This window comes from Kribbella pittospori (assembly GCF_004331465.1).
Taxonomy (GTDB): Bacteria; Actinomycetota; Actinomycetes; order Propionibacteriales; family Kribbellaceae; genus Kribbella; species Kribbella pittospori.
Window position 1 is genome coordinate 1 of sequence record NZ_SJKB01000006.1, and the last position, 112,000, is coordinate 112,000.

Here is a 112,000-nt window from a genome sequence, read left to right on the forward strand (position 1 = left end):
CGCCCTCGGCGGTCAGCCACCGGCCAGCGGTTCAACAAGAAGCCTCACCACACACTCCCCGAACTGGCTACTACTGAGGGGATGGTGCACCAGTGAGCGCCCCGGTCCGGCTCACCGACGTCCGCAAGGTGTACGGCACCGGCCCCGGCGCGGTCACCGCGCTGGGCGGTGTCACCTACGGCTTCGGGGCCGGCACCTTCACCGCGGTGATGGGCCCGTCCGGCTCCGGCAAGAGCACGCTGCTGCACTGCGCCGCCGGCCTCGACGCGCCGACGTCCGGCGACGTACAGCTGACCGAACGCTCATTGCGCGGCCTGGACGAGACCGCTCTGACTGAGCTGCGGCGCGAGCACGTGGCCTTCGTCTTCCAGTCCTTCAACCTGATGCCGGCCCTCACCGTCCGGCAGAACGTCGTCCTGCCGCTCATGCTGGCCGGGAAGTCGCCGGATGACGCATGGGTGTCCGAGGTGATCGACCGGGTCGGGCTCGGCGATCGCACGCGGCACCGGCCGAGCGAGCTGTCCGGTGGCCAGCAGCAGCGGGTCGCGATCGCCCGGGCCCTGGCGGGACGCGCCGCGATCACCTTCGCGGACGAGCCGACCGGTGCGCTGGACACGGTCACCGCACTCGACGTCCTCGCCCTCCTCCGCGACCAGGCCCGCGCCCTCGGGCAGACCGTCGTGATGGTCACCCATGACCCGGTCGCAGCGTCGTACGCCGACCGCGTCGTCTTCCTCGTCGACGGCCAGATCGTCTCGGAGACCGCCCACCCCACTGCAGAGGCCGTCGCTGCGGAGCTCGCTCAGCTCAGCGCCGGTCGTTACTCACCATCGGAGACCTGAATCATGATCCGCCTGGCCGTCACCACCCTGCGGTACCGGACCGCTGCCTTCCTCGCCATCCTCGTCGCCGTCCTGCTCGGCGGTGCCCTACTCAGCGCGGCCGGCGGACTGCTCGAGACCGGCCTCCGGCTCAACGCACCGCCCGAGCGCCTCGCCGCCGCGCCCGTCGTCGTCACCGGCGACCCGGCGTACCACCCGCCCAACGGATCCGGCTCGGCCGCGTTCCCCGAACGCCACCGCGTCGAGGCCGACCTGGCCGACAAGCTCGCCGGTACGCCGGGAGTCGCGCAGGCGATCGCGGATCGCTCGTTCCCGGCCGTGATGACTCCCGGCACGGATGCGCTCACCGGACACGGCTGGGAGTCGGCGCCGCTGACGCCGTACCACTTGACCGCGGGTCAGGCGCCGCAGACGGGTCAGGTCGTGCTCGATCAGCGCCTGGCCGGCTCGTCCAAGCCTGGTGACCGCGTCAGCGTGACCGTCAAGGGCCAGCCACAGACCTTCACCCTCGCCGGAATCGCGACCGCTCAGCGCCAGGTCGACGTACCGTCGGTGTTCTTCGCCGATGCGGACGCGGCCCGGCTGGCTCCGGGAGTCGACGCGATCGGTGTGTTCCCGGCCGCCGGGACCTCGGCGCGTGACCTGGCCAGGCGACTCGAGCTTCCTGACGGCGTCAAGGCGTACGCCGGGGACGACCGGGGTGTCGCGGAGTACAGCGGGATCGCGACGAGTCTTCCGCTCATCATCCTGTCCGGCGTCTTCGGTGGGATGGTGGCCGTGGTGATGGCACTCGTGATCTCGGCGACGATCGGGCTGTCGGTCCGGCAACGCCGGCGCGAACTCGCGCTGCTGCGGGCCAGCGGCGCGACGCCGCGGCAGGTCGGCAAGATGGTGATCGCCGAGACGATGGTGGTCGGGGTGATCGGGTTGGTCCTCGGACTGCTGTGCGGCCGGTTCGCCGGTGACTGGATCTTCGGCATGCTGGCCGATGGCGGAATCGTGCCGTCGCAGCTGCGGTTGGACCAGGGCCCGCTGCCGTTCGCGGGTGCGGCTCTGCTGACCTTCGCCGTCCTGCGGATCACTGTTGGCTTCGCCGCCGGACGCGCAGCGCGGATCCAGCCGATCCAGGCGCTGGCGGAGGCCGCCGTACCAGAGGTCGCGCTGGGACGCGTCCGGTTGATCCTCGGCGCGGTGTTCGCAGGAGCGACGGTGTCGATCGCGATGTCCACGCTCTTCATGAGTCCGACCAACGCGGCAGCCATCGGCGGGCCGGCGGGGCTGACCGGATCCATCGCGGTCGCGATCCTCGCGCCGCTGGTGACCCAGCGGGCGCTCGTGCCACGGCTCACCGCGCTGATCGAGAAGCGCGGGACCAGCGGAATCCTCGCGGTGATCAACCTGCGGGTCCGGGCCGTCCAGTTCGCCGCGATCCTGATCCCGATCACGATCGCCACGACCATTGCTCTCGGCAACATCTACGCGCAGACCACCCAGCAGAAGGCGGCCGTCGAGGCGTACACGGACAACCTGGCCGCGGACGTCGTCGTGACCAGCACGTCCGGTGGGATCCCCGCCGCGCTGACCGACAACGCTCGGTCCCTGCCCGGTGTCACCGCGGTGTCCGAGCTGGTCCGCAGCAAGGGCTGGATCGAGGAGCCGTACGACACCTCGCACACCAGTGATGCCTGGCCCTTGCTCGGTCTGAGCGGACCGGTCTACAAGGGCGACGTCACCAAAGGTTCGCTGGACGACCTGACCGGCGACACCGTGGCACTTCCGCCCGGTACAGCGAAGAAGCTGAAGGTCGACGTGGGGTCGGAGATCGGGCTGCGCCTGGGCGACGACGCGCTGGTGAAGGTCAAGGTGGTCGCACTGGCCAAGGGGCCGTCCGGCTACGAATCGATCCTGCTGCCCGCGGCGCTGCTGGCCTCGCACACCACGACCGGACTCCCCAGCCAACTGCTGCTGAAGACCCACGACAAAGACGCCACGATGAAGTCGATGATCCTGTCGGAGTGGCCGGGAGCGAGCGTCGGCGGCCGGGACTTGCTCGCCGACGGGTACGACGCCGGCCTTGGAGTCGACGCCTGGATCGGGTACCTGCTCGCCGGGATCGCCGTCGCCTACACGGCGATCGCGTCGATCAACACGATCGCGGTTGCAGTCCTGGACCGGCGGCGGGAGTTCGGGCTGCAACGGCTGACCGGCTCGACCCGGCGGCAGGTGAGCCGGATGCTGACCCTCGAGGGTCTGGTGATCGCGGCGCTCGGTCTCGTCCTCGGACTCATCGCGGCGGCGTTCACCGTGCTACCGATCGCGGTCGCGACGCGCGGCTGGCCGATCCCGTCCGGCCCGGCCTGGATCCTGCTCGCCTGGGTGGCCGTGGTCCTGCTGCTGGTGCTGCCGACCACCGCGATCACCGGCCGGATCGCGCTCCGCTCGAAGCCGATGGACGCGCTCAGCTCACCCGTCGGCTGACTCGCTGCACGCTCAGCCGTCGGCTGACTCGCCCCACACTCAGCCGTCGGCTGATTGGATCCACGCGAAGCCGCCGTCTTCCAGGCGTACCACCTGGAGGCCGGCGGCCAAGCGCCGTACGTCGTCGGTCTCGATCACGCCGGTCGCCGGACCAGCGATGTCGAGGACGATCGCGGCGGCCCCTTCCTGGATCGCCGCGGTCGCGACCAGCTGAGCCTGCGCGGGCATCGGCCGAGCGTCCGGGCTCCAGCGCATCAGGCTCTCGGTGCCGGTAAAGGCCAGAAGTGCGTTCCGACCGTCCTGTCCCTGCAGCAGCGCGACCGCCATGTCCGAGGTCTTGTCGTGCGCCAGCCCGTTCTCGTCGTACTCGACCTCGCCGAGCATCGCCACCACGGGTACCAGCAGCCGTGCCTTGGTCAGCGCTGCCAAGGTCGCTCCGTGGTCACGCTCCGCGAGCGCGCGGGCCAGCGCGGGGTCGGCCGAGCCGTCGTCGTTGTCGAACCCGGTGAAGGCCAGTCGGCGTTGTGGAGGCTGCACCCGGTCATTGTCCCCGGAGCGGGGTTTCAGGGTGGTGTCAGGGCTCTTCCCCTCTTGGTTCCGCGCCGGACTGTGCGAGCCTGGGTATGTGCCTGACTTCAACGATCTGACGTTGCTGCCGTTCTGTGTGGGCCTGACCCTGCTCGGCCTGATCGGCTCGTGGGCCGCGTGGCGGCGCCGCGGGGTGGCGGCCGGCACGCGTGGAGTGGCCTGGTCCCTGTTGCCGGTGTCGCTCTACCTGACCGGCCTGCTGGAGCTCGTCTGGGACGTGGTCCGGTCGGCCGCCAACTGGGTCACGCACCTGATCTTCTCCCCCACGGTGTGGTCCGGGGTCGCGCTGTTCGGCGTCTCGGTCGTGCTGTACGTCGTCTCCGGCATGGCCAAGAGCCGGCGGGGCGACACAGTCAAGGCACCCAGAGCAGAGAAGAAGCCCGCCTCGCCCGCGGGTGAGCTGACCGCCACGGGTCCCGCACCCGCGTCGGCGGCTCCGGCCAAAGCTGCCAAGCCGGCCAAGGGGTCGAAGGCGAAGCAGCAGGAATCGTCGGAGTTCGACGAGATCGAGGACATCCTGAAGCGCCATGGAATCAACTGACCGCCCCGCTGACCACGGGACCCCCCTGACCATCGACGCTCTGCTGGACAACGTCCAGGCCGCACCACCCCGACTCGGCCGGACCCGGCTGATCGGCATCGACGGACCGGCCGGCTCCGGCAAGACCGGCCTCGCCGCGAACATCCAGGCCCGGGCCGAGGCCCGTGGACTGCGCACCGGCATCATCCACATGGACGACCTGTACGACGGCTGGAACGGAGCCGTCCGCGGATTCGGACTGCTCCGCGACCACGTACTGCAGCGGATCGCCGACGGCCGCGAGGGCCGGTACCGCCGCTACGACTGGCATCTCGGTGCGTACGCCGAACTCCACGTCGTACCGGTGACTGTCGAACTGCTCATCGTCGAGGGCGTCACCTCGTGCGACCGCGACGCCGACCGCTGGCAGTCACTACGCTTGTGGGTCGAGACCTCGAACGAGGTCCGGCTGGACCGCGGCATCGCCCGCGACGGCGAGGCCCTGCGCGACCACTGGCTGGAATGGATGCGCTGGGAGCGCGACCACTTCGCCGAGCAGGAGACCCGTTCTCGCGCGCACGTCATCGTCGACGGCGACCCGTCGATCCCGCACGACCCGGCGCTGGAGATCATCCCGAAGTCAGTGGCACTCCCGCCACACGACTCGGCGGCCTCCTGACCACGATCAGCCGCGCGCCGGGATAGTGACTCCACGCCCCAGTCGGTGCCTGATCGAGGTACTGCAGCCGTAGCTCCGCCATGTAGTCGTCGCCACGCGCCAGCGCGAGCGCCCGCATCGGCCCGGCGCGGTGAACCGCATCGAAGTACGTCGCCGCGTCCGGATGAGTCATCGGGTGCGAGACCACCTCGTCCCGCTCGATCTCCGCGCCGGCGAGGGCCGGGACGAGTTCGTCTTCCCAGGGACGCCCGGCGCTGTCTCCGACGACCGAGTCCAGGAGAGCGAACGGCCCGTCTTCCTCGGCGACATCAGGCCAGTAGACGACGCACAGGCGGCCGCCCGGGCGAAGGGCGTCGTACCAAGAGACGATGGCGGAGCGCGGATCCGGCAGTTGCTGCAGTCCAAAGACGGAAACGACGGCCGCACAGGAGGCCAACCAGCGTGGATCGAGAGCCGCGGCGTCACTCTGGACGAGCTCGACGTCGGCGTCCGGCAGCCGGCCCGCGCGCTCCTTGGCCAGCCGCACCATCCCCGCCGACAAGTCGATACCGACGATCCTCCGCCCGGGGAAGCGTGGGGCGAGCAGCTCGAGCTCGGGGAACGTGCCGCAGCACGGCACCAGGATCGGGCCGTCGGGTACGTCGCCCACGGCGTCGACCGCTGTCCTCACCCACGGTGCGAAGCGCGGGACGAAGTACACCTCGTAGCCGGCGGCCGCCTCGTCCCAGCCCCGGGCGATCCTCGCCAGGCGGTCGGTCACGGCTCCTCCAGCCCGTCCCAGGACCAGCGCGGAATGCTCATGCCGTCCGGGATCGCCTCGCCCGAGTGCTGGTACATCGTGTTCCAGGTCGCCCAGGCGAAGTAGTCGTGCAGCACCCCGCGCAGCCGGTCGTCCCCGGCGAGATCGGCATCGACCAGCGCCACGTCGAAGCAGTCGACCGCCCGGCGATTCATCTCGTCGTGCTCGCCGTTCCCGCTGTGGATCCGGACCACCGACGTTTCGTCCCCGTAGCTCCCGGAGTACGCCGCCGGTCCGCCCAGCGCCTCGCTCCAGTACGCCGCCAGCCGCACGGTGTGATCCGGGCGGAACCCATGGCTGAACGCGTGGCTCACCACCTCGTCCGCCAGCACCCGCTCATGCCACGCGTGCGCCAGCCGGAGGATCCCCTCTGTCCCACCCGCAGCCTCGAAGACCGTCGTCATGCCGATGAGTCTTGCACTGCCCGCCGACAGTCGTCGAGACGATCGCGGACGTGAGCCCGTTCGGGTTCCGACCCGGCCAGCTCGAACGCTTGCTTGTACGCCGTTGTTGCCTCCGGCAACCGGTTCAGCCGGTGCAGGAGGTCGGCGCGGGCCAGCGCGTACGGGTGGTAGTTCTGCAGGCGTGGCTCGTCGGACAGCTCGTCGAGGAGGGCCAGACCTGCCTCGGCGCCGTCGCGCATCGCGACCGCGGCGGCGCGATTGAGCGCGACCACCGGAGACGGGTCGATCGCGATCAGGACGTCGTACAGGGCGACGATCTGGGGCCAGTCGGTGCTTGCGAACGTCGGCGCCTCGTCGTGGAGGGCTGCGATCGCGGCCTGGACGGCGTACGGTCCGGCCGGGCCGCCGGTGAGCGAGGCGACCACCAACTCGCTGCCCTCGGCGATCATTTCGCGATCCCAGCGGCTGCGGTCCTGGTCTTCGAGCAGGACGAGTTCGCCGGCGGGGTCGCTGCGCGCGTCCCGGCGGGCGTGGACGAGCAGCATGAGGGCGAGCAGGCCGGTGACCTCACGCTCGGCCGGGAGCAGGCGGTGCAGGATCCGGGCCAGCCGGATGGCCTCCTCGGCCAGGTCGAGCCGTTGCAGGTACGGGCCGGAGCTGGCGGCGTACCCCTCGGTGAAGACCGAGTAGATCACCTGCAGCACTCCGGGCAGCCGCTCCGGCAGTTCGTCCGGGCCGGGCACGCGGAACGGGATGCGTGCCTCGCGGATCTTCGTCTTCGCCCGGACGATCCGCTTCGCCATCGTCGCGGTCGGCACGAGGAACGCCCGCGCGACCTCCGGCGTACTCAGACCGGCCAGGCAGCGCAGCGTCAGCGCACCGCGGTCCTCGGCGGCCAGGGCCGGATGCGCACAGGTGAAGAACAGCTCCAGCCGCTCGTCCGGCAGCGCGCCGTCCGGCGACGGGACCGGGTCCGCGCGGTCCGCCTCGACCTGCAGTACGGCGAGCTTGGCGGCGTACACCTGGTCGCGTCGTAACCGGTCGACCGCCTTCCGTCGCGCGGTGGTCATCAGCCAGCCGCCAGGGTTCGGCGGGACCCCGTCGACCGGCCACCGCACCAGCGCCGCCTCGATCGCCTCGGAGGTGACCTCCTCGGCCAGGTCGAGATCGCCGAAGCGCCGGGCGAGCGCTGCCAGCAACCGGCCGCGCTCCTCCCGGAACACCTCCTCGACCTGGTCCATCCTCAGAACTCCGCGACCGGCCGCACCACGACAGATCCGCCACCCCGCGAGCCCGGGCACTTGGCGGCCCAGTCCAGCGCCGCGTCCAGATCCGGCACGTCGACCACGTAGAACCCACCGAGCACCTCACGGGTCTCGGCGTACGGACCGTCGGTGACAGTGCGCTTGCCGTCGTTGGCGACCTGGACCCGGGTCGCCGTGACCAGATCGGCCAGCGACTCGGCGGCCACGACCACTCCGGCGTCCTGGATCTCCTTGTCGAACCGCATCCAGTCCTCGGGCTCGCAGCCGACCACTCCGCCGCTCACGTCGAGCTCACCGGCGTTGATCAAGAGCAGATACTTCACAGTGGAACCTCCTGTCAGCGTGTGTACAGCATCTCTACGAACGGGCTCGCCACCTATGGACAGGACGCCCGGACAATTTGTCAGGATGGGTCCATGAGCGCACAGGTACGACCGTCCGGTGAGCAGTGGACGCTTCGATCCGGCGGGTACGCCGCCACCGTGGTGAGCGTAGGCGGCGGTCTCCGCGGGCTCACGTACGACGGGCGCGAGGTGCTGCTCGGGTACGGCGACGACGAGCCGGCGCACGCCGGGATCGGGCAGCACCTGATCCCGTGGCCGAACCGGATCACCGATGGGAAGTACACCTTCCAGGGTGCCGACGAGCAGCTGTACCTGACCGAGCCGGCCCGGCAGAACGCGATCCACGGGCTCACCCGCTGGGCCAACTGGGAACGCATCGACGACGGCACCGACGAGGCGGTCGTCGAGGTCGGTCACCGGCTGCACGGCCAGCCCGGGTACCCCCACCAGCTCGACCTCCGGATCGGCTACCGGCTGGGCGATGGACTCACCGTGACCGCCACCGCGACCAACATCGGCGCGAGCGACGCGCCGTACGGGTATGGAGTGCATCCGTATCTGAGCGTCGGCCGGGCGATCGACGAGTGCGTGCTCGAGATCGCCGCGAACGACTGGCTCGAGGTGTCGCCGGAGCAGTTGACGCCGATCGGGCTGTCGCCGGTGAAGGGGTCGCCGTACGACTTCCACACGGCTAGGCAGATCGGCGCGCTCGACATCGACAATGCCTTCACCGGGCTCGGCGGCGGCTCGTGGTCGGTCACGCTGACCGATCCGGACACCGGCAACAAGTCCGTCCTGACCAGCGACACCCCGTGGCTGCAGCTCTACACCGGCAGCGCGATCGGGCGTACGGCGCTCGCCGTCGAACCGATGACCTGCCCACCGAACGCCTTCATCACCGGGCAGGACCTGGTCGTACTGAAGCCCGGTGAGTCGCACACGACTACGTTCCAGGTGTCCGTCTAGGTCCGGCGCCGTGCTCCCGGGCCACGGCCGCCAGCTCCTTGGCGGCCCGGCTCGCCCGTGACCCCTCGGCCGCCTGCACCGCGAGGATGCCGATCCGGTTGCTGTCGGCATCGAACAGCTGGAGCCACGCGTCGCCCGGCCGGAACCGGAGCGCCGTCACCTCGGACCAGCGCAGCGTGTAGGACTTGAACACGTTGCGCACGTGCAGCCGGTCCGGGTACGCCGTCACCCGCAGCGTCGTCATCCGGTAGAGGATCCACAGCACCGCGCCGAAGAACGCCAGCAACGTCAGCCGCTGGAACCAGCTGAACGACTCCCGGGCGTCGTCCGGCAGCCGGAACCAGATCACGCCGAACACCGCGATCAGCGACAAGCCCATCACGCCGGACATCAGCGCCACGATCCGCGGGTGGAACGTGAACAGCCGATCGGCGGTGGCCATGTCGGATCCGGCGTCAGATCCGGCAGGCGTGGATGTCCGTGGTGAGGATGGCACGCGCGCCCACCTCCCACAGCTGGTCCATCAGCCGCTGGGCGTCGGCCCGCTGGACCATCACGCGGACGGCGACCCAGCCCTGCCGGTGCAGCGGCGAGACCGTCGGCGACTCCAGACCCGGTGCGACCGCGGTGGCCGCGTCGACCGCATCGGCCGGGATGTCGTAGTCCATCATCACGTAGTTGCGGGCGATCAGGACGCCCTGCAGCCGGCGTACCAGCTGCTGAATGCCGTTCGGCGGGGTCTCCACACCGTGCCGCTTGATCAGCACCGCCTCGGACTTGAGGATCGGTTCGCCGAAGACCTCCAGTCCGGCCTGGCGGAGCGTCGTACCTGTCTCGACGACGTCGGCGATAACGTCCGCGACGCCCAGCTGGACGGCCGATTCGACGGCACCGTCGAGTCGGACCACGGACGCGTCGACGCCGTGCTCGGCCAGGTGATCCTGCAGGACCCCGGCGTACGAGGTGGCGATCCGCTTGCCGGCCAGGTCCTTGATCGAGTCGGCCACCCCGGGCCGCCCGGCGAACCGGAAGGTGGAGCTGGCGAAGCCGAGCTCCATGATCACGTCGGCGTCGGCGTGCGAGTCGAGGACGAGGTCACGGCCGGAGATGCCGACGTCGAGCGTGCCCTCGCCGACGTACACGGCGATGTCGCGGGGGCGCAGGTAGTAGAACTCGACCTCGTTGGCCGCGTCGGTGAGGGAGAGGTCCTTGGTGGTCCGGCGCTGTTTGTAGCCGGCCTCGGTCAGGATCTCGATGGCGGCTTCGCTCAGCGAGCCCTTGTTGGGTACTGCGACGCGCAGCATGGGACTGCCCTTTCTGAAGTGAACCGGTGACTGTCGGAGGGGTTCCTACAGATGTCGGTACACGTCGTCGAGGTCCAGGCCGAGCGCGTGCATCATCACCTGGGTGTGGTAGAGCAGCTGGGACAGCTCCTCCGCGGCCCGGTCCTTGCCCTCGTGCTCGGCAGCCATCCAGGACTCGGCGGCCTCCTCGACCAGCTTCTTGCCGATCGAGTGCACGCCGGCATCCAGCGCCGCCACGGTCCCGGATCCCTCCGGCCGCGTCCGCGCCTTCTCACCCAGCTCGGCAAACAGCTCCTCAAAACTCTTCATCGCCCGCCCAGCCTAGAGGGCCGCTCCCAGTCCGCGCCGCTCAGGTCCGCCTAGCGGACCCCGCTCCGTGAGTTACTGGGCCATGGACGAGCGAGTGCAGATCTCAGTGATGCTGGCGGTCGCGGACGCACCGGCCGCCGCGGAGTGGTACGCCCGGGCCCTCGGAGCCGAGCAGCTGTGGAACCTCGGCAGCGTCATCGGCCTCACGGTCGGCGGCGCGGCCTTCTTCCTCGGCGAGCCGGAGAACAACGGGTGGGACACACCTGAGGGGACCGGTGCCCCGACGGTACGGATCGAGGTCTTCGTGGATGATCCGGACACCTTCATCAACCGTGCCGTCGAGGCCGGAGCCGACGGAAGCCGGGATCCGATCCGCGTCCATCACATGCCCTGGGGGCCGCATCGGCAGGGGACGTTCGTCGATCCGTTCGGGCACTTGTGGTTCGTTGGCGACAGGTCGCCGCTACAACGCAAGTGACGCGGCCTCGAGGGTCCGCGGGGGTGAGTGCGCGTCCACGTAGTACGCGTGCCGCTCGGACAGGAGTTGTTCGATCATGGCGTAGTCGACGTCGTCGTCCGGGGTGCGCTGATGGTACGGCGGTGGGTAGAAGGCGTCGCCGATGAGTACGACGCCGGAGTCGATGGCCACCAGTGAGTCCGGGGCGTGGTTGCCGCCGACATGACGCAGTACGACGCCCGTCGGGAGGGTCAGGGTGTCGTCGAAGGTCAGGTCGGGGGCGACGATGCGGAAGCCGGTCCAGTCGCGTACGGCGAGGGCGCGAGCCCGGAAGCTGGGGCCGAGCTTGGGATTGGTCTTGACCTGGTCGTGGAGGTAGCGGTGGCTCCACGGGCGTTCGGCCTCCGCGGTCAGGATGCCGACGGCCGACGAGTGGGCGACCACCGTGACGTTCCGCCAGGCGCAGGCGCCCCAGGTGTGATCCCAGTGATGGTGCGTGTAGACCAGCCACCGCGGCGCAGGCAGACCGGCGGCCGTGATCGCGGCCTGGATCTCGCGGGCATGCTCCGGGCTGTTGCCGGCGTCGATCAGGACGCTGCCGCGGTCGTCGGCGATCACCGCGACCGACGGACGGATGGCGTCCGGGTCGGGATCGTGCGGGTAGAGCCAGACCCGGCCGTTCAGGTGTTCGAGCACCTGGCCGACGATAGCCGCATGCAAACTCCCCGGAGACTCCGCGACCTCGGCGTGGTCGTCGGCACCCTGCCGACCGGCCCGCTCAATGCGATCACCGACGTACCCGGCGTCCGCGTCGGCCAGACCACGATCGCCACCGATGACCTGAACACCGGCGTGACCGCGATCGTGCCGGACGGGTACGCCGACGGGCTGCCCGCAGCTGTGGCGGTGGGCAACGGATACGGCAAGCTCGTCGGCAGTACCCAGGTCGATGAGCTGGGCCGGATCGAGACGCCGATCCTGCTCACCGGGACGCTGAGCGTGTTCCGGGTCGCCGACGCGCTCGTCACCTGGCTGATCGAACGCGACCCGAAGGCGACCAGCCTCAACCCGGTCGTCGGCGAGACCAACGACGCCTTCCTCTCCGACATCCGCCGCCGCCCGATCACCCCCGAGCACGTCCACGCCGCCCTGGACTCCGCCTCCACCGACCTCCCCGCCGAAGGCTGCGCAGGAGCCGGAACCGGCACCACAGCCCTCGGCTTCAAAGCCGGCATCGGTACGTCGTCCCGCACCGTGGAGCAGGGTTCGGTCGGAGCGATCGTGCAGTCGAACTTCTCCGGGCTACTGACCGTGCTCGGCAGACCGATTCCCGCTGTGCCGGTGGATGCCGACGGCAACTCCTGCATGATCGTCGTCGCCACCGACCTCCCGCTGGACGCCCGCCAACTCGGCCGGCTGGCCCGCCGGGCGGTGTTCGCCCTCGCCCGCGTCGGCTCCGACTACGCCCAGGGCAGCGGCGACTACGCGATCGCCTTCACCACCAACCCCATCGCCGGCTACCAGGACAAGGATCTGCGCGCCCCGTTCCAAGCGGTCACCGAATCGGTCGAGGAAGCCCTCCTCAACTCCCTCACCATGGCCCGCACCACCAAAGGCCACCGAGGCAACACGGCCCACGCCGTCCCCCACGAGCTGATCCGCGAGTCCTCTCACGAGCGATAGAGGACGGGCTCGTCTTGCTTGCCAACTGGACGGACAGACCCGGTACGGCCGAGGGCGGCGGCGACCAGCGATCCGAACGCCAGGAGTGCGGCAAAGGTGCGGACCAGGTGGGCGAACTGCCAGTGATCGCGGATGCTCGCCCAGTCCGACGGCGGGCTCTGGACCGACCACCCCGCCTGGTCGGCGTTGATCGGCAGGTTGATCGCCAGCGTCGTTGCGAACACCACCAGCAGCAACGCGACCGCCGCCAGCACGACCCGCCGATCGTTGCCACGGGTCCGGATCGCCAGCGCCACGGTGGTCACGATCGCGGGGATCAGCGTCACCGACGCCAGCGTGTCCAGCGAGTCCAGCTCGACCAGCCTCACCTGTGTGTAGACCGCGGCGCTGTACGCACGCAGTGAGTTCTCCAGTACGAGTACGCCGACCAGGAAGCCGGCGAAGAGGCCGCTGAACAGCAGACTGGCGCCACGCACAAGTCTGTCCATCTCAGTACGCCACACCGACTGGTTGGTTGACCGTTGTCGGGTCGTCGAGGACGGCCAGCATCAGGTGGGCGACGTCGGCTCGGGAGATGAAGTAGCCGTGGGAGACGCTGCCGCCGACCGCGGTGCGGTAGGTGCCGGTCAGGGGTTTGTTGTTCAGCTTGGGCGGGCGGACGATCGTCCAGTCCGTGCCGCTGCTCATGATGTCGGCCTCCATCACGCGGAGGTCGGCGTACACGTCGGCCGCGAAGGCGTTGATCATCGGGTGGACGACGCGCCGGTTCAGGAAGCTCTCGTCCGGCGGCATCGGACCGAGTGGCGCTGCGCTCACCGCGACAAAACGACGTACCTGAGCGGCCGTCATCGCCGCGAGCATCGACCGCGTGCTGCTCGACGCGACCGCCCCGGACTTGCGACCACGCGGGCCCACACCGGAGATGACCGCCTCGCTCCCGTCCACCGCGTCCCGCAACGGATCAGCCTCATCCAGGCCCGGCACGCGGACCACCTCCAGCGACGAATGCTCCAACTCGAACGGCGACGACTGCCGAACCACCGCCGTCACCTTGTGCCCCGCGTCGAGCGCCTGCCGTACGACGTGGCCGCCGATCCCACCCGTCGCCCCGAACACTGTGATCCTCATCCGACTCCTCCTGCGCTACCGTGATGTTCTCTGCAACTCATATAGTACGGGAAGCATAATATATGGAACAGACATCATCGGGTGACGCGCACCACGATCCACGCCGCCGTCGCCGCGCCGGGAACGAGATCAAGGCCGCGCTGCGCGACCTCCGGATCCAGCTCGCCCTGCTGAACCACCAGGTCGGCGGCAAGCTGGCGTTGAAGGACGTCGACCTCGACTGCCTCGACGTACTCGCTCGCAGCGGGCCGCTGACGCCGAGCGCACTGGCGCGGCAGGCGGGTCTGCACCCGGCCACGCTGACCGGGATCCTCGATCGGCTCGAACGCGGCGGCTGGATCACCCGCGACCGCGCCCGCGGCGATCGACGCAGCATCAGCATCCGGGTCCTGCCCGATCGAGGCGTCGAGGTCTTCCGGCTCTACCAGCCGATGATCAGCGCGATGGATGATCTGCTCGACGGCTACTCCGAGGAGGAGCTCGAGGTGATTGCCGGCTTCCTGCGCCGCAGTACCGAGGCCGGCCGGACCTCCACCGAGAAGCTGGCCGGTCAGGACTCGTAGACGTCGAGCCCGGTCAGGACTCGTAGACGTCGAGCCCGGTCAGGACTCGTAGACGTCGAGCAGCGTGCGGGCGAGGCATGCCAGCTCGGCCCGCAGTTCCGGCGGCTCGAGCACCTCGACCGCGTTCCCGAACCGACAGAACGCGGCGGCGGCATTGCCAATCGACTCAATCGGCACAGTCACGGTCACGCTGCCGTCCTCGGCCGGTTCGGCTGCCGCAACCGCCTTCACCAGCAGGGGAAACGACACGTCATGCATCTTCGCGGCGAGCCGGGCAGACACCCGTACGACGGCCTGTCCGGTGAACCGGACCTGGTCGAACTGGTCCAGATGCTCCTGCCAGAATCCCGCCAGATCGAACCCCTCCGACCGCTCGAACTCCTCCTCGGTCGGCGTCAACTCGAGGATGCTCGACACCCGATACGTCCGCATCCCGTTGGCCGTCGCGGACACGACGTACCAGCTGCCGTTCTTCAGCACGAGGCCGTACGGCTCGAGCACGCGCTCGACCTCGCGCGGCGCCTCCCAACGGCGGTAGAGCACCTTGATCCGCCGGTCGTGCAGCACGGCATCGGCCACCTGCGCGAGGTACGGCGACGTCTCCGCGTCCTGGTACCACGCGGGCAGATCCAGGTGAAAACGGTTCTTCAGCCGCCCGGCCCGGTCCCGCTGATCAGGCGCCAGAGCGGCCAACAGCTTCAGCTCGGCGGCACTCGTCTGCTCCGTCAGCCCGAGGGCCGCGGCCGCGCCGGGCATGCCGACCAGGAAGAGCGCGGCCGCCTCCTGCTCGTTCAGCCCGGTCAGCCGCGTCCGGTACCCCTCGACCAGGCGATAACCACCCGCCCGCCCCTGATCGGCATACACGGGTACGCCGGCCGCCGCGAGCGCGTCGACGTCGCGGTAGATGGTCCGGAGCGAAACCTCCAGCTCGTCGGCGAGCTCACGCGCGGTCAGCTGCCTGCGGGTCTGCAGCAACAACAGGATCGACAGCAGCCGACTCGAACGCATGCTCCGAGGTTAGCCGTATAAGCTGCCATCGTTTGTCAGGTTTCACGGCCACGCTGGCTGCATGACGACATGGACCAAGGTGACCGGCGACTTCGACTTCCTGAACGGGTACTTCGACGTCCGGCACCGCACCCTGAAACAGGCCTTCGCCGACTGCGACGAATGGCAGGAGTACGACGGGACGACGACGGCGCACACGTACTTCGACGGCGCCATCAGCATCGACGAGATGCGCTTCCCGACCAAAGGGTCGTACGGGCTGTCGGTCCGGCTGTTCGACCCGGTCGCGAAGGAGTGGAGCATCTGGTGGATCGACAGCCGGACGATGCGGCTGTACCCGCCGGTGCGCGGGGGCTGGTCGGAGGACGGGACGAGCTGCCGGCTGGTCGGTGACGACGAGCTCGACGGGAAGCCCATCCTGTGCAGCTACGAGTGGTCGGACATCACCGATACGACGGCGCACTGGGAGCAGGCCTACTCCAACGACGGCGGCGAGACCTGGGAAACCAACTGGATCATGGACTTCACCCGGCGCGACACTCCCCCGCCGGCCCTCGACGTACCCAAACTGACTGGCGACTTCGACTTCCTGGTCGGTCGGTGGGACATGCACAACGAGCGCCGCAAGCCGGCGCTGGGGGAGCCGGCCTCGTGGTACGAGATGCGGTCGGAGATGGAGGTCACGACGTACTTCGATGGTGCGGTGAGCTTCGACGAGGGTTGGTTCCCGACCGAGGGCTTCCGCGGCGCGACGTTGCGGATCTACAACCCGGCGGCGAGGACGTGGGCGATCCACTGGATCAACAGCCTGCGCGGCCAACTCGAGACTCCGGTGATCGGGGCCTTCGGGCCTGACGGCACTGGCATCTTCGAGGGTCCGGACGTGTGGGAGGGGCAGTCGATCGACGTCCGCTTCATCTGGACTCCGGGGGTCGACAAGGCCGCCTGGGAGCAGTCCTTCTCAACCGACGGCGGCAAGACCTGGGCGCCGAACTGGAAGATGAAACACACGAGAATCCTGTAGGTGAAGGGATTTCTTCCCACGCGTGCTACGCAGCCGCTCCTCCGTCGCGTCAGCTCCGCGCGCTCCCGCCCACCAGGCCGTCCGTGCGGGCTGCCGCCCGCGGGGTCGCGCTGCCGCGCGACTGACTTCCCGGGCCAGCGCCCTCGAGTCCAACGACTGCCCGTGGCCCGAGCGGGTCCCTTATGACTACGGATGTTCGACCAACCACCGGTCGGCGCCGCTCCAGCTGCTCACCGGCGAGCGCCGACCCCGGTAGTCAACCCCGCACGGTAGCGCGGAGCACGCGGCGGCAGCCCGCCGATCAAGTCAGCTGGTGGGGAACGCGAGTACGTGAAGGAGACCTGCGAGGGACGCCGCGCCGATGATCCGACCTGCGTCGATGTGTTCGCGGATCGCGTTGAGCGGGATCCACTCGATGCGCTCGGCCTCGTTGATGTCCTCTGGTGCACCGATGTGGTCGGCGCCGTACGAGACGAACAGCAGATTCTCGGCATCCGTCGTGCCGACCGAGGGCTGCAAGGACAGCAACGGCTTCACGTTCCTCGGCCGCCAGCCGGTCTCCTCCTCGACCTCCCTGGCCGCGGTCACGGCCGGATCCTCGTCGGGATCGACATAGCCATCACCCGCCACGCCACGACGCTACCCGACCCGCGGTTGTGTGCAGCGCGACAGGTAGTGCACGCGTGAGACGCCGTACGCAGGACCGCGCGTGCGCTCAGGGTGCACTAGGACCAGCTGACACCTCCTGTCGAGCTGTACTACAACCCCCGCACCGCAAGCAACGTAGACAGCGCAGCCTGCGTCGCTTCGTAGCCTTTGTCTTCTCGGCTGTCGGGGAGACCGGCGCGGTCCAAGGCCTGTGGGTCGTTGTCACAGGTGAGTACGCCGAAGCCGACCGGGATTCCCGTGGCTACGCCGACCTGCATCAACCCCTCGGTCGCCGCCTGGCAGACGTACTCGAAGTGCGGCGTATCGCCCCGGATCACCACGCCCAGAGCGACCACAGCGTCGTACCCGTTCTTTGCTGCGTGCAACGATGCGACGGGCAGTTCGAAGGAGCCGGGGACGCGGACGACGGTGTAGTCGGTCACTCCGGCATCGTCGAGTGCGCGGATCGCGCCGGCGACCAAGGCGTCGGTGACCTTCGGGTGCCATTGGGCGGCGACGATCGCCACCCGGGCGCCTTCCACCCGGGGGATCTCGATCGAGGGTGCTCCACTGCCCGACATCAGCCGGCTCCGTTCTCTTCGGTCAGCAGTCCGCCGGGCAGGTGGTGACCCATCCGGTCGCGTTTGGTGCGCAGGTACCGCAGGTTGTGCTCGGTCGGGTCGATCGAGATGCCGCGACGCTCGACCACATCGATGCCGTAGCCCTGCACGCCCGCGAGCTTGTCCGGGTTGTTGGTCAGCAACCGGACCTCCTTGACGCCCAGATCCGCCAGGATCTGCGCGCCGGTGCCGTAGTCGCGAGCGTCCGCGGGCAGCCCGAGGTCCAGGTTCGCGTCGACCGTGTCGCGGCCCGCGTCCTGCAACTCGTACGCCTGCAGCTTGTGCAGCAGCCCGATCCCACGCCCCTCGTGACCGCGCTGGTACACCACGACGCCACCCTCAGCCGCGACCTGCCGCATCGCCTCGTCCAACTGCGGACCACAGTCGCAACGCAGCGAGCCGAACACATCGCCCGTCAGACACTCCGAATGCAGCCGCACCAAGGTCGGCCCGTCGCCGATCTCACCGCGTACCAATGCCAGCTGCTCCGACCCATCCACCGTGTTCCGGTAGCCGTGGGCAACAAAATCGCCGTACCTGGTCGGCAGCGTGGTGGTCGCCACCCGCTGGATCTGAGTCTCGTTCAGCCGCCGGTAGCGGATCAGATCGTCGATCGACACCAGCACCAGCCCGTGCTCGTCGGCGAACGTGCGCAGCTGCGGGCCGCGCTTCATCGTGCCGTCGTCGTTCACCAGCTCCGAGATCACCGCCGCCGGGGTCAGCCCGGCCAGCCGCGCCAGGTCGATCGAGGCCTCGGTGTGACCCGGCCGGACCAGTACGCCGCCATCGCGGCCACGCAGCGGGAACACGTGGCCCGGCTGGACCAGGTCGTACGGCTCGGAGGCGGAGTCGGTCAGCACCCGGATCGTCCGGGCCCGGTCCGCCGCCGAGATCCCGGTGCTGATGCCGTCGCGGGCATCGACCGAGATCGTGTACGCCGTACGCATCCGCTCCCGGTTGTGCGGCGTCATCAGCGGGATGCCGAGCCGGTCGAGCTCCTCGCCCTCCATCGGCACGCACACCACTCCGGAGCTGTACCGGATCAGGAACGCCAGCAACTCCGGCGTCGCCTTGGACGCCGCGAAGATCAGATCGCCTTCGTTCTCACGGTCCTCGTCGTCGACGACGATCACCGGTCGGCCGGCGCGGATCTCCTCGATCGCATGCTCGATCGTGTCGAGTTTCAGTACGGTGCCCATCTCAGCCCACCACCACAGGTTCCGGAGTCACAGCGCGCTCCTTGTTCTGGATCTTCCACCAGGACGCGAATCCGACGATGCAGAACAGCCCGTAGACGACGTACATGGTGGCCGACGGGTAGAACTTCGACTGCACCAGGAGCGGTACGCCGACCACGTCGACGGCGATCCAGATCAGCCAGAACTCGACGAATCCACGCGCCATGCCGTACGTCGCCAGGATCGAACCGGTCAGGATCCACGCGTCCCACTGCGGTCCCCACGAGCCGAGCTCGCTCAGGACGAAGTACGCGATCGTGTACAGGATGACGCCGATGCCGAGCAGCTCGATCCGCTCCCGGGCGGTGGCCCAGCGCGGCTGGACTCCCGTCGCGGCGCCTTGGTGTCGAGTCTGGTACCAGCGGTACCAGCCGTACAGGCTGACCAAGGCGAAGAACACCTGGCGGCCGGCCTGTCCCCACAGGTCCTTGTCCTGCGGCGTGTCGAACACCCCGCCGACGAAGACCGTGAACAGCAACACGTTGCCAACGATGCCGACCGGCCAGGCAGAGACCATCCGGCGCATGCCGAACAGAGCGCTGGCCAGGCCGAAGCCGTTGCCGACGATCTCCCGGATCAGTACTGGCGAGCCGGCGATCGTCACCTGCTCATGTAGCAGCCAGTCGAGCGGGTTCACTTGGTGCCTCCAGCAAGTAGTCGTTCCACGTACTTCGCGATCACGTCGACTTCGAGGTTGACCGTGTCGCCGACCTTGTTCCGGCCCAGCACGGTCAGCTCGAGCGTGGTCGGGATCAGGCTGATCCCGAACGTGCCGGTCGTGTCGTCCACACCGGTGACCGTCAGCGAGACGCCGTCGACGGCGATCGAGCCCTTCTCGGCGACGTACTTGAGGATCTCCGGCGCGGCCGCGACCCGGACTTCCTCCCAGTGTTCGGCCGGCGTACGGCTCGCGATCGTGCCGACCCCGTCGACGTGGCCCTGGACGATGTGACCGCCGAGCCGGTCGTGCGCGGACACAGCCCGCTCCAGGTTGACCTGCGAACCCTTGGCGGCCTGGCCGAGGCTGGTCCGCTGCAGGGTCTCGCGCATCACGTCGGCGGTGAAGGTGCCCTCGCCGGTCGCGACGACGGTCAGACAGCAGCCGTTGACCGCGATCGAGTCGCCGTGGCCGGCGTCCTCGGTCACCTTGGGGCCGCGGATGGTGAGCCGGGCGGCGTCACCTTCGAGCAGGTCGAGCCCCTCGACGGTGCCGAGTTCCTCGACGATTCCGGTGAACATTCAGTGCGTCCTTTGCGGTTCGAGCGGCGTCAGGATCAGCCGGACGTCGTCGCCGAGGCGAGTGACGTCCGCTAGCTTGAACCGCCGCAGGTGGTGGATCGATTCCGCGCCGAGGTCGCCGATCGCGGCGTACCCCGAGCCGAGCACGGCCGGGGCGACGTACGCGACGAGCTGGTCGACGAGTTGCGCGCGCAGGAAGGCGGCGGCCAGCGTCGGCCCGCCCTCGAGCCAGAGGTGCCGGATCTGCCGGTCGTCGAGCTGCCGGAGTACCTCGGCCGGGTCGTGGGTGGGCAGCAGCAGGGTCTCAGCGCGGTCGTTGCGAACTCGCGCGGTCGTGGGGATCTCGCGGTCGCCGACGACGACGCGCAGCGGCTGCCGCGCGGCCGGTACGTCGTTCTCGTCGCGAACGGTCAGCTCCGGGTCGTCGTCCAGCACGGTCTGGGTGCCGACGGCAATCGCGTCGCACTCCGCCCGCTTGCGGTGTACGTCGGCCCGGGCCAGCGGGCCGGTGATCCAGCGGCTGGTCCCGTCCGGTGCGGCCGACCGCCCGTCCAGGGTGGTGGCGAACTTCCAGGTGACGAACGGACGACCAGTCCGGACGCTGTGCAGCCAGACTTGGTTGACCGCCTCTGCCTCGTCCTGCAGTACGCCTTGCTGGACGGTGATGTTCTTGCTCCGGAGCTTCTCGGCGCCTCCGGAAGCCTGCCTGTTCGGGTCCGGGACGGCGTACACGACGCGGGTGATCCCGGCCGCGATCAGCGCGTCCGCACACGGCCCGGTCCGGCCGGTGTGGTTGCAGGGCTCCAGCGTCACGTACGCGGTACCGCCGCGTGCTGCCGCTCCGGCCATCCGGAGGGCCTCGACTTCGGCGTGCGGGCCACCGGCAACGGCATGGAAGCCCTCACCGACCGGATGACCGTCCGGGCCGGTGATGACACAGCCGACCACCGGGTTGGGATGGGTGGTGCCGATGCCGCGTGCGGCCAACTCGATCGCACGCCGCATCCAGGCGACATCGATCGGCGAAGCGTTGTTCACTCACGGTCCCTCGTCGTCACGGACGCACTCCGGGGCCATGACAACCGGCGCGGCAACCCCCGCCGTCCAGCCGGTCCTCAGAGGATCGAGGCCACGCGATCACGCAGGCTCATCACCCACATGCCACGCCGACCGAACGCCGGAGCTCTCCCGCCGATCGCGTGCACCTCCCATCCGGACTTTCACCGTCGGTCCCGGAATTCCACCAGGTCAACCGACCGCCAAACCGCAGCGGCCGGGTCGCGGACTGTCACCGCCGGCTCGGAATTACACCGACCCCGGAGCACGCGAGTGGGTTCACTCGTACTTCAAGTATGCCCTCCCCACCAACCCCCACCACGACCCAGGTCACATCCCGGTCATTCCCACCCACCCCGTGAGCGCGTTCGGTGCGTTCCAGTCAGGCGGGACGATCCCTCGGACCCCTCTGCCTTCACACCGGTGGAGACGCTTGCACGCCGGACTCGGTGCATCCGGATCCAGCGAGGCGATCCCTCCGACCCTGCACCTTCACGCCGGTGCAGGCGCTCGCTCGGCGGATCCGGTGCATCCGGATCCAGCGAGGTGGTCCCCCGGAACCTGCACCTTCACGCCGGTGGAGGCGTTTGCTGGACGGATTCGAGGCGTTCGGGTCCGGCGGTGCGGTCGCTCGGACCCTGTACCTTCTTGCCGGTGGAGGCGTTTGCTGGGCGGTATCGGCTGATCGACCTGATCGGGACCGGTGGGATGGGGTCCGTCTGGCGAGCGTGGGATCTCCGGCGGTCGGCGTACGTCGCAGCCAAGGTCCTCGGACAGCACGACGCAGCCACTCTCCTGCGCTTCGTTCGGGAACAGTCCGTGCGGATCCAGCACCCCCACGTGGTCGCGCCGCACGGATGGGCGGCCGACGACGACAAGGTCGTGTTCGCCATGGACCTGGTCCGCGGGGGCTCCGTCGCCACCCTGCTCGGCGACCACGGCCCGCTCCCACCGTCGTACGTCGCCGTCCTGCTCGACCAACTCCTCCACGGCCTGTCCGCCGTACACGCAGCAGGCATAGTCCACCGCGACCTGAAGCCAGCCAACCTCCTACTCGACGTCACAGGCAAAGGCCGCCCCCACCTACGCCTGTCCGACTTCGGCGTAGCCGGCCTGATCAACGAACCACGCATGACCCGCACCACCACCATCCTCGGCACCCTCGGCTACCTAGCCCCCGAACAGCTAGCCGGCGCCGACCCCGACCCCCGCCAAGACCTCTACACCCTCGGAGCCGTAGCCCAAGAACTCCTAACCGGCCACCGCCCCCCCCCCACCCTCCTCCCACTCCCCGCCAACGCCGGACCACACCCCGCCCGGGGATCAACTGCAGGCACCGGACCATGCCCAGACGCCACGCCACCCGCAGGCAGCGCCTCGCCGCTAGCAACTGCCGCCGCACCACTCGCCGAGTTCATCCGGCGCTGCATGGCGACCAGTCCGTCCGAACGCCCCGAGTCCGCCCACGCCGCCGCCCGCCTCCTCGCCGAGTCCGGCCTCCTCCCACCCACCGGCGAGACTCCCTGGGCCAATCACCCCGACTCCCCCGAAGTCTTCGACCAACTCCCACCCCTCCCGCCCCCCTGGACCCCCACCGACCCAGCCCCGCAGACCACACCACGGCCCCCCGGCCCCCAGCCGACCCAGGCACGTCTGCCTCAGCCAGCTCCTCCACCCCAGCCAGCTTCTTCACCTCAGCCAGCTCCTCCACCCCAGCCGGCTCCTCCACCCCAGCCGGCTCCTCAGTTGACCCGCGCGCCCCAGGCCGCACAGGCAACTCAACCGGCACCTGTGACGATCGCCGCCGCGGCACCCACGGCCCCACCACCCACCGCCGCAGCACCCATCGCCCCGCCACCCGCCGCTGCACGTCAGCCCTCCGCTGCATCACACCCCGACACCCAGCCGCCCCACGCAACTCAACCGACCCGCGTGGCAACCGCCGACCCGCTGCCCACCGCGGAGAGGTCGAAGGCGTCACGCAGGAGCAGAGCGCTGGTCTGGGTAGCAGCAGGCAGCTTCGCAGGCGCCGTAGCCCTCCTAGCCAGCGCCGCCTGGCTCCTCTTGCACTAGCCACAAGAGCCTTGCCTGCCCGCCTGGTTGCTGGAACCCGGGTAACGAGCCGTGGCCCGGGCTGTGCATCTGTCTACTGGTACGCCGGTCAGCCACCGGCTCCTGCCTACCTGGGGCCCCGAACGCTCCGAGGTGGAGACAAGGGTGTCTTGGAGGTGCGGGTGCCGGCCGGCAGGTCGTACGGCGCGCGGCCTACGTGGTGGGCCGTTGGCTTGCCGGAGCCCGGGCCGGTGGTGGCCCGGGCTCTGCGTTGGGTTAGTGGGGTGGGTTTTGGCCGGCTTGGTTGGGGTGGGGTGGTGAGGGCTGGGTTGGGTACTGCGGGTCCTGGTGGGCGTGGTGGGGCCAGGGTTGGGGGACTGGGTGCGGAGTGGCTGGTTTCCTGCGTAGGCGTAGGACGGTGAGGGTGCCGATGAGTAGGAGGAGGAGACCGCCTCCGGCTAGGCCTGCGATCAGGGCGGTTGGGGTGCCGTTGTCGGAGTCGTCGCTGGCCTGGACTGGACCGCCTGCCTCGTTCTTGTTGCCGGAGTCGGCTGGCTGGGATGGGGTGTTGGTCGGGGACGGTGTTACGGACTCGCCTGAGACCGGGGTGGCGCCATCGACGTACTCCGGCTTACCGGTACCCGCCGTACCGACCACTCCGACTGTGAGGGTGAGCGGGATGGTGAAGGCTTTGTCGTTGTCTTTGCGGCTCAGCGATACGGCGATGTAGTACTCACCGGGCGTTGAGGTGCCGGTGTCCTGGTTGTTGGCGCCGTTGCGGTTGAGGTAGCGGATCTCTTTGGTTGTTACGGCCTTGACCAGGCCTCGCTTGGTGAGGACACCGCGGGTGTAGGCGCCGCCCGGCACGTTCTTGGCGAAGACTGCGTAGACGTCCTCGCCGATGGGCGAGATGAGCGCGGTGTCTAGGTAGCGGATCCCGTCGAGCGCCTCGGCCTGGGCTCCGGCCATCTCCGGCACCGTGATCTGCGCCTGAATCCGCTGTCCCCAGTCAGCCTTCACCTTGTAGAGCTGCAACTCCCCCGGCATCAGGGTCGTCTTGTAGCTGCCCGGCTCGAGCAGCGAAGCATCCGGGAAGCTGGAACCGGGAACGATCTCGCGCGGGGTCGACCCGGGCATCGGAGCCCAGACCGGGTCGGTAGCCGGCGCCGGCAGGCTGGTGATCGAGTCGACCGGCGGCTCCTCGTCGATCCGGAGCTCGTACGGCACACCCTTGAGCTCCCGGAGGTCCTTGCCTGGGTTCACGGTGAGCACCATCTGGTCGGACGCCGAACACTCCTCGTTCTGCTTCTCGTACTTCGACCAGCTTGCGGCCGTCCCCGTCGCGAGGCCCTGGTCGCCGTCGAACCCTCTGGGGTAGCTGCAGCCGCACTGCTCACCGCTGGGTGTGTTGAGCCGCACCTCGGTCTGGATGACGAAGCTGCCGCCGGAGGGCCGTCGGAAGCTGACGCCGGCACGAAGCGTCGAGCCGGTGATGGTCCGCCTGATCAGGTAGTGCTTCGCGGTGTCGTCCACCCCGAAGGTGTCCGAGTAGTGGCCCGGGGCAAGGACCGGGGCGCCCTCCTGCTGCGGCGCACCATGGACGGGTGTGCCTGAGATGCGGAACGGGCGGAACGCTCGGGTGGACAGGCGATCCAGACCGGTCTCGAGATCGATGGTCGAGTCGGCGTCGTAGTAGTCACCGCGGCCCTCACGAGCCACGCACTGCAGTTGAGTACGCGCCTTGCCGCCGACGCGGAACCCGACCACGTCGATCTTCAGATCGATGCCCTGCTTCGCGATCGAGCGCGCCACCTCACATGGCTCCGGCGCGCAGGTGGCCTCACCGTCGGACACCAGCACGATCGTGCGCTGGCCGGTCGGACCGAGATCCTTCGCGGCTTGCTGCAGCGCGTACGCGATCGGCGTCTCGCCGTACGGCTTGTACTTCGCGATCGCTGCTTGCAACTGCGGCCGGTTGCCGGTCCCGATCGGGACGGTCAGCTGGGTGTCGGTGCAGGCGCCTGGCTGGGTGCGCTTGAACACGGTCGCTCCGTAGACCCGCAGGCCGACCTGCGCGTTCTCGGGGAGCTTGCTCACGACCTGGGTCAGCGCCGTGCGGGCCGCCACGATCTTCGTCTTGCCATCACCGGCCGGCTCCTTCATCGACCCGGACGAGTCCAGCACCATCACGAGCTTGCCGGTGTCACCCGGCTCGGGGTCGGCCGAGGCCGTCCCGGTGGTCAGTCCGGCCAGGACTGCGGTCAGGGTGATGGCGAGGAGCGCCCACACCGCGGGGCGGCGGGGTCCCTGCAGAGCCGTCATCGTTTCCTCCAGTGAGATTCGCTGCCGCAAACCCTGGCAGTTTGCGATCGCAAATGTCAATGTGATTCGTTCCGCGCTCGGTTGTCCACAACTGCAAACGGATGGGTTGGCAATTTGCCTTCGCAACTGCGAAGATGTTTGCAGTCGGCCACGGACGACGGCCGGGTAAGGGGATCACACTGATGGACCAGACAGCCCACAACCTCCAGCAGCAGATCGAGCTGTACGGCGAGACGCTCGGTGAAGTGGTCCGCCGAGTCGCCGGGCCACTCGGCCTGACCCAGAGCGCGCTCGCGCAGGTGATCGGGCTGTCGGCGCCGATGCTGTCACAGCTGATGAGCGCGCAGCGGGTGAAGATCGGCAATCCCGCGGTGGTGTCGCGCCTTCGCGCCGTGTCCGAGCTCGCTGATCTGGCCATCGCCAATGAGCTCGGTCCCAACGACATTCCCGACTCGCTGGACCGGATCCGCGCCTCGACGGGCGCCTACACCGAGGCCACCACCCAGCTGCGGCGATCACCCGGCCCCCCAGCGGGGCAGACGGCCAGCTCGACGCCACCCTTTGCGACACCCCCTGGACTGACCGCGGACGCGCCGACCGGACAGACCTGGCCGTCAGGAGGCGCGCCCACGAACGCGCCGCCCACCAATGCGCTCACGAATGCGCCAGCGACCGCGCGGGCCGTCGTACGGGAGATCCAGGATCTGTTCCGTGCGGTCGCGTCCGCCGAGGAGATCCAGCGGGCCGCCGACGCGGCCGCCGCGGAGTCGCCGGCGATCGCCGAATTACTGCTCGCCTACGGGACCGGCCGGACCGACGATGCTGTCGCGCACTATGAGAAACACCACGGTTGACCAGTCGGCATCGACGCACGAGCAAGCGCATGAGGCGTTGACATAGCACAGGCCGCGTAGACATCTCGGCCTGTCTCACTGGTTGTCGGTGCGGAATGCCCGGCACCCAGGCGATGTTCCGTTGCCACGGCAGGGTGGTTTGCCCTGCATTCGTTGACGTTTGTGAGGAGACAGTCGTGCGCGCCATCAGCGCCCTTCGCCGGATCACCGCAATAGCCACCGCCGTCACCCTGGCGGCCATGATGGTTGCCTGCGGCAGCAATGACGATCCGGCCGCGAGCGGACCGGACCTCGGGCTGATGAAGTCCGGGACGTTGCGGATCGGGACGCTGACCGACGCGCCGCCGAACGTGTACGTGAAGGACGGCAAGTTCACCGGGTTCGACAACGACCTGATCACCGCGGTCGCGGCCAAGCTCAACCTGAAGCCGGAGTTCGTCGGCACCGACTTCTCCGCCCTGCTGTCGCAGGTGAACGGCGGCCAGTTCGACCTCGGCAGCTCGTCCATCACCGTGACCGAGGCGCGCAAGAAGACGGTTGCCTTCAGCAATGGGTACGACTTCGGCTACCTCGGTCTGAACACCACCAAGACCTCCGGCATCACGACGTTCGACCAGCTCCAGGGCAAGCGGGTCGTCGTGGTCCAGGGCACCGTCCAGGACGACTACGCCACTGGCAAGGGCCTGGACCCGGTCCGCGTGCCCAACTACAACGCCGCGCTCGGCCAGCTCAAGGCCGGTACGGCCGACGCCTGGGTGTCGCCCGCCGAGATCGGCGAGAAGATGGCCAAGGAGCAGGGCGGCGGCACAGTGATCCTGGCGGCCAAGGAACTCAGTGACGCGCCGATGGCGTTCGCGGTGGCCAAGAGCAACGACAAGCTGCGGGACGCGGTGAACAAGGCGCTCGACGAGGTGATCGCCGACGGCACCTGGACCAAGCTCGTCGAGCAGTACTACCCAGGCCGCGCCGTACCGCCGAACTTCAAGCCAGGTAGCGGCAGCGTCGCGCCGAGCACCACCGCAGCAGCCGGCTGATGGACGTCTGGTCCACGCTCGGCGACACCTTCCTCGACTGGGAGTCGATGAAGGCGGTCCTGCCCGAGATGCTCAAGGTAGGACTGGTCAACACGCTGATCCTGGCGGCCGCCTCGGTCGTGCTGGGCACCGTGCTCGGCATGGTCGTGGCGGTCCTCGCCCTGTCCCGGAGGCGTTGGCTCCGTTGGCCGGCGAAGATCTACACCGACATCTTCCGCGGCCTGCCGGCGATCCTGACCATCCTGCTGATCGGCCAGGGCCTGTCCCCCATCACCCGGCACTGGTGGGGCCCGAATCCGTACCCGCTCGGCATCCTCGCGCTCTCCCTCATCGCCGCCGCGTACATCGGCGAGATCTTCCGCTCCGGCATCCAAAGCGTCGAGAAGGGCCAACTCGAAGCTGCGCGGGCACTCGGATTCAGCTACTCGGATGGGATGCGGCTGGTCGTCATCCCGCAAGGGGTACGTCGAGTCCTTCCCGCGCTGGTGAATCAGTTCATCGCCCTGGTGAAGGAGTCGAGCCTGGTCTACTTCCTCGGTCTGCTCGCCAGCCAACGAGAGCTGTTCCGCATCGGACAGGACGCGGCCGCGACCAACGGCAACCTGTCGCCGTTGCTGCTGGCCGGCATCTTCTACCTGATCATCACGGTCCCGCTCACCCACTTGGTGAACTACTTCGACAAGCGTCTGCGCGAGGGCCGTCCAGCCGACTCCGAGGACGTCGTACTGGAGGAGTTGGCGCATGCAAACCGTTGAGGTCACCACAGCCGCCAGCCTCGAGGTGTCCGGGGTCGAGCTCGCGTTCGGCACCAACAAGGTCCTGCGCGGTGTAGATCTGCAAGTGCCGGCCGGGCGTACGGCGTGTGTGATCGGACCGTCCGGCTCCGGGAAGTCGACGTTGCTCCGAGCGATCAACCGCCTACTCGAACCTGACGCCGGCGACATCCGGCTGGCCGGCGAGTCGATCCTGGCCGGCAACCCGGACGAGCTGCGGCGCCGGATCGGGATGGTGTTCCAGCACTTCAACCTGTTCCCGCACAAGTCGGTGCTCGAGAACATCACCCTCCCGCTGCGCCAGCTCAAGAAGCTGGACCCCGACCAGGCACGGGCCGCAGCGCTAGGACAACTCGAGCTCGTCGGGCTGAGCCACAAGGCCGCCGCGCGACCGGGCAACCTTTCCGGCGGTCAGCAGCAGCGGGTCGCAATCGCCCGCGCGCTGGCGATGGAGCCCGAGGTCATGCTGTTCGACGAGGCCACCTCGGCCCTGGACCCCGAGCTGGTGAAGGGCGTCCTCGCATTGATGGCGGACCTCGCTCAGACCGGGATGACCATGGTTGTCGTCACCCACGAGATGGGGTTCGCCCGCGAGGTCGCCGACCAGGTCGCATTCATGGACCATGGGGTCGTGGTGGAGTCCGGCGTACCCGAGCAGGTCTTCACCGCAGCGCAGTCACCGCGGCTGCGGCAGTTCCTCTCGCAGGTGCTCTAGCGACAGGAAGCAACGCCGGAGCGTCCGCTATGCGTAGTTTGCTGACTCGGCAGCGGCGTGGATCCCGGCGCTCGGCGTGATCCCACGGATCGTGGAGGGGTGAGGTAGAGGGCGTCTGAGTTCTCAGACGCCCTCTCAGTGAGGCCCGCCCGCCCACGTCCGGGAGGACGCATGGATGTTCGCTTGACGCGCACCGGCCATCGGCTCATCGGTCTGGCGATGATGATGGTGGTCAGTGCGGTGATCGGCACCGTCGTCGTCGCAGCCGCCCGCAACCCGAGCCAGCAACCACAGAGCGCACCGCCACCGCCAGCGCCACCGTCCGCAGCGCCGGTCAAGGCAGCCTTCCCCACCAAGTACGTCGTACTGACGTTCGACGACGGGCCGGATGCGGCGTACACCCCGAAGATCCTCGACATCCTGGCGACGTACGAGGCGAAGGCGACGTTCTTCGAGGTCGGCAAGAACGTCACGAAGCACCCGGAACTGTCCAAACGCATCCACGACGCCGGGCACAGCGTGCAGAACCACACCTGGACGCATGCCGACCTGCGGCACCTGTCCGCCACCGCGTTCCGGCAGCAGGTCACGTCGACCGACCAGGCCATCCAGGCCGCGATCGGCAGTACGCCGGGCTGCCTGCGACCGCCGTACGGCGGAATGGACCCCACCGTCCGGCAGCGGGCCAAGGCGCTCGGCAAGGACCTCGTGGTGTGGACCGTCGACTCGCGTGACTGGACCAAGCCCGGTACGACGGCGATCGTTCAGCGCGTGCTGAAGAACGTCCACAGCGGATCGGTCATCCTGATGCACGACGGCGGCGGCAACCGCACTCAAACCATCGCCGCCCTCCCCACCATCCTCAAATCCCTCAAAGCGAAGGGCTACGGCTTCCGCACACTGACCTGCTAGTCCAGCGCGGCGACCAGGGGGACGACGTCGGCGATGGATTCGGCGATTCGGGTTGGGCGGTAGGGGAAGCGCTCGACTTCGTGTTCGCCGGTGGAGCCGGACAGGACCAGGACGGTGCGGAGGCCCGCTTCGAGGCCGCTGATGATGTCGGTGTCCATCCGGTCGCCGATCATCACGGTGGTTTCGGAGTGCGCCTCGATCCGGTTCAGTGCGCTGCGCATCATCAGCGGGTTCGGCTTGCCGACGAAGTACGGCGCGATGCCGGTGGCGCGGGTGATCAGCGCGGCCACCGACCCGGTCGCGGGCAGCGGCCCCTCGGTGGACGGTCCGGTCGGATCGGGGTTGGTCGCGATGAACCGGGCACCGTCGGAGATCAGCCGGATCGCCTTGGTGATCGCCTCGAAGGAGTAGGTGCGCGTCTCACCCAGTACGACGTAGTCCGGCGCGCGCTCGGTCAGCACGTACCCGACCTCGTGCAGCGCCGTGGTCAGGCCAGCCTCGCCGATCACGTACGCCGTCCCGCCCGGGCGCTGGTCGTCGAGGAACTGGGCGGTGGCCAGCGCGCTGGTCCAGATCGCGGTCTCGGGGACGTCGATGCCACCGGCAAGCAGGCGGGCGTGCAGGTCGCGGGGCGTGAAGATCGAGTTGTTCGTCAGGACCAGGAACTTCTTCCCGGACGCCTGCAACGACGCGATGAACTCACCGGCTCCAGGGATCGCGCGCTCCTCGTGCACCAGCACGCCGTCCATGTCCGTCAGCCAGCTCTCCACCGGCTTGTGCTCGGTCATGGAGCAATCGTAGGTGTGACGATCCGTTCACCGTCGGAAGTTGTCGGTGGGGGGAGCAAGAATGCCGTCATGGAGTTGTCCGGGTACCGCGAGCTGTGGCGCACGCACGGCGTGATCACGCTGCTGGCGTCGTCGCTGCTGGCGCGGTTGCCGATGCTCGCCACGCTGGTTCCGGTCGCGTTCCTCGCGAAGGACGCGGGCGGCTCGTTCCGGTGGGCCGGACTCGTGGCCGGCGCGTACTCGGTTGGCATGGCAATCGCCGGTCCACTCTGGTCCCGGACGGCCGATCGCCGCGGGCCGCGCGGGGTGCTGCTCGTCACCGGCATGGCCTGGAGCGTGGCGCTCGCGCTGCTCGCCGCCCTGCCGTCGGGGCTGTATCGGCTGATGCCGCTGCTGACTCTGCTCGCCGGTGCGCTCGTGCCACCGGTCATGCAGACGCTGCGGGCCAGCTGGCCGCGCGTCGTCGAGGGACCGGCGCTGCGGACGGCGTACTCGGTGGACGCGACCGCGCAGGAGTTGCTGTTCATGGTGGGTCCGATGCTCGGGGCAACGGCGGTGAGCGTCGCCAGCCCGCGGCTCGGAGTGCTGCTCGCGGCGCTGATGTCGGCGGTCTTCATCTGGTGGTACGCGCTTCGACAACCGGAGCCGCTCGCCCGCGACGCCGAGGGCCCTCCGCCGTTGACCGCGCGTCAACTGCTGTGGCATCGACACCGGTTGCCGCTGATCCTCGCGTTCGGTCTGTGGGTGATGGCGTTCAACGGCATCTCACTCGGGATCGTCGCGTTCGCGGACGAGCACGGCGAGCGATTGATCGCGGGCGTCATGGAGGCCGTCTGGGCTTTCGGCAGCCTCGTGGGTGGCGCGGTGGCGGGTGCGTTGCCAGGCCGGCGTACGTCGTACCTGTGGCGCCGGGCCGCTCTGGTCGCGGCGGGGATGCTGCTGTGCGTGTTCGCGACCTGGTCACCGCTGTCGCTCGGGGTGGCGCTGACGTTGTCCGGGCTGACGCTCGCGCCGGCGATCGGTGCGCTGTACGAACGTCTGGGCGCGCTCACGCCAGACACCGTGCGGACCGAGGTGTTCGGCTGGATGGGCAGCGCGGCCATGGGCGGTGCGGCGATCGGGGCGGCGCTGTCAGGCGCGGTCGTCGAGAGTTTCGGGGTTCGCTACGTGTGGCTGCTCGCCGCCGGCTGTGCGGCGGTCTCACTCGTGCTGTTGCTACGCATTCCGTCGCAGCACCAGCCCGAGCCGGCTCTACCGGCCGGTGGCCTGCTCGGCGAGACCGCGTAGCTGCTCGACCATCGCGTTCGGGTCACCGGCGGCGTACACAGCGGTGCCGGCGACGAAGACGTCCGCGCCGGCCTCGGCGCAGCGCTCGATCGTGTCGGCCGAGACGCCACCATCGATCTCGATCCACAGGTCGAGGCCGTGCTTGTCGAGCAACTGACGGGTCCGGCGGATCTTCGGGACGCACACATCGAGGAACTTCTGCCCGCCGAAGCCCGGCTCGACCGTCATGATCAGGATCATGTCGAGCTCGGCCAGCAGGTCCTCGTACGGCTCGATCGGCGTGGCCGGCCGGAGCGCCATCGCGGCCCGCGCACCCTTGGCGCGGATCTCGCGGGCGGTCCGGATCGGTGCGCGGCAGGCCTCGATGTGGAAGGTGACGCTGGCTGCGCCCGCCTCGACGTACCCGGGAGCCCACCGGTCCGGGTCCTCGATCATCAGGTGGCAGTCGAGCGGCGTATTGGTCGCCTTGGCCAGGGACTCGACGACCGGCATGCCGAGCGTGAGGTTCGGCACGAAGTGGTTGTCCATCACGTCGACGTGCAGCCAGTCGGCGCTCGACACCGCGGTCGCCTCGTCGGCCAGCCGGGCGAAGTCGGCGGACAGGATGCTCGGCGCGATCTGAATCCCCATGGCGTCAATCTACCGACGTGCCTCGACCCATTCGACGACCCGGTCCACCGACTCGACCACATCGACGCCGACGGGGAGTGATGGCCGACGCATGACGACGACCGGGATGCCGAGCAGGGCGGCCGCGGTCAGCTTCGCCGCCGTCTGCGGTCCACCACTGTCCTTGGTGACCAGAACGTCGATGCGGTGGTCGCGCATCACGGTCAGCTCGCCGTCGACGTCGTACGGACCGCGGGCGAGGATCAGCGTGCACCAGGTGGGTCGTGGCTCGGGCGGGTCGACACAACGGGCGAGCATCCAGACGCCGCTGTGCTCAAACGCGTGCAATCCCTGACGCCCGATGGTGAGGAACGCGCGAGAACCCAGCGTCGGCAAGAGCTCGGCTGCGGCCCCGCCCGTGTCGGCCCAGTGCCAACGCCCACCGGGCGGCCAGCCCGGGCGGCGAAGAACCAGCAGCGGTACGCCGACCTCTCGGGCAGCGGCGACGGCGTGCTCGGTCATTGTGGCGGCGAAAGGGTGGGTGGCGTCGACGACGGCGTCGACCGGATTGTCGTGGAGCCACCTCGCCAGGCCCGCCGCGCCGCCGAAGCCGCCTTGCCGGACCGCACCTACAGGCAACCGGGCATCGGCGGTCCGGCCGGCCAGGGAAGAGACGACGTGGACTCCAGAGGACGCCAGGGTCTGCGCGAGTTCACGCGCCTCGCCGGTTCCGCCGAGCAGCAGGACCTTCATCGGGCGCGTGTTGCCGAGTACAGGTGGCTGTCGCGGAACGCCGTCGCCGACAGCACCTTGCCGACGATGATGACCGCAGTACGACGGATGTCCGCGGCGCGCACCTGGTCCGCGATGTCGGCGAGCGTGCCGCGCAGGACGAGCTCGTCGTCGCGGGAGGCTCGGGCCACCACGGCGACCGGGCAGTCGGCGCCGTAGTTGGGTTCGAGTTCGTCGACCACGCGGTCGATCTGCTGGACGGCTAGGTGCAGCACGAGTGTGGAGCGGCTTGCGCCGAGGGTGGCCAGGTCCTCTCCGGACGGCATCGCCGACGCTCGGCCGGCGATGCGGGTGAGGATCACGGTCTGGCCGACTTCCGGCACGGTCAGCTCGCGGGCGAGGGTCGCGGCGGCGGCCGCGTAGGCGGGTACTCCGGGGGTCACGTCGTACGGGATGTCGAGGGTGTCCAGGCGGCGCATTTGCTCGGCCATCGCGCTGAAGACGGACGGGTCGCCGGAGTGCAGGCGGGCTACGTCGAGTCCGTTGGCGTGGGCGGCGCTGAGTTCGGCGATGATCTCGTCGAGGTTGAGCGAGGCCGTGTCGACCGTGCGCGCGCCGGGCGGGCAGTGGTCGAGGAGCTCGACCGGGACGAGCGCACCGGCGTACAGGCAGACCGGCGACGAGGCGATCTGATCACGCCCACGCACCGTGATCAGATCGGCTGCGCCCGGCCCTGCCCCGATGAAGTGCACAGTCACCTGATCACGCTCCTGATCGTCGCCGGCGCCTCGGGCCGGCTCGTCGCGGACGGCACCTGGCCACGCTCCGAACCGGTCACTTCGTCACGCTCCAGATGGTGACGGGCAGGGCTGGGCGCCAGGCGGTCATAGCGCCGATGGGGGAGGCTCGTTGGATGTCGAGGCGGATCAGGTCGCCGCCGAGGTCGGCGTACCACTGGGCGATGAGAGTCTCGGTCTCCAGCGTGACGCCGTTCAGCACTAAGCGGCCGCCCGGGCGGAGTGCGTTCCAGCAGGTGTCGATCAGGCCCGGGGCTGTCGCTCCCCCGCCGATGAAGATCGCGTCCGGGGTCTCCAGTCCATCCAGGGCGGCAGGCGCGGCGCCGACGACTGTGGTGACGAGAGCGCCGAGGTTCGCGCCGTTGCGGTCGAGGCGCTTGGCTCGCTCGGGATCACGTTCGATTGCGATCGCCCGGCAGGCCGGGTGGTGGCGCGACCACTCGATCGCGATGCTGCCCGCGCCGCCGCCCACGTCCCACAGCAGCTGACCTGGCACCGGTGCGAGCCGCGACAACGTGACCGCCCGCACCTCGCGCTTCGTCAACTGCCCGTCGCTCTCATAGGCCTCATCGGGCAGCCCGGGCACAGTAGGCAGCAGCGCCGCGTCTACACCGGCCTGGCACAACACACCGATCACGTTGAGAGCGTCAACGTCGTACGACCACTCAGACGCGATCGCAGTGCGCACCCGCTCCGACGGACCGCCGAGCTGCTCGAGCACAGTCAGCTCGCTCGCGCCGTAGCCGCGTTCGACAAGCAGTGCGGCGACCTCGGCCGGCGTGTGAGCACCCCAGCTCAGCACCAGCAGCCGACGCCCCGGCTGGACGTGCGGGTGCACGCGTTCAGTCGGGTGCCCGACCAGACTGACCACCTGCACCTCGTCCTGCGGCCACCCGAGCCGTGCACTCGCCAGCGACACACTCGACGGATGCGGAATCACCCGTACGGCGTCCGCCCCGAGCAGCCGCGTCAGCGTCGTACCGATGCCGTGGAACGTCGGGTCACCGCTAGCCAGCACGCACACCGCCCGGCCCGAGTACTGCGAGAGCAGTCCGGGCAACGCCTCGGACAACGGCGACGGCCACTTGACCCGCTCCGCCTCGACAGATGGCACGAGAGCGAGTTGCCGGGCGCTCCCCATCAGCACCTCGGCCGCCAGCACAGCAGCTTGAGCCGCCGGGGACAGTCCCTCCCAACCGTCAGCGCCGACACCTACGACGGTGACGTCAGCCGGCATTGCCCAGCACCTTCGTCACGGTGATCTCGATGACCACCCGGCGTGGGTTGACCCGCGGCTCCCGGTACCGCTTCGCATAGCGACGTACGGCGTCCTCCACCCGCTCCGGATCGTCGCTCACGACCGCCCGGCCCTCGAGCGTGGACCAGTGGCGTCCATCCACCTGGGTCACCGCGACCGCAGCGCCCTCGGGTCCCGCCTTCCGGATCGTCCGGGCCTTGTGCGACGTACCGGAGCAGATCACCCGGGCTATCCCCGTCTCCGGGTCCAGCGTCGCGCCCACCGGTGTCGCATGCACCGTGCCGTCCGCACGGACGGTACTCAGCACGCACAGGTGCCGCTCCGTCCAGAACCCGATCAGTCCCTCAGTCCAACGCACCCCGCGATCGTAGACAGCAGACGCGACGAGGTCAGTGATCAGGGGCTCACCATCAACGCCCTCGGGATGAACAGAGCCTCCCCAGACGTCGCCGCGACCATCAGATCCCACGCCCCCGGTGTCGCCTTCGTCAGATCGACGGCCACCGTCGCCGCGGCGTGATCGGCCGACACCGACGTCACCACCCCGGCCATTGGCGGCCGACCTCTTGCGGTGAACCGCACGACGTCCGTCGACTCGAGCAATTCACCGTGCACCGTCAGCGTTGCGGTCGTCCCTGCAGCCACCACCGCCGGCGTGATGCCGCTGAGCCCGAAAGCAGGAGCTTCGCCGGCCAGTGGCGCTGCCTCGAGCGGTGCAGCCGCACCAGCCGGAACGAGTGGAAGCAGGATCGCGAGCAGAACGACGCAGAGGCCGCGGACCACCCGTTCGGGCGTGCGCAACCTCCGTGCGAGCACACTCATCGACCCATTCCTCCCCAGAATGCCCACCCCGAGCGGGCGGAGCCTAACAGGGAGATGTCCGGGACGGGGAAAACGCTGCAACTAGCTGCAGATCTGACGTTGCCGCTTGACAGACCGGCCCGCCCGGTGAGGCACCGGGCGGGTCGGCGGCGCTGGACCCCTCAGACCAGCGCAGTCATTGGGACGGTCAGCCCACGTCCCGGCGGCGGAAGCTGGCGAACCCTGCCCCGGTCAGACCTGCTGCGATCGCGGTCAGCCAGATGACCGGAGCGACGGAGAAGTCGCCGCCCGGCAGCCGCGGAGTGTGCCCGTACGGGCTGAGGTTCATCACCGACTGCGGCAGGTCGAAGATGCTGCCGAACTGCCCGATCAGGAGGAAGACGCCGAACAGGACCCATGCACCGGTGACCAGCTTCGGAGCGAACCCGAACAGTACGACGACCAGTCCGGTGACCAGCCAGATCGCTGGCAGCTGCACAGCTGCCGCAGCGAGCATGCGGGGCACCTGACGGCCCATGTTGCCCAGCGAAGCACCACTGGAGATGCCCGACCCGAGTCCTGCGACCAAGATCAGCACAGCGGTACCGAACAGCGCCATCAGCACGTGACTCCCGACCCACTGGGCCCGCGAGACACCAGTCGCGAGCAACGGCTCGGCCCGGAGCGCGGTCTCCTCCGACCGGAGCCGAAGCGCCGCCTGAATGCCGAAGGCCGAGGCGAGCAGACCGACCATCCCCATCTCGGTGGCCAGGAACGCGTCGGTGATGCCGTTGACGCCACCGAGCTTCTCGACCATCTCCCGGGCACTGTCGCTGGTCACGAACCCGTCCACGTTGCTGGCGATGTTGCCGACCAGCAGCCCGAGCAGCAGGAACGCGAAACCCCAGCCGTACAAGGAACCCCGATGCAGTCGCCAGGCCAGCGCCAGCGGCGACCGCAGCGACGGCGCACCAGTGGCCGGGCCCGGACGCGGCCGCACCAGGCCCGCGCCGACATCGCGGCGCCGGATCAGCGCCATCGCGCAAGCCACCAGCAAAGCCATGAACACCAGCGGCAGCAGTACGACGACGAAGCGGTCGCCCGCGTACGCACGGATCTGCTGCGACCAGCCGATCGGCGACAACCACGACACCCACTCCGACTTGCCGTCGGTCGAGGAGTCACCGATCGCCCGCAGTACGTACGAGACGCCCAGGACGATCCCGGTGAACCCATTGGCGGTCCGGGCCCCCTCGGTCAGCTGCGCGGTCAGCGCTCCCACACCGGCGAACGACAGACCGGCCGACGCCCACAGCAGTCCGAAGGCCAACGATCCGGACGCCGGCAGACCGACGCCGATCAGCGCCAGCGCGGACAGCAGCCCGATCAGTACGACGGTCCCCGACGACACGATCAGTGCAGCGGCCAGAGCGGCGTACCGACCAACGACTCCGGCGCTCAGCAACTCGAGCCGGCCGTTCTCCTCCTCGGTCCGGGTGTGCCGGACCACCAGCATCGCGGCGAGCAATCCCACCAGTACGGCGCCGAACGCGGTCAGCTTGAACAACGAGAGCTCCCCGAGCGAGGTCTCGTCGAAGATCCGGCCGTACAGCGACACCAGGGCGGGCGAGGCGTTCGACGTCCGCGCCGCCTCGATCCGGGACTGGACATCCGGGTAGAGGTCGATGGACGCCTGTGCGGACCCGGCCGCCGTGATCACGAACACCACGATCCACACCGGGATCAGGATCCGGTCCCGGCGCAGCGCGAGCCGCACCAGGGTGCCGGTGCCGACGAAGTCGTTCATCGCAAGGCCGCCTCGGGCTCAGCGGCGACGTCGTCCTCGTAGTGGCGCAGGAAGAGCTCCTCCAGCGTCGGCGGCTGCGCGACCAGGCTCTTGATCCCGCTCGCGGACAGCTGCCGCATCACCGCGTCCAGCTGCGCGGTGTCGACCTCGCAGCGGACCCGGTTGCCCTCGACATCGAGGTCATGTACGCCGGGCAGCTGGGCCAGACCGTTCACCGCTCCGGCCAGCTCGGCCTGGATCGACGTACGGGTCAAGTGCCGCAGATCGGACAGCGTGCCGGTCTCGACCACCTTGCCGCGGCGGATGATGCTGATCCGGTCACACAGAGCCTCGACCTCGGACAGGATGTGGCTCGACAGCAGCACGGTGCGGTCGTGCTGGCGCTCCTCCTCGATGCACTGCCGGAACACCTCCTCCATCAGCGGGTCCAGGCCGGACGTCGGCTCGTCCAGGATCAGCAGCTCGACGTCCGACGCGAGCGCCGCGACCAGAGCGACCTTCTGCCGGTTGCCCTTGGAGTAGGTGCGGCCCTTCTTGGTCGGGTCGAGGTCGAACCGGCGCAGCAGGTCGTCCCGCTTCTTGGAGTCCAGCCCGCCACGGAGCCGGCCGAGCAGGTCGATCACCTCGCCGCCGGTCAGGTTCGGCCACAGGTTGACGTCACCGGGGACGTAGGCCAGCCGCCGGTGCAGCTTCGCCGCGTCGTGCCACGGGTCGCCCCCGAGCAGCGAGACGTCACCCTCGTCACCGCGCAGCAGACCGAGCAGCACCCGGATGGTCGTGGACTTCCCCGCGCCGTTCGGTCCGAGGAATCCGTGCACCTCACCGGTCGCGACGTCCAGGTCGAGACCGTCGAGGGCGTGCGTACTGCCATACGACTTGTGCAGTCCTGAGACCACAATGGCTGATGTCATGATTCATAACGTACACTTCATTCAGAAGATTGTGAATCTTACTAACGCGTCTCTCACGCGTCAGGTTTTTGGGTTACGTAGAGGGGATGATGGGGCGGTGAGTGCACAACGAGACGACGAAGCCGTCAGGCGGTACGCCGAACAGTTCGGCAACCTGCTGGCCGACACGGGCTGGCCGCGGATGGCAGCCCGGGTGTTCGCCGCCATCCTGTCCAGCGAGGAGGGCCGCTTGACGGCGGCCGAACTGTCCGACCAACTGCAGGCCAGTCCGGCCGCGGTCTCCGGCGCGGTCAACTACCTGCTCCAGCTCCGCCTCGCCAACCGCGAGCGCGAGCCCGGCAGCAGACGCGACGTGTACGTCGTCCAGGACGACTTCTGGTACCAGAGCATGATGAGCCAGGACCAGGCGCTGGCCCGCTGGTCGGACTCGCTCCACCATGTCCTCGACGCCGCCGGCGAAGGCACCGCGGCCCACCGCCGCGTCCGCGCCTCCCTGGCCTTCATCGATTTCATCGAGGAAGAAGTCAAAGGCCTCAGCGAACGCTGGTTCAAACGCAAGGCCGAGATCGACGCCGACCTCGACGCCCAGTACGGCCCTCGCACCTGAAAGCACCTGAAAGCACCGAAGGGCCCGACGGACAGTTGTCCGCCAGGCCCTTCGAAGGCCGAGCTACCGGAGGGTGGTGTTGGCCACCGTGTCGAGGGCTCGCTGGAGTAGTGGGTTGACGTTGTGGCGGGACTTGGAGTTGGGCAGGTGGACGGCGTTGCCGTCGACCGGGCCGTTGACCGGGTAGACCGATAGTTCGGCCGGTAGTGGGCTGGTGCCGCAGACCTGGTCCTTGCCGGGCAGTTCGCCGTTGAACACGAACCTGTCACCGATCGCCTCAGCGCAGGCCGACGCGGAGCCGACGTACTGGCCGTGCTGGCCTTCGTCGTCGATGGCGACGAACCGGGTCACGCGAGACGTGTCCTTGTGGGTGCGCAGTGCACCTTCGTACGCCGTCGCCGGGTCGACCTCACCCTGGATCATCAGGATCCGTGGCGAGCCGGTCAGGTCGAGCTTGCGGTCCTGCGGCTTGTACGGCCAGAAGGCACAGAACGGTACGCCGTTCATGTAGCCGAAGAAGGTGTACTTCTTCGCCATCCGGTCGGCCTCGCGCAGGTAGAAGTTCGGGTCCTTGTTCCACGCGGTGTCGTTGCAACGGACCGTCGTACCGATCGGGCCGAGGTTGACGGTGGCGTCACCGGAGGACTTGGCCGCCGCCGCGCGGGCGTCGGCCAGGATCGACCGGGTCGAGTCGACCGGCACGGCCGAATCGGTGCCCGCCGGGGCCGGCGTCACGCCGTAGCGGGCCCGGATCGCGGCGAGGGTGTCGAACGCCTGCAGCTCCGGGGAGAGCCGGGCCCAGGCCTTGTCCACGTGCCGCAGCTCGATCTCACCCGACGCCGACGGGTCCTTGACGTACTCGTCGTGCACCAGGATGTCGACCGTCGCCCGGATGAACCGGACGTTGCCGTAGATGGTGCTGTAGATCGTCCCGTCCAGGTTGTCACCACGGACGTTGCTGGTGCCGGCCTTGACCAGCTTGACCAGATCGGCGCGGACCTGGTTGTACTTCGCCGTCACCTGTTTCGGCGTGGACCCGAGCCCCTCGATCTGGTCGGCGTGCCGGGCGATCCACGGGAAGAACTGGGTGTCGCGCCGCCGCTGGCCCGAGAACGGGTCGAAGTTCACGTTGTCCCACTGGGTGTGGGTCCAGTCCATGTTCGAGTCGATCACGAACCGGCCGACCCGCGACGGGTAGGTGTCGGCGTACCAGCCGCCGAGCCAGGTGCCGTAGCTGTAGCCGATCAGGTTCAGCTGCCGCGCCTTGAAGAGTGCCCGCAGGAACTCCATGTCGTACACGGTCTGCTGGCTGCTGACGAACTGGCTGAACTCCGTCGACGAGCACGCCTCGGCGAACAGCTTCGCCTCGGCCACCTCGGTCTTGTGAGTCTGCCGGGTGCGCTCCTTGTAGTCGGGCGTGGTCGGCAGTGCGTTCAGCGCGTCGGTCGTGGTCAGACACTGCAGCGGCGTGCTCTGGCCGAAGCCGCGCGGGTCGAAGCCGAGCAGGTCGAAGTCGGTGAAGAGCTGGGTCTTGTCGATCGCCAGCGAGGCCGACAACGTCAGCCCGGCGCCACCCGGTCCCCCGGGGTTGGTGGTCATCAAGCCCTTGGACGTACCGGTGGCCTGGCTGTAGGCGATGGCGACCTGGACGTCGGGGTGCGCGTCCGGGTGGGCCCAGTCCATCGGGACGGTCACCTTGGCGCAGTTGGTGGTGGGTGCCTGCGGGTACAACGCCTTCACCGCGGCATCGAACGAGCACACCGACCACTGGATCTGCTGGTCGAGGTACTTCTGCGGGATGGATGGGACCGGCGGATCCACCGGACCCCGGGCCGGGCGGGTTGCCGAGGCCGAGCTGATGGCCAGCTGGGGCACGACCAGTGCCACAGCGAGGGCCAGAGCGATCTTGTGGAATCTGATCACGCTGCAACTCCTGTTGTCCGGGCGGGTTCAGGAGACAGCAACGTATGCCGGACCGGGCGGTTCTGAATACCCGTCAACGCAAGGTCAAGGGCATTCCCTAGTGCGCAGCACTAGAGCTCGTACACAGTGAAGATCGTGCAATACATCGGTGGTGACTCCAGTCCGGGGTAGTACAGGCGCCCTGCGTCATCGGTGATCTTGAAGTACGCCGTCGACGCTCCGACCTGGGACGGCGCCTGCAACCGCATCGTCACCGTCACGGTCTCGCCCGGTACGGCGTCCGGCAACCGCTCGCGCTGGGGTGATCGCAGCCAGCCCGGCGCCCCGGCGGCGCCCTGCCTGGTCAGCCAACGATCCAACCAAGGCCGCTCGCCGCTGTTCCGGATCTCCCAAGCCTTCTCGAACGACTGATCCCGGCACACCCGCGTCCCATCCGGCACCGTCTCCCCCACCAACTCGGCCCGGTCCTCCGGATGGTGATCGACCGGCACCGACCCACCCAGCAGCACCGGCTGGACGTGCCGCCGGATGTCCCGCTGGGACATATCCCGACCGGCCCGGACCGCGGCGTCCAGCTCCACCAGCTGGTTCACCAGGGCCTGACCGGCGCCGAACGAGGCGTCGTACCACTCGATCAGCTCGCGGCTGGGTTTGGTGTGACCACGCTCGACCCGGGACAGATGGCCCTTGTCCCAGCCGGACAGTACGGCGGCCCGCGACAGCGGTACGCCGGCGGCCTCCCGGAGCTCGCGCATCCGGCAGCCGATCACAAAGCGAGCCTGGGCTGGCCTCACACCGCACTCCCCGGTCGATCGTTGCCCACTGCGACAACACCGTAACCCTCTGATTCTCTGTAAATCAGTGTCAGTTCGCCACTCTCCGAGCGAAAAGGACCACCGCCCATGCGTACCGCCCTTCTGCGCATCACCGCCCGCCTCGCCGCCACCGCCCTGCTCGGCGGAGCGGCAGTCTTCAGCGTCGGCGTCCAGCCGGCCAGCGCCGCCACCGGCACCGTCGTCACCGACAGCGGCCTCGGCGTGACCATCCGGTCCGGCAACGCCGTCAGCTTCGGCGCCGTCGGCACCCAGCCGAACGGCGCGGTCGAGATCGACTGCCAGCTCTACGGCGAGCCGGTCACCGGCAAGTTCGGCCGCAGCCTGATCTGGGACCACGTCCCCGGCAAGGGCTACATCTCCGACGCCTACGTGAACACCGGCAGCTCCGGCCTGGTCGCACCGCTGTGCACCACCAACCCCCGCGCGGACAAGGCGATCGCCTGGTACGCCGCCCGCAACGGCTCGACCGCCTATCAGGGGTACTGCGAGAAGGCCGCCGAGAACTCCTTCGGCAAGGACCTGATCTGGGGCTCGGCCAAGATCGACTGGAACGACGCCGTCGCCCGCGGCGTCGCGCATCGCGGTGACCTGAACCCACCGAAGGGCGCACTGGTCTTCTGGGACCTCGCGGCGCCGTACGGACACGTCGGTGTCGCCCGCGGCGACGGCTACTTCTGGGCCACCAGCGTCAACGGCAAGATCGGCCTGGCGAAGCTGCCGTACTTCTCGAGCTACCTCGGCTGGGCCTGGCCGAACTTCTGACCCTTCTCACCCGAGCACCCGGACGCGGACCCGCCCCTCACGCGTCCGGGTGCTCCTCCATGCGCCCGACCCAGTCCGACACCAGCGCTTGGTACAGCCTGTTCCGCCGGACCGGAAGGTCGTGATCCTCCTGGTCGAGTACGGCGTACGTCGCGCGCGGATAGTCCTCGACGACGGACCACGCATCGGCGTACCCGGTCATCGTGTCCTGGCGACCGGTGACGATCAGGGTCGGCCGCTCGAACCGGGTCGCCGGGTCCTCGCGCAGCGCGTACCTGCTGACATCGCCCTGGATGTGGCCCAGGAACTCCAGGTCGGCCTGCTGCTCGCCGGGGTCGTAGTACCGGTCCTGCTTGTCCTGCCAGGCGGCGACGAAGGCCTCCGAGCGGAGCAGGAACTCATCGGTCGGCAGGGTGCGCTTCGTCCGGTCGACCACGATGCCGGGGACGCGCAGGAGCAATCCGAGGACGCGGGCCGGGTCGCGCTTGATCAGGCCGCGGGCGTGCAGACCACCGGCCGACGTACCGGCCAGCGCGAACCTCTCGCCGCCGACCACGTCGTCGATCGTGGCCGCGATGGCGTCGAGCATGCCGTCCTGGTCGGTGATCGACGGGACCGACGGCGTCTTGCCGGTGCCGGGCGGGTCGACGTAGATCCGTCGCCATCCCGGATGCTCCTCGAACACCGGCTCATGCAGATCCCGGTCCTCACCGTTGGTCCCGCCCCAGCCGGGCAGGAACACGATCGGGCGGCCCTCGCCGAAGGTCTCGTAGTACATGCATCGACCCTAGTCGGGCCGCCGAAGGTCAGCGACGCTTTCTGTTGCCGGCAGAATCCGGTGTGCGCTCGCCCGAACCGCGCTGGATGAGTGCACACGGCAAGACGATCCGCTGGGGTGGCCGACGGTCCGCGCCCGAGGCGCGGTCGAGCAGCAGCCGGGCCGCGCTCCGGCCGAGCTCGGCGATGTCGGAGGCAACGACCGTCACCGGCGTCGGCAGCATGTCCGCCAACCGGAAGTCGTCGAAGCCGACCACGGCCGGCTCCCGGCCGAGCTCGCGCAGGGCTCGCAGTACGCCCTCGGTGAGGAAGTTGGTCGAGGCAAAGATCGCGGTCGGTGGATCGGCGCGGAGCATCACCTCGCGGGTCGCCTTCTCGGCGGCCTCGGCGTTGCCCTCGGGCAACTGGATGACGAGTGACTCGTCCACGGTGGCGTCGACCTCGCGGTGCGCCCGCCGATAACCCCGCAACCGTCGGCCGGTCGTGTAGTACGACGGCGCGAGCAGAATCGCGATCCGCCGATGCCCCTGCGCCAGCAGGTGTGCGGCGGCAAGCCGGCCGCCGCCCTCGTTGTCTACCATCACGATGTCGGCATCGAGCCCGGTGGCCGGCCGGTCGACGAACACCACCGGTACGCCGGCGCCGGCCAGGAACGAGTGGTCGCCCTGATCCGGCACGATCATCAGCCCCGCGACCTGGCGGCTGACCAACTCCTGGATCGCTCGCTTCTCCCCCTCCGGATCCTCGTCGACGCTGCCCAGTACGACCGCGAAGCCGGACTGTCCCGCGACCTCGAGCGACGCCTTGGCGATACTCGCGAAGAACGGGTTGGTCAGGTCGCCCAGCACCAGCGCGAGGCTCGACGACTTCTTCCCCGGCCGGAGCGCCCGGGCGACCTCGTTGCGCTGGAAGCCGAGCTCGTCGATCGCCTTCCGGACCCGCTGCGCGGTCTCGTCCCGCACCCCGTGCCCGCCGTTGACCACCCGGGACACGGTGCCCAGGCCGACACCCGCCCGGCGGGCGACGTCGATCATCGTCGGCCGGGCGGCCTCGGGCGGTGGAAACGTTTCGGGCACGGTGTTGACTTCCTGTTCACGACACGGCATCGTCACCCAACAGTAAGTCTTGGAAACGTTACCGTCCAGGAGGCCGAATGAGTCCTTCCGCGAGCTCAGCGAGGCGAGAGTGAGCCGGGCCTCGCGCGGTGGTATGAGTCGCAACGCCGGGTCCGACGTCAAGGCGGCGTACCTGTTCATCGCACCGGCGATCCTCGGGTTCACGGTCTTCGTGGTGTATCCGCTGGTCCGCTCGTTCTACCTCGCCCTGACCAAGTACAACGGCCTGACCGACCCGATCTTCGTTGGCCTGGGCAACTTCCGCCGGTTGTTCACGGTCGACCCGGCGTTCTGGCCGTCGCTACGTGCGACCGGGTATCTGGTGCTGCTCTACGTGCCGTTGTCGCTGGTCCTCGGGCTGGCGCTGGCGATGTTCTGCAACCAGCGGTTCGCCGGGGTGCGCGTCGTACGGACGCTCGCCTACCTGCCCGTCGTACTCCCGGCGATCGCCACGATCACGTTGTGGAAGTTCATCCTGGATCCGCAGGTCGGCCTGCTGAACACGATCCTGGACCGGCTGGGCCTGCCGACCAGTCTGTGGTTGCAGAGCCCGAGCATGTCGATGCCCGCGGTGGTGCTGGTGATGCTGTGGGGTGTCGGCGGCACGATGATCATCTTCCTGGCCGCATTGCAGGCCGTGCCGAACGAGTTGTACGAGGCGGCCCGGGTGGACGGCGCCGGGTCGTGGTCGGTGTTCTTCCGGATCACCATGCCGATGATCAGCCCGATCATGTTGCTGCAGGTGATCCTGCAGACCACGGCCGCGCTGCAGACGTTCAACCAGCCGAAGATCCTCACCAACGGCGGACCCGGTTTCAGCACCAACGTGCTGATGCTGTCGATCTACAAGAACGGCTTCCCCAACCTCGGCCAGATCCCACAGCTCGGCTACGCGTCGGCGCAGGTGTGGGTGCTGTTCGTACTCATCATCGCCGTGATCGCCCTGACCGCGAAGTTCTCCTCGCTCTGGACCTACAGTGACAACACTCCCGACTGAAGCCGCCGAGGGCACGGTCCTGACCGCCCGGACCGCGAGCTCTCCCAAGAAACCCCGCCTGATCGGTACGACGTCGTGGTACGTCGTCGCGTTGTTCATCAGCGCGGTGATGGTCGTCCCGCTGCTGTGGATGATCACCATCGGCCTGAAGAGCCGGACCGCGGTGTTCGACATCCCGCCGAAGCTGCTGCCACACGAGTTCACCTGGAGCAACTTCGTCAACGGGCCGGAGGCGATCCACTTCCCGCGGCTGCTGCTGAACTCGACCATCATCACCGCGCTCAGCGTGCTCGGTGGCGTGATGACCGCGATGATGGCCGGCTACGCGCTGGCCCGGCTGCGCTTCCCGGGCCGCAAGGTGTGGTTCTACCTGTTCGTCGGGAGCATGCTGCTGCCCGGTGTGGTCGGGCTGATCCCGTTGTTCCAGCTGTACAAGAGCATCGGCTGGTACGACACCTGGCTGCCGCTGATCGTGCCGGCCTTCCTGGGCGGGAACCCGTTGTTCATCTTCCTGGCCCGGCAGTACTTCCTGGCCATCCCGTACTCCATCGACGAGGCGGCCAAGATCGACGGCGCCGGGCACTTCCGGATCTTCACCAGTGTGATGCTCCCGCTGACCCGGCCGGCCTGGATCACGATGGCGATCCTGGCCTTCCAGGCGTCCTGGAACGACTTCCTCAACCCGCTGGTCTACCTGTACTCGTCGAACAAGTGGCCGCTGTCGGTCGGGATGGCGTCGTTCATCTCGCCGTTCGCCGGGAAGACGCCGGACTGGAGCTACTACATGGCCACCAACCTGCTCTACATGCTGCCGCCACTGATCGTCTTCTTCGCCGCGCAGCGCTACTTCATCCAGGGCCTCGGCTCGCTCGGCAGCACGACCCAGAAATAGAGGGGATCCTCCTGTGAAACGCACCTTCCTGGTAACCACCCTGGCCTGTGCAGGGTTGCTGACGGCAACGGCCTGCAGCGGATCGGACTCCGGCGGCGGGTCGAGCGACGGACCGGTCACCGTGACCGTGATGACGTGGGAGTCGGCCCAGACCAACGCCGCGATCAAGAAGGCCTTGGCCGACTTCAAGGACGACAACATCACCGTCCAGTTGCTCGACACCCCGGCCGGCAACTTCGGCGACAAGCTGGCCTCGCTGACCCAGGCGAAGAAGCTGCCGGACCTGTTCTGGTGCGGCAACGACACCGAGCAGCAGTACACCTCGCAGGGCCTGCTGGTCGACTGGACCGGCAAGATCAAGGACGGCGACGGCGACTTCAAGGCCGACAAGTTCGTCCCGTCCGCGATGGAGAACTGGAAGACCGCCGACGGCCAGATGGGCGGCCTGCCGTCGCTGATGAACACGTACGGCGTCTGGTACAACGCCGACGCCTTCACCGCCGCCGGCGTACCGGTGCCGAAGGCCGGCTGGACCTGGGACGAGATGTACGCCGCCGCCGCGAAGCTGGCCAACAAGAACGGCGCGAAGTACGGGCTCGTGGCCGACCAGCTCACCTCTCTGGACGGCCCGTTCACGATGAGCATGTACTCCGTCTCGGCCGGTGGCGCACCGTTCACCGACAACGTGAACCACCCGACCAAGGCCGAGGCGGACGCCAAGTTCACCGAGGGTGTGCAGACGCTCGTCGACGCGATCAAGAGCGGCTCGGTCTCTCCGCCCGGGTACGACGCCGCGAACGTGCAGTCGCTGTTCTCCGCCGGCAAGGTGCCGATGATGTTCGGCGGGCAGTGGCTGGCCGCCGGGTTCCAGACCGACAAGCCGAAGGTGAAGTACGGGTTCGCTCCGTTCCCGCAGGTCGACACCCCGGCGACCCTCTACGACTCGGTCGGCATCTGCACGCCGCAGTACACGAAGAACCAGGACGCGACGTTCAAGGTGCTGGAGTACATCAACACCAAGGTGTGGGACGCCGTACTGCCGGCTTCTCCAGTCGCGCCGCCGGCGTACACCCCGGCGCAGACCAGCTACTTCGACGCACTGACCAAGGCGCAGCAGCCGACAGTCGTCGACACGGTGAAGGCCGACCTGGCTGCTGAGAAGACGGTCGGCGTCCGGTTCACCACGCAGTGGGCGCAGCAGGTCGGCGACCTCACCACGGCGAACTACCAGCCGATCCTCAGCGGCAAGAAGCCGGTGTCCGAACTGCCGGCCTACATCGACAAGATCAACGGACTGATCAAGTCGGCCGGCTGACGTCAGACGGCCTGCCAGAGGGAGAGGGCGAAGCGGGCTTCGGAGTCGGTCCACCACGCGGCCGACGCGAAGCCCGCTGTGTCCAGCTCGGCCTCGACACCGGGGCGGTGGAACTTCGCGGAGATCTCGGTGTGCAGCACCTCTCCCTCGGCGAAGTCGACCTCGAGGTGGACCTCCGGGATCAGCACGCGCATCGCACGGTCGGCCCGGAGACGCATCTCGATCCACTCGTTCTCGGCATCCCAGATCGCCACGTGGCTGAACGCCTCCACGTCGAAGTCCGCACCCAGCTGCCGGTTGATCACCCGCAGTACGTTCCGGTTGAACTCCGCGGTGACGCCCGCACTGTCGTCGTACGCCGCAACCAGCGTGGCCGGATCCTTCACCAGGTCGGTGCCGAGCAGCAGCCACTCCCCTGGCTCGAGCACTTCGCGGATGGAGGCGTAGAACGTCGCGCGCTCGCTCGGCAGCAGGTTGCCGATGGTGCCGCCGAGGAACGCGACCATCCGCGGCGGGTCGCCCGGCAGCTTGTCGAGATGCGCGGTGAAGTCACCGACAACGCCGTGCACCTCGAGCGCCGGGTAGTCCACGTTGATCGCGTCCGCCGCGTCCCGCAGCGCTGACTCCGACACGTCCAGCGGCACGAACGTCGTCAACGTGCCGCGGTCGCGCAGTCCGTCGAGCAGCAGCCGGGTCTTCTCCGACGATCCGGATCCGAGCTCGACCAGCGTGTGTGCCTTGGTGATGGCCGCGATCTCACCGGACCGAGCCTGCAGGATCTCGCGCTCGGCGCGGGTCGGGTAGTACTCCGGCAGCCGGGTGATCTGCTCGAACAGGTCGCTGCCGCGGGCGTCGTAGAACCACTTCGGGGGCAGCCACTTCGGGTCGGCGGTCAGCCCGGCCCGGACGTCCTCGCGCAGCGCGCGGCCGGCGTAGTCCGGGGTCAGATGTACGTCGATCGGGGTCACTGTGGTCCTTCCATCGGCGTGATGCGCAGCGTCGTAGCGGTGGCCACGAGCAACGAGCGGTCCGGTACTTCGTCCCAGTCGCCGGCTCCGAACCGCTCGGAGGCGACCGTGGTGGAGTCTGCGGTGTGTTGCACCCAGAGCGAATGCGTCAAGGACGTGGCGACGATCTGCTCGCCATCGGTCAGCAGCACATTCAGTCGCGATCCGGGCGCCACCGCCTCGACGTCCTGTACGACGGAAGCGACCGCCTCCGCCGCCGGCACATCCTTCAAGCGGTTCGCGATGAGTGCCCAGAGCAGCTGGGAGTCGACCGGCGCCTCCAGCCGGAGCAGGTCGGCGACCGGGAGTGTCTCGGCCAGTTTGAGGGTCGACTCAGGCCACCCCGGGACCCGACCGTTGTGGCTGAACAGCCAGTCCCCGGTCTGGAACGGCGCGACGACGGCTTCGCCGTACGGCATGCCCACGGTCCCGTCACGGACAGCGGCCAGGATGGCGCCGGATCGGATCGAGCCGGCCAGCCCGGGCAGATTCTCGTCGGTCCAGATCGGCACGTTCCGTCGGTAGCGCACCGGTCGGCCGTCGACGTACCAGCCGAGGCCGAAGCCGTCGGCGTTCACCGTGCCGCCTCCGCGCATGTCGTGCGGGGACCAGCTTTGTTCGTAGAGCGAGTGGTCGGGGTCGAGGACCAGGGAGGCCAGCGTGACCGGCGGGCCGAGGTAGGCCAGGTGGCGGCACATCAGCCGTGCAGCTCCTCGGGCCGGGGGTCGCGGGCGCACCGGAAGCCGGCGAAGATCTGGCGCCGGATCGGGTAGTCCCAGTTCCGGAAGGTGCTTCGGGCAACGACCTCGTCGGTGCCGAAGGATCCACCGCGGAGCACCTTGTAGTCCGGCCCGAAGAAGACCAGCGAGTACTCGTCGTACGGCCAGGCGCGGAAGCCCGGGTACGGCCGGAAGTCGCTGGACGTCCACTCCCAGACGTCACCGATCAGCTGCTCGACACCCAGCGGTGACGCGCCCGCCGGATACGCACCGACCGGCGCCGGCGCGAGGTGGCGCTGCCCGAGGTTCGCGTGCTGCGGACCGGGGCTGTCGTCACCCCACGGGAAGCGCCGGGTCCGCCCGGTCGCCGGATCGAACCGGGCTGCGAACTCCCACTCCTCCTCGGTCGGCAGCCGCTTCCCGGCCCACTTCGCGTACGCCTCGGCCTCGTAGAAGCAGACGTGCATCACTGGCTCGTGCAGCGGCAACAGCTCACGGTTGCCGAACCTCGTCCGCCACCACACGCCGTCGATCTGCTCCCAGAACCGCGGTGCGACCAGCGACGCCTTCTGCACATGGGCCCAACCGGCTTCGGACCACCACTGCGGATCCTGGTAGCCGCCGCCGATCACGAACCGCAGGTAGTCCTCGTTCGTCACCGGCGCGGTGTCGATCACGTACGGCGCCACGTGGACGGCGTGCGCCGGTCGCTCGTTGTCGAGCGCCCACGGCTCGACCGACGTACCCATCTCGAAGACTCCGCCGGGCACCAGCACCTCAGGCGCGGCCAGACGACGCCCGGTCGGTGACGGCGGTGCGTCGAGCACCGGGACCCCGATGCGGAGCTGGTGTGTCGCGAGCATCGTCTCGTCGTGCTGCTGCTCGTGCTGCGCGATCATCCCGAAGGCGAACGCGTTGTCGACCAGCTCACGCCCGCCGTCGAACTTCACGTGATCCAGCACGTCCATCACCTTGTCCCGCACCTCGGTCACGTACGACCGGGTCTCGGCCGGGCCGAGCAGCGGCAGTGTCGGGCGGTCCGCGCGCGGGTGCATGAACGCGTCGTACAGCTCGTCGATGTCCTGCCGCAGCGGCTCGCGGCCGCCGACGTCCCGGACCAGCCAGAGCTCCTCCTGGTTGCCGACGTGCGCGTAGTCCCAGACCAGCGGCGACATCAGTCGGGAGTGCTGCTTGACCAGGTCATCGGTGTCGACGGCGTCGGTCAGCTGGACAGTCCGCGCCCGGGACTGCTCGAGCTGCTCGGCGACGAACGCGCGCAAGCCCTCGGGAGACAGTTCGGACAGTTGGTGATTCATGAAGCTCGCCTTCCGTGGGTTTCGTCGACGATGCGATGGAGCCGGGTCGCGACTTCATCGATGAGTTCGGTGTCCGCACCGGTGCGGTCCAGCACCCTGGCTCCCAACTCGACCACGTCCTCCGCGGCCTGCCGGACCAGCTTGTCCTCCAGCCCTTCCCGGGCCGCCTCGATCCAGCGCCCCGCAGCCGGCTCGGCAGCAGCGAGTACGTCGTCGAGCACGGCCGGGTCGGCCATCAGTGCGGTGAGCAGCAGGGTCGGGGCGATCCACCCGTCACCCGGCTGCGCGTCGAGGTAGCGCACCTCCAGATACCCACGCGCCCGGACCGGCGGGAACAGCGTGGACAAGTGATACGCAAGGTCGTCGTACGTCGGTCTGTCGCCGGGCAACTCGCCCTCCGCCCAGGCGCCGAAGGTCAGCCCGCGGGGTGCATCCCAGCGGTCGCCCCGGCGGAAGCACAGCACCGGCGCCTCCATCGCCAAGCGCGCCCACGCGGCAGCCGGGTCGCCGTTGAGCGATGGCGGCTCGGTGAACGGGGCGTAGGTGCCGAAGGTGGCCTCGGTCCGCGCCGACGCCCAACCGGTGTCGCTGCCGGCGCGGCGGCGGGAGTTGGCGAACAGCGCGACCAGCGCCGGACCGAGATCGTGCAGGGCGCGCCAGCGCAGAGCGGTCTGATCCGCTTCGCCGGCGTCGAGGCAGATCTGCAGACCGGCGGTGCTGCACATCATCCGGGGGCCGTGTGGCCCGAGGCGTTGGAAGGCGCGTTCCATCGCCGCGTAGCGCGGGACGGTGAGGATGCGGCGGGGACTGCGGTAGGCGTCCAGGCCGTGGTCGCCCGGAACGAGGTCCGCGGTGCGAAGGAGAGCCGTGAGCTCGGCCGCGTCGGCGGCGGTGTCGTCGATCAGCCCGGCGACCGAGGTCGCGGCGGGACACGAGATCTCGACTTGGCCACCAGGCTCCACAGTGACCAGAGCGCCCCGGCCGAGCGGCAGTTGCGGGCTGCCGGGGACCAGGGTCGCGGGCGCGTGCACGCCCAGGGCGGTGCGTAATCGGTCGGCGTCGAGGGGCCGGCGCGGATCTTCCGCATGGTGCACAGTCCATTCGAGTTCGACGCCGTGCAACTGCGGCGGACCGTGCTTGAAACAGACCATCGCGACGAACCCCTCCGCTTCGGCCCGGGAGCCGATCGGAGTCGTCGCCGGAGTACCACCGGGCGAGGTCACGTCAGCGAACCTAACGCCGGACCTGCGGCCGGACAACCGACGGCGGGTTACCCGTCGGTGACGCCTGCAGCGCTTCTCGAGTCATGCTCGCGATGCTGCCCGGCGCCACCGACAATTTCCGGGCCCGATCAGTCCGGAGCGGTCAGGTTCGCTCTCAGCGAAATCGCCACCATGGTCAGCTCGGGCCTGGGTAACCGGCGCCGTACGCCTCGATCTCGTCCACGAACATCCCGGTGTTGCGGTCGTTGGTCCGCTTCTTGTCGAACGTGACCCGCACCCAGCGGGCGGCGGCCGGCGTGAACGACAGGTCGTACCAGACGTTCGAGGCACCGTTCACGGCCGTCACCTCACCCCGGTTGGTGAAGTGCACTCCGTCGACACTGGTGGCCACGGTGATCTTGTCCGGCCGGTAGTCCGGGTACTCCTCGTAGGCGTGCACCCGCACCGTCCCGACCGCCTGCCGACGGCCAAGGTCGATGTTCACCACCGGCTGCACACTGTCGCCGACGTTCAGCAGTTCGTAGCCGAAGCTCTTCCCGTCGCCCCAGTCGTCTCCGATCACACCGTCGGTCGCCTCCGTCTTGGCTGCATCCGGGAAACGAGTGGACGGCTCGGTCCGCTCGTACGGCTTCCCAGCCGCGAGGTTCTGCTGGTACAGCTGGTTCCCCGCCACCTCGAGATCCAGCAGCTGGTACGGCGCCGTACCGCCGCTGGAGCCGGTCGCCTCGATCCGGATGTACCTCGCCTTGGCGTTCAGCCCGACGAAGTCGTCGCCACCGTCACCGCTCCCCAGACCGGCCTCGGCCCACTTGGTCCCGTCGGCCGAGACCAGCACGCGGTACTTGTTCGCGTAGGTGCTTCCCCAGCGCAGCCGCACGCCGTCCACCTGCGCCTGGCGACCGAGGTCCACCTGCATCCAGTTGGTACCGCTGCCACTGGCCGGCTGCCACGCAGTGGAGCCGTTGCCGTCGACTGCCTCCGCGGCGTTGCCACTGGACGCGGCAGCCGGCTGCCGCCGGGACAGGTCCTTGGACACGACCGGCTTTCCGGCAGCAGCGTCGAGAGCGATCGCCCGGATCCGCTGCATGTAGGACACGTCCGGCGAGTACTTGTCACTCCGCTGCACCACACTGGTCGCCAGGTCGTGTGCCAGCCCCGGATTGGTCTTGCCGAGCTGGTTGAGGACCTCCCAGTCCTCCATGCCGTCCCGCAGCGACTCGTAGCGCGGTGACGCCTCGATCGTGTTGTGCACCGTGTCCGGGCGAACGATGTAGCCATCACCCTTCACATCCTGGTCGTCCATCGCGTACTGCCAGTTGCCGTACGCCCAGTGCAGATAGCCGGTCGCTCCACGGCCGTACGCGAGCCACATGGTCTGCCGCTGACTCCACTCCGGCTGGTCGATGAACCTGTTCAGGTGATTTCCGACCGGGATGTTGCAGTTGTAGAACCACAGCGGCTTGCCGTTGGCCTTCTCCGCGTCGTACGGCGCCGGGTTCGCGGTGTAGGTGTGCAGGTTCGGGATCACGATGTCCTCGGCCTTGGCCACGCTCGGCGCCAACTGATTGACGATCGCGTCGCCGATCTTCACGTCCGGCCAGTACTGCCGCAGCTTCCCTCCACACCGAACCAGCCGGTGTCACCACCCGCGCCCGGCTCGTCTCCGACATGCATCCAGAACATGTCCTTCCAGCCCTTGTCGGCCAGGTGCTGGCGCAATGCCGGGTAGAACTGCTTGTACCAGTTTTCCGCCTCCGGCGTGTCCCACCAGACGTAGTCCGGGACCTGCCGTCCGGTCTCCTTCGGTGTCACCTCGACCAGGTACCGCGGCCACTGGCTGTTGTGCTCCGCGTTCTGCGGCCCGGCGCCGGTGAAGCCCTCGAGCCGGTTCACCACACCCTTGTCCAGGAACCTCTGCACGACCTCGTCGAAGCGGCTGAAGTTGAAGGTGTAGTTGCCAGCGGCATCGACCTTGCTCCCGCCGTCGGTGAGCAGGTTGAGCAGCGGCAACTGCAGGTTGTTCTGCCGGTACCGCTTCATCGTGTCGGCCCAGTTGTCGATCAGCTGCCACCACTGCGGCGAGTACCGGTCGTGCCCGTAGAACAGCTTGACCGTGTCACCCTTGCCGGGGTCGTACGACGTCAGCCCGAGGAAGTTCGTCCACATCACGTTGGTGAACTCACTCTGGTTCGCCGGCGGGATCACCACGTTGCGCGCGTTCACCGTGATCGGCACCTGCAGGTCGCCGTTCGTCGTCCGCACCGTGGCCCGGCCCCGGTAGATGCCGCCGAGCGCGGTCGCGGGCACGTGCACACGAACCCACAGCGACTGAGTCTGGCCTGCCGGTACCGCGATGCTCGTCTCGTTCAGCAGCCGGTCCGGGAAGTCGCCCGGAGCCTGCCGCGTCGTCGGCACGACGAATTGGTTGCCGCCGAAAACCGAGTTGTGGTTGAGGTACTCGTACCCGACCGGGTTGTAGCTGAGCTCGCTCGCCGGGATCGCGTCCGACGGTCCGGTCAGCGCCGTGAAGTCGACCTTGTTCACGGTGAACGCCGCCGGCCCGCGCACCACGATCTGCGCTGCCTCGTAGTCGTTCTTGGCCGTGTCGAGCCGGATGTCGTCGCGGGCCTCCGGCGATCGCCCGCTGTCCTTGAAGACGGAGTTGTACGCCGTCTCCGTCCAGACGCCGGGCTTCACGCCGGCCGCCTCTCGTGCCTGTGCGACCGGCACGAACGCTGCCGAAGTCACCAGGAGTCCGCCTGCCACCACCGCACGTGTCCATCGCATGCCGAACAGCCAACGCGCGGAACCGCACGGCGGCAATCCTCTGGCTGAAGGCGGCCTAGACCAATCAGCGGAAACGTGGGCAGGTGGTGCAGGCGTTCACGTTCGGCAGCGCATAGACGTAGCAGCACGACGTTCGCAGCTTCTGCTCCAGCGAGACGGCGAACGCATCGGCGGCCTGATCGGCGTACGGCGCCTCGTCCGGCAAGCGGATCGCGGCGCGCACCTCGTCGTCGACCGCACCGAAGCGCTGCAGCGACCCGAGCTTCACGGCGGGCACGTAGGAGTCCAGAAACGCTGTCGTGTGGGCCTTCAACTGTGCGGCCGCCGTGGCCATCGGCACGACCTCCTGCGACAGCAGAGCGACCTCGACCGGGTAGTGCGCGGTCGGGTGCCGCCGGAACGCCAGTGCGGACGGCGACACCTCAGGTGAGACACCAGTCGCCGCTGCCGTCACTGCGGCCACCAGCGAGGGGACCTGGACGTACCACATCAGCGTGAACATCGCGGCGACCTGCACCGGCGGATCGATGGCGTACTCACGCCCGTAGTCCTCCTGCACAGCAGTCCGCCACGCGTACGTCGGATCGCCGCCACTCTGCTGCTCCGAGATCACGTCAGCGCACGACACCCACTCCGGTCCGGGCATTGAGTCCGCCGTACGCACGGACATCCAGGTCACCGAGTCGGCGAGGACGTCCGCGAGATCGCTGACGGAGTGGCTCACCCAACCAGCCTACGGTCCGGCACGACGACCGGCGCTCCCCCGACGTCGACCACGGTGGCCTGCAGACCGAACACGTCGTCGAGCAATTCCTCGGTCAGTACGTCGACCGGCCGCCCCTCGGCCGCGATCCGGCCCTCGCCCATCACCACCAGGTGGTCGGCGTACTGCGCGGCCAGGGTGAGGTCGTGGAGCACAACAACCACAGTCCGCCCGGAGCCGTGCGCTGCCGCGTGGACGACGTTCATCACGTCGACCGCGTGGGCCAGGTCCAGGTACGTCGTGGGTTCGTCGAGCAGGAGGTGCGGCGTGCCCTGAGCCAGCACCATCGCGATCCAGACCCGTTGCCGTTGGCCACCAGACAGCTGGTCGACCGGGCGGTCCCGCAGTTCAGTCAGCTCGACAGCCGCCAGTGCCTCGTCGATCGCGGCGTCGTCCTCAGCGGTCAGCCGCCCGAACAATCCGCGGTGCGGATGCCGTCCCCGCGACACGAGCTCGGCAGCTGTGATCCCCTCCGGCGTCACCGGACCTTGCGGCAGCACACCGAGCTTCCGGGCCAGTTCACGTGCCGGCAGCTTGTGGATGTCCTTGCCGTCCAGCAGCACCTGGCCGCTCTGCGGAGTGAGCAGTCGACTCATCCCACGCAGCAGTGTGGACTTACCCGATCCGTTCGGCCCGACCACAGCGGTCAGCTGCCCGGCCGGCACCTCCAGCGTCAACCCGGACACCACCGGCGCCTCCCCGCCGTACGCGAGGGTGAGGTTCTCGACGTGCACTGATCAGCGTCCCTTCTGCTGACGGCCGATGAGGTGTAGCAGGTACGGCGCTCCACAGGCTGCCGTGATGACGCCGACCGGGAGTTCGTACGGACCGACCTGCAACCACTGCAGGCCGTTCCGCGCGACCAGATCGGCCAGTACGACGAACAGCGCGCCGAGCATCGCGGTGGTGAGCAACGGGGGCCGCTCCATCCGGGTCAGCCGCTGCGCGATCTGCGGGGCCACCAGCGCCACGAACGCGATCGGTCCCGCTCCCGCCGTCGCCATCGCGGCCAGGACCGTCGCCACGATCAGCAACGCCAACCGGATCCGCGCCACCCGCACACCGAGCGACGACGCGACGTCGTCGCCAAGCACCAGCGCCGACAGGTCCCGGTTGAACATCAGTGCCACCGGCAACAAGAGCACCACCGCGAACAGCACCGGAATCGCATCACTCCAGGCTCGCGCGTTGAGCGAACCGGCCAGCCAGGCGGCAGCCCGGCCCGCGTCGTTGACATCACCGATCACCAGCAACCACGCAACGAGGGAGTTGGCCGCGGCCGCGATTCCCACCCCGATCAGCACCACCCGCCCGGCGTCGACCACGCCACGCTGGATCGACAAAGCGCCGACAACCAAGGTCGCGATCAGCCCACCCAGGACGGCGGCGAGCGGGATGCCGACCTTGGCCGCGGCACCCGAGATGTTCCCACCGCCACTGCCGGCGAGCACGATCACCGCGACGGCACCCGCGGACGCACCGGAGTTGACTCCGACGATGTCAGGAGACGCCAACGGGTTGCGGGACAAGGTCTGCAGCAGCGCACCCGAGACGGCGAACGCGATGCCGACCAGCAGGCCGGTGGCAACGCGCGGCAGCCTCAGCTCGAGGACGACGAGACGGGTTCCGCGACGGCCGCCGCCGAGCAGTACTTCGATCACGTCGGCGAGCGGGAGTTTCGTCGTACCGACACTCAACGAGACGAGTGCGATCACGATGGCGAGGACCGCGAAGGCGACGCTGAGCATGATGGTCCGCGACTTCACAGCGCCACCGCCCGGCGCCGTACGACGATGACGAACAGGGGCGCGCCGACGATGCCGAGGACCACGCCGGCTTGGACCTCACCGGCACCTCCGACGAGACGGCCCACCAGGTCGGCGAGGACCAGCGCGGTCCCACCGATGACGGCCGCGCCCGGGATCAGCCAGGTGTTGCGGGCGCCGAAGATCCGGCGAGCGACGTGACCGGCCAGCAGTCCGAGGAACCCGATCGGCCCGCAGGCCGCGACTCCCGCGGCAGTGAGCAGGCCGATCGCCACCAGGCCGACCAACCGGGCGCGGCGGATCGACAGCCCGAGGCCGGCTGCCACATCGTCGCCGAGCGCGAGCAGGTCGAGGTCGCGAGCGTTGATCAAGGCAAGGATCAGACCGACCGCCGCGAACGGCAGCACCTGTCCCGCGACATCCAGGCCGCGGCCCGCGACCGAACCGACCGCCCAGAAGCGATAGCCGTCGAGGGTGTTGGCGTCGAGCAACACGATTGCCGAGGTCAACGCACCGAGCATCGCAGCCACCGCGGCGCCGGTCAGCGCCAATCCAACCGGCGACGCGCCGTTCCCTCGCGAAGCCAGGCGCTGTACGCCGAACGTCGCCACCAACGCGCCAACGAGCGCGACCCAGACGGTCGACGAGACCGACTCGACCAGGCCAATCTGCAACCCGAGAACGACGGCGAACGCGGCGCCCGAGCTCACACCGAAGATCCCCGGCTCGGCCAGGGCGTTACGGGTGTGGCCCTGCATCAGCGTCCCGGCGACACCCAAACCGACACCGATCAGGACGGCCACCACTGTGCGCGGGAAGCGCAGGCTGCGGACGATCACGTCCGGATCGGACCCGTTGTTCGCCGTCAACGCATGCCACAACGCGCCGGGCCCGAGCCATCGCGATCCGAACGCGAGGCTGGCCGCGAAGGCCAGCACCAGAACGACAACGAGCACGAGCAGCGCGGCGGTACGACGTACTGCGGGACGGCCGGTGCGGATCGGTGGCGGCACGACCGAGCGTGCGGACGGGACGGCGGAGGACATATGGTTAGGGTTGCCTTAGTTCATCGTTGTGGTGAGTCACCTTAACCTGCGAGCCGTCCTGACCAGGAGACACCTGTGCGCCTGCCCCGAATCACCGCCCTGCTCGCCGTCGCCGCGCTGGGCCTGACCGCCTGTGGCTCGTCCGCGGACTCCGAGGACTCCCCGGACGCGGCCGGAGCGTCGTCCGCCGGGTTCCCGCGCACGGTCGAGCACGCGATGGGCAAGACCGAGATCCCGGCCGAGCCGAAGCGGGTGGTGGCGCTGGACGCGAGCTTCGTCGACGCGACGCTGATCCTGGACACGCCGGTGGTCGGGTACACCGACTACCGCAGCATCAACGGGAAGCTGCCGGACTACCTCGGCGACGACCGCAACACCCTGGGCGGCGAGGCGGAGGCGGTCGGCACGCTGGCCGAGCCGAACCTGGAGAAGATCGCGGCGCTGAACCCGGATCTGATCATCACCGCGAAGGTCCGGCACGAGAAGCTGTACGACCAGTTGTCCGCGATCGCGCCGACGGTCATGTCCGAGACCACCGGGCCGACCTGGAAGGACAACATCCGGCTCGAGGCGAAGGCGCTCGGCGCTGAAGACCTGGCCGATAAGGAGATCTCGTCGTACGAGAAGGCGGCCAAGGCCGTCGGGGACGCGATCAACGCGAAGGCGAAGAACCCGACGATCTCGGTGGTCCGGTTCGTCGACGGGCCGACCCGCCTGTACCAGAACGCCAGCTTCTCCGGCATTGTGCTCAAGGACGCCGGCCTGAAGCGACCGGCGCCGCAGGACGTGAACGACTTCGCGCTGGAGATCAGCCCGGAGCGGATCAAGGACGCCGACGGCGACGCCATCTTCGTCACCGTGTACGCCGACGAGAAAGGGCTGAGCGCCAAGACCGCCGGGCAGTTCAAGGCCAACCCGCTGTGGACGCCGCTGGCGCCGAAGGTGCACGAGGTGCCTGACCTGACGTGGATGACCGCGGTCGGTCTGCAGGGCGCGTGGTCGATCCTGACCGACCTGGCCAAGACGTTCGACGTGCCCGCTCCGGTCAAGGCCGACTGAACACACCTCGCGAGACGTCCGCGGCGATCGACGCGGGTAGCCCGATAGATAGGGTCGGCGGTATGACGGCTCTGACCCGGTGGCATGTCGGTCCGTGGACCACGCGGGGTACTCGTCCCGGCTCGCCGTTCGAGCCGGGGCTGAAGCGGACGCCCGACGAGTTGAACTTCGACATCGTCGGGCTGTCGCGCATTCTCGGCCGGCGGCAGACGCTGCCCGAGGAGATGCTGGTACGCCGCTGCCAGGCCGCGCTGCGCCCGACCGATCCGCGCCCGTGCGGCATCCAGACCCTGACCGATCCGGACCTCGCCCGCGACCTCGCCGAGACCGCCGAACGCGCCTTCACCTGGATCGCCGCCCAAGCCCCCGCCGGCTACGAATTCGCCCTGACCGACGCCGTCGAACTCCGGCCGTTGCTGGACCTCGACGCTCCCGTGGTCGCCATCGAGGCCGTGATCACACTGGCCGCCGCACCTCTCCCGGCTGCCCGCCTAGCCACCTCCCACGTACGCCGCTCAGCCTCAGGCGACTGGTACGCCGGAGACGCAGTCTGCAACTGGTCAGGCCCCCACGCCACCGAAGCCGAAGCAATCGCCGCAGTAGAAGCCGCCCGTGAAGACCTGCGCACGCAGCTACAAGCCGCCGGCCGCGAAGACCTAGCCGCAACCGCACCCCGATGGGCACCGATCCCCGTCGAACCCGGCTAATGCACCCCGGCAGCTAGGCCGAGCGGACTACGGGTGGTGGGGTGGCGGGGGCGAGTAGGTGTTGGCGGAGGAAGGTTAGTTCGGCTTGGACTGCTTCCTCCTGGGCCTCGGTGAAGGGGGCGTAGTGGTTGCCGGGGAGGCGGACGAGCTCGGCCTTGGGGGACTTCGAGGCCGCGGTGATGGCTGGGGCGGCTAGAGCGGAGCGGTCGTCGTTGCAGACTGCGTAGAGCAGTGGGCAGCGGATGTCGGCGGCGTACTTTGCTGGGCGGTAGAACGCGGCGCCGGGAATTGAGCGCGCGGCCAGGGTCTGCTGCCAGGCCGGGTACTTGTTGCCGGGGTTGAGGACAGCATCGCCAAGCTGCGCGTCAGGGGTGTTGAGCAGCGCGACTGTCCCGCGCGGTCCAGACAGCGCCACCAGCTTCGGAGGTCGCCCGACCAGCGCGCCGAGACTGTCCAGGAGGGTCCGACCGGCCAGCCGGAGCGCGCCGAGCGGGCTCTGGTAGCGAGACGCCTTGCGAGTCACGACCGGCCCGTCGACGTTCGGGGACTGAGCAATAGCGGCGGCAATCCGATCGTCTTCCGCGGCGAGCTGTACGACGTACCCGGCGCACAACGAGAACGACCACAGCGCCACCCGCTCCACCCCAGGAAGCGTCGCGGCGAAGCCGATCGCCGCCCGCCAATCCGCCAGCTGCCCGGCGATCGGCGCGACCTGCCGCGGCTCACCACCGCTCTCCCCGAAGTTGCGATAGTCGAACGCCAGCACACTGAACCCGCCCGCCGCGAACCGCTCGGCGAACCGGTCCGTGCCCGGCTCCTTGGTGACGCCGAACCCACCGGTCATCACCACGCAGCCGCCGTTCGACCCCGGATAGTGCCAGCCCGCGCACTCCACACCCGCACTGCTGAACCACACCTTCTCGCGCATACCCAAAAGTGAACCACGTGGTTCGCAAACTGTCCATGGCTCTACCGAGAACCGGCAGGACGCAGGAATCAGGCGGACTCTTCGCGCTCGAGCGCCCGGACCAGCGCGGCGAACCCGGCCTCGATCCCGGCCCCGTCACCACTCGTACGCCACTCGATCAGGAACCCGCGCAGCGTCGCCAGGATCAACTCCGCGACCTCGCCCTTCCGCTGCTCGGACCACGCCGCCGGGCAGATCGACAGCAGCGCCGGCAGGTACTGCTTCGACGCCTCCCGGGCCAGATCGGCGTACCGCGCCGGGTCGTACATCGCCAGCCCGATCGCCTGGTCCAGCACCCAAGACTCCGGACCGACCAGGATCGGCCACATCGACCGGACCCGATCAGCCAGCGATCGATCAGCGCCCTCGGTGGCGGCCGCGAGACTCCGACTGATCCGCCGCTCGCGCAACTGCAGGACGGACTCCGTCAGCAGTTCCTCCGGGCCGGCGAAGTGATACAGCAGCACCTTGTGCGTCGTACCGGCCGCCCGCGCGGCCCGCCGGAGCGAGAAGTCCACCAACCCGTTCTGGCCAAGGTCGTCGGCGACGCGATCGAGCAGTTCCCGCCGTCGCGCCTCCCCGCGCGGCGACTTCGCCGATCGCCGGTAGCCCGGCCGTTCCTCAGTCACCCGGACAGTGTCACTTACGTGAAGCTGGCAACGAAGTACCCGACGCCATAAGGGGCGGCGTCGTACGTCAGGTTGCCACTCAGCGAGGTCCCGGCGAGTGCGCCCGCGAGAACCTGCCACGGAGCACGACCTGCCGCTTGAAGGACGGCCGCCAGGTCCGGGTCGAGGGCGGCGAGAACGTCCAGATCCACGCTCCGCAAGGCATCCGCGACCGTCGCGTCGAAGATCTCTGCCCGAGGGTGCAGATGAACAGGAGCATGATCGCTCCGGCGGGCCGAGCCGTCGCCCATCACCAGCAACCCGATCCGGTCGTTGCCCTCGGCAATCTCCCGGCCGAGGGCCAGGCACACCTCCGGCGAGTCGTCGGCCACCGAGACCGAGGTACGCCGTACGCCGGCTGCCTTGCTCTGGCCGACCAGCCAAACCCCTACCAGCAACGACAACGGCAACACCGGTTCACCGTCTGCGACCCGCACCTGCGGAGCGCCGTACGCCGCGAAGCTGCCGCCCGCGGACGCGTCGTACCGGCGGCCGGTGACCGAGCCGGATCCGACGATCACCAGGCTGTCGGCATCTGCGAGTACGTCGATGGCCGACAGGCAGGCCGCCCGCAGCGGATCGAGCTCGGGCGCGGCGCCGAACGCGAGCTCGGGCACGATCACCGGCGGATGCGGGCAGACCGCGGCAGCGACGATCGGCACTAGCCGAGCCCCCGGCCGTGGCGTAGGAACAGGAACCCCTCGTCGGTCGCGAGAACCTGCAGCAACGGCAGCGATCGCGCTTCGGTGGCCGCCAGCCCGTCGGTGATCCGGCGTGCACCCGGACCAGCGAGCAGCGGCGACACGGTCAGGCAGAGCTCGTCGACCAGATCGGCACCGGTGAGAGCGCCGAGAAGATGCGGACCGCCCTCACACAACATCTGCGGCAGCCCACGCTCGACCAACCCGGCCGTCGCCTCCTTCAGATCCACCGTCTCGTCGCCGCAGATCATCACGTCCGCCACCTTGGCGAGCGCCTCGCGCCGCTGGTCCCGCGAGGACGCACACGTGATGACGATCGGCCGCACGGGAGCCTCGGTGAACACCGCGCTGGTGGGATCCAGGTCGAGGCGTGCGGAGACCACTGCGAGCGTCGGGTTCTCGGGCCAGCCCTGCTCGTTTCGCCAGCCACGACGCTTCGCGCCGAGCCGGAGACCGCCGTACCCCTCGGCGCGGAGTGTGCCCGCGCCGACCAGGACGACGTCGGCGAGCATCCGCAGCCGGCCGAGCATGCTCTGGTCGTCCTTGCTGGACAGGCCGCCGGACAGCCCCTCCAACGTCACGGCGCCGTCGAGGCTGGTGACGAAGTTCGCCCGTAGCCGTGGGACCGACCGATCGGGCAGCGTGTAAGCGGCGATCAGTTCGTCCTCGGTCAGCTCGGCCCCGACAGCACAGTTCCGGATCACACCAAGCTCCTTCGGGTGTATGCGGGCGTCGCCGTCTTGCGCAGTACGGCGATCAGGTCGAGGGCCTGCCGGGTCCCGGCGATGTCGTGGACCCGGAACACCCGGGCGCCGAGCCAGGCCGCGATGCTGACGGCCGCCAGCGTCGCCGGACCGCGCCGGCCGGACGGCAGGTCGAGGGTCTCGCCGAGGAAGTCCTTGTTCGACATCGCCACCAGCACCGGCCAGCCGGTCGCGGCCAACTCGTCGATCCGGCGGGTCACCTCGAGCGAGTGCAGCGTGTTCTTGCCGAAGTCGTGAGTCGGATCGATGACGATCCCGTCCGGCCGGACCCCGGCGGCGATGGCCCGCTCGGCCAGTGCGGTGGTCGTCCGGATCACGTCCGCCACCACGTCGTCGTACGCCATCCGGTGTGGGTCAGTCCGGGGCTTCAGCCCGCCGACGTGACTGCAGATCAGCCCGGCGCCGGACTCTGCGGCCGCCGCCGCGATGTCGGGATCGTGGCCGGACCAGGTGTCGTTGATCAGGTTCGCGCCGGCCGCTCCGACCCGGCGCGCGACGCCGCTGCGGTAGGTGTCGACGCTGATCAGGAGCTCCGGATGCCGGTCGCGCACGGTGGCGACGAAGTCCACGGTCCGGCGCAGTTCCTCGGTCTCGTCGACCGCTTCGCCGTACCCGGCCTTGACGCCGCCGATGTCGACCAGATCCGCTCCGTCGGCGACGGCCTGGTCGATCGCCGACAACGCGGCCTCCTCCGCGAAGGTGGCGCCGCCGTCGAAGAACGAGTCCGGGGTGCGGTTCACGATCGCCATCACCGCGAACTCCCCCGGCCCGAACGACCGGCTGCCGAGCCGCAGCACACCACTGGGTTCCGGATCCACGCGCCGACTCTATCGGCCGGACCTGCGCCACTCACCAACCCCCGCGAACGGCCGGACACGGCGGTGGCTGAGCGTGCGCCGCCCGGATCGTGCGGCCTTGGTGAGTGCCTGAGGTCCGGGCCAGTGTCGCTCGCGCCACATATCCTATAGGATTCCCCGCGACAGACCGCCCACAGCTGCAGAACGGGTCTTCCATGCCACGGTTCACCGAGTTAGAGACGTACGACGTCCGCTTCCCCACGTCGCTGGACCTGGACGGCTCCGACGCGATGAACACCGACCCGGACTACTCGGCGGCGTACCTGATCCTGCGGACCGATGCCGGCGACGGGCTCGAGGGGCACGGGTTCGCCTTCACCATCGGCCGTGGCAACGACGTCCAGACCGCGGCGATCGAGGCGCTCCGCGACCACGTGATCGGGCTCGATCTGGACGCGACGCTGGCCGACCTCGGTGGGTTCTGGAAGTCGCTCGTGCACGACTCGCAGCTGCGCTGGCTCGGCCCGGAGAAGGGCGTCATACACATGGCCATCGGCGCCGTCGTGAACGCGGTCTGGGACCTGGCCGCCAAGCGGGCCGGCGTACCGCTGTGGAAGCTGTTGTCCGACCTGACGCCGGAGCAGATCGTCGATCTGGTCGACTTCCGCTACCTCACTGACGCGCTGACCCGGGACGAGGCGCTGGAGATCCTGCGCGCCGCCGAGTCCGGTCGCGCGGGCCGCGAGGCGACATTGCGCGAGCGCGGCTTTCCGGCGTACACGACGACGCCGGGCTGGCTCGGGTACGACGATGCCAAGCTGGTCCGGCTGTGCCACGAGGCGATCGCCGAGGGCTTCACCCAGATCAAGCTCAAGGTCGGCGCGAACCTGGACGACGACATCCGCCGGATGCGGCTGGCCCGCGAGGCCGTCGGCCCGGACATCCGGATCGCCATCGACGCCAACCAGCGCTGGGACGTCGCCGACGCGATCCGCTGGGTCGAGGCGCTCGCGCCGTACGACGTCTGGTGGGTGGAGGAGCCGACCAGCCCGGACGACATACTCGGGCACGCCACCATCGCTCGCGCCATCGCTCCGATCCAGGTCGCGACGGGTGAGCACGTGCAGAACCGGGTCGTGTTCAAGCAGTTGCTCCAGGCCGAGGCACTGTCGATCCTGCAGCTCGACTCGGCTCGGGTCGCCGGCGTGAACGAGAACATCGCGATCCTGCTGCTGGCGGCGAAGTTCGGCGTACCGGTGTGCCCGCACGCAGGTGGGGTCGGGCTGTGTGAGCTGGTCCAGCACCTGTCGATGTTCGACTACGTCGCGGTCAGCGGCTCGATGGAGAATCGGGTGATCGAATACGTCGACCACCTGCACGAGCACTTCCTGGATCCGGTGGTGATCCGCGACGGGCACTACGTGGCACCGGTGCGGCCCGGGTTCGGCGCCGAGATGGATGCCGAGACGCTCTGCGACTTCCGGTATCCGAGTGGCAAGATCTGGACCGACCTCACAAAGGAGAACAAGTGACGGACTTCGCCGGCCTCCGTGCAGTTGTCACCGGTGGCGCGTCGGGCATCGGCCTCGCGGCCGCCCAACTGCTGGCCGCCCGGGGCGCCCGGGTGGTCGTCTTCGACCTCAAGCCCGATGTCGCCGAGCCGCTGACCGGGATCGCCGCTGACGTGACCGACGACAGTTCGGTCCGCGACGCCGTTGCCGCGGCCGCGCTGCAGCTCGGCGGGATCGACATCGTGGTGAACAACGCCGGCATCGGCGCCCAGGGCACGGTCGCGGCCAACGACGATGACGAGTGGCACCGCGTCCTCGACGTGAACGTGGTCGGGATCGCCCGAGTGACCCGGGCCGCACTGCCGTACCTGCGCAAGTCCGAGTCGGCCGCGATCGTGAACACCTGCTCGATCGCCGCCACCGCGGGCCTGCCGAACCGGGCCCTGTACTCCGCGAGCAAGGGCGCCGTACTGGCCCTGACGATGGCGATGGCGGCCGACCATGTCCGCGAGGGGATCCGGGTGAACTGCGTGAACCCGGGCACTGCGGACACCCCATGGGTCGGCCGGCTGCTCGACGTCGCGGACGACCCGGCGGCTGAGCGGGCGGCGCTGGAGGCGCGTCAGCCGATGGGCCGGTTGGTCTCGGCCGACGAGGTCGCGCACGCGATCGCCTACCTGGCCAGTCCGCTGTCGGGTTCGACCACGGGTACGGCGGTCGCCGTCGACGGCGGCATGCAGAACCTGCGGCTCCCGGCGGTGAAGTCGTGAGGCTCTTCCCGGAAGACCAGCGGATCGGGCTCGGCGGTGCACCGCTGGGGAACCTGCTCGGCGAGGTGCACGACGGCGATGCGGTCGCGACCGTGAACGCCGCCTGGGACGAGGGGTGGCGGTACTTCGACACCGCTCCGCACTACGGACTCGGACTGGCCGAGGAACGGCTCGGGGTCGGTCTCCAGGGCAAGCCGCGGGACGAGTTCGTGCTGTCGAGCAAGGTCGGCCGGATCATCTACGAGGCTGAGGACGCGGCGACCGACGACGAAGGGTTCGAGGTCAGCTCGAAGCGGCGGCGGCGCTGGGACTTCTCCCGCGACGGCGTGCTGCAGAGCATCGAGGACTCGCTGCGCCGGATCGGCACCGACCGGCTGGACGTCGTGTTCGTGCACGACCCGGACGACCACTACGAGGAAGCCGTCGCGACCGCCTTCCCGACGCTGATCGAGCTGCGCGACCAGGGCGTGATCGGCGCGATCGGTTCCGGCATGAACCAGACCGCGATGCTGACCCGGTTCGTCCAGGAGATCGACATCGACGCGATCATGCTGGCCGGGCGCTACTCGCTGATCGACCCCGATGGCCTGGACGACGTACTGCCGGCCTGTCTCGAGCACGACGTACAGGTAGTTGCTGTGGGCATCTTCAACTCCGGCCTACTGTCGCAGCCGCGGCCCGCGCCCGGCGCCACCTTCAACTACGAACCGGCTGCCGCATCCCTGGTGGACAAGGCGAATCGGCTGGCCGACGTCTGCGAGGCCCACAACACCACGCTCCCCGCTGCGGCCCTCGCCTTCCCGCTCTTCCACTCAGCGGTGGCAGGCATCGCAGTTGGCTGCCGCACGCCCGAGGAGGTCCACACCAACGCGACGTTGGCCCGGACCGAGGTCCCCAAGGCCCTCTGGTTCGACCTCAAGTCCGAAGGCCTCCTCCGCGAGGATGCACCCACGCCGTAGAGCTCAGACGGACTTCCACACGACCTGCAAGCTGTCCCGCCGGCCGATCTGCTCGATGCGTTCTCCGACGTGTGCGCTGACCTCATCCAGCCGTGCCGGGTCGGCCTCTACCCGAAGCACCAGCCCGTCCTGCTCGGCCCGGATCCGCCAGGTCGCCTCACCCAGGTCGATGACCAACTCCCCCGGCTCGCTGGACACGAGCTTCATCCCACCCGGCTGATGGGCGAAGTGACTGCTCAACTGCTCGACATACCGGTCCGGGCGCGTCGTACCGACGTACGCCTCGACTGCTGCCATCACTGACACTCTCCTGTGGTTAGTTCGCCGCCAACCGCTCTGGTGAGAGGTTGAGGCGGCGGAGTAGTTGGGCGTTGAGGGCCACGACGATGGTGGAGATGGACATCAGGATGGCGCCGACGGCCGGGGAGACGAGGATGCCCGCGAAGGCCAGGACGCCGGCGGCCAATGGGACCGTGATGACGTTGTAGCCCGTGGCCCAGATGAGGTTCTGCCACATCTTGCTGTAGCTGGCCTTCGAGAGAGTGATCACGGAGAGAACGGCTCTGGGGTCATCGGCAGCAAGGACCACACCGGCGGATTCGATAGCGACGTCGGTGCCTGCGCCGATCGCGATCCCTACCTCGGCGCGGGCCAGTGCAGGTGCGTCGTTCACGCCGTCGCCGACCATCGCGACCTTCAGCCCACGAGCCTGTAGTTCGGCCACCTTGGCGTCCTTGTCCTGTGGAAGGACCTCGGCGAAGACTTCGTCGATCCCGAGTTCCTTGGCGACCGCGTCAGCCACCTGATGCGCGTCACCGGTGATCATCGCGACCTTCACGCCACGCCGATGCAGTGCATCCACGGCCTGGCGGGATTCTTCGCGAACCTCGTCCTCCAACGCGATCGCCCCGAGCACCTGCCCGTCACGAACCACGTGCAGCACCGCGGCCCCACGCCCCTTCCAGGCCTCAACGTTCGCCTCCAGCTCAGCCGGCTCAGGTACGCCGTACTCTCGCAGGAACGCCGGTCCGCCGACAGCAACCTCGGTGCCGTCGACAACAGCCTGTACGCCGCGCCCCGTCAGCGACCGGAACTCCGAAGCAGTCAACCGAGCCGCCCTTCGCGCGCCGACAGCGGCCCGGACCTCATGTGCCCGGACGATCGCCTTCGCCAACGGATGCTCGCTGTCCGCCTCGACCGCGGCCGCCAACTCCAGCAGCTCCGCGTCGGACACCGATCCGACCGCGGCCACCCCGGTCACGGCCGGCTCGCCCTTGGTCAGCGTGCCCGTCTTGTCGAACAGCACCACGTCGATCGTCCGCATCCGCTCCAGCGCCAGCCGGTCCTTCACCAGTACGCCGGCCTTCGCGGCGCGCTCGGTGGAGATCGCGATCACCAGCGGGATCGCCAGCCCGAGGGCGTGCGGGCAGGCGATCACCAGCACCGTCACGGTCCGCGTCACGGCCTCGTCGAGTTCACCGAGCAACGTCCAGACCACGAACGTGATCAGCCCGGCGATCGACGCGAAGTAGAAGAGGAACGCTGCCGCCCGGTCGGCCAGCGCCTGTGCGCGGGACGACGAGGCTTGCGCCTCCGCCACCAGCCGCTGGATGCCGGCCAGCGCCGTGTCGTCCCCGACGGCGGTGATCTCAACCCGCAAAGCGTTGTCGGTGGCAACGGTTCCCGCGACCACGGAATCACCGACCGCCCGGGCAACCGGCCGTGATTCGCCGGTGATCATCGACTCGTCGACCTCGGCCTGCCCATCGACCACAGTGCCGTCAGCGGGCACACGTCCACCCGACCGCACCAGAACGACGTCACCCTCGCGCAGGTCGTGCAGCATCACCTCGACCACACCGTCGTCGGTCACCTTCTCGGCCGAGTCGGGTAGCAACGCGGCCAGCGCGTCGAGCGCACCGGACGCGGCGCCGAGCGCCCGCATCTCCAGCCAGTGACCGAGCAGCATGATCACGATCAGCAGCGCGAGCTCCCACCAGAAGTCCAGGTCGAACCCGCCGATCTCCAAGGTGGTCACCCAGGACGCGACGAACGCGACCGTGATCGCCATCGAGATCAGCAGCATCATCCCGGGCCGGCGGGACTTCAGTTCGCTCCAGCCGCCGGTCAGGAACGGCTGGCCGCCGTACACGAAGATCACGGTGCCGAGGACCGGCGCGATCAGTCCGGAGCCGGCGAAGTCCGGGCGGGTGTAGCCGAGCAGATCGGCGAACATCTCGCTGAAGAACACCACCGGCACCGCCAGCGCCAGGCTGATCCAGAACCGGTCCTTGAACTGCGCCGCATGATCCCCGTGCCCGGCATGACCTGACTGCCCGCCGTGATCCGCATGCTCAGCGTGATCCGCGTGCGCGCCGTGCTCGTGGTGGTCCATACCCCGAAGGTACCCCCTAGGGGTATGGACCAGCTAGAGGGGGTCGATGTCGGTCAGGGTCTCCGGCGTCAGCTCGAGCCAGCGGGTGATGCCGATCTCGCGCAGGAACGGCACGTCGTGGCTCGCGATGATGACCGCACCGCTGTACGACGAGAGCGCGTCCTTGAGCTGGGCGACGCTGGCCAGATCGAGGTTGTTGGTCGGCTCGTCGAGCATCAGCAACTGCGGCGGCGGGTCGGCCAGCAGCAGCGCGGCCAGCGTCGCCCGGAAGCGTTCACCACCGGACAAGGTGCTCACCAACTGATCGGCAGCCCGGCCACGGAACAGGAAGCGAGCCAGCCGCGACCGGCGTTCCTGGTTCTCCGTGCCCGTCGCCAGCAACGCCAGGTTGTCCACGATCGACAGGTCGTCGCGGAGCAGGTCGAGCCGCTGCGGCAGGTACCGGAACGGGACGACCGGCAACGAATCGCTCGTGATCGACTGCAGCAGCGTCGTCTTGCCCGCACCGTTCGGCCCGGTCAGCGCGATCCGCTCCGGCCCGCGGATCTCCAGATCCACGGTCGCCCCGGTGCGGAGCTTGTGCTCCTCCAGCCGGAGCACGACCCGCCCGGCCGGTACGGCGGTCTTCGGCAGGTCGACGCGGATCGACTCGTCGTCGTGGACCTTCGCCTCCGCGTCGGCCACCGCCTCCTGCGCCGACTCGAGCCGCTCGGACTGCATCCCGAGATGCTTGCCCGCCGACACCTGGGCCGACCGCTTGAGCCCGCCGGCGATGATCTTCGGGATCCCGCCCTGCTCGAATGCCCGCTGGCCCCGCGCCCGGCGCTGGTCCATCTTCATCCGCGCCTCGACCAGATCGCGCTTCTGCTTGCGGGCGTCGGCCTCGGCCGCCCGGAGCGTCCGCTCGGCCGCCTCCTGCTCGACCTCGACCGCCTCCTCGTACGCCGTCAGGTTGCCGCCGTACCAGGTGATGGCGCCCTTGCGCAGGTCACCGATCTGGTCGACCCGGTCGAGCAGTTCGCGGTCGTGGCTGACGATCAGCAACGCACCACGGAACTGGTCGACGGCGTCGTACAGGTGCCGGCGAGCCCGCAGGTCGAGGTTGTTGGTCGGCTCGTCGAGCAGCAGTACGTCGGGACGGCGCAGCAACTCGGCGGCCAGGCCGAGCAGGATCGTCTCGCCGCCGGACAGCTCACCGACGCTGCGGTCGAGGTCGATCGCGCCCAGGCCGAGCTTGCCCAGCAGCGCCTCGGCGCGTTCGTCGACGTCCCACTCGTCGCCGACGATCGCGAAGTTCTGCTCCGAGGCGTCACCGGACTCGATCGCGGTGACGGCGCGGCGGATCGCGTCGATGCCGAGCGCCTGGTCGACCCGCAGACCGGTGTCGAGGGTCAGGTCCTGAGGCAGGTACCCGAGCTCGCCGGCCACCCGGATCGTGCCACGCTGCGGCGTCAGCCGGCCCGCGATCAGCCGCAGCAGCGTCGACTTGCCGGCGCCGTTGCGGCCGACCAGACCGGACCGCACCGGTCCGGCGACGAAGTTGAGCCCGTCGAACAGGACGTCGCCGTCCGGCCAGGCGAAGAAGAGGTCCGTACAGGTCAGGGAATTACTCATGTGCGTGTACTCCGAAACGAGGTCTTGGACGAGACCGCGCACCAGAACGGGCGGCGGTCACCGGCTGCAGAAAGACCTCGGAGTTACAACGCGACCCCTGACGTCGGGAATGGGACGCCCACCAGAGTAGCGGGCCGTGCTTCACCGCTTCAACCATTTTCCCGGCGCTTGCGCCAGGCAACGATCACCAGGTCGACCAGGGCGACGACCGCCAGCACCACGCAGGTGATCACGTAGCCGGCCGGTACGTCGTACGCCGCGAACAAGATCGCGGACGTGACGAACAGCGCCACGCCGAAGCAGGACAGCACCAGGCGCAGCGTCAGCGCACTCCGGGGTGGCGGCGGCTCGAACGCCATACCACCGGACTACCTCAGGGCGCCTTGCGGAGCCAGGTCTCGACGCCGGCGATGTGGGCGGTCATCCAGGCACGGGCGGCCTCGGCGTCGCCGGCCTCGATCGCGTCCAGGATCGCAGCGTGCTCGGACAGCGTCCGCTCGACCGCGCCGGCCTGGGTGACACCGCGCCAGATCCGGGCCCGCTGGGTGGCACCGGAGATGCCGTCGAGCAGCGAGCAGACCACCATGTTCCCGGTCGCCTCGGCGATGCCGCGGTGGAACTGCAGGTCGTTGGCGACCAGCTCCTCCACCTCGGCATCGGGCGTGAGGTCGCTACACAGCAGCCGCAGGTCGGTCACCTGTTCCCGGCTGATCCGGGTCGCGGCGAGCGCGGCGACTCCTGGCTCGAGCAGCCGCCGGACCTCGAAGAACTGCAGCACGGAGTCGTCGCGGTGCAGGTCGACCATGAAGTTCAGCGCGTCGAGCAGATGCGCCGAGTCCAGGCTGGTGACGTAGGTGCCGTCGCCGTGCCGGACGTCGAGGACATTGACCAGCGTCAACGCCTTCACCGCTTCGCGCAGCGAGTTCCGCGACAGGCCGAGCCGTGCCGCGAGGTCCGCCTCCTTCGGCAGCCGATCCCCCGGCCCCAGTTCCCCCGAGGTGATCATCCCTTTGATCTTGACGATCGCCTCATCCGTCAACGCCATCTGGTCAGTATGCCGCTCGCACCACTCAACGACGTACCGAGACAGCGTCCACTTCGAAGGTCATTTCCGGCAGGGCGAGTGGTCGACGATGTACGTCCGCAACTGGAAGCATCCGGCCATGAGCACCACACCGGGATATTCGGGGAAGACACTGGCGGCGAAGCTGGGGATCAAGGCCGAGCATGCGGTGTTGGTGGACGGGGCGCCGGAGGGGTTCGTGGTCGAGGGGTTGCCCGAAGGCGTGGCGGTGGCGCGGCGGTTGGGGCGGGGGCCGTACGACGTGGTGCTCGCGTTCTGTCCGGATCGGGGGCGACTCGTCAAGCGGTTCCCGGTGTTGCTGCAGCGGACAGCGACCGCGGGGATGATCTGGATTGCGTGGCCGAAGCGCTCGTCCGGCGTACCGACGGACCTGGACGAGAACGGGATTCGCGAGCTGGCGCTGCCGCTCGGCGTCGTCGACGTGAAGGTGTGTGCGGTCGACGCAACCTGGTCCGGTCTCAAGCTGGTTCGGCGGCTGGGTAATCGGTGAAGACCAGTCGGGGGGAAGTGGACTGATCCGGAGGGTGACGTTGGCCACATTTCTGCACAGTCGTGATCATCACCCGGGGCGAGTGCGCAACTGCATACAGTGGCCAGTTAGGCTGGAACGGTACACCGTGGGTCACCGTCAGAGTCGCCGGAAACCCTCCACTGCAAGGCGTCCCGGACCCCCTCGGACCGGACGGCAGAGCATCGGCCGATCACCGTCGCGCCGATGAGCTGAAACACCTGTCAGCACAGTGTTTCAGGCCTCGAGCGATCCAGTCGCCAAAGCCCGACCACCCGACACACTGGTCCGGTGGTCCCAGGCTGTGGAAGAGGGTCGCGTGCTATTAGCCTTGCCCTGGGGAACCACCCATAACATCAGCATTAACCACCGCGGTACCGGACCCGATCGGAAGAGGCGAACTGCCAAGTGGCCACCGAGCCATCAGACACAAATCCCCTAGCAGCCTTCGGTGCGAACGAATGGCTGGTCGACGAGCTGTACGAGAAGTACCTGCAGGACCCGAATTCGGTGGATCCGGCGTGGCTCGCCTATTTCAAGAGTGACAGCTTCAAGGCATCCCAGCCTGGTGACGCGAAGCCGGTGACGAGCACCCCGGCCGACGCTCCCCGGCCCGACGCCGTGTCGGACAACAAGACTCCCGAGGCACCGAGCCGCGGCACTGTGCCGTCCGCGCCGGCCTCGAGCGCTCCTGCCGCGGCCGCAGCCGCCACGCAGACCCCGGCCACGCAGACCGTACCGCAGAGCCAGCCCGCAGCGAAGCAAGCGCCGGCCCCGACGGCCGCCGCCCCGACCGGAGGCACGGTGAACCAGCCGCCCAGCGCGCAGCCCAAGCCCAAGGCCACTCCCGCCACCACCGCGGACGCCGAGCGCCAGATCATGCGCGGCGCGCCCGCGCGGACGGCGCAGAACATGGAGACCAGCCTCCAGGTGCCGACGGCGACCAGCGTCCGGCAGGTCCCGGTCAAGCTGCTGATCGACAACCGCATCGTCATCAACAACCACCTCAAGCGCGCCCGCGGCGGCAAGGTCTCCTTCACCCACCTGATCGGCTGGGCGCTGGTGAAGGCGCTGAAGACGCTGCCGGAGATGAACGCGTCGTACGACGAGACCGACGGCAAGCCGACCCACGTCCAGCCGCAGCACATCAACCTCGGCCTGGCCATCGACATGCAGAAGCCGGACGGCACCCGGCAGCTGCTGGTGCCGTCGATCAAGGCCGCCGAGACGATGACGTTCGCCGAGTTCTGGATGGCCTACGAGGACGTCGTCCGCCGGGCCCGGGACAACAAGCTCGCGCTGCCCGACTTCCAGGGCACCACGATCAGCCTGACCAACCCGGGCACGATCGGCACCCAGCACTCGGTGCCGCGGCTGATGGCCGGCCAGGGCTGCATCGTCGGCGTCGGCGCGATGGAGTACCCGCCGGAGTACCAGGGTGCGGCCGACGAGACGATGGCCAAGCTCGCGGTCAGCAAGGTGATGACGCTGACCTCGACGTACGACCACCGGATCATCCAGGGCGCCCAGTCGGGTGAGTTCCTGCGCCGGCTGCACCAGTTGCTGCTCGGCCAGGAGGGCTTCTTCGACGAGATCTTCCAGTCGCTGCGGATCCCGTACGAGCCGATCCGCTGGGCCGCCGACCTCCCGCACAGCCACGAGGAGGACGTCTCCAAGCAGGCGCGCATCCTCGAGATGATCCACGCCTACCGGGTCCGCGGTCACATCATGGCCGACACCGACCCGCTGGAGTACAAGCAGCGCAGCCACCCGGACCTGGACGTGGCCACCCACGGCCTGACCCTTTGGGACCTGGACCGCGAGTTCGCCACCGGCTCGTTCGGGGCGGCCAGCGAGCGCAAGTTCATGAAGCTGCGCGAGATCCTCGGCATCCTGCGCGACTCGTACTGCCGGACCACCGGTATCGAGTACATGCACATCCAGGACCCCGAGCAGCGCAAGTGGATCCAGGAGCGGGTCGAGCGGCCGCACACCAAGGTGCCGCGCGAGGAGCAGTTGCGGATCCTGGCCAAGCTGAACGAGGCCGAGGCGTTCGAGACCTTCCTGCAGACCAAGTACGTCGGCCAGAAGCGGTTCTCGCTGGAGGGTGGCGAGACCACCATCCCGCTGCTCGACGAGCTCTGCGAGGAGGCGGCCGGCGCCGGCCTGGACGAGGTCGTCATCGGGATGGCGCACCGCGGCCGGCTGAACGTGCTGGCCAACATCGTCGGCAAGTCGTACGGCCAGATCTTCCGCGAGTTCGACGGCAACATCGACCCGCGGACCGTGCAGGGCTCCGGTGACGTCAAGTACCACCTGGGCGCCGAGGGCGAGTTCGTCTCCGAGTTCGGCGACAAGATCAAGGTGTCGGTGGCGGCGAACCCGTCCCACCTGGAGACGGTCGACCCGGTGCTCGAGGGCATCGTCCGGGCCAAGCAGGACATCCTGGACCGCGGCGTCGCCTTCCCGGTGCTGCCGGTGCTGGTCCACGGTGACGCGGCCTTCGCCGGCCAGGGCGTGGTGGCGGAGACGCTGAACCTGTCCCAGCTGCGCGGCTACCGCACCGGCGGCACGATCCACGTGATCGTGAACAACCAGGTCGGCTTCACCACCTCGCCGGCCTCGTCCCGCTCGTCGATGTACTCCACCGACGTGGCCCGGATGGTGCAGGCGCCGATCTTCCACGTCAACGGCGACGACCCCGAGGCCTGTGTCCGGGTCGCCGACCTGGCCTTCGAGTACCGCCAGGCGTTCAACAAGGACGTCGTCATCGACCTGGTCTGCTACCGCCGCCGCGGTCACAACGAGGGCGACGACCCGAGCTTCACCCAGCCGCTGATGTACGACTTGATCGAGCAGAAGCGGTCGGTCCGCAAGCTCTACACCGAGGCCCTGATCGGCCGTGGCGACATCACGGTCGAAGAGGCCGAGCAGGCGATGCGCGACTTCCAGCAGCGGCTCGAGCGGGTGTTCGCCGAGGTCCGCGAGGCGAAGAGCCAGCCGGACACTCCGGCGCCGTACGTGACGGTGCCGGTCTATCCGGACAAGCCGGAGGGCCCGGACGCGACCGCGACCACGCCCGAGGTGCTGAAGAAGATCGCCGACGCGCACACCACGCTGCCGGAGGGCTTCACCGTGCACCCGAAGGTGCTGCCCCAGCTGCAGCGCCGGGCGACCGCGATCACCCAGGGTCCGATCGACTGGGCCAGCGCGGAGATCACCGCGTTCGGTTCGCTGCTGCTGGCCGGGCGGCCGGTGCGGCTCGCCGGCCAGGACAGCCGCCGCGGCACGTTCGTCCAGCGGTTCGCCGCGATCATCGACCGGGTCAACGGCCAGGACTATGTCCCGCTGCAGAACCTGGACGAGGGCCAGGCGAACTTCCACGTCTACGACTCGCTGCTGAGCGAGTACGCCGCGCTCGGCTTCGAGTACGGGTACTCCGTGGCCCGGCCGGACGCGCTGACCCTGTGGGAGGCGCAGTTCGGTGACTTCGTGAACGGCGCCCAGTCGATCATCGACGAGTACATCTCCGCCGGTGAGGCGAAGTGGGGCCAGAAGTCGGGTGTCGTGCTGCTGCTGCCGCACGGGTACGAGGGCCAGGGTCCGGACCACTCGTCGGCCCGGGTCGAGCGCTTCCTCCAGCTGTGCGCGGAGAACGCGATGACGGTGGCCCAGCCGTCGACGCCGGCGTCGTACTTCCACCTCCTGCGCCGGCACACGCTCGGCGAGGAGCACAACCCGATGATCGTCTTCACGCCGAAGCAGTTGCTGCGGCGCAAGGAGGCGGTGTCGCAGCCGGAGGAGCTGACCCACGGCACCTTCCGGCCGATCATCGGCGACGCCGAGGCGGAGGCCACCGCGGGTACGGTCGACCGGATCGTGCTCGCGTCCGGGCGGATCGTCTACGACCTGCTGGCCGAGCGGAAGAAGGCGGAGCCGGACAAGATCAGCACCGCGGTCATCCGCGTCGAGCAGCTCTACCCGCTGCCGAGTGACGAGATCGTCGCGGAGCTGGCGAAGTACCCGAACGCGACCGAGATCCGCTGGGTCCAGGACGAGCCCGCGAACCAGGGCCCGTGGCCGTTCATGGCGCTGAACCTGACCGAGCACCTGGGCGGCAAGCCGTTCTACCGGGTGTCCCGGCCGGCCATGTCGGCGACCTCGGTGGGCTCGATGGGCGCGCATCAGGCCGAGCAGTCCACGCTGCTGAAGCAGGCCTTCAGCTGACGTGTACTTCACCGACCGAGGGATCGAGGAGCTCGAGGGCCGGCGTGGCGAGGAAGACGTCACGCTGGCCTGGGTGGCCGAGCGGCTGCGCGAGTTCGTCGACCTGAACCCCGAGTTCGAGACCCCGATCGAGCGGTTCGCCACCTGGCTGGCCCGCCTCGACGACGAGGACGACTAGTCTGAGCGAATGCCCTTCGCCGAGCAGCCGGTACGCCGGGTGGCCGCGGCGGAGGGCGTTCGTCCGTCCGGACCCTGGCCGCACACCATCCCCGCCGTACGGCAACTGCTGACCGACGGTCTTGACCTGGATCCCGGTGTCACCTTCCTCGTCGGCGAGAACGGCACCGGCAAGTCCACGCTGGTCGAGGCGATCGCGGTCGCCTACGGCCTGTCGCCCGAAGGCGGCTCCACCGGAGCCCGGCTGACCACGCGGGCGACGGAGTCGCCGCTGGCGGACGAGCTCCTGCTGACCCGGGGCATCGGCGGCAAGCGGGCCGGCTTCTTCCTCCGCGCCGAGACCATGCACGGGTTCTACAGCTACCTGGAGGACAACCCGCGCGCCTCGGGCCCGCCGGACGCGGCCTTCCACGAGATGAGCCACGGCGAGAGCTTCCTGACCCTGATCAACGACCGCTTCACCCGGCGCGGGTTCTACTGCCTGGACGAGCCGGAGTCGGCCCTCTCGTTCTCCAGCAGCCTGGCCGTGGTCGGCGTACTCAACCGGCTGGCCGAGTCGGGCTCGCAGGTGCTCTGTGCGACCCACTCCCCCGTGATCGCCGCTTTGCCAGGGGCAACAATCCTGGAGACCGGCGACTGGGGTATCCGGAAGACGGTCTGGGATGACCTCGAGCTCGTGCAGAACTGGCGCGCCTACCTGCGCCACCCCGAGCAGTACCTGCGACTCATCCTCTAGTGTCCTGAGTCCGACTCAGGACACCTAGTCCGCGTGGGGCGGCCGAGTCCTGCGCGGTGGGTCGGGAGCCAGCGTGCCGTCCGGAGCGATGTGCTCGAAGATCTGGTCGACCAGGTTCAGGACGTGCGGGTCGTCGACGGTGTAGATGTGCCGGCGGCCTTCGCGGCGGGCGGTGATGATGCCGGCCAGCCGGAGCTTGCCGAGGTGCTGGCTGGCGGTGGCGATACTCACGCCGACCCGGTCTGCCAGCGTGCCGACGTCGTACTCGCCCTGGGCCGCCAGTGAGACCAGATGCAGCCGCACCGGGGCGGACAGCATCGCGAAGGTGCCGGCGGCGGATTCCAGCTGGGCCTTCGTGGGTTCTGGGAACGGTGTCGTCATCGCGCAGTCATTGTGACCGCTGGAACGGTCCGAGGGCAGTCCGGCGTGCCGTGGTGATGACGGTCTCACACTTTCGCAATTGCGAAAGTATCAAAACGGTGGCAGGCTGGAACCATGTTCCGAGCCCTCCGCCCTGTGCTGATGCTGCTCGTGGTGGCGATCCCCGCGGTCGCCCTCCGGCTCACCGGCACACACCCCTCGGCCCTGCCGTCGATCTTCGTCTTCGGCCTCGCCGTGGTCGCCGCGTCGTTCGTGCTGGCCTGGGCGGCCGAGGCTGCGGAGGTGGACATCTCGGGCGGTCTGGCGATCGCCCTGCTGGCGGTCATCGCAGTGCTCCCGGAGTACGCCGTGGACCTGTACTTCGCGCACACCGCGGGCAGCAACCCGGACTACGTGCAGTTCGCCGCCGCCAACATGACAGGCTCGAACCGGCTGCTCCTCGGCCTCGGCTGGTCCAGTGTCGTCCTGCTCAGCCTGTACGTAGCCTCGCGGCGCAGCGGCCAGTCGATCAAGGCTCTGGTGCTCGAGTCCGGGTACCGCCGCGAGCTGGGCTTCCTGGCGATCGCCGGTGTCGTCGCCTTCGTCATCCCGGTGACCGGCGAGATCCACCTGGTGCTGGGCATCCTGCTGCTCGCGTTCTTCGCCTACTACCTGTACCGCGCCGCGATGTCGGAGCACGACGACGAGCCGGACCTGATCGGGCCGGCGGCAACGATCGGCGGGCTGCCGACGGTGCAGCGGCGGATCGCGGTGATCGGCATGTTCCTGGTCTCGGCCGGGGTGATCCTGGCCGCCGCGGAGCCGTTCGCGGACTCGCTGGTCGAGGGCGGCCACGCGCTCGGGATCGACCAGTTCCTGCTGGTCCAGTGGCTGGCTCCGCTGGCCTCGGAGGCACCGGAGTTCATCGTCGCGCTGCTGTTCGCCTGGCGCGGCAAGGGCGCGGCCGCACTGGGCCTGTTGATCTCGGCCAAGGTGAACCAGTGGACGCTGCTGATCGGCAGCCTCCCGATCGCCTACGGCATCGGCGGTGGACCGATGGCGCTGCACCTGGACGGACGGCAGATCGAGGAGTTCCTGCTCACCGCGACGCAGACGCTGCTCGGGATCGCCGTCCTGCTCAGCCTCCGCTTCCCGCGCTGGGCGGCCTGGACGCTGCTCGGTCTGTTCGCGATCCAGTTCGCCGTACCGGGTCAGACCGGGCGGTATGTGATCAGCGGGGTCTACCTGGTGCTCGCGATCGTGGCGGCCGTGCGCAACCGGCAGTACGTCATTGCAACCTTGACCTCGCCGTTCCGGAAGACGGACAAGCCCGCCGACGCGGAGCGCGCCGACGAGCTCGTCGAGGTCTGACGCTCAGCTGGCCTGCTGCTCATCGGCCTCGACCAGAGCGCCGCGGCGGCGTTCCTGGGGGCCGGGCTTGCCGCGGCGGCGGCCGGAGAGGAACTTCTCGCCGGCCGCGGTGCCGGTGAACTTGGTCCGGCGGGCCCACTCGCGGCATTCGTCGATCACCGGGCACGAGTTCAGGCAGACGGCCTGGGCCCGGCGCTGCTCCCAGTGCGTGGCGGACTCGTCGTACGCCGGGGCCTGGCCGACACACGCGGCCCGGGTCATCCAGCGGTCGGCGGGGTCGGCGATCACCGTCAAGGTCGGCCTCATGGGCCCTCCTGGTCCCTCATCGATCGGGCGGATCGACCCGCGGGGGTTTCCCGCGGTAGGACCAGAGTGCGCCCGGCTCGTTGCCCCGCTGCGACGCTCGTGTTTCAGCCGTGCAACGCGACTCGGCACATCCGTGCCGTTGGCACCGTCAGGGCCGGACCATCCGGATCTCCATCAGGCCGAAGAACGGATCGTGCTTGCGGGTGCCATCCTCGACGAAGTTGTTGCGCTGGTAGAACGACCGGGCCCGCCGGTTGTCCTCGAACACCCACAGGCTGGCCGGATCCTTGCCGATGGCAAGCTCCAGCAGCCGGGCGCCGAGCCCGGTCCCCCACCACTTCTGACGGGTGTAGATCGCCTGCAGCTCGAGCGGGGTCGGGGCGTCGTCGTCCCGGCTGGGGCCTCCGGACGCGAAGCCGACCACCCGGTCCTCGACCGGGGCCGCGGGGTCCGGGTTCAGCGCGATCCACCGCTCCCATCCGTTCTTGGCGGCCGTCGTCCAGCGGTCGATCCGCCGGTCGATGTCGCTGGTCCGTTCGAGCAGCTGGTCGGCCGGGACCAGGTCGGCGTACGCCTCCCGCCAGCAGAGCAGGTGACACCAGGCCGCGGCCTCGGAGTCTTCGACGGTCGCCTGGCGGATGATCGGTTCGTTCACGTCAGACAGTGAAGACGATCTTGCCGAAGACGTCACCTTCATTGAGTTTGGCGAAGCCCTTGCGGGCGTCGGCCAGCGGCAGGATCGAGTCGATGTGCGGCGAGATGCCGGCATTCGCCATGAACTGGAGCAACTCGGCCAGCTCGGTCCGGGTCCCCATCGTCGAGCCCTGGACCCTGAGCTGCAGGAAGAAGATCCGGTTCAGCTCGGCCGACTTCGGTGCCTGGCCGCTGGTCGCGCCGGAGATGACCATCGTGCCGCCCTGCTTGAGCGACTTCAGCGAGTGCGACCAGGTCGCCTGCCCGACCGTCTCCATCACCGCGTCCACCCGCTCCGGCAGCCGCGCGCCGGACTCGAACGCGCCGTGCGCGCCGATCTCGAGCGCCTTCGTCCGCTTCCCCTCGTCCCGGCTGGTCGCCCAGACCCGGATCCCGGCCGCCCGCGCCAGCGTGATCAGTGCGGTCGCCACACCACCGCCGGCGCCCTGCACCAGCACGGTGTCGCCCGGCTTCAGGCCCGACTGGGTGAACAGCATCCGGTACGCCGTGAGCCACGCGGTCGGCAGGCACGCCGCCTGCTCGAAGCTCAGCCCGGCCGGCTTCGGTACGACGTTCCGAGCCGGTACGGCGACCTTCTCCGCCAGCGTGCCCTGGTAGCGCTCGCTCAGCAGCGACCGCTTCGGGTCGAGCGTCTCGTCGCCCTTCCACGCCGGGTCGGAGATGACCGCGTGCACGACCACCTCGTTGCCGTCCGGGTCGATCCCGGCCGCGTCGCAGCCGAGGATCATCGGGAGGTTCTGCTCGGCCAGCCCGACACCCTTGAGCGACCACAGGTCGTGGTGGTTGAGCGCGGTTGCCCGGACGTCGATCGTCACCCAGCCCTCGGGCACCGTCGGGTCGGGGCACTCCCCCACCTCCAGAGCGGCGATCGGGTCGTCGGCGTTGAACTTGGCGGCGTAGGCAGCAAGCATGCGTACCACCCTAGTGCCCTGCGGCGGCTGTCGTCTGAGCGATTGCGGTGTCCAGGTGCGTGCATCGGGGTGCTTGAGAGGCGTCCTCGATGCGGAGCATCGTGGATGTCGCTCAAGTGCCGCGAGGTGCGTGCCTGGGCGACGCAAGCGCCAGAGGACAGCCGCCGCAGGGCACTCGTCAGTGGTTCAGTCGGCGTCAGTTACCGAATTCACGACTGGGGCGGAGAGGACGCCGTCGAGCAGGCGGCGGGATTCCTCGAGGGCGGTGATCGAGGCGGTGATCCGGTCGCGCTCCTGGTGCAACTGGTCGATGAGCACCTCGCACCTCGGCTCCAGCTTCGCCGTGACACACGGCAGCACCTGCGAGATCGTCGCCGTCGACAGCCCGGCCGCGAGCAAGGTCCGGATCCTGGCCACCACGTCGACGTCGCTCTCGGCGTACTCCCGATACCCACTCGGCAGGCGCTGCGGCGTCAGCAGCCCCTGGTCCTCGTAGTACCGGAGCAACCGCTCGCTGACCCCGGTCCGCGCCACCATCTCGCCCATCCGCACCGCGTCGCCACCTCCACGACTCGACTCTCACATGCGTGTCGGAGTTTAACCTGCCCCCGGATCGGCAATAAGGGCCATGACCGTAATCCCCTGAGGAGAACCGATGCTACGCGCACTGATGGTCGCAGGCCTGACCGCTGTCTTGCTGACCGGACAGACCACGGCCGCCCCCGCTGCACCGACCGCACAGGTCACCGGCGCCTACCTGCAGATCACCGCCGACGGCGTTGCCACCGACCCGGGCTTCGAGGGCGCGTCGCATGCCCACGCGGCGCTGGCGGCGATGTACGACGTCACCGGCGACCCGCACCAGCGCCAGGCCGCCGACGAGCTACTCAACTACATCCTGGGGCGGAAGCCGGGCCAGATGAGCACGGACCTGGCCCTGCAGTTCCTGCGAAGCCCTTATCTCCAGAGCGATCCGCGATTGGGCGCCAACCTGGAGACCTTCATGACCGCGCTCCTGGACCTGTACGCCAGTCAGCCCGACAAGGTGCTGCGTACCGGCGACATCCGCACGCTGACAGGACGCGCTGAGCTGCTGGTCGACTACGCCGGGTACCTCGAGCACCGGCACGGCGATCTGGCACGGATCCAGTCCGCCGACGCCGCGGCCCGCGGGATGCTGGACCGCGTCGCGGCGCTGCAGTACACCAGCGAAGAGGCCGTCTCGTCGTTCCACAACGACCGGTACGTCGGTGCCTTCCCGCACTTCGTCGCCGGAGACGACGGCAACATGGGCACCTGGGACGTCGAGCACTGGGCGCCGTCGATGCTGTCACTGGACCAGTACGCCGCGGTCCGCGCACTCGCCACCGGCTACGGCCGGTTCCACACCGCGACGTACAACGACGCCGCCGCGTCCGGGACCCGGCATCTGCTCGGCACGACGCAGATCGACCCGGACCTGATCTACGCCGGCGCTCCCGCGGGCTTCCCGCTGGACGGCGCGAAGTACGTGATCGGTGAGGAGACCGGCGAGCAGCCGTACCTGATCACCTACGGCTGGTCCCCGAACGCGATCGCCCAGCTGGGTACGGCGCTGAAGGCGGTCCGGGACAACCGGGTCAAGGTGCCGGACTCGGCTGCCTGGCTGGCGTCGTACTGGCGTGGCACTCCCCCGCGCAGCGTGCTCGCGCCGGGACAGTTCTGGCACGGGCTGGACGCGAAGATCGAGTACACGCACCGGTTCATCGAGGCGACCCAGCTCGCGGTCCCCGCCGACTTCCCCTGGCTCGACCTGGACCGCACCACGTTCCCGGGCACAGGTGACGACGACATCCGCCGCGGCGGCTGGTACGACGGCTCCGGCCGCGGCACCATGTCCGCGGTCTACTCCCGCCTGGCCATGACCGGCTACGTCCAGTCCGGCGGCCACAACATCCCCATGCTCAACCAAGCCGCCCACTGGTGGGAGCGAATGATCGTCCGTAGCTGATAGCGGGTTATGTCACCGCTGGCGCGAAACTATCCCGCCAGCGGTGACACAAGCCGACAGCGACCGTTCAGGCGCGGGCGACTCCGTCGGTTTCGGCCGCGGCTGCCACTGCGCCGGCGACGGCTGGGGCGACTCGGGGGTCGAACGGGGACGGGATGATGTAGTCGGGGCGGAGGTCGTCGGCGGAGATGAGGCCGGCCAGGGCCTCCGCCGCGGCTAGCTTCATGCCCTCGGTGATGCGGGACGCGTTGGCGTCGAAGGCACCGCGGAAGATGCCGGGGAACGCGAGCACGTTGTTGATCTGGTTCGGGAAATCCGAGCGGCCGGTCGCGACCACGGCGGCGTGCCGGTGCGCGATGTCCGGGTGCACCTCGGGGTTCGGGTTCGCGAGCGCGAAGATCATCGACCCCGGCGCCATCCGGGCGATCGCTTCCTCAGGCACCGTCCCGCCGGACACACCGAGGAACACGTCGGCACCGTCGAGCGCGTCCACCAGGCGACCGGAAAGCCCACCGGTGTTGGTGTCCCGGGCCAGCGACAACTTCACCGGGTTCAGGTCGGCGCGGTCCTCGTGCAGCACACCCTTGCTGTCGACCACCGCCAGGTCGCCAACCCCTGCCTGCAAAAGGATTCGCGCACACGCGACCCCGGCCGCACCCGCACCGGAGATGACCACGCGGATGTCGCTGATCGACTTGTCCGTGACCCGGAGCGCGTTCCGCAGTGCAGCCAGTACGACGACCGCCGTACCGTGCTGGTCGTCGTGGAAGACCGGGATGTCCAGGCGCTCCTTCAGCCGGCGCTCGATCTCGAAGCACCGCGGCGCTGAGATGTCCTCCAGGTTGATGCCGCCGAACGTCGGAGCCAGCCGGACCACTGTCTCGACGAACTCGTCCACGTCGGTGCAGTCGAGCGCGATCGGCACCGAGTCGACGCCGCCGAACTCCTTGAACAGCAGGGCTTTGCCCTCCATCACCGGCAGCGAGGCGGCCGGCCCGATGTCACCGAGTCCGAGTACGGCGGTGCCGTCGGTGACGACCGCGACCACGTTGGACTTCCAGGTGTAGCGCCGTACCAGCGCGGGGTTCTCGGCGATCGCGGTGCAGACGCGAGCGACGCCCGGGGTGTAGGCCTTGGACAGGTCCGCGGCGTCGCGGACGGGCACGGACGAGGTGACCTCGATCTTGCCACCGCGATGCAGTTCGAAGACGGCATCACCGGCGTACGGGTCGGAAACCTCTGGTGAGCATGGCTGGGCGACCATCAGAGCCCTTTCGCAAACATGGGTGGAAGTGTTCGACAACAGGGGATCGCCCGTGCGCACGAGTAAACCACACGGCCTACTGGTCTGCTGTGAGGGGTCCCACAATCCGGTGACGATCCAGTCTCGCTCCGAGACGAACCCCAGGCGCCGGACTGCCTGTTGTGTCAGGATGCGGTTTCCCCCACCATGTCGAGGAGAATTCGCGATGAACATCGTCTCCACCCTCCGCAGGAGCCGCCTGACGGCCGCCACCACCACGGTCGCCGTCCTCGCGCTCGCGCTCGCCGCCTGTGGCAGCGACGACTCGGGCGCCGGTGGATCCGAGGACAAGGCGAAGGCGGCCGGCATCACGCTGGTCAAGCCGGGCAAGTTCACTGTCTGCACCCACCTGCCGTACAAGCCCTTCCAGTACAAGGACGGCAACAAGGTCGTCGGCTTCGACGTCGACCTGCTCGACCTGGTCGCCCAGGATCTCGGCCTGGAGCAGGAAGTGGTGAACATCGAGTGGGCGCAGGTCACCTCGGGCGCCGCGTTCAAGGCCAAGAAGTGCGACATGGGCATGGGCGCGATGACGATCACGCCGGAGCGGCAGGCCGCGATCAGCATCACCGACCCGTACATGGACGCCACCCAGGTGCTGATGGCCAAGAAGGACTCCGGCATCAAGGGCCTGGAGGACCTGCGCGGCAAGATCCTCGGCTCCCAGGCCGACACCACCGGCCACAAGTACGCCGACGAGAACAAGGACAAGTACGGCTACAAGGTGATCCCGTTCCCGGACTCGGCGCTGCAGGAGAACAACGTGAAGTCCGGCCGGGTCGCCGCCGCCATCAACGACAACGGCTTGCTGTACGACTTCATCAAGGACAACCCGGACATGGCCGTCGTGGCCGAGTTCGACACCGGTGAGCACTACGGCTTCGCCGCCCTCAAGGACGGCAGCGGGCCGAAGCTGGTCGAGAAGTTCAACAGCCTGCTGACCACGGCGAAGTCGGACGGCAAGTACAACGAGATCTACAAGAAGTGGTTCGGGGTCGAGCCGAAGAAGTGAGCCGACAGGACATGACCGCTGCCACCGAAACCGTTGAGCGGAAGGGGTTGAGCCCGCGGCAACGGGCTCGCCGCTCCCGCGGGATCCAGTACGCCGTCCTCGTCGTTCTCGTCCTGATCGCCGCGGTCAGCGCGGACTGGGGCCAAATCGTCAGCGTCTTCTTCAAGCCGCAGTTCATCAAGGAAGCCTTCCAGAACGGGCTTCTCACCGCGCTGGTCAAGACGCTGGAGTACACCGCCGGCGCGTTCGTGATCGGTCTGGTCGGCGGCACCGTGCTGGCGCTGATGAAGCTCAGCCAGGTCGGCCCGTACCGGTGGATCGCAACCGCCTACATCGAGTTCTTCCGCGGCCTGCCGGCGATCGTGGTGTTCATCGCGTTCAGCCTGCTGCCGCTGGCGTTCGAGGGCATGACGATTCCCTGGGACCCGTACGGCGTGGTCTGGCTGGCGCTCGGGATCGTCGCGTCGGCGTACATGGCCGAGGTGATCCGGGCCGGTATCCAGGCGGTGCCGAAGGGACAGGTCGAGGCGGCCCGCTCGCTCGGGATGCCGGCCGGGCTGGCGACCCGCAAGATCGTGCTGCCACAGGCGTTCCGGATCGTGCTGCCGCCGTTGACCAACGACCTGATCCTCCTGGTCAAGGACTCGTCGCTGGTGTTCATGATCGGTGTCGCCGCGGACGGGTACGAGCTGACCGGCTTCGGCCGCGACCTGGCCAACACCGAGGCCAACCTGACGCCGCTCGTCACGGCCGGCTTCTGCTACCTGCTGATCACACTGCCGCTCGGCATCCTGGTCCGCCGGCTCGAAGCCAGGACGGAGAGGACGCGCTGATGGCTAACCTCGATACCTCCCCCACCCCACCACCCCGGTCGGTGGAGATCAAGAACCTGCACAAGTCCTTCGGCAGCAACCACGTCCTGCGCGGCATCGACTTCTCCGTCGAGCAGGGCGAGGTCGTCTGCGTGATCGGGCCGTCTGGTTCGGGCAAGTCGACGCTGCTGCGCTGTGTGAACCTGCTGGAGAAACCCCAGCAGGGACAGGTGTTCGTACGTGGTGAGGACATCACCGACCCGGACTGTCACCTGGACGCCGCCCGGCAGCAGATCGGCATGGTGTTCCAGCAGTTCAACCTGTTCCCGCACCTGTCCGCGCTGGCCAACTGCACGATCGCTCAGCGGACGGTGCTGAAACGCAGTCCCGTCGAGGCGGATCGGGTCGCGCGGGCCAACCTGGAGCGGGTGGGCCTGAGCGACAAGATCGACGCTTTCCCGGCTCAACTGTCCGGCGGTCAGCAGCAGCGGGTGGCGATCGCCCGGGCGCTGTCGATGGATCCGGCGCTGATGCTGTTCGACGAGCCGACGTCGGCGCTGGACCCCGAGCTCGTCGGCGACGTCCTCACTGTGATGCGCAAACTCGCGCTCGAGGGGATGACGATGCTCGTCGTCACCCACGAGATGGCGTTCGCCCGCGAGGTCGCCGACCGGGTCGCGTTCATGGACGGCGGCGTCATCGTCGAGCAGGGTCCGCCGGCCGACGTCATCGGCGACCCGAGAGAAGAACGCACCCGGACGTTCCTGCGCCGGGTGCTCGACCCGACCCACGTCGAGCCGACCTGACCGAATTGTCACGCTGCGTGTCCGCGAAGTCGACGGGCCGCAGCGTGACAGCGGTCCAGGACTACGAATAGGTCTCCATTGGGCCCCCATCGGTGCGCCCCGGCTATCGGCCTGTGTCAAGATGCGGACACATGGCGCCGGGCCCGTCCGGCACCCAGCTTTGGAGGACTAGATGTCTGTCCTGCGTAGGACGCTCGTGTTGTCCGGCGTCCTGGTTCTCGCGGCCGCCGGATGTGGCTCTAACTCGCTCGACAGCGGTGCCGGCAGCGCTCCGAGCAGCGCTCCGTCGAGTGCGCCGTCCAGTGGTGGACCCGATCTGAGTGGCGCGCTGCCGGCCAAGATCAAGTCCGCCGGCAAGATCGTGGTCGGCGTGGACGCCAGCTACCCGCCGAACGAGTTCCTGCAAGGCGGCAAGACCGTCGTCGGGATGGACGTCGACCTGTTCAACGCGGTGGCGCAGAAGTTCGGCGTGACCGTCGACTGGCAGCCGGCCGGGTTCGACACGATCATCACCGGTGTCCAGGGCGGCAAGTACGACATCGGCGTCTCGTCGTTCACGATCAACGACAAGCGCAAGCAGCAGGTCAACATGGTCAGCTACTTCAACGCCGGCACCCTGTGGGCGACCGCGAAGGGCAACCCGAAGGGCGTCAACGCCGACGACGCCTGCGGCAAGACCGTCGCGGTCCAGAAGGGTACGACGCAACTCGAGGACGACATGCCCAAGCGGCAGGCCAAGTGCAAGGCCGAGGGCAAGCCGGAGATCAAGCTGGTGGTCCGGGAGAAGCAGGACCAGGCGACCGCCGACCTGGTCGGCGGCAAGGCCGACGCGATGCTGGCCGACTCCCCTGTCGTGCTGTACGCGATCAGCCAGACCAACGGCCAGCTCGAGCAGCTCGGCGACATCTACGACGCGGCGCCGTACGGCTACGTGGTCCCGAAGGCGGAGACCGCGTTCGCGGCCGCGATCGTCGAGGCGCTGAAGGCGATGGAGGCCGACGGCAGCTACAAGAGCTCGCTGCAGAAGTGGAACAACGACTCGGGTGCGATCACCGACTTCGCCGTGAACCCGTGAGCTGACCATGAGTACCGACACTGAAACCCGGCCGGCGGATTCGGCTGCCGATCGGCCGGGTGCGATCGATGCTGTGCCGGTCCGGCACCCCTGGCGCTGGGTCGCGATCGCCGTGATCGCGATCCTGCTCGGGATGCTGATCCATCTGCTGGTGACCAACAAGGCATTCGACTGGCGCTTCGTCTTCCAGGCGATGAACCAGCAGTCGGTGATCAACGGCTTCATCAAGGGCACCTTGCTGGTGACCGTGCTGTCGATGATCGTCGGCGTGGCCGGCGGCGTCCTGCTGGCCGTGATGCGGCTGTCCGACAACCCGATCCTGTCCGGGGTCTCCTGGGCGTTCACCTGGTTCTTCCGCAGCGTGCCGCGGTACCTGCTGCTGTTCACCATGGGCACGCTGGGAGTGCTGTTCCCGCAGGGCATCTCGTTCGGTATCCCGTTCGACTACAAGATCATCGACTGGCTCGGCCTGTCCGGCGACTGGCGGTTCCTCAACCTGGACGCGAACCAGATCTTCACCGGCCTGGTCGCCGGTGTGATCGGGCTCGGTCTGTCCGAGGCGGCGTACATGGCCGAGATCGCCCGGGCCGGGATCATGAGCGTGGACAAGGGCCAGGCCGAGGCGGCCGAGGCGCTCGGGATGAGCAGCGGCAAGGTGATGCGCCGGGTGGTGCTGCCGCAGGCGATGCGGGTGATCGTGCCGCCGACCGGCAACGAGACGATCGCGATGCTGAAGGACACCTCGCTGCTGCTGGCCGTCCCGGTGATCGGCGAGCTGTTCTACCAGCTGCAGTCGATCGGAAGCACGTACTACAAGACGTTCCCGATCGCCGTCGCGGCGACGCTGTACTACCTGGCCGCGACCAGTGTGCTGATGGTCGGCCAGTACTTCCTCGAGCGGCGCTTCGGCCGCGGCTTCGGAACCCAGGCGCCACGGGCGGCACGCCCGGCCGGCGCGGGAGGTGCATGATGACAGCCGCTGCGGCCGCCGAGACGGCCCAGCCCCTGACGGAACGGCTCGTCCACGCGGTCAACGTGACCAAGTCCTTCCACCACAACGAGGTGCTGAAGGGCATCGACCTCGACGTCGACCGGGGACAGGTGGTCTGCCTGCTCGGGCCGTCCGGTTCGGGCAAGACCACGTTCCTGCGCTGCATCAACCAGCTCGAGACGATCGACGGCGGCCGGATCTGGGTCGACGGCGACCTGATGGGGTACGCCGAACGCGGCGGACGGCTGTACCGCCTGAAGAACAAGGAGATCGCGGCCCAGCGGCGCGAGATCGGCATGGTCTTCCAGCGGTTCAACCTGTTCCCGCACATGACCGCGATCGAGAACGTCGCGGAGGCGCCGGTCCAGGTCAAGCGTGAGTCGAAGAAGGCCGCCCGGGCCCGGGCGACGGAGCTGCTCGATCGGGTCGGGCTCGGTGACCGGTGTGCGGCGTACCCGGCGCAGCTGTCCGGTGGGCAGCAGCAGCGGGTCGCGATCGCGCGGGCGCTGGCCATGCAGCCCAAGCTGATGCTGTTCGACGAGCCTACGTCGGCGCTCGACCCGGAGCTGGTCGGCGAGGTGCTCGCGGTGATGCGTGAGCTGGCGAACGACGGGATGACGATGATCGTGGTCACCCACGAGATGTCGTTCGCCCGCGACGTGGCCGACACCGTCGTGTTCATGGACGCCGGTGTGGTGGTCGAGGCCGGCAGGCCGCGCGAGGTGCTCGGGAACCCGCAACACCAGCGCACCAAGACCTTCCTGACCCGGCTGCACTCCGAACACGACCACCCGTGATTCCTGCCGTCAGGGCCGGTTCGTGCACCGGGCCGGCCCTCTCGCCGTGCATCAACCGCGTCGAGCGTGGAAGATGTACGGCATGGTGAGCCGAGCGGCCGCCGGACACGAGGGAGGCAGTGTGAGCAGCACCGGACGATCCGCCGAGGTCCGACTGAGTATCCCGGCGGACAGTGCCTACATCGCCGTCCCGCGGTCGGTGGTCGGCAACCTGGCGGCTCGCAACGACTTCACCGTGGACGCGATCGACGACCTGCGGATCGCCGTCGACGAGGCGTGCGCCCTGCTGCTGCCGCAGGCCTCGGACGGCGTGCTGGACTGCGTCTTCGAGATCGACCCGCCGCAGCTCACCGTCCGGACCAGCGCCGTCGTACCGAACGGCTGGCGGCCGGACACGTCGTCGTTCGGCTGGACCGTGCTGACAGCACTGGTCGAGTCCGCGGCGGCCGAGACCATCGACGGCCGGCTCACCATCACCGTGACGGCAACCGCCACCGCCGCGGAGAAGGCGTGACCGACGACCGCTCACTGGGCGAGCCCCAGGAACCTACAGACCTGCGCACCCGGACGGCCGAGCTGTTCCGGGCGATGGCTGCGGGCGATCCCAGCCGCGCCCTCGCCCGCGACGGCCTGGTCGCGCTGCACATGCCGTTGGTGGAGCACCTGGCCCGCCGCTTCCGCAACCGCGGCGAGCCGTACGACGACCTGGTCCAGGTGGCCACGATCGGCCTGATCAAAGCAATCGACCGCTTCGACTCCGACCGGGGTGTGGAGTTCTCGACGTACGCGACGCCGACGATCCTGGGCGAGATCAAGCGGTACTTCCGGGACAAGGGCTGGGCGATCCGCGTGCCGCGGCGGCTGCAGGAGCTGCGGCTGTCGCTGACCGCCGCGACCGCCGAGCTGACCCAGGAGCTGGGTCGCGCGCCCACGGTCGCCGAGCTGTCCGATCGGCTCGGGTTGTCGCCGGATCTGGTGATCGAGGGGCTGGAGTCCGCGAACGCGTACAACACCCTGTCCCTGGACGCTCCGGACCAGAACGAGGCCGACGCCACCACGGTGCTGGACGGGCTCGGCGGCGAGGACGAGGCGCTCGAGAGCGTGGAGTACCGGGAGTCGCTGAAACCGCTGCTCGCCCAGCTGGACACCCGGGAGAAGCGGATCCTGACGCTGCGGTTCTTCCGCGGGATGACCCAGTCCCAGATCGCCGAGGAGATCGGCATCTCCCAGATGCACGTCTCCCGCCTGCTGGCCCGCACCCTGACCGAACTCCGGGCGGGCCTGCTGAAGGAGTAGGGCTACAGGACCGGACGGTCCTTGGTCGGGTCGTCCGCCAGGGCCAGGGTCGATGCCTTCTGGAATAGTCCGATCAGTACGCCGACCGCCGCGAGCGCCAGCGCCACCGAAACAGCCTTCGTGGACCCACCCCAAAAGCTGTAGGCGACCAGCAGCTGGATCAGCTGCGCGAACACGGCCGGCCCACGGCTCCAGGTCGATGCGCGCCACAATCCACGGGCCACCAGGCCGAGGCCGGCGCCGTACGCGACGAAGAAGACGGCGGTGGTCAGTCCGAGCACCAGCCGGGATCCATGGATCGTAAATGCTTCGGCAATTCCCAGAACGATGAGCACAAGCCCTTCCGCAGCGACCACGGCCGCGGCTAGCTTGAGCGGTCTCGGTACGGCGGCAGCTGGGGAGTCGGTCGGCACGCTCACCAGCTTAGTGTCACGTGCCGTCGTACTTCGGGCGCAAGGGACGAACACCTGCTCTTTCCGCGAGCCCGATCGGGTCGCGGAACCCCTAGCCCCACAAGGGTTTCGAGGTTGTGCGTAACCAATGAGCGGTTGGATCGGTTACTTGCAGTGAACGGGTGATTGCGGATGAGCTTCTCCGTCCGGCTACCGGACGGGGCGAACCATTGCGCACCGGTTCGTAGTGTTAAGGAAGTGTTGTGATCTGATCGACAACTCCAGAACCCTTGTTTCACTCAGCTGAGATTGGGAACATGGTCTCGTTCGTGAAAACGTTCACAACACGCACCTCGCACCATGAACCCCCCGTGCGAGAAGCATCACGAGTACAGCACTGCTGATCGGGCACAGACCTACCCGACAGCGTACGACCACTACTGAGAGAGATGGGATCCGCCATGGATTGGCGCCACCGGGCCGTTTGCCTCGATGAGGACCCGGAACTGTTCTTCCCCATCGGCAACACCGGGCCCGCGATCATGCAGATCGAGGAGGCCAAGCAGGTGTGCCGTCGCTGCGACGTGCGTGAACAGTGCCTCGCCTGGGCGCTGGAAGCCGGCCAGGATCACGGTGTCTGGGGCGGTCTGAGCGAGGACGAGCGCCGCGCTCTGAAGCGCCGCAACGCCCGCGCCCGCATCCGCACCGCCTGACGCCCCCAGAACGCCCGGCCCCGCGGGATCCGCGGGGCCTTTCGATTTCCCCACCTATTCCTTGACCGGGATGTCGAGGGTGACCTGGGTTCCGGGCTTGCCGTCGTGGCGAGGACCGAACTCCAGGGTCCCGTTCAGCTCCCCGATCACCAGAGTGCGGACGATCGACAACCCGAGGTTCCCGGACAGCTCCGAGTCGAAGTTCGCCGGCAAGCCCTGTCCGTCGTCCACGACGGTCACGTGCAGCCGGCCGACGGATCGCTCGGCGCCCAGCTCGACCGTCCCGCTGGCCTCGCCGCCGTCCCGCGTACCGAACGCGTGCTCGACCGAGTTCTGCATCAGTTCCGTCAGGACCATCGCCAGCGGGGTCGCGATCTCGGAGTCCAGCACCCCGAAGTTCCCCGATCGCCGCGTCTCCACGGTCGTCTCGACAGTCGACACATCGGCCACCATCGCCGCCACTCGGTCCGCCACGTCGTCGAAGTCCACGTGCTCGTCGAAGGACTCCGACAGCGTCTCGTGCACGATGGCGATCGACCCGACCCGCCGGACGGCCTCGGCCAATGCGGCCTGACCTTCCGGGACGCTGATCCGCCGGCCCTGCATCCGGAGTAACGCGGCGACGGTCTGCAAGTTGTTCTTGACGCGATGATGAATCTCCCGGATGGTCGCCTCCTTGGTGACCAGCTCCCGCTCCCGGCTGCGCAGCTCCGTCACGTCGCGGAGCAGGATCAGCGCGCCCACGTGCTGCCCGTCGGCCCGCAGCGGGATCGCCCGGAGGAACAGCGTGGCGTCGGAGTTCTCGATCTCGATCTCCTTGGCCGCCCGTCCGGTCAGCACCGACGCGAGCACGTCGTCGACCTTGTGCCCGCTGTGCAGCAGTTCCCCGGTGACCTCCTTCAGCCGGCTCCCGACCAGATCCGTGACCAGGCCCATCCGCCGGTACGCCGACAACGCGTTCGGGCTGGCGAACGTCACCATCCCGTGCCGATCGACCCGGATACAGCCGTCCCCGACTCGTGGCGTGGTGGACAGCAGCCGCTCCCCGCCGTACGGGAAGATGCCGTCGTTGATCATCCGGGCCAGGTCGGTCGCGCTCTGCAGATAGGCGATCTCGAGCCGCGACGGGGTGCGCACGCCGAGCAGGTTGGTGTTCCGGGCGATCACCGCGATCACCTTGGTGCCCCGGCGGACCGGGATCGTCTCGACCCGGACCGGGACGTCGTCGCGCCACTCCGGGTCGCCCTCGCGGCAGATCCGGCCGCCGTCGTACGCCTGGTCGAGCAGGTGCCGGCGGCCGCGCGGGATGAAGCTGCCGACAATGTCGTCGAGGTACGCCGTCGGCCCGGTGGTCGGCCGCATCTGCGCCCCGGCCCAGAACCCGAGCCCCTCGATGTCGGGCAGCCAGAGCACCAGGTCGGCGAACGAGAGGTCGGCCAGCATCTGCCAGTCCGAGACGAGCAGTTGCAGGCGGTCCAGGTCGGCCTGGTCCAGGGTCGTGTGGTTCCGCGCCACATCGCTCAGAGACGGCACGCCCCGATGCTACCGATGGCCTATACCAGCTCCTCGGGCGGTGCGCTCGACAAGTGGGTGGAGATGGGTGTTGATTGATCAGGCACCACAGATGAAAGGATGCTTCGGTGGAGTCGACGTACTGGCAGGACGTGATGGCCGCGGACTACGCGGTACCGGGCGACCGTGCGCTGACCGACCTCACCCAGGAGCTCGTCCGCGGCCTCGCCAGTACCAACCCGCAGGTCCGTGACGCGCTGGCGTATCCGACGCTCGCGACCTGGCTCGAGCGCGGGGTGTACGACGACCTGCTGCCGGGGTTCGGTGACGGCCTGTGCGCCGGACTCGCCTACGGCCTCGGCGAGGACGGCACCGACACCGTCTTCCGCCGCTCGTTCACCGCGCTGACGCTGGCGGAGGTGATCCACCGCGACAACGCCGAGTTCCTGGTCCACGACGAGGTGGTGATGCGCTGGGGTGACCGGCTGGCCACCTGGCTGCTGCGGGAGCGCGACCTGCGCGGATACGTCCCGGACTGCGGCTGGGCACATGCCGTTGCCCACGGCGCCGATGCGATCGGCGCACTGGCGCGGTCCCGGCACTGCGACGCCGGCGTACTGCGGGCGCTGCTCGACGTACTCGCGGACCGGATCGTCAAGGACACGCAGTACCGCTGGGTGCACGAGGAGCACGACCGGGTCGCCCACGCGGTGATGACGATCCTGCACCGGAACATGCTGACCAGCGACGAGCTCGAGCGCTGGCTGAAGCCGGTCGCGGCGACCGCGGCCCAGCAGCCGCTGATGCACGAGACCCTGCCGGAGTGGCCGACTCCCCCGGTGTTCAACGCCCGCGGTGTCCTGCACGTCCTGCTGAGCCAGCTCGCGATCGGTGTGAAGGGCTTTCCGATCCCCGGTGACGACGAGCTGTTCGGCCGTCCGATCGAGGCCCGCGCGGACATGCTGCTGATGCTCACCGAAGCGGTCCAGTCCTCCCAGCCCTACATCTACCGCCCGGCGGCCAACCCGCGCTCCTAACCCGGCTTGGGTACGGCGACCGTCGCGACCACTGCGCGATGGTCGGTCCCCGCGATCGGGTACGTCGCGAAGCGGCCGGGCTGGATCGACCGGGTCACCACCACGTGGTCGATCTGTGTGCGGACGACGGCCGGCTGATCCGCGGGCCACGTGCCCTGCAGGCCGCTGCCCACCGATGGCCCGACGCTCCGGCAGTTGGTGCCCAGGGCCTGCCGGAAGTCCGCATGGTCGAGGGTCGCGTTGAAGTCGCCGGCCACAACGGTCGGCGGATCCTGAGTGCACCAGTTCCGCAGTACGAGCAGGTCCTGCTTCCAGGTCGGCATCGAGTCTGGCAGCGGCGGGAAGCCGTGGTACGCGATCAGCCGGACGTCGCCAAGGTTCCCACCGGTCACGATCACGTGCCCGAACGCCGTACCGAGCTCTGATGCGAACCGCACCGCGCCGAGTTTCGCGGAGACCAGAACGCTGGTCGCGCTCTCCACCGCCTTCGACGGCTGCTGCGTGAATCCCTTGTACTGCAGGTCTTGCAGCTGCGCGCGGATCTCCTCGCGTACGTCGACCTGTGCCTCGGGCAACGACACCAGATCGGGCTGATGCTGCCGGATCAGCTCGGCCACCTCGCCCGCGTTGGCGCCCCCGCCGAGCACGTTCGCGACCAGGACGGTGAGCTCCCGGGTCCCGTCGGCCGGCGGATGCGCATCGGACAACTGGCGCGGCACCGTGAGCGCTCCACCGGTCAGCGCAAGCGCCACCACGAGTACGGCGGCTATGCGCCATCCCCGCCGTACCAGCATCAGCAGACCGAGCAGCAGGACCACGACGAGCCCTTGGGGACGGAACGCGACCAACTGTGCGAACGGCGTGACCTCATCGAGCCCGAACAGTTCCGGATACAGCGGAACGGCAACCACCACGAGAAGGAGCACGGACAGCACGACCCGCCGTACCAACCATGCCTTTTCGTTATCCATGGACCACGCTGAAACTCTAGTCGGTGGTGCAGACGAGCGGTAGCGTGCTCCGTTGCGCCTGCTGTGTGTCCCGAGGAGGTTTGCTGTGTCCCGATTGTCCGCGGTCAAACCCGCGTACTGGATCTCCGGCGTGCTGCTGGCGATCGCGGTGGTCGTACCGCTCCTGGTCTCCACCTACGCCAAGGACGAGCCCCGGCTGTGGGGCTTCCCGTTCTTCTACTGGTACCAGCTGATGTGGGTCTTCATCTCGGCGATCCTGGTCAGCATCTGCTACCAGCTGGTGAGCCGGGAGGAACGCCGTCGGCGGGCCGCCCAAGGGCTCAAGAACCCGGACCTGCACGGTGCGGATGAGGAGGCGGACCGGTGAACAACGTCGACTGGGTGCAGTTGATCATCGTCATCGTGATCTTCGGCGCCGTCACCGTGATGGGCTTCATGGCGGCCCGCTGGCGCAGTGCCGGTCACATGGACAACCTCGACGAGTGGGGTCTTGGCGGCCGTGGCTTCGGCACGTTCATCACCTGGTTCCTGCTCGGTGGCGACCTCTACACGGCGTACACCTTCGTCGCCGTGCCGGCCGCGATGTTCGCGACCGGTGCGATCAGCGGCTTCTTCGCGGTGCCGTACACGATCGTGGTCTACCCGATCATCTTCATCTTCATGTCCCGGCTGTGGTCGGTGTCGCATCGCAACGGCTACGTGACCCCGGCGGACTTCGTCGGCGGCCGGTACGGCAGCAAGGCGCTGTCGCTGGCCGTGGCGGTCACCGGCATCCTCGCGACGATGCCGTACATCGCCTTGCAGCTGGTCGGTATGCAGGCCGTGTTCGAGACGATGGGCCTCGGCGGAAACAACACGCTGGCCAAGGACCTTCCGCTGCTGATCGCGTTCGCGGTGCTGGCGGCGTACACCTACTCGTCCGGTCTGCGGGCGCCGGCGATGATCGCGTTCGTCAAGGACGGCCTGATCTACCTGGTGATCGGCGTCGCGATCATCTACCTGCCGCACGAGCTGGGCGGCTGGCACTCGATCTTCGGTGCCGCCGAGGACAAGCTGACCGCGACCAGCCCGGCGACGGGCAAGCCGGTGGGCGCGTTCATCCCGGGTGAGTCCGGGTTCTCGGCGTACTGGACGCTCGCGCTGGGTTCGGCGATGGCGCTGTTCATGTACCCGCACTCGGTCACCGCGGTGCTGTCGACGAAGAACCGCAACATCGTCCGGCGGAACGCGGCGATCCTGCCGGCGTACTCGCTGCTGCTCGGTCTGCTCGCCCTGCTCGGCTTCATGGCGATCAAGGCGAACGTCGATGTGAAGGGCCTGGACGGCCTGGCCAACCCGCAGCTGGCGATCCCGCGGCTGTTCGACCAGGAGTTCCCGTCCTGGTTCGCGGGCATCGCGTTCGCGGCGATCGCGGTCGGGGCACTGGTGCCGGCGGCGATCATGTCGATCGCGGCCGCGAACCTGTTCACCCGCAACATCTACCGCGACTTCATCAAGCCGGCCGCCACTCCGGCCCAGGAGGCCAAGGTCTCCAAGCTGGCTTCGCTGCTGGTGAAGCTGGGTGCGCTGGTGTTCGTGCTCGCGATGGACAAGACGCTCGCGCTGAACCTGCAGCTCCTCGGCGGTATCTGGATCCTGCAGACGTTCCCGGCGATCGTCATCGGTCTGTTCACCAAGTGGTTCCACCGCTGGGCGCTGCTCACCGGCTGGGCGGTCGCGATGGTGTTCGGCACGATCGAGGCCTACAACGTGGTGAACCCGGCGACCAAGAAGCACTTCGGTGGTTCGCTGGCGAACATCCCGTTCACCGACAAGCAGGCCTACATCGCGCTGACGGCGTTCGTGCTCAATCTGGTCATCGTGGTCGTCCTGACGGCCATCCTGCGGGCGCTCAAGGTGCCGGAGGGCAACGACACCACGCACCCGACGGACTACACCGCGGACCGCGGCGACCCGGGCGTGAAGGACCTGCCCGAGCTCCTGGACGAGGGCGGCGCGTCGCCGGCCAAGTCCTAGCGCGGATCCCTCGACGGCGGTCTCATCGGCTCCGGCCGATGGGGCCGCCGTCACTGTATGCCGCCATGTCGACACGCTGCGAGGTCAGCTTGCCCGGATTCGGGCCGCCGGGACGGCAGAATCGCGAGGGTGTTGCTGGTCCTCCTCGTCATGGTGCTCGGTGCCCTCGCCGCGCTCGCGACCGGCGGACGGTTCGGACGACTGGCGGACAACTCCCTGGCCGGCGTGCACTGGCTGGCCGCGGCCGCGATCGGCCAGCTCCTCGGTTCGCTCTTCGGAGGTACGGCGTACCCGGTCGGGCTGATCGGGTCCGCGGTCTGCATCGCCGTGTTCCTGCGGCTCAACCTGAAGCACCCCGGCGTCGGCCTGCTGGCGTTGGGTTTCTTCGCCAACGCGGTCGTCGTCGCCCTGAACGGCGCGATGCCGGTATCGCCGGCTGCCTTGGCCCACGCGGGGATCGGCACCTCTGTGGTGACCGATGCGCGCCACGAGCTGTCCGATGTGGCGACCAGGTTGCCTTGGTTAGGTGACGTCGTACCTGTGGCGCTTCCTAGCCTGGGACAGGCTGTCAGCGCCGGAGATGTGCTGATCGCGGCCGGTGCCGGTTTGCTCCTGTACGCCGGAATGGGCGGCTCCGGCCGGATTCCCACCGACGTCGCGCCGGCGTGGGACGACCTCGAGCCGTCGCCCGTCCATCCGGCCCTGCAGGTGCTGCGGACGGGCCTAGAAGCGGAAGCCCCGGCCGATCACGCGCCTGAGTGACTCGACCACGACCGGGTCGTACTCCGCCCCGATCCCCAGCCCGATCGACTCCATCGCCTTGGCCGGCGACTGCCCGTTGCCCTCGCCGACCAATTGTTCGTAGGCCAGGGCGACATTCACGATGCCGCTCTCCAACGGAATGTCGGCGTTGCTCGCGCGGCCGTGCCGGTACGGGTCGTTCGAGTGCCGGACGATCTCGGCGACATGGTCCAGCACCCCGGACCGCTCGATCACCGAGGCCCCGATCTCCGCCGCCCGCTGGCGCTCCTCCCGCGTCCGCAGCAGGCTCGCACCGCCCGGGCTGGGGTCCGCCAGCGCCAACTGCCCTACGCCCGACAGCAGAGCGGCGTACTCCAGTGCTTCCATCCGCGCCGGGGTGAGACCGAGGTCGTTGCCGATGGCCACTGCCAGGGTCGCGGTCCGCGCGTTCTGCCCCGGACTGCTGAAGCCCGCGATCTCAGTACTGCGGGCCATCGACCGAACCGTGGTCCGGTACGTCCGCTGCGCCGACGCGAAGCGCCGGAACGCGAACTGGGTCAGCAACAAAGGCACCACAACCAGCGGCACCGCCCACAGACCGATCAACGACGTTCCCGCGGCCAGCAGCATGCCGCTGATCCCCATCGCCAGGCCGATCCGTCCCATCACCGCGAGCTCGTCGCGAAGCGCCGCGGGGAACGGCCGGTTGTACCGCTCGGTGTCCTGCCCGGCTCCGACCAGAGCATCGGTCAGACCGGCCGACAGCACCGCCAGCAACATGGCACCGGTCAGCGGTACGGCGTGGGTCCAGGACCCGTTCCAGTACAGGCTGTCCGGGGTGACGAGCTCGAAGGTGACCGCCGCGAACGCCACCGAGAGGACACGGCGACTGGAGATGACCAGATCCCACGGCAGGCCGGCGATCGCCCGCGGGAAGATCCCGGCCAGCGTCGCAAGGCCTGTGACGGCGACGATCTGCGCGACCTCGGGAGGAACGCCGACGGCCGGTCCGCGCAGCATCACGTAGGCCAGCGAGGCACTGGTGGCGATCGGTGCCCGGTTCCGGCTGGGGTCGACGCGGAACTGCACCATCTCGCCGACCGCGATCAGCAGGCCGAAGACGATGACGAACGGCCAGCCGGTCACGCCTTGCCTGGCCGTAATGATCAACGCGACCAGGCCGACCGCACCACCTGCCACGGACAGCACCACGCCGCTGCCCAGGCGCCGCGCTTCGAAAGCGTCGAACTCCTTGGTCTGGGTCATGCCGGGCCTGCTGCCGAGCCGGACGCACCGCCACCGGTGCCCAGACTGAGGTCGTCATGGTCGATGCTGACCTGCACGCTCTGGTCCGGCGCCGGCTGGTCGGCGGCCGCGGCGCTCCAGCCCTGCGTCTGGATGACCTGGACGAACGCGTCGACCAACTCGGGGTCGAAGTGGGTGGTCTTGTCCTGGACGAGGATCGCGAGGGTCTCGTCGACGCTGCGGGCGGGCCGGTAGGACCGGGTCGAGGTGAGGCAGTCGAACGCGTCGACGATGCCGATGATCCGCGCGAAGAACGGGATGTGCGTGCCGCTGAGGCCGGCCGGGTAGCCGGTGCCGTCGTACTTCTCGTGATGGTGCAGGACGGCGGACTTGACCTCTTCGAGGAACGGGATGTTGCCGATCAGCTCGACCCCGCGGGCCGGGTGCAGCCGGATCGCGTCCATCTCCGCGTCGTCCAGCTTGCCGGCTTTGCGGATGATGCTGGTCGGTACGCCGACCTTGCCGACGTCGTGGAGCAGTCCGGCGTGCTCCAGCGCGTTCTGGCGATCCTCGGGCAGCCCGAGCTGGCGGCCGAGCATGCCGACCCCGGCACTGACCCGCTCGGAGTGTCCGCGGGTGTACAGGTCCTTGGTCTCGATGACCTGGATGAAGGCTCGCATCGTCGCCGCCTGGGCAGCGCGTTCGGCCTGATACTGCGACAACGCCCAACGGACAACGAGTAATGGCCCGACTACCAGCAGGCACGAGGCGATGCCGAGACCACCGAGCCAGGTCACCGCCAGCAGGACGCCGAGAGCGCTGTACCCGAGCATCGGCAGGAACGTCGGCCCGATCACCGACTTGAGGAAGTCGACCACCCGCACCTGCCCCTCCAGCCAGAGAATCAGGCTGAGCAGGAGTGCGTTGGCCAACTGATGGCCGATCGTGCCGGCGATCGCCGCGACGACGGTCCTCGGAATGTCGTCCAGGACCTCGGATCCGACAGGGCCACCTAGCAGGGCATAGGCGGCACCGCCACCACCGGCCGCGAGCACGCGGTACGACGGGTTGAAGATGCGCTTGACCAGGGGCGACGGCTGCCGGAGCTGTGCGACGTACCCGAACACAGACACGGCGACCGCTGTCCACGGTCCTGCGATCACGAAGACGGCTACCAACGCCACGGAATCGAGGGCAGCCGGATGGTTGGGCAGGACTTTGAACCGCAGGGCCCCGCCAAGGAGCATGACTAGGGCAAGTGCCAGAGTGGTGAGACTGAAGGTGATCTGAGTGAGAGATATGACCAGCACCGCCAGAGCGGACACGGCAACCACGGCCACCGCTGCTCGTAGCAGTGAAGCTCTCACTGGGGCGCCACCTCTAGCCTTCCACTACGACATAGTTCACCAGTCCCAGCTGTCGGTCGCCATGATAGTCACCTCCGACCAGCGGCGTAGTCTTGAAATCCCGGCTGTTGCGGGCTTCAGGGGGGCTAGACAGCGCATCGCTGACTCTTCCTTTAATTCTTGCTCAACCGACGTGCGCCGAAACACTGTAAGGCAGCGCGTGACTCGCCGCACGATGCCACCGTCCGCAGCGTGGTATGAGAGACTGTGACTCTTTGCAGTTGTTTCAAGGAGGCTTAGGAATGGGCAAGACCGGCCGCAAGCGCCGTGCACGCAAGAAGAAGGGCGCGAACCACGGCAAGCGCCCCAACGCCTGAACTCAGGCGGCTACAGACAGCGAGGACCCCGGCCAAAACCGGGGTCTTTGCAATTTGGTCACAGCTCGGATCAGACCAGCTTTAACCGAGGTCTGTATTCGGAGCGTCCCTGGTCGCATACTGAATGCGACCGTCAAACGACTGTTGGATTTTGCGATCACTTCGGTCGGCGGATCCTCCTAGAGTTGGCTCCGGATGTTCGGCACCGACGGTGCCGGGTGGGCTTCGACGAGTGAGGAGGTGGGTCGGCTGACCGCCGGGAGCCTGAGCGAACTGCTGCGTGGATTCCGGACCAGGGCCGGTCTGACCCAGGCCGCTCTGGCCACCAAGGCCGGGCTGAGCGAGCAGGCGATCAGCGTGCTCGAGCGCGGCACCCGGCAGCGACCCCGGATCGGAACCGTCCAGGCACTGACCGTGGCCCTCGACCTGACCGCCGGCGAAGCCGAGGAGTTCCTGGCCGTTGCCCGCGGCAAGAGCCGTACGGTGCGGGTGCCGACGGCGGCACCGGTATCGCCGGCACCGGCTGTGACCGACGCGTTACCGGTGCCCTGGCAACTACCTCCGGCCGTGCCGGACTTCACCGGTCGCGCTGCTCAGATCGAGGCAGTCCAGGCCGCCTTGCGGGATCCCGCCAGGATCCGCACCGGCGCCGTCGGGCTGGTCGCGGTGACCGGCATGGGTGGCATCGGCAAGACCGCACTCGCCGTACAGGCAGCGCACAAGTTGACCGGCAGCTATCCCGACGGCCAGCTCTACCTCAACCTCCGCGGATACGGCCCGGGCCGCCCGATGACGACCGAGGATGCGCTTCGGCAGTTGCTGCGATCCCTCGGTCTCGACGTCCAGCTGATTCCCGACGACCTGGAGGAAGCGGCCGCGATGCTGCGATCCCAGTTGGCGGGTCGCCGCGTGCTCGTGCTGCTCGACAACGCAACCGACGTACGTCAGGTCACGCCGCTGTTGCCGGCGAGCCCAGGGTCGGCGGCGATCATCACCAGCCGCGGATCGATGGCAGCGCTGGCCGGCGCGCGGCAGATCCGGCTCGACGCGTTGTCGGAGACCGAGTCGGTCGAGCTGTTGTCCGGAGTCATCGGCCAGGCCCGGGTTGCGGCCGAGCCGGACGCGGTCGAGCGGCTCGCCTCGTTCAGCGGTCGCCTGCCGCTGGCCGTCCGGCTGATCGGCGGCCGGCTGGCGGCGCGGCCGAGCTGGCCGATCCAGCATCTCGTCGACCTGCTGCGGGATGCGGAGCGGCGGCTCGACAACCTTGGCTCCGACGAGACCGGCGTACGGGCGAGCATCGCCAGTTCGGTCGAGTTCCTCAGCACGAGTGACCGCCCGCTCGATCGCGAGGCCGCCCAGGCCCTTCCCCTGCTGAGCGTCCCGGACGGGTCGGATCTCCTCACCATCGTCGCCGCCCACCTGCTGAACGTTCCGCTCCGCCGGGCCGACGCGATCCTGGAACGCCTCGTCGACCTCAACCTGCTCGAGTCCGTGGCCCCCGACCGCTACCGCCTGCACGACCTCATCCGGGCGTACGCGCGGGAGCTGGCCGACGAAACCCTCACCCCGGCCGAACGTGATGCCGGTCTGGACCGCGTCCTTCGCTTCTACATCGCGGCGGCCTGGGCCTGCCAACGGCTGACGCATCCGAAGAGCCCCAGGTTGTCGCTCGCGACTGTCCAGGCCGAGCCGCTTCCGCCGTTCAAGGACATGGGTTCGGCGCTTCGGTGGTTCGATGACGAGCAGCGCAATCTGCTCGACAGAGTTGCCCAGGCGGCCGGTACGTCGATCGCCGGGACCGCCGTGTTCCCCGAGCTCGCGCTCGCGATGTTCGGCAACCTCGAGCCGCGCCGGCGCTGGGTGGAGATGCGCGAGCTCGGCCGGGGCGTCGTCGAGCTCGCCGAGCGGCTGAAGCTGCCGATGACGGCCGCCTGGCTGCAGCACGACAGTGCGATCCCGGAGGTCGAGAACGGCGCGCTCGAAGCCGCCGTTCCGCATCTGTTCAAGGCGCTGGAGATGTTCCGGCAGGAGGCCGACATTCTCGGGGAGGCGCGGTGCTGCTCCTCGCTGACGTATGTGCTCGGCCACCTGGGTCGCATCGACGAGGCGCTGGAATTCGGCAACCAGTCGCTGCGGCTCAGCCAGGAGATCGGCGACATCACGCTGGAAGGCGTCGCGTACACCGCGGTCGGCGGACTGTACGACCGCCTCGGCGACTACGAACGGGCCGACCAGGCGTTCGCGCAAGGCGTCGCCCTGGCGCAGAAGTACGGCGACCAGCGTTCGGTCTTCAAGCGCTACGTCAACGCGGGGTTCTCACATGTGCTGGTCGGCCGCTACGGCGACGCGGTCGAGTCGGTGCAGCGCGCCGTCCTGCTGGCCGAACAGGCCCACGACGACGTGGGTCTCAACGAGAGCCACCACACGCTCGCCCTGGCCTACGCCGGTCAGGGGCGGTTCGACACGGGTGAGTACCATGCCCGCGAGGCTCTGCAGTTCTCCCGGCGGATCAAGAACCGGCTGCGGGAGGGCCGCATTCTTCTGGAACTGGCCAAGATCAATGCGGCGACCAGTGACCGTTCCGCCGCGACCGCAAATGCCACCGCTGCCGCCGGCGTACTCGCGGGGCTTTCGCCTATTCACGAAACGCAGGCCGAGGAGCTGCTGGCCCACTTGGCGCGCGACGAGCCCTACACCTACGCACTCACAAATCACTCGATCTGATCGCCGACCCCGCAGAATCGGGGCGGACGGCGATTCAGTCGGTGGTGGTGATGATGGTGGTTTCGACCTGGATTTGGGTCAGCCGGAGAAGGATTTTCTGGCGAAGGGCGTCCGGGGCGTGATCGGAGCCGCAGGAACGGTGCACGAGTTTCTTCACGCAGCGTTCCAGGTCGTATTCGTCCAGGCAGGGCGCGCACTCTTCCAGGTGCTGCCGGATCTCGTCGGTGCTGGCGTCCTCGAGCTCGTTGTCGATGAACACGTACACCCGCTGCAGGATCTCGCTGCAGTCGACGTCGTGGTGCTCGCCGCAGCTCACGACTCCTCCTTCTCCGCGGTCGCGTCGGCGCTGTCGTCCGACGTGGGGATCAGGCCACGATCCCGGGCGTAGTCGCCCAGCAGCTCACGCAACTGGCGCCGGCCACGGTGCAGCCGAGACATCACGGTGCCTACCGGCGTACCCATGATGTCGGCGATCTCCTTGTAGGCAAAGCCCTCGACATCGGCCAGGTACACGGCCAGGCGGAAGTCCTCAGGGATGGACTGCAGCGCTTCCTTGACGTCCGAGTCGGGCAGATGCTCCAGAGCGACGGCCTCGGCCGACTTCAGTCCGCCGGGAGTGTGGGACTCGGCGGCGGTGAGCTGCCAGTCCTCGATCTCCTCGGTCGGCGACTGCGTGGGCTGACGCTGCCGCTTGCGGTACCCGTTGATGAACGTGTTCGTCAGGATCCGGTACAGCCAGGCCTTCAGGTTGGTGCCCGGCGTGAACTGGTGGAACGAGCTGTAGGCCTTCGCGAAGGTGTCCTGCACCAGGTCCTCGGCGTCGGACGGATTACGGGTCATCCGCATCGCCGCGGCGTACATCTGGTCCAGGAAGGGCAGCGCTTCGCGCTCGAACCGCGCGGTGCGCTGCTCGGGTGTCTCGGTGGTGGTGGGAGTCGGCATCGTGATCGAGAATACCGGGGTCTGCCCAGCGTCTCGCGCCGGAGCCACACTCGTCGCCATCATGTTCGTCACAACACCCCCCGCCGCAGCCTCATTCCCGCCTGAGCGGGCGGCCGCGGAGCGTTCAACCGCTGACCATCATCCGGACACTTCGCGGCTGACCCATTCGAACACAGCTTCGACCAGGAGGTCGAACGCCTCCTGCTGACTCAGCTCGGCCCGCTTCGGAACCTTGAACGAGTGCTCCGCATCCGGTACGACGGCCATCTCGGTCAGCGGCGGGAACTCCTCCGGCGACCCGAACGGGTCCCGCTCCCCCTGCACGACCAGTGTCGGCAACCCCGCGCCCTGCAACTCGTCGACACGAGAACTGCCCGGCTTGCCCGGCGGATGCAACGGAAACGCCAGCGCCAGTACGCCGGACGCGCCCAGGCTGCTCGCGGTCCGGCAGGCCACCCTGGCACCGGCGCTGCGGCCGCCGATCACCAGCGGGGTGCGGACCCGCAACTGGCCGATGATCGCGATCCACGCCTCGTCCAGGATCTTCGGTGCCGGCGCGACCTTCTTCCCGGCCCGGCGCCAGGGCTGCTCGATCAGGAACACGTTGATGTCCTGCTTCGGCAGCCGGGCGGCCAATGCGGCCAGGTCGCCGGACTCGATCCCCGCCCCGGCGCCATGACCGAGGGCCAGCGTCGCCACCGGCCGCCGGGCCCGATGCGCCACGATCCGGGCCTCACCGTGCGGCGTCCCCACAATCCGTTCGTCGGTCACCCGCCCCATCCTGTCATCTGAAGGCGGCGGATCAGCGCTGCTGGGACGGTGGGTTTCTTCTCTTCCCGTCCTCGGAGAGGAAGAGAAGAACAGAAAGAGAAAAGAAGGGGGTGGGTCAGAAGAGAGTGGTCTCCTCGGGCGCCGGCGGCTTGTCGATGGGGTCGGCGCCGTCGGGCGGCAGCGGGTCCACGAGGTGCGGCCCGTTGTTCTTCACCGAGCTGACCGCCTTGGACACGGCGTACGCCTCGAGCCGGCCGGGCGCGGCCGGGACCAGGAGGTCGAGCAGGTCGTCAGGATCCGACGACAGCGGGTCGAGCCAGGCGTCGTACCGCTCGCGCTCGACCAACAGCGGCATCCGGTCGTGGATGCGGCCGAGGTCGTCGGTGGCCGAGGTGGTCAGGACCGTGCAGGTCCACAGCCAGGCCTCGTCCTTCTCCGCGTCCTGGACCGACTTGTCCCGCCAGATCTCGTACAGCCCGGCCATCGCGAGCACGCTGCCGTCGGGCGGGTGGATGAAGTACGGCTGCTTGACCGGCTTGCCGTTCACCTTCTCCTCGGCGGTGTACCACTCGTAGTAGCCGTCCGCGGGCAGGATGCAGCGCCGGGTGGCGAACGCCTTCTTGAAGGCCGGCTTCTCCGCCACCGTCTCCATCCGGGCGTTGATCAGCCGGCTGCCGATCGAGGTGTCCTTGGCCCAGGACGGCACCAGTCCCCACTTGACCGTGGTCAGCTTGCGGACCGTGTCCTCGGGCTGCTCGCGGTTCTTCCGCTCGACCACCGCGATCACCTGGTCGGTCGGCGCGACGTTGTAGTTGTCCGGGAGCTCCTGCACGGACTCGCGCACGTTCCCGGCCTCGATCTCGAACTCGACGACGAGGTCCGACGGGTCCCGGCTGGACGCGTATCTTCCGCACATACCAGCAGCCTAGCGACGTCCCCGGACAGTTCCAGGGCCGTGCGAGATACACAGCGACGTACCCAGGGACGGGACGAGCGACGACGGATCGCTCACCCCGTGATGAGCGATCCGCCGCCGGTCCGATGCGTCCGGGCACCCCCCTGTTGGCGTCCGGACGCAGGTCCCTAAGGTCTGGCCAGTTCGTCGAGCACCCGGCCGGACATCTCGTCACTGCTCGGCAGTCCTTCGATCCAGATCCGGGCCAGCTGGGGTACGTCGGTGTCCAGCCGCCACTGCGTGATCAGGGCTCGTGCCGTCTCGACCTGCTCCGGCAGGTTCGGCTCGCGGCCGACGAGCGCCGCCGCACGGCGTGAGCCGACGCGGCCCAGTACGTCACCGCCGCAGAAGACGATCCGCAGGCACTCCGCCACGTCGACCAGCCGGAGCTCGCGGTCGAACGGCGTGGTGCCCGGGGGATTGAGCGGCTCGACAACCACCAGTGCGTGGGTCTGCGGTACGGAAGTTCCACGGAGTTCCGCCTCTCGGTAGAGCTCGCCGAGCCGGGACCGCAGGTGCGCCAGGCTGGACAGCCCGGTCAGCGGGTCCTCGCAGGACAGCGAGTGGAGGTAGACCAGTGAGGCCTCGGCCCAGCTGGAACTGAGTGCGCGTACCGCGGCGAAAGCCGGCTCGCCCCCGGCGATCGAGCGGTACAGCGCACTCAGCCCATCAAGTGCCTCGAGCAACGAGACTCCGTCGGCCGCCAGTTGGCGGCCGACCTCGTCACTCGCAGGCACGACATCGGCTCCGTCCCTCAGCGCCTCGGCGATCGCGAGATAGGCGCTGTGGTCGGTGCTGCTTTCGGGACAGCTCATCGCGTCAGGGCCGGCTGTGCCGTGCGCCTCCCTCCGCCCGCACGGTTGATCAGTGGGAGACGACACTTCCGGCCGGTTCCGTGCGGGCGACCCCGCCAGGTTCAGGGACTTGGCCGGACGCAGGTCGAACCGTCTGCGGAGATCCGCGAACAGCGACATGGCCCTCCTCGAAAACAGCCCCGTCAGTCTCCCGACCGGTCGGCCGGAAGCGTCGTTCCGGAGGTGAGACAGCGGGCGGCGAAGTTCATGACGCGGATTCGGAGAACTTTTTTCGCGTAACTTCCGCACCGCCGTCCTCGTCAGGAAAGGAGCACGGTTCCGCGTCAGGAAAGGTGCGCCGGGGAGATGCGCACAGCCCGTCCCACGTGGGAGCCTTGTCCTCGGCAACTATGTGACGGACGGTGACGCCGTCCTACAGACAGTCGTGACCACAGACCACGGGGGAGACCGATGGAGACGCCGGAAGGACCGAGCGACGCCGAACTGATCGCGCGCGTCCGCAACGGCGACCTCGAGGCGTACGGCGCGTTGTTCGGCCGGCACCACCACGCGGCCGAGCGGATGGCCCGCCAACTGGTCCCGGCCAACGACGCCGACGACCTGGCCAGCGACGCGTTCGCCAAGGTGCTCGACGCGCTTCGCTCCGGCGGCGGCCCGGACATCTCCTTCCGCGCCTACCTGCTGACGACGGTGCGGCGGGTGCACATCGACCGGATCAGGTCCGGCCGCAAGGTGCAGGCCACCGACGACATCGCGGCGTACGAGCGGGAGCCGGAGACCTTCGACGACCCGACCGTGACCGGCTTCGAGAGCGGCGCGGCGGCCAAGGCGTTCGCCAGTCTGCCCGAGCGCTGGCAGGCCGTGCTCTGGCACACCGAGGTCGAGGGTGAGAAGCCGGCCGCGATCGCTCCCCTGCTCGGCCTGACCGCGAACGGCGTCTCCGCGCTTGCCTACCGGGCCCGCGAGGGTCTGCGGCAGGCCTACCTGCAGCAGCACCTGGCCGACGTCGCCGGGGACCGCTGCCGCTGGACCACCGAGCGTCTGGGTGCGTACGTCCGCGGCGGCCTGACCAAGCGGGAGAACCGCAACGTCCGCGAGCACTTGGACGACTGCGCGAAGTGCACCGCGGTCTACCTCGAGTTGGTCGAGGTCAACAGTGCGCTGCCGGCGCTGCTCGCCCCGGCCCTGCTGGGCACCGCGGGTCTCGGCTACCTGGCCGCCGCGTCCGGCGCCAAGGTCGGCTTCGTCGGCTTCCTGGCCACAGGCTGGAAGAAGGCCACCGAGAACAGCACGCGTACGGCGGTCGGCGCCGGAGCGGTCGTGGTCGTCGCCGTAGCGGCCGTGCTCGCGGCGATGGCGCTCACCGGCAACGACACTCCCCCGGCGGCGATCAGCAATCCGCCGAGCCAGCAGCCGACCCAGCCTCCGGGGACAGCTCCGACAGTGCCACCGGCCACGCCTCCGTCGGTCAAGCCGCCGACCGCGAAGCCGACGACGGCTCCGACCACCGCGCCCCCCACGACCGCGCCGACGTCACCGGAGCCGACGCCCGGCGTCACTCCGACTCCGCCGGGGACCACACCGACGCCACCGTTGCCGACGACACCGATCCTGGACGAGGGCCTGCTGACCATCAGTGCACCGCGCAGCGGTGGCAGCACCCCGACGACGCGCGCAGGCGGGGTGCAAGGCCAGGCCGCCTCAGAGCAGTGGATCATCACCATCACGGCCCCGGCCCAGAACGCCAACCCGATCGTCGTCGGCCTCAAGTACGGCTCGGCACTCCACTGGCCGCTCAACGGGGACCCTCGAGGCTGGACGTGTAACCAGGCCGCCGGCACCTGCACGGCGGACAACTCGTCCGCGCCCCAACCATTGCCTGTCTCGTTCGATACGCCGACCGGCGGCTCGGCGGCCGACCGGACCTTCACCGTCTCGGCCAAGACCGGCCGCCTGTACGACGACGACTCGGCCACGCTGACCGCACCGCCACGGACCGACGAGAACCTGCTGAAGATCGTCGACGGCACGGCGGATCCGGACGTCCACCACCGGATCCTGACCGTTGCCCCCGGCACGGACCGGACCAGCGTGACGCTGAAGCTGAGCTACGGCTCGTCGCTGCAGTGGCCGGTCACCGGCAACCCGGCCGGCTGGAAGTGCTCGGCCTCGACGAAGACCTGTACGTCGCTCACTCCCGCGAAGCCGGCCCCGCTGCCCGCGAACTTCGACGTACCCGAGGACAGTTCGGCGGCGGCGCGCACGTTCACGGTGGCGGCGACGGCCGGGCTGGTGAGCGACACGGACTCCGAGGTGCTGCCAGGGATCCGGCCGGACGAGTCGCTGCTGCAGATCGTCACGCCGTCACCGAGCACCGACCCGAACCCGTTCCTCTACAACCGGTTCCTGAAGCTCAACGGGGCCACGAACCGGCGGGTGACGCTGGACATCACCTGGGGCCGCAGCCTGCAGTTCGTGCCGGCGCTCAACGTCGGGTGGACCTGCTCGCGGTCGTCCGACATCAACAGCATGACCTGCTGGACCGACAACTACCGCAAGTCGTTCAACTCGCAGTGGGCCGCCTGGCTGCCCGGCACCGGCTCGAGCAACACGATCACCGTGCACGCCCAGGTCGGCGGCCGCAAAGACACCGACTCGGTCAAGATCCCGCCGTCCACCACCCGCCGGTAGGTCGTGTCTGGTGGTCCCACGCCGTAGCGAGCAGGTGCTCGGTGCGGTGCATCGGCGTGCTGGAACGGAGGTCTCGATGCGGAGCATCGTGGCCTTCGGGCCAGTGCGCCGAGGTGCCGTGCCGAGTGCCGCGCAGTAGGCGGGGGATCACCAGACACGACCTAACTCACTTGGTGCTCGAGCGGTGCGGTCGCTACGCTGGTCGGGTTCGCGCTGACGGAACCGAGTAGCGCCGTACACCACGTCCGAGAGAGTCGCCGGTAGCTGTGAAGGCGATACGTGGAGCGGTGGCGAAGACACTCCCGAGCGGATGCACGGCAAGAGGCCGGGTCAAGCCGATCCGGCGAAGGTGTGGTGGCACCGCGAGATTCCCCTTCGCCCACACCTCCGGGGTACGAGAAACGACCTGGAGGTGAAAACAGCGATGCGCATTCTCAACCATGAGATCCCCTCAGCAGTAGGCCAGTCCGTCACGGTGGCCGGCTGGGTGCACCGAAGACGACGGCTCGCCGCCGTCAGTTTCCTGATCCTGCGCGACCGATCCGGTCTGTCGCAGATCGTCGTGAAAGCGCCGGAGACGCAGACACAACTGGACGAACTCGGTGAGGAGACCGTCGTCCAGGTGACCGGCACGGTCGCCGCCAACCCGCAGGCACCCGGTGGCGCGGAGATCGTCGACCCGGTGATCGAGGCGCTGAC

Annotated in this window: 117 protein-coding genes and 1 riboswitch (1 of these 118 cut by a window edge); of the genes, 49 read left to right on the forward strand and 68 right to left on the reverse strand. The window is 68.7% G+C overall.

The features are described from left to right. Positions 1 to 92: 92 nt before the first annotated feature. Positions 93 to 842 carry an ABC transporter ATP-binding protein gene (locus E0H73_RS19410; protein WP_131358168.1) on the forward strand — a complete coding sequence of 250 codons (750 nt, stop codon included), beginning with the start codon at positions 93 to 95 and terminating at the stop codon, positions 840 to 842. Positions 843 to 845: 3 nt separating this feature from the next. Next, positions 846 to 3,320: an ABC transporter permease gene (locus E0H73_RS19415; protein ID WP_131358171.1), complete on the forward strand. Its 2,475-nt coding sequence runs from the start codon at positions 846 to 848 to the stop codon at positions 3,318 to 3,320. 39 nt (positions 3,321 to 3,359) lie between these two features. On the opposite strand, the gene E0H73_RS19420 is transcribed toward E0H73_RS19415, so the two are convergent. Beyond that, positions 3,360 to 3,857 (reverse strand): SseB family protein, encoded by a 498-nt coding sequence (locus E0H73_RS19420; protein ID WP_238164101.1) that lies wholly within the window; start codon positions 3,855 to 3,857, stop codon positions 3,360 to 3,362. An 88-nt stretch (positions 3,858 to 3,945) separates the two neighbouring features. On the opposite strand from E0H73_RS19420, the gene E0H73_RS19425 reads away from it, so the two are divergent. Continuing rightward, a complete protein-coding gene (locus E0H73_RS19425; protein ID WP_131358174.1) occupies positions 3,946 to 4,449 on the forward strand; it encodes a hypothetical protein in 504 nt (167 codons plus the stop codon). Then, positions 4,436 to 5,107 carry a uridine kinase family protein gene (locus E0H73_RS19430; protein ID WP_131358177.1) on the forward strand — a complete coding sequence of 224 codons (672 nt, stop codon included), beginning with the start codon at positions 4,436 to 4,438 and terminating at the stop codon, positions 5,105 to 5,107. The genes E0H73_RS19425 and E0H73_RS19430 overlap by 14 nt, the downstream gene beginning before the upstream one ends. On the opposite strand, the gene E0H73_RS19435 is transcribed toward E0H73_RS19430, so the two are convergent. From E0H73_RS19435 to E0H73_RS19450, 4 genes are read right to left on the reverse strand one after another with little or no spacing between them, the layout of a single operon-like run. After that, the gene (locus tag E0H73_RS19435; protein ID WP_131358180.1) at positions 5,058 to 5,867 is read right to left on the reverse strand and encodes a class I SAM-dependent methyltransferase; all 810 of its coding nucleotides are present in this window, start codon (positions 5,865 to 5,867) and stop codon (positions 5,058 to 5,060) included. The genes E0H73_RS19430 and E0H73_RS19435 overlap by 50 nt on opposite strands. Further along, positions 5,864 to 6,310, reverse strand: coding sequence for a group II truncated hemoglobin (locus E0H73_RS19440; RefSeq protein ID WP_131358183.1), 447 nt, complete (start codon positions 6,308 to 6,310; stop codon positions 5,864 to 5,866). The genes E0H73_RS19435 and E0H73_RS19440 overlap by 4 nt, the downstream gene beginning before the upstream one ends. Next, a complete protein-coding gene (locus E0H73_RS19445; protein ID WP_131358225.1) occupies positions 6,307 to 7,551 on the reverse strand; it encodes an RNA polymerase sigma factor in 1,245 nt (414 codons plus the stop codon). The genes E0H73_RS19440 and E0H73_RS19445 overlap by 4 nt, the downstream gene beginning before the upstream one ends. Positions 7,552 to 7,553: 2 nt before the next feature. After that, positions 7,554 to 7,898: a YciI family protein gene (locus tag E0H73_RS19450; protein ID WP_131358228.1), complete on the reverse strand. Its 345-nt coding sequence runs from the start codon at positions 7,896 to 7,898 to the stop codon at positions 7,554 to 7,556. Between the two features lie 93 nt (positions 7,899 to 7,991). On the opposite strand from E0H73_RS19450, the gene E0H73_RS19455 reads away from it, so the two are divergent. Further along, positions 7,992 to 8,885, forward strand: a complete 894-nt coding sequence (locus E0H73_RS19455; RefSeq protein WP_131358231.1) for an aldose 1-epimerase family protein — start codon at positions 7,992 to 7,994, stop codon at positions 8,883 to 8,885. Here E0H73_RS19455 and E0H73_RS19460 read toward each other — a convergent pair. The 3 genes from E0H73_RS19460 to E0H73_RS19470 are packed head-to-tail and all read right to left on the reverse strand — an operon-like array spanning position 8,863 to position 10,498. Further along, a complete protein-coding gene (locus E0H73_RS19460; RefSeq protein WP_131358234.1) occupies positions 8,863 to 9,327 on the reverse strand; it encodes a PH domain-containing protein in 465 nt (154 codons plus the stop codon). The genes E0H73_RS19455 and E0H73_RS19460 overlap by 23 nt on opposite strands. A 13-nt stretch (positions 9,328 to 9,340) precedes the next feature. Then, positions 9,341 to 10,189: an ATP phosphoribosyltransferase gene (gene hisG, locus E0H73_RS19465; RefSeq protein WP_131358237.1), complete on the reverse strand. Its 849-nt coding sequence runs from the start codon at positions 10,187 to 10,189 to the stop codon at positions 9,341 to 9,343. A 45-nt stretch (positions 10,190 to 10,234) separates the two neighbouring features. After that, positions 10,235 to 10,498, reverse strand: coding sequence for a phosphoribosyl-ATP diphosphatase (locus tag E0H73_RS19470; RefSeq protein ID WP_131358241.1), 264 nt, complete (start codon positions 10,496 to 10,498; stop codon positions 10,235 to 10,237). Between the two features lie 94 nt (positions 10,499 to 10,592). Here E0H73_RS19470 and E0H73_RS19475 point away from each other — a divergent pair, with 94 nt between their 5' ends. Continuing rightward, a complete protein-coding gene (locus tag E0H73_RS19475; protein ID WP_131358244.1) occupies positions 10,593 to 10,976 on the forward strand; it encodes a VOC family protein in 384 nt (127 codons plus the stop codon). Here E0H73_RS19475 and E0H73_RS19480 read toward each other — a convergent pair. Continuing rightward, a complete protein-coding gene (locus E0H73_RS19480; RefSeq protein WP_238164102.1) occupies positions 10,962 to 11,651 on the reverse strand; it encodes an MBL fold metallo-hydrolase in 690 nt (229 codons plus the stop codon). The genes E0H73_RS19475 and E0H73_RS19480 overlap by 15 nt on opposite strands. An 18-nt stretch (positions 11,652 to 11,669) precedes the next feature. Here E0H73_RS19480 and E0H73_RS19485 point away from each other — a divergent pair, with 18 nt between their 5' ends. Continuing rightward, a complete protein-coding gene (locus tag E0H73_RS19485) occupies positions 11,670 to 12,638 on the forward strand; it encodes a P1 family peptidase (RefSeq protein WP_131358247.1) in 969 nt (322 codons plus the stop codon). Here E0H73_RS19485 and E0H73_RS19490 read toward each other — a convergent pair. Both E0H73_RS19490 and E0H73_RS19495 read right to left on the reverse strand, forming a co-directional pair. Continuing rightward, complete coding sequence (locus E0H73_RS19490; protein WP_131358249.1) at positions 12,626 to 13,126, reverse strand: anthrone oxygenase family protein; 501 nt, start codon at positions 13,124 to 13,126, stop codon at positions 12,626 to 12,628. The two genes, E0H73_RS19485 and E0H73_RS19490, sit on opposite strands and share 13 nt — an antisense overlap. A gap of 1 nt (position 13,127) precedes the next feature. Next, positions 13,128 to 13,766, reverse strand: coding sequence for an NAD(P)-dependent oxidoreductase (locus E0H73_RS19495; protein ID WP_131358252.1), 639 nt, complete (start codon positions 13,764 to 13,766; stop codon positions 13,128 to 13,130). 62 nt (positions 13,767 to 13,828) lie between these two features. On the opposite strand from E0H73_RS19495, the gene E0H73_RS19500 reads away from it, so the two are divergent. Continuing rightward, positions 13,829 to 14,329 carry a MarR family transcriptional regulator gene (locus E0H73_RS19500; protein ID WP_131358255.1) on the forward strand — a complete coding sequence of 167 codons (501 nt, stop codon included), beginning with the start codon at positions 13,829 to 13,831 and terminating at the stop codon, positions 14,327 to 14,329. Positions 14,330 to 14,368: 39 nt separating this feature from the next. Here the strand turns inward: E0H73_RS19500 and E0H73_RS19505 are convergent, their stop codons facing one another. Continuing rightward, the gene (locus E0H73_RS19505) at positions 14,369 to 15,337 is read right to left on the reverse strand and encodes a helix-turn-helix transcriptional regulator (protein ID WP_131358258.1); all 969 of its coding nucleotides are present in this window, start codon (positions 15,335 to 15,337) and stop codon (positions 14,369 to 14,371) included. Between the two features lie 61 nt (positions 15,338 to 15,398). On the opposite strand from E0H73_RS19505, the gene E0H73_RS46610 reads away from it, so the two are divergent. Next, positions 15,399 to 16,361, forward strand: coding sequence for a hypothetical protein (locus E0H73_RS46610; protein ID WP_202867472.1), 963 nt, complete (start codon positions 15,399 to 15,401; stop codon positions 16,359 to 16,361). A 306-nt stretch (positions 16,362 to 16,667) separates the two neighbouring features. Here E0H73_RS46610 and E0H73_RS19515 read toward each other — a convergent pair whose 3' ends face one another. The 6 genes from E0H73_RS19515 to ribD all read right to left on the reverse strand — a co-directional run bounded on the left by E0H73_RS19515 (position 16,668) and on the right by ribD (position 21,144). Further along, complete coding sequence (locus E0H73_RS19515) at positions 16,668 to 16,991, reverse strand: NUDIX hydrolase (protein WP_131358261.1); 324 nt, start codon at positions 16,989 to 16,991, stop codon at positions 16,668 to 16,670. 128 nt (positions 16,992 to 17,119) lie between these two features. Then, on the reverse strand, positions 17,120 to 17,590 hold the full coding sequence (ribH, locus tag E0H73_RS19520) for a 6,7-dimethyl-8-ribityllumazine synthase (protein ID WP_131358264.1): 471 nt from the start codon (positions 17,588 to 17,590) through the stop codon (positions 17,120 to 17,122). Next, on the reverse strand, positions 17,590 to 18,828 hold the full coding sequence (locus tag E0H73_RS19525) for a bifunctional 3,4-dihydroxy-2-butanone-4-phosphate synthase/GTP cyclohydrolase II (protein WP_131358267.1): 1,239 nt from the start codon (positions 18,826 to 18,828) through the stop codon (positions 17,590 to 17,592). The genes ribH and E0H73_RS19525 overlap by 1 nt, the downstream gene beginning before the upstream one ends. A gap of 1 nt (position 18,829) precedes the next feature. Next, on the reverse strand, positions 18,830 to 19,504 hold the full coding sequence (pnuC, locus tag E0H73_RS19530) for a nicotinamide riboside transporter PnuC (RefSeq protein ID WP_131358271.1): 675 nt from the start codon (positions 19,502 to 19,504) through the stop codon (positions 18,830 to 18,832). Beyond that, complete coding sequence (locus E0H73_RS19535) at positions 19,501 to 20,106, reverse strand: riboflavin synthase (RefSeq protein ID WP_131358274.1); 606 nt, start codon at positions 20,104 to 20,106, stop codon at positions 19,501 to 19,503. The genes pnuC and E0H73_RS19535 overlap by 4 nt, the downstream gene beginning before the upstream one ends. Next, positions 20,107 to 21,144 (reverse strand): bifunctional diaminohydroxyphosphoribosylaminopyrimidine deaminase/5-amino-6-(5-phosphoribosylamino)uracil reductase RibD, encoded by a 1,038-nt coding sequence (gene ribD / locus E0H73_RS19540; protein WP_131358277.1) that lies wholly within the window; start codon positions 21,142 to 21,144, stop codon positions 20,107 to 20,109. 158 nt (positions 21,145 to 21,302) lie between these two features. Further along, positions 21,303 to 21,434, reverse strand: a riboswitch (FMN riboswitch). 436 nt (positions 21,435 to 21,870) lie between these two features. On the opposite strand from ribD, the gene E0H73_RS19545 reads away from it, so the two are divergent. After that, positions 21,871 to 23,235, forward strand: coding sequence for a serine/threonine-protein kinase (locus E0H73_RS19545; protein WP_131359481.1), 1,365 nt, complete (start codon positions 21,871 to 21,873; stop codon positions 23,233 to 23,235). A 255-nt stretch (positions 23,236 to 23,490) separates the two neighbouring features. On the opposite strand, the gene E0H73_RS19550 is transcribed toward E0H73_RS19545, so the two are convergent. Further along, positions 23,491 to 25,536: a vWA domain-containing protein gene (locus tag E0H73_RS19550; RefSeq protein ID WP_131358280.1), complete on the reverse strand. Its 2,046-nt coding sequence runs from the start codon at positions 25,534 to 25,536 to the stop codon at positions 23,491 to 23,493. Positions 25,537 to 25,718: 182 nt separating this feature from the next. On the opposite strand from E0H73_RS19550, the gene E0H73_RS19555 reads away from it, so the two are divergent. The 5 genes from E0H73_RS19555 (at position 25,719) to E0H73_RS19575 (ending at position 29,824) form a co-directional block, all read left to right on the forward strand. Next, a complete protein-coding gene (locus E0H73_RS19555; RefSeq protein WP_131358283.1) occupies positions 25,719 to 26,390 on the forward strand; it encodes a helix-turn-helix domain-containing protein in 672 nt (223 codons plus the stop codon). Between the two features lie 176 nt (positions 26,391 to 26,566). Further along, on the forward strand, positions 26,567 to 27,424 hold the full coding sequence (locus E0H73_RS19560) for a substrate-binding periplasmic protein (RefSeq protein WP_131358287.1): 858 nt from the start codon (positions 26,567 to 26,569) through the stop codon (positions 27,422 to 27,424). After that, on the forward strand, positions 27,424 to 28,179 hold the full coding sequence (locus E0H73_RS19565; protein WP_131358290.1) for an amino acid ABC transporter permease: 756 nt from the start codon (positions 27,424 to 27,426) through the stop codon (positions 28,177 to 28,179). Before E0H73_RS19560 ends, E0H73_RS19565 begins: the two co-directional genes overlap by 1 nt. Beyond that, complete coding sequence (locus E0H73_RS19570; RefSeq protein WP_131358293.1) at positions 28,166 to 28,912, forward strand: amino acid ABC transporter ATP-binding protein; 747 nt, start codon at positions 28,166 to 28,168, stop codon at positions 28,910 to 28,912. The genes E0H73_RS19565 and E0H73_RS19570 overlap by 14 nt, the downstream gene beginning before the upstream one ends. Before the next feature lie 171 nt (positions 28,913 to 29,083). After that, the gene (locus E0H73_RS19575) at positions 29,084 to 29,824 is read left to right on the forward strand and encodes a polysaccharide deacetylase family protein (RefSeq protein WP_202867473.1); all 741 of its coding nucleotides are present in this window, start codon (positions 29,084 to 29,086) and stop codon (positions 29,822 to 29,824) included. Here E0H73_RS19575 and E0H73_RS19580 read toward each other — a convergent pair. Continuing rightward, positions 29,821 to 30,612, reverse strand: coding sequence for an HAD-IIA family hydrolase (locus E0H73_RS19580; protein WP_131358296.1), 792 nt, complete (start codon positions 30,610 to 30,612; stop codon positions 29,821 to 29,823). The two genes, E0H73_RS19575 and E0H73_RS19580, sit on opposite strands and share 4 nt — an antisense overlap. 69 nt (positions 30,613 to 30,681) lie before the next feature. Between E0H73_RS19580 and E0H73_RS19585 the strand changes: the two genes are divergently transcribed. Continuing rightward, positions 30,682 to 31,899 carry an MFS transporter gene (locus E0H73_RS19585; protein ID WP_131358299.1) on the forward strand — a complete coding sequence of 406 codons (1,218 nt, stop codon included), beginning with the start codon at positions 30,682 to 30,684 and terminating at the stop codon, positions 31,897 to 31,899. Here E0H73_RS19585 and rpe read toward each other — a convergent pair. From rpe to E0H73_RS19625, 8 genes are all read right to left on the reverse strand, one after another. Further along, a complete protein-coding gene (gene rpe / locus E0H73_RS19590; protein WP_131358302.1) occupies positions 31,864 to 32,529 on the reverse strand; it encodes a ribulose-phosphate 3-epimerase in 666 nt (221 codons plus the stop codon). The genes E0H73_RS19585 and rpe overlap by 36 nt on opposite strands. Before the next feature lie 9 nt (positions 32,530 to 32,538). Next, on the reverse strand, positions 32,539 to 33,261 hold the full coding sequence (locus E0H73_RS19595; RefSeq protein ID WP_131358305.1) for a cobalt-precorrin-6A reductase: 723 nt from the start codon (positions 33,259 to 33,261) through the stop codon (positions 32,539 to 32,541). Then, positions 33,258 to 33,998 (reverse strand): precorrin-4 C(11)-methyltransferase, encoded by a 741-nt coding sequence (cobM, locus tag E0H73_RS19600; protein ID WP_131358307.1) that lies wholly within the window; start codon positions 33,996 to 33,998, stop codon positions 33,258 to 33,260. Before cobM ends, E0H73_RS19595 begins: the two co-directional genes overlap by 4 nt. A 76-nt stretch (positions 33,999 to 34,074) precedes the next feature. Continuing rightward, the gene (gene cbiE / locus E0H73_RS19605) at positions 34,075 to 35,274 is read right to left on the reverse strand and encodes a precorrin-6y C5,15-methyltransferase (decarboxylating) subunit CbiE (protein ID WP_131358310.1); all 1,200 of its coding nucleotides are present in this window, start codon (positions 35,272 to 35,274) and stop codon (positions 34,075 to 34,077) included. Continuing rightward, positions 35,264 to 35,653 (reverse strand): pyridoxamine 5'-phosphate oxidase family protein, encoded by a 390-nt coding sequence (locus tag E0H73_RS19610; RefSeq protein WP_131358313.1) that lies wholly within the window; start codon positions 35,651 to 35,653, stop codon positions 35,264 to 35,266. The genes cbiE and E0H73_RS19610 overlap by 11 nt, the downstream gene beginning before the upstream one ends. Positions 35,654 to 35,691: 38 nt before the next feature. Further along, positions 35,692 to 36,117 (reverse strand): hypothetical protein, encoded by a 426-nt coding sequence (locus E0H73_RS19615; protein ID WP_131358316.1) that lies wholly within the window; start codon positions 36,115 to 36,117, stop codon positions 35,692 to 35,694. Between the two features lie 187 nt (positions 36,118 to 36,304). Then, on the reverse strand, positions 36,305 to 37,903 hold the full coding sequence (locus tag E0H73_RS19620) for an ABC transporter permease (RefSeq protein WP_131358319.1): 1,599 nt from the start codon (positions 37,901 to 37,903) through the stop codon (positions 36,305 to 36,307). Continuing rightward, positions 37,900 to 38,814: an ABC transporter ATP-binding protein gene (locus tag E0H73_RS19625; protein ID WP_131358322.1), complete on the reverse strand. Its 915-nt coding sequence runs from the start codon at positions 38,812 to 38,814 to the stop codon at positions 37,900 to 37,902. The genes E0H73_RS19620 and E0H73_RS19625 overlap by 4 nt, the downstream gene beginning before the upstream one ends. Positions 38,815 to 38,911: 97 nt before the next feature. On the opposite strand from E0H73_RS19625, the gene E0H73_RS19630 reads away from it, so the two are divergent. Continuing rightward, positions 38,912 to 39,421: a GbsR/MarR family transcriptional regulator gene (locus E0H73_RS19630; protein ID WP_131358325.1), complete on the forward strand. Its 510-nt coding sequence runs from the start codon at positions 38,912 to 38,914 to the stop codon at positions 39,419 to 39,421. 63 nt (positions 39,422 to 39,484) lie between these two features. Here the strand turns inward: E0H73_RS19630 and E0H73_RS19635 are convergent, their stop codons facing one another. Next, positions 39,485 to 41,344, reverse strand: a complete 1,860-nt coding sequence (locus tag E0H73_RS19635; protein ID WP_131358328.1) for an alpha/beta fold hydrolase — start codon at positions 41,342 to 41,344, stop codon at positions 39,485 to 39,487. A gap of 110 nt (positions 41,345 to 41,454) precedes the next feature. After that, positions 41,455 to 42,138: an NBR1-Ig-like domain-containing protein gene (locus E0H73_RS19640; protein ID WP_131358331.1), complete on the reverse strand. Its 684-nt coding sequence runs from the start codon at positions 42,136 to 42,138 to the stop codon at positions 41,455 to 41,457. A gap of 108 nt (positions 42,139 to 42,246) precedes the next feature. Here E0H73_RS19640 and E0H73_RS19645 point away from each other — a divergent pair, with 108 nt between their 5' ends. Then, positions 42,247 to 42,942, forward strand: a complete 696-nt coding sequence (locus E0H73_RS19645; protein ID WP_131358334.1) for a CHAP domain-containing protein — start codon at positions 42,247 to 42,249, stop codon at positions 42,940 to 42,942. A 37-nt stretch (positions 42,943 to 42,979) separates the two neighbouring features. On the opposite strand, the gene E0H73_RS19650 is transcribed toward E0H73_RS19645, so the two are convergent. Together E0H73_RS19650 and E0H73_RS19655 are read right to left on the reverse strand one after the other, a co-directional pair. Further along, a complete protein-coding gene (locus tag E0H73_RS19650; RefSeq protein ID WP_131358337.1) occupies positions 42,980 to 43,720 on the reverse strand; it encodes an alpha/beta fold hydrolase in 741 nt (246 codons plus the stop codon). 28 nt (positions 43,721 to 43,748) lie between these two features. Then, positions 43,749 to 44,795 carry a LacI family DNA-binding transcriptional regulator gene (locus E0H73_RS19655; RefSeq protein WP_238164103.1) on the reverse strand — a complete coding sequence of 349 codons (1,047 nt, stop codon included), beginning with the start codon at positions 44,793 to 44,795 and terminating at the stop codon, positions 43,749 to 43,751. Positions 44,796 to 44,928: 133 nt separating this feature from the next. On the opposite strand from E0H73_RS19655, the gene E0H73_RS19660 reads away from it, so the two are divergent. Genes E0H73_RS19660 through E0H73_RS19670 form a run of 3 tightly spaced genes read left to right on the forward strand, consistent with a single transcriptional unit; the run spans position 44,929 to position 48,038 of the window. Then, positions 44,929 to 45,831, forward strand: coding sequence for a carbohydrate ABC transporter permease (locus E0H73_RS19660; RefSeq protein ID WP_202867475.1), 903 nt, complete (start codon positions 44,929 to 44,931; stop codon positions 45,829 to 45,831). Beyond that, positions 45,812 to 46,723: a carbohydrate ABC transporter permease gene (locus E0H73_RS19665; protein ID WP_238164104.1), complete on the forward strand. Its 912-nt coding sequence runs from the start codon at positions 45,812 to 45,814 to the stop codon at positions 46,721 to 46,723. Before E0H73_RS19660 ends, E0H73_RS19665 begins: the two co-directional genes overlap by 20 nt. A 13-nt stretch (positions 46,724 to 46,736) precedes the next feature. Beyond that, the gene (locus tag E0H73_RS19670) at positions 46,737 to 48,038 is read left to right on the forward strand and encodes an ABC transporter substrate-binding protein (RefSeq protein ID WP_238164105.1); all 1,302 of its coding nucleotides are present in this window, start codon (positions 46,737 to 46,739) and stop codon (positions 48,036 to 48,038) included. 2 nt (positions 48,039 to 48,040) lie between these two features. Here E0H73_RS19670 and egtD read toward each other — a convergent pair whose 3' ends face one another. From egtD to E0H73_RS19720, 10 genes are all read right to left on the reverse strand, one after another. Beyond that, on the reverse strand, positions 48,041 to 49,006 hold the full coding sequence (gene egtD / locus E0H73_RS19675) for an L-histidine N(alpha)-methyltransferase (RefSeq protein WP_131358340.1): 966 nt from the start codon (positions 49,004 to 49,006) through the stop codon (positions 48,041 to 48,043). Next, positions 49,003 to 49,743, reverse strand: coding sequence for an ergothioneine biosynthesis protein EgtC (gene egtC / locus E0H73_RS19680; protein WP_131358343.1), 741 nt, complete (start codon positions 49,741 to 49,743; stop codon positions 49,003 to 49,005). The genes egtD and egtC overlap by 4 nt, the downstream gene beginning before the upstream one ends. After that, positions 49,743 to 51,080, reverse strand: a complete 1,338-nt coding sequence (egtB, locus tag E0H73_RS19685) for an ergothioneine biosynthesis protein EgtB (RefSeq protein WP_131358346.1) — start codon at positions 51,078 to 51,080, stop codon at positions 49,743 to 49,745. Before egtB ends, egtC begins: the two co-directional genes overlap by 1 nt. Beyond that, positions 51,077 to 52,303 (reverse strand): glutamate-cysteine ligase family protein, encoded by a 1,227-nt coding sequence (locus E0H73_RS19690; protein WP_131358349.1) that lies wholly within the window; start codon positions 52,301 to 52,303, stop codon positions 51,077 to 51,079. Before E0H73_RS19690 ends, egtB begins: the two co-directional genes overlap by 4 nt. A gap of 175 nt (positions 52,304 to 52,478) precedes the next feature. Continuing rightward, positions 52,479 to 53,894 (reverse strand): discoidin domain-containing protein, encoded by a 1,416-nt coding sequence (locus tag E0H73_RS19695; RefSeq protein ID WP_131358352.1) that lies wholly within the window; start codon positions 53,892 to 53,894, stop codon positions 52,479 to 52,481. Then, entirely contained in the window at positions 53,891 to 55,090 is a 1,200-nt protein-coding gene (locus E0H73_RS19700; RefSeq protein WP_131358355.1) for a glycoside hydrolase domain-containing protein, read from the reverse strand. Before E0H73_RS19700 ends, E0H73_RS19695 begins: the two co-directional genes overlap by 4 nt. 64 nt (positions 55,091 to 55,154) lie before the next feature. Then, a complete protein-coding gene (locus tag E0H73_RS19705; RefSeq protein WP_131358357.1) occupies positions 55,155 to 55,814 on the reverse strand; it encodes a (2Fe-2S)-binding protein in 660 nt (219 codons plus the stop codon). Next, a complete protein-coding gene (locus E0H73_RS19710; RefSeq protein ID WP_131358360.1) occupies positions 55,811 to 56,587 on the reverse strand; it encodes an ABC transporter ATP-binding protein in 777 nt (258 codons plus the stop codon). The genes E0H73_RS19705 and E0H73_RS19710 overlap by 4 nt, the downstream gene beginning before the upstream one ends. 3 nt (positions 56,588 to 56,590) lie before the next feature. Next, complete coding sequence (locus E0H73_RS19715) at positions 56,591 to 57,619, reverse strand: FecCD family ABC transporter permease (protein ID WP_165555749.1); 1,029 nt, start codon at positions 57,617 to 57,619, stop codon at positions 56,591 to 56,593. After that, the gene (locus E0H73_RS19720; RefSeq protein ID WP_131358363.1) at positions 57,616 to 58,665 is read right to left on the reverse strand and encodes a FecCD family ABC transporter permease; all 1,050 of its coding nucleotides are present in this window, start codon (positions 58,663 to 58,665) and stop codon (positions 57,616 to 57,618) included. Before E0H73_RS19720 ends, E0H73_RS19715 begins: the two co-directional genes overlap by 4 nt. 75 nt (positions 58,666 to 58,740) lie before the next feature. Here E0H73_RS19720 and E0H73_RS19725 point away from each other — a divergent pair, with 75 nt between their 5' ends. Both E0H73_RS19725 and E0H73_RS19730 read left to right on the forward strand, forming a co-directional pair. Then, positions 58,741 to 59,724 carry an ABC transporter substrate-binding protein gene (locus tag E0H73_RS19725; RefSeq protein WP_131358366.1) on the forward strand — a complete coding sequence of 328 codons (984 nt, stop codon included), beginning with the start codon at positions 58,741 to 58,743 and terminating at the stop codon, positions 59,722 to 59,724. 62 nt (positions 59,725 to 59,786) lie between these two features. Next, positions 59,787 to 60,431: a hypothetical protein gene (locus E0H73_RS19730; protein WP_131358369.1), complete on the forward strand. Its 645-nt coding sequence runs from the start codon at positions 59,787 to 59,789 to the stop codon at positions 60,429 to 60,431. A 13-nt stretch (positions 60,432 to 60,444) separates the two neighbouring features. Here E0H73_RS19730 and E0H73_RS19735 read toward each other — a convergent pair whose 3' ends face one another. The 5 genes from E0H73_RS19735 to folP form a co-directional block, all read right to left on the reverse strand. Next, positions 60,445 to 61,359, reverse strand: a complete 915-nt coding sequence (locus tag E0H73_RS19735; protein ID WP_131358372.1) for an alpha/beta hydrolase — start codon at positions 61,357 to 61,359, stop codon at positions 60,445 to 60,447. A 68-nt stretch (positions 61,360 to 61,427) separates the two neighbouring features. Then, entirely contained in the window at positions 61,428 to 62,027 is a 600-nt protein-coding gene (locus tag E0H73_RS19740) for a TetR/AcrR family transcriptional regulator (RefSeq protein ID WP_131358375.1), read from the reverse strand. A gap of 14 nt (positions 62,028 to 62,041) precedes the next feature. Next, positions 62,042 to 62,728, reverse strand: coding sequence for a class III extradiol dioxygenase subunit B-like domain-containing protein (locus E0H73_RS19745; protein WP_131358378.1), 687 nt, complete (start codon positions 62,726 to 62,728; stop codon positions 62,042 to 62,044). After that, positions 62,728 to 63,471, reverse strand: coding sequence for a pyrimidine reductase family protein (locus E0H73_RS19750; RefSeq protein ID WP_238164106.1), 744 nt, complete (start codon positions 63,469 to 63,471; stop codon positions 62,728 to 62,730). The genes E0H73_RS19745 and E0H73_RS19750 overlap by 1 nt, the downstream gene beginning before the upstream one ends. After that, a complete protein-coding gene (gene folP / locus E0H73_RS19755) occupies positions 63,468 to 64,349 on the reverse strand; it encodes a dihydropteroate synthase (protein WP_475009302.1) in 882 nt (293 codons plus the stop codon). Before folP ends, E0H73_RS19750 begins: the two co-directional genes overlap by 4 nt. 194 nt (positions 64,350 to 64,543) lie before the next feature. Between folP and E0H73_RS19760 the strand changes: the two genes are divergently transcribed. The 3 genes from E0H73_RS19760 to E0H73_RS19770 are packed head-to-tail and all read left to right on the forward strand — an operon-like array spanning position 64,544 to position 67,568. Continuing rightward, positions 64,544 to 65,860, forward strand: coding sequence for an L-fuconate dehydratase (locus tag E0H73_RS19760; protein WP_131358384.1), 1,317 nt, complete (start codon positions 64,544 to 64,546; stop codon positions 65,858 to 65,860). Then, on the forward strand, positions 65,857 to 66,609 hold the full coding sequence (locus tag E0H73_RS19765) for an SDR family NAD(P)-dependent oxidoreductase (protein ID WP_131358387.1): 753 nt from the start codon (positions 65,857 to 65,859) through the stop codon (positions 66,607 to 66,609). Before E0H73_RS19760 ends, E0H73_RS19765 begins: the two co-directional genes overlap by 4 nt. Then, positions 66,606 to 67,568 carry an aldo/keto reductase gene (locus E0H73_RS19770; protein ID WP_131358390.1) on the forward strand — a complete coding sequence of 321 codons (963 nt, stop codon included), beginning with the start codon at positions 66,606 to 66,608 and terminating at the stop codon, positions 67,566 to 67,568. The genes E0H73_RS19765 and E0H73_RS19770 overlap by 4 nt, the downstream gene beginning before the upstream one ends. Positions 67,569 to 67,571: 3 nt before the next feature. Here E0H73_RS19770 and E0H73_RS19775 read toward each other — a convergent pair whose 3' ends face one another. The 5 genes from E0H73_RS19775 to E0H73_RS19795 form a co-directional block, all read right to left on the reverse strand. Then, positions 67,572 to 67,865 carry a DUF2218 domain-containing protein gene (locus E0H73_RS19775; protein ID WP_131358393.1) on the reverse strand — a complete coding sequence of 98 codons (294 nt, stop codon included), beginning with the start codon at positions 67,863 to 67,865 and terminating at the stop codon, positions 67,572 to 67,574. 19 nt (positions 67,866 to 67,884) lie between these two features. Next, positions 67,885 to 69,963: a heavy metal translocating P-type ATPase gene (locus E0H73_RS19780; RefSeq protein ID WP_131358396.1), complete on the reverse strand. Its 2,079-nt coding sequence runs from the start codon at positions 69,961 to 69,963 to the stop codon at positions 67,885 to 67,887. Between the two features lie 33 nt (positions 69,964 to 69,996). Then, positions 69,997 to 71,577 (reverse strand): ABC-F family ATP-binding cassette domain-containing protein, encoded by a 1,581-nt coding sequence (locus E0H73_RS19785; protein ID WP_131358398.1) that lies wholly within the window; start codon positions 71,575 to 71,577, stop codon positions 69,997 to 69,999. 149 nt (positions 71,578 to 71,726) lie between these two features. Continuing rightward, positions 71,727 to 71,936 carry a DUF6343 family protein gene (locus E0H73_RS19790; protein WP_131358401.1) on the reverse strand — a complete coding sequence of 70 codons (210 nt, stop codon included), beginning with the start codon at positions 71,934 to 71,936 and terminating at the stop codon, positions 71,727 to 71,729. A 14-nt stretch (positions 71,937 to 71,950) separates the two neighbouring features. Further along, positions 71,951 to 72,622 carry a FadR/GntR family transcriptional regulator gene (locus E0H73_RS19795; protein ID WP_131358404.1) on the reverse strand — a complete coding sequence of 224 codons (672 nt, stop codon included), beginning with the start codon at positions 72,620 to 72,622 and terminating at the stop codon, positions 71,951 to 71,953. A gap of 118 nt (positions 72,623 to 72,740) precedes the next feature. On the opposite strand from E0H73_RS19795, the gene E0H73_RS19800 reads away from it, so the two are divergent. The 4 genes from E0H73_RS19800 to E0H73_RS19810 all read left to right on the forward strand — a co-directional run bounded on the left by E0H73_RS19800 (position 72,741) and on the right by E0H73_RS19810 (position 78,309). Then, positions 72,741 to 73,151, forward strand: coding sequence for a DUF3052 family protein (locus E0H73_RS19800; protein ID WP_131358406.1), 411 nt, complete (start codon positions 72,741 to 72,743; stop codon positions 73,149 to 73,151). 426 nt (positions 73,152 to 73,577) lie between these two features. Beyond that, positions 73,578 to 77,396 (forward strand): multifunctional oxoglutarate decarboxylase/oxoglutarate dehydrogenase thiamine pyrophosphate-binding subunit/dihydrolipoyllysine-residue succinyltransferase subunit, encoded by a 3,819-nt coding sequence (locus tag E0H73_RS19805; protein WP_131358409.1) that lies wholly within the window; start codon positions 73,578 to 73,580, stop codon positions 77,394 to 77,396. Position 77,397: 1 nt separating this feature from the next. Next, positions 77,398 to 77,574, forward strand: coding sequence for a DUF6104 family protein (locus E0H73_RS45895; protein ID WP_165554028.1), 177 nt, complete (start codon positions 77,398 to 77,400; stop codon positions 77,572 to 77,574). A gap of 9 nt (positions 77,575 to 77,583) precedes the next feature. Further along, positions 77,584 to 78,309: an AAA family ATPase gene (locus E0H73_RS19810; RefSeq protein ID WP_131358412.1), complete on the forward strand. Its 726-nt coding sequence runs from the start codon at positions 77,584 to 77,586 to the stop codon at positions 78,307 to 78,309. Positions 78,310 to 78,333: 24 nt separating this feature from the next. Here E0H73_RS19810 and E0H73_RS19815 read toward each other — a convergent pair whose 3' ends face one another. Continuing rightward, positions 78,334 to 78,690, reverse strand: coding sequence for an ArsR/SmtB family transcription factor (locus E0H73_RS19815; protein WP_131358415.1), 357 nt, complete (start codon positions 78,688 to 78,690; stop codon positions 78,334 to 78,336). Between the two features lie 114 nt (positions 78,691 to 78,804). Here E0H73_RS19815 and E0H73_RS19820 point away from each other — a divergent pair, with 114 nt between their 5' ends. Further along, positions 78,805 to 80,040 (forward strand): sodium:proton exchanger, encoded by a 1,236-nt coding sequence (locus E0H73_RS19820; RefSeq protein ID WP_131358418.1) that lies wholly within the window; start codon positions 78,805 to 78,807, stop codon positions 80,038 to 80,040. Positions 80,041 to 80,043: 3 nt separating this feature from the next. Here the strand turns inward: E0H73_RS19820 and E0H73_RS19825 are convergent, their stop codons facing one another. From E0H73_RS19825 to E0H73_RS19840, 4 genes are all read right to left on the reverse strand, one after another. Beyond that, positions 80,044 to 80,346 (reverse strand): WhiB family transcriptional regulator, encoded by a 303-nt coding sequence (locus E0H73_RS19825; protein ID WP_131358421.1) that lies wholly within the window; start codon positions 80,344 to 80,346, stop codon positions 80,044 to 80,046. Positions 80,347 to 80,494: 148 nt separating this feature from the next. Further along, positions 80,495 to 81,001, reverse strand: a complete 507-nt coding sequence (locus E0H73_RS19830; RefSeq protein WP_238164107.1) for a GNAT family N-acetyltransferase — start codon at positions 80,999 to 81,001, stop codon at positions 80,495 to 80,497. A 1-nt stretch (position 81,002) separates the two neighbouring features. Beyond that, a complete protein-coding gene (locus E0H73_RS19835; protein ID WP_131358427.1) occupies positions 81,003 to 81,971 on the reverse strand; it encodes a zinc-binding dehydrogenase in 969 nt (322 codons plus the stop codon). Between the two features lie 186 nt (positions 81,972 to 82,157). Then, positions 82,158 to 82,517, reverse strand: coding sequence for a MerR family transcriptional regulator (locus E0H73_RS19840; protein ID WP_238164108.1), 360 nt, complete (start codon positions 82,515 to 82,517; stop codon positions 82,158 to 82,160). 109 nt (positions 82,518 to 82,626) lie between these two features. On the opposite strand from E0H73_RS19840, the gene E0H73_RS19845 reads away from it, so the two are divergent. Continuing rightward, positions 82,627 to 83,961, forward strand: a complete 1,335-nt coding sequence (locus E0H73_RS19845) for a hypothetical protein (RefSeq protein WP_131358433.1) — start codon at positions 82,627 to 82,629, stop codon at positions 83,959 to 83,961. Between the two features lie 67 nt (positions 83,962 to 84,028). Here E0H73_RS19845 and E0H73_RS19850 read toward each other — a convergent pair whose 3' ends face one another. Continuing rightward, positions 84,029 to 85,225 (reverse strand): NAD(P)-dependent malic enzyme, encoded by a 1,197-nt coding sequence (locus tag E0H73_RS19850; protein WP_131358435.1) that lies wholly within the window; start codon positions 85,223 to 85,225, stop codon positions 84,029 to 84,031. Between the two features lie 205 nt (positions 85,226 to 85,430). On the opposite strand from E0H73_RS19850, the gene E0H73_RS19855 reads away from it, so the two are divergent. From E0H73_RS19855 to E0H73_RS19890, 8 genes are all read left to right on the forward strand, one after another. Next, positions 85,431 to 86,276, forward strand: a complete 846-nt coding sequence (locus E0H73_RS19855; protein ID WP_131358438.1) for an ABC transporter substrate-binding protein — start codon at positions 85,431 to 85,433, stop codon at positions 86,274 to 86,276. Positions 86,277 to 86,287: 11 nt separating this feature from the next. Further along, entirely contained in the window at positions 86,288 to 87,109 is an 822-nt protein-coding gene (locus E0H73_RS19860) for an amino acid ABC transporter permease (RefSeq protein ID WP_131358440.1), read from the forward strand. Further along, positions 87,109 to 87,894, forward strand: a complete 786-nt coding sequence (locus E0H73_RS19865) for an amino acid ABC transporter ATP-binding protein (protein ID WP_131358443.1) — start codon at positions 87,109 to 87,111, stop codon at positions 87,892 to 87,894. The genes E0H73_RS19860 and E0H73_RS19865 overlap by 1 nt, the downstream gene beginning before the upstream one ends. A gap of 172 nt (positions 87,895 to 88,066) precedes the next feature. Further along, positions 88,067 to 88,969: an ABC transporter substrate-binding protein gene (locus E0H73_RS19870; RefSeq protein WP_131358446.1), complete on the forward strand. Its 903-nt coding sequence runs from the start codon at positions 88,067 to 88,069 to the stop codon at positions 88,967 to 88,969. A gap of 7 nt (positions 88,970 to 88,976) precedes the next feature. Beyond that, entirely contained in the window at positions 88,977 to 89,939 is a 963-nt protein-coding gene (locus E0H73_RS19875; RefSeq protein ID WP_131358449.1) for an amino acid ABC transporter permease, read from the forward strand. After that, entirely contained in the window at positions 89,936 to 90,757 is an 822-nt protein-coding gene (locus tag E0H73_RS19880; RefSeq protein ID WP_131358452.1) for an amino acid ABC transporter ATP-binding protein, read from the forward strand. Before E0H73_RS19875 ends, E0H73_RS19880 begins: the two co-directional genes overlap by 4 nt. A 121-nt stretch (positions 90,758 to 90,878) precedes the next feature. Continuing rightward, entirely contained in the window at positions 90,879 to 91,271 is a 393-nt protein-coding gene (locus E0H73_RS19885) for an ATP-binding protein (RefSeq protein WP_131358455.1), read from the forward strand. Then, positions 91,268 to 92,053 carry an RNA polymerase sigma factor SigF gene (locus E0H73_RS19890; RefSeq protein ID WP_131358458.1) on the forward strand — a complete coding sequence of 262 codons (786 nt, stop codon included), beginning with the start codon at positions 91,268 to 91,270 and terminating at the stop codon, positions 92,051 to 92,053. Before E0H73_RS19885 ends, E0H73_RS19890 begins: the two co-directional genes overlap by 4 nt. 2 nt (positions 92,054 to 92,055) lie before the next feature. On the opposite strand, the gene E0H73_RS19895 is transcribed toward E0H73_RS19890, so the two are convergent. Then, positions 92,056 to 92,472, reverse strand: coding sequence for a hypothetical protein (locus E0H73_RS19895; RefSeq protein WP_131358461.1), 417 nt, complete (start codon positions 92,470 to 92,472; stop codon positions 92,056 to 92,058). 434 nt (positions 92,473 to 92,906) lie between these two features. On the opposite strand from E0H73_RS19895, the gene E0H73_RS19900 reads away from it, so the two are divergent. Beyond that, positions 92,907 to 93,158, forward strand: coding sequence for a WhiB family transcriptional regulator (locus E0H73_RS19900; RefSeq protein WP_012922773.1), 252 nt, complete (start codon positions 92,907 to 92,909; stop codon positions 93,156 to 93,158). Positions 93,159 to 93,212: 54 nt separating this feature from the next. Here E0H73_RS19900 and E0H73_RS19905 read toward each other — a convergent pair whose 3' ends face one another. After that, positions 93,213 to 94,691: a sensor histidine kinase gene (locus E0H73_RS19905; protein ID WP_131358464.1), complete on the reverse strand. Its 1,479-nt coding sequence runs from the start codon at positions 94,689 to 94,691 to the stop codon at positions 93,213 to 93,215. A gap of 107 nt (positions 94,692 to 94,798) precedes the next feature. Between E0H73_RS19905 and E0H73_RS19910 the strand changes: the two genes are divergently transcribed. Beyond that, a complete protein-coding gene (locus tag E0H73_RS19910; protein ID WP_131358467.1) occupies positions 94,799 to 95,707 on the forward strand; it encodes a DUF2785 domain-containing protein in 909 nt (302 codons plus the stop codon). On the opposite strand, the gene E0H73_RS19915 is transcribed toward E0H73_RS19910, so the two are convergent. Then, positions 95,704 to 96,678, reverse strand: coding sequence for an endonuclease/exonuclease/phosphatase family protein (locus tag E0H73_RS19915; protein WP_131358470.1), 975 nt, complete (start codon positions 96,676 to 96,678; stop codon positions 95,704 to 95,706). The genes E0H73_RS19910 and E0H73_RS19915 overlap by 4 nt on opposite strands. 85 nt (positions 96,679 to 96,763) lie before the next feature. On the opposite strand from E0H73_RS19915, the gene E0H73_RS19920 reads away from it, so the two are divergent. From E0H73_RS19920 to E0H73_RS19930, 3 genes are all read left to right on the forward strand, one after another. Further along, entirely contained in the window at positions 96,764 to 97,045 is a 282-nt protein-coding gene (locus E0H73_RS19920; RefSeq protein ID WP_131358473.1) for a DUF3311 domain-containing protein, read from the forward strand. Beyond that, positions 97,042 to 98,694, forward strand: coding sequence for a monocarboxylate uptake permease MctP (gene mctP / locus E0H73_RS19925; protein WP_272949137.1), 1,653 nt, complete (start codon positions 97,042 to 97,044; stop codon positions 98,692 to 98,694). The genes E0H73_RS19920 and mctP overlap by 4 nt, the downstream gene beginning before the upstream one ends. A gap of 129 nt (positions 98,695 to 98,823) precedes the next feature. Then, positions 98,824 to 99,456 carry a DUF5317 domain-containing protein gene (locus E0H73_RS19930; protein ID WP_238164109.1) on the forward strand — a complete coding sequence of 211 codons (633 nt, stop codon included), beginning with the start codon at positions 98,824 to 98,826 and terminating at the stop codon, positions 99,454 to 99,456. On the opposite strand, the gene E0H73_RS19935 is transcribed toward E0H73_RS19930, so the two are convergent. Together E0H73_RS19935 and E0H73_RS19940 are read right to left on the reverse strand one after the other, a co-directional pair. Beyond that, entirely contained in the window at positions 99,418 to 100,701 is a 1,284-nt protein-coding gene (locus E0H73_RS19935; protein WP_238164110.1) for an HD-GYP domain-containing protein, read from the reverse strand. The two genes, E0H73_RS19930 and E0H73_RS19935, sit on opposite strands and share 39 nt — an antisense overlap. Beyond that, a complete protein-coding gene (locus E0H73_RS19940; protein WP_238164111.1) occupies positions 100,698 to 102,047 on the reverse strand; it encodes an HD-GYP domain-containing protein in 1,350 nt (449 codons plus the stop codon). Before E0H73_RS19940 ends, E0H73_RS19935 begins: the two co-directional genes overlap by 4 nt. A gap of 281 nt (positions 102,048 to 102,328) precedes the next feature. On the opposite strand from E0H73_RS19940, the gene E0H73_RS48415 reads away from it, so the two are divergent. Together E0H73_RS48415 and E0H73_RS19945 are read left to right on the forward strand one after the other, a co-directional pair. Continuing rightward, complete coding sequence (locus E0H73_RS48415) at positions 102,329 to 102,403, forward strand: 50S ribosomal protein bL37 (protein ID WP_369759046.1); 75 nt, start codon at positions 102,329 to 102,331, stop codon at positions 102,401 to 102,403. A 195-nt stretch (positions 102,404 to 102,598) separates the two neighbouring features. Then, on the forward strand, positions 102,599 to 105,127 hold the full coding sequence (locus tag E0H73_RS19945; protein ID WP_131358476.1) for an ATP-binding protein: 2,529 nt from the start codon (positions 102,599 to 102,601) through the stop codon (positions 105,125 to 105,127). A 34-nt stretch (positions 105,128 to 105,161) separates the two neighbouring features. On the opposite strand, the gene rsrA is transcribed toward E0H73_RS19945, so the two are convergent. From rsrA to E0H73_RS19970, 5 genes are all read right to left on the reverse strand, one after another. Further along, the gene (rsrA, locus tag E0H73_RS19950; RefSeq protein WP_131358479.1) at positions 105,162 to 105,443 is read right to left on the reverse strand and encodes a mycothiol system anti-sigma-R factor; all 282 of its coding nucleotides are present in this window, start codon (positions 105,441 to 105,443) and stop codon (positions 105,162 to 105,164) included. Further along, complete coding sequence (locus E0H73_RS19955) at positions 105,440 to 106,069, reverse strand: sigma-70 family RNA polymerase sigma factor (protein ID WP_131358482.1); 630 nt, start codon at positions 106,067 to 106,069, stop codon at positions 105,440 to 105,442. Before E0H73_RS19955 ends, rsrA begins: the two co-directional genes overlap by 4 nt. A gap of 138 nt (positions 106,070 to 106,207) precedes the next feature. After that, positions 106,208 to 106,849 (reverse strand): alpha/beta hydrolase family protein, encoded by a 642-nt coding sequence (locus E0H73_RS19960; RefSeq protein ID WP_131358485.1) that lies wholly within the window; start codon positions 106,847 to 106,849, stop codon positions 106,208 to 106,210. A gap of 106 nt (positions 106,850 to 106,955) precedes the next feature. Then, positions 106,956 to 107,756 (reverse strand): SOS response-associated peptidase, encoded by an 801-nt coding sequence (locus E0H73_RS19965; protein ID WP_131358488.1) that lies wholly within the window; start codon positions 107,754 to 107,756, stop codon positions 106,956 to 106,958. Positions 107,757 to 107,923: 167 nt separating this feature from the next. After that, a complete protein-coding gene (locus tag E0H73_RS19970; protein WP_238164112.1) occupies positions 107,924 to 108,610 on the reverse strand; it encodes a hypothetical protein in 687 nt (228 codons plus the stop codon). A gap of 450 nt (positions 108,611 to 109,060) precedes the next feature. Between E0H73_RS19970 and E0H73_RS19975 the strand changes: the two genes are divergently transcribed. Both E0H73_RS19975 and aspS read left to right on the forward strand, forming a co-directional pair. Then, entirely contained in the window at positions 109,061 to 111,301 is a 2,241-nt protein-coding gene (locus E0H73_RS19975) for a sigma-70 family RNA polymerase sigma factor (protein WP_131358494.1), read from the forward strand. A 424-nt stretch (positions 111,302 to 111,725) separates the two neighbouring features. After that, positions 111,726 to 112,000, forward strand: partial view of an aspartate--tRNA(Asn) ligase gene (gene aspS / locus E0H73_RS19980; protein WP_131358497.1) — the 5' end (the start) only. 1,015 nt of this gene lie beyond the right edge of the window; 275 of the gene's 1,290 nt are visible here — the first part of the coding sequence; it begins with the start codon at positions 111,726 to 111,728; its stop codon lies beyond the right edge, outside the window.

Coding starts and splice junctions, on each gene's coding strand:
- E0H73_RS19415 (WP_131358171.1), top strand. CDS start 846: ATGATCCGCCTGGCCGTCACCACCCTGCGGTACCGGACCGCTGCCTTC.
- E0H73_RS19430 (WP_131358177.1), top strand. CDS start 4,436: ATGGAATCAACTGACCGCCCCGCTGACCACGGGACCCCCCTGACCATC.
- E0H73_RS19440 (WP_131358183.1), bottom strand. CDS start 6,310: ATGACGACGGTCTTCGAGGCTGCGGGTGGGACAGAGGGGATCCTCCGG.
- E0H73_RS19445 (WP_131358225.1), bottom strand. CDS start 7,551: ATGGACCAGGTCGAGGAGGTGTTCCGGGAGGAGCGCGGCCGGTTGCTG.
- E0H73_RS19455 (WP_131358231.1), top strand. CDS start 7,992: ATGAGCGCACAGGTACGACCGTCCGGTGAGCAGTGGACGCTTCGATCC.
- E0H73_RS19460 (WP_131358234.1), bottom strand. CDS start 9,327: ATGGCCACCGCCGATCGGCTGTTCACGTTCCACCCGCGGATCGTGGCG.
- hisG (WP_131358237.1), bottom strand. CDS start 10,189: ATGCTGCGCGTCGCAGTACCCAACAAGGGCTCGCTGAGCGAAGCCGCC.
- E0H73_RS19470 (WP_131358241.1), bottom strand. CDS start 10,498: ATGAAGAGTTTTGAGGAGCTGTTTGCCGAGCTGGGTGAGAAGGCGCGG.
- E0H73_RS19485 (WP_131358247.1), top strand. CDS start 11,670: ATGCAAACTCCCCGGAGACTCCGCGACCTCGGCGTGGTCGTCGGCACC.
- E0H73_RS19490 (WP_131358249.1), bottom strand. CDS start 13,126: ATGGACAGACTTGTGCGTGGCGCCAGTCTGCTGTTCAGCGGCCTCTTC.
- E0H73_RS19495 (WP_131358252.1), bottom strand. CDS start 13,766: ATGAGGATCACAGTGTTCGGGGCGACGGGTGGGATCGGCGGCCACGTC.
- E0H73_RS19500 (WP_131358255.1), top strand. CDS start 13,829: ATGGAACAGACATCATCGGGTGACGCGCACCACGATCCACGCCGCCGT.
- E0H73_RS19505 (WP_131358258.1), bottom strand. CDS start 15,337: ATGCGTTCGAGTCGGCTGCTGTCGATCCTGTTGTTGCTGCAGACCCGC.
- E0H73_RS46610 (WP_202867472.1), top strand. CDS start 15,399: ATGACGACATGGACCAAGGTGACCGGCGACTTCGACTTCCTGAACGGG.
- ribH (WP_131358264.1), bottom strand. CDS start 17,590: ATGTCGGGCAGTGGAGCACCCTCGATCGAGATCCCCCGGGTGGAAGGC.
- E0H73_RS19525 (WP_131358267.1), bottom strand. CDS start 18,828: ATGGGCACCGTACTGAAACTCGACACGATCGAGCATGCGATCGAGGAG.
- E0H73_RS19535 (WP_131358274.1), bottom strand. CDS start 20,106: ATGTTCACCGGAATCGTCGAGGAACTCGGCACCGTCGAGGGGCTCGAC.
- E0H73_RS19545 (WP_131359481.1), top strand. CDS start 21,871: ATGGGGTCCGTCTGGCGAGCGTGGGATCTCCGGCGGTCGGCGTACGTC.
- E0H73_RS19550 (WP_131358280.1), bottom strand. CDS start 25,536: ATGACGGCTCTGCAGGGACCCCGCCGCCCCGCGGTGTGGGCGCTCCTC.
- E0H73_RS19555 (WP_131358283.1), top strand. CDS start 25,719: ATGGACCAGACAGCCCACAACCTCCAGCAGCAGATCGAGCTGTACGGC.
- E0H73_RS19565 (WP_131358290.1), top strand. CDS start 27,424: ATGGACGTCTGGTCCACGCTCGGCGACACCTTCCTCGACTGGGAGTCG.
- E0H73_RS19570 (WP_131358293.1), top strand. CDS start 28,166: ATGCAAACCGTTGAGGTCACCACAGCCGCCAGCCTCGAGGTGTCCGGG.
- E0H73_RS19575 (WP_202867473.1), top strand. CDS start 29,084: ATGGATGTTCGCTTGACGCGCACCGGCCATCGGCTCATCGGTCTGGCG.
- E0H73_RS19580 (WP_131358296.1), bottom strand. CDS start 30,612: ATGACCGAGCACAAGCCGGTGGAGAGCTGGCTGACGGACATGGACGGC.
- E0H73_RS19585 (WP_131358299.1), top strand. CDS start 30,682: ATGGAGTTGTCCGGGTACCGCGAGCTGTGGCGCACGCACGGCGTGATC.
- rpe (WP_131358302.1), bottom strand. CDS start 32,529: ATGGGGATTCAGATCGCGCCGAGCATCCTGTCCGCCGACTTCGCCCGG.
- E0H73_RS19595 (WP_131358305.1), bottom strand. CDS start 33,261: ATGAAGGTCCTGCTGCTCGGCGGAACCGGCGAGGCGCGTGAACTCGCG.
- cbiE (WP_131358310.1), bottom strand. CDS start 35,274: ATGCCGGCTGACGTCACCGTCGTAGGTGTCGGCGCTGACGGTTGGGAG.
- E0H73_RS19615 (WP_131358316.1), bottom strand. CDS start 36,117: ATGAGTGTGCTCGCACGGAGGTTGCGCACGCCCGAACGGGTGGTCCGC.
- E0H73_RS19620 (WP_131358319.1), bottom strand. CDS start 37,903: ATGAACGACTTCGTCGGCACCGGCACCCTGGTGCGGCTCGCGCTGCGC.
- E0H73_RS19625 (WP_131358322.1), bottom strand. CDS start 38,814: ATGACATCAGCCATTGTGGTCTCAGGACTGCACAAGTCGTATGGCAGT.
- E0H73_RS19645 (WP_131358334.1), top strand. CDS start 42,247: ATGCGTACCGCCCTTCTGCGCATCACCGCCCGCCTCGCCGCCACCGCC.
- E0H73_RS19650 (WP_131358337.1), bottom strand. CDS start 43,720: ATGTACTACGAGACCTTCGGCGAGGGCCGCCCGATCGTGTTCCTGCCC.
- E0H73_RS19660 (WP_202867475.1), top strand. CDS start 44,929: ATGAGTCGCAACGCCGGGTCCGACGTCAAGGCGGCGTACCTGTTCATC.
- egtC (WP_131358343.1), bottom strand. CDS start 49,743: ATGTGCCGCCACCTGGCCTACCTCGGCCCGCCGGTCACGCTGGCCTCC.
- egtB (WP_131358346.1), bottom strand. CDS start 51,080: ATGAATCACCAACTGTCCGAACTGTCTCCCGAGGGCTTGCGCGCGTTC.
- E0H73_RS19700 (WP_131358355.1), bottom strand. CDS start 55,090: ATGCGATGGACACGTGCGGTGGTGGCAGGCGGACTCCTGGTGACTTCG.
- E0H73_RS19720 (WP_131358363.1), bottom strand. CDS start 58,665: ATGTCCTCCGCCGTCCCGTCCGCACGCTCGGTCGTGCCGCCACCGATC.
- E0H73_RS19730 (WP_131358369.1), top strand. CDS start 59,787: ATGACGGCTCTGACCCGGTGGCATGTCGGTCCGTGGACCACGCGGGGT.
- E0H73_RS19735 (WP_131358372.1), bottom strand. CDS start 61,359: ATGCGCGAGAAGGTGTGGTTCAGCAGTGCGGGTGTGGAGTGCGCGGGC.
- E0H73_RS19760 (WP_131358384.1), top strand. CDS start 64,544: ATGCCACGGTTCACCGAGTTAGAGACGTACGACGTCCGCTTCCCCACG.
- E0H73_RS19775 (WP_131358393.1), bottom strand. CDS start 67,865: ATGGCAGCAGTCGAGGCGTACGTCGGTACGACGCGCCCGGACCGGTAT.
- E0H73_RS19780 (WP_131358396.1), bottom strand. CDS start 69,963: ATGGACCACCACGAGCACGGCGCGCACGCGGATCACGCTGAGCATGCG.
- E0H73_RS19785 (WP_131358398.1), bottom strand. CDS start 71,577: ATGAGTAATTCCCTGACCTGTACGGACCTCTTCTTCGCCTGGCCGGAC.
- E0H73_RS19790 (WP_131358401.1), bottom strand. CDS start 71,936: ATGGCGTTCGAGCCGCCGCCACCCCGGAGTGCGCTGACGCTGCGCCTG.
- E0H73_RS19795 (WP_131358404.1), bottom strand. CDS start 72,622: ATGGCGTTGACGGATGAGGCGATCGTCAAGATCAAAGGGATGATCACC.
- E0H73_RS19800 (WP_131358406.1), top strand. CDS start 72,741: ATGAGCACCACACCGGGATATTCGGGGAAGACACTGGCGGCGAAGCTG.
- E0H73_RS19810 (WP_131358412.1), top strand. CDS start 77,584: ATGCCCTTCGCCGAGCAGCCGGTACGCCGGGTGGCCGCGGCGGAGGGC.
- E0H73_RS19815 (WP_131358415.1), bottom strand. CDS start 78,690: ATGACGACACCGTTCCCAGAACCCACGAAGGCCCAGCTGGAATCCGCC.
- E0H73_RS19820 (WP_131358418.1), top strand. CDS start 78,805: ATGTTCCGAGCCCTCCGCCCTGTGCTGATGCTGCTCGTGGTGGCGATC.
- E0H73_RS19825 (WP_131358421.1), bottom strand. CDS start 80,346: ATGAGGCCGACCTTGACGGTGATCGCCGACCCCGCCGACCGCTGGATG.
- E0H73_RS19835 (WP_131358427.1), bottom strand. CDS start 81,971: ATGCTTGCTGCCTACGCCGCCAAGTTCAACGCCGACGACCCGATCGCC.
- E0H73_RS19840 (WP_238164108.1), bottom strand. CDS start 82,517: ATGGGCGAGATGGTGGCGCGGACCGGGGTCAGCGAGCGGTTGCTCCGG.
- E0H73_RS19845 (WP_131358433.1), top strand. CDS start 82,627: ATGCTACGCGCACTGATGGTCGCAGGCCTGACCGCTGTCTTGCTGACC.
- E0H73_RS19850 (WP_131358435.1), bottom strand. CDS start 85,225: ATGGTCGCCCAGCCATGCTCACCAGAGGTTTCCGACCCGTACGCCGGT.
- E0H73_RS19855 (WP_131358438.1), top strand. CDS start 85,431: ATGAACATCGTCTCCACCCTCCGCAGGAGCCGCCTGACGGCCGCCACC.
- E0H73_RS19860 (WP_131358440.1), top strand. CDS start 86,288: ATGACCGCTGCCACCGAAACCGTTGAGCGGAAGGGGTTGAGCCCGCGG.
- E0H73_RS19865 (WP_131358443.1), top strand. CDS start 87,109: ATGGCTAACCTCGATACCTCCCCCACCCCACCACCCCGGTCGGTGGAG.
- E0H73_RS19870 (WP_131358446.1), top strand. CDS start 88,067: ATGTCTGTCCTGCGTAGGACGCTCGTGTTGTCCGGCGTCCTGGTTCTC.
- E0H73_RS19875 (WP_131358449.1), top strand. CDS start 88,977: ATGAGTACCGACACTGAAACCCGGCCGGCGGATTCGGCTGCCGATCGG.
- E0H73_RS19880 (WP_131358452.1), top strand. CDS start 89,936: ATGATGACAGCCGCTGCGGCCGCCGAGACGGCCCAGCCCCTGACGGAA.
- E0H73_RS19900 (WP_012922773.1), top strand. CDS start 92,907: ATGGATTGGCGCCACCGGGCCGTTTGCCTCGATGAGGACCCGGAACTG.
- E0H73_RS19915 (WP_131358470.1), bottom strand. CDS start 96,678: ATGGATAACGAAAAGGCATGGTTGGTACGGCGGGTCGTGCTGTCCGTG.
- E0H73_RS19935 (WP_238164110.1), bottom strand. CDS start 100,701: ATGACCCAGACCAAGGAGTTCGACGCTTTCGAAGCGCGGCGCCTGGGC.
- E0H73_RS19945 (WP_131358476.1), top strand. CDS start 102,599: ATGTTCGGCACCGACGGTGCCGGGTGGGCTTCGACGAGTGAGGAGGTG.
- E0H73_RS19955 (WP_131358482.1), bottom strand. CDS start 106,069: ATGCCGACTCCCACCACCACCGAGACACCCGAGCAGCGCACCGCGCGG.
- E0H73_RS19960 (WP_131358485.1), bottom strand. CDS start 106,849: ATGGGGCGGGTGACCGACGAACGGATTGTGGGGACGCCGCACGGTGAG.
- E0H73_RS19965 (WP_131358488.1), bottom strand. CDS start 107,756: ATGTGCGGAAGATACGCGTCCAGCCGGGACCCGTCGGACCTCGTCGTC.
- E0H73_RS19970 (WP_238164112.1), bottom strand. CDS start 108,610: ATGAGCTGTCCCGAAAGCAGCACCGACCACAGCGCCTATCTCGCGATC.
- E0H73_RS19975 (WP_131358494.1), top strand. CDS start 109,061: ATGGAGACGCCGGAAGGACCGAGCGACGCCGAACTGATCGCGCGCGTC.